Genomic DNA, 110,898 nt, shown 5'->3' with positions numbered 1-110,898 from the left:
CATACTGGTGGATACCCTCGGGTGTCAGCTCCAGCACCCGGTTCGACAGCGTCGCCAAAAAATGCCGGTCATGCGAGACGAACAGCATGGTGCCCTCGAAATCCGACAGCGCATTGATCAGCATCTCCTTGGTGGCGAGGTCGAGATGGTTGGTCGGCTCGTCCAGCACCAGGAAGTTCGGCGGATCGAACAGCATCTTGGCCATCACGAGGCGCGCCTTCTCGCCGCCGGACAGCACGCGGCAGCGCTTCTCGACGTCGTCGCCGGAGAAGCCGAAGCAGCCGGCGAGCGCGCGCAAGGAGCCCTGCCCGGCGGTCGGAAATGCATATTCGAGTGACTCAAACACCGTCTGCTCGCCGTCGAGCAGGTCCATCGCGTGCTGGGCGAAATAGCCCATCTTGACTCTGCCCCCGAGCGCCACCGTGCCCTGGTCCGGCTCGCTCGCGCCCGCGACCAGCTTGAGCAGCGTCGACTTGCCGGCGCCGTTGACACCCATGACGCACCAGCGCTCCCTGCGGCGGATCATGAAATCGAGGCCGTCATAGATGCGCTTGCTGCCATAGCCCTTGTGCACGTTCTTGAGCGCGACGACGTCCTCGCCCGAGCGCGGCGCCGGCAGAAAGTCGAACGCCACGCTCTGGCGGCGGCGCGGCGGCTCGACCCGTTCGATCTTGTCGAGCTTCTTCACCCGGCTCTGCACCTGGGCGGCATGCGAGGCGCGCGCCTTGAAGCGCTCGATGAACTTGATCTCCTTGGCCAGCATGGCCTGCTGGCGCTCGAACTGGGCCTGCTGCTGCTTCTCGTTCTGCGCCCGCTGCTGCTCGTAGAATTCGTAATCGCCGGTATAGGTTGTGAGCGAGCCGGAATCGATCTCGATCACCTTGGAGATGACGCGATTGATGAACTCGCGGTCGTGCGAGGTCATCAGCAGCGTACCTTCGTAGTCGTGCAGGAATTTTTCCAGCCAGATCAGGCTTTCGAGATCGAGATGGTTGCTCGGCTCGTCGAGCAGCATCACGTCGGGACGCATCAGGAGAATACGGGCCAGCGCCACGCGCATCTTCCAGCCGCCGGAGAGTTTTCCGACGTCGCCGTCCATCATCTCCTGGCTGAAGCCGAGGCCGGACAGCGCTTCGCGCGCACGGCCATCGAGCGCATAGCCGTCCAACTCCTCGAAACGATGCTGCACCTCGCCGTAGCGCGCGATGATCTCGTCCATCTGGTCGGCCTTGTCGGGATCGGCCATCGCGGCCTCGAGCTCGCGCAGCTCGGCCGCAACCTCGCTGACGGGGCCCGCGCCATCCATCACCTCGGCCACCGCGCTGCGGCCGCTCATCTCGCCGACGTCCTGGTTGAAATAGCCGATGGTGATGCCGCGATCGGTCGAGACCTGCCCCTCGTCGGGCAGCTCCTCGCCGGCGATCATCCGGAACAATGTGGTCTTGCCGGCGCCGTTCGGCCCGACGAGGCCGATCTTCTCGCCCTTGTTCAGGGCGGCGGAAGCTTCGATGAACAGGATCTGGTGGCCGGCTTGCTTGCTGACGTTGTCGAGGCGGATCATGAGGTCTTTTGGGGGGATTTTTGCGTTGCAGCGTCATAGGCCATACGGGCTTCCAGGGGAAGCCCGGGACCAGCGCACCACCCGGCCGCAATACAGTCGTTCAAACCGCAGCTTTGGGGATTATAGACCCCGATGACCTACCTCTAGGTGGTCGAACCGCCGCCCGGTATTGATGATCGTCACTTCTTGAGGATGCCCGTATTGGTATTTCCGAGCTGCTGGATGGCAGCGTTGGCGGCCGGCGTGTTGTAAGTCGGTCGAGATCCACCACCGTCCTGATCAGAAGGGGTTGCACCGAGTTTCGCGCCCGTCACTCCCCGATTTTTTGCATTGAGCGTGTTGGGGCCTGGCGAACCGCCAGTTCCGCTGAGCGTCGTCCCATTCGAGAGCGTCGAGCCACCCGCGCCGCTCGAACCAGCTGCGCCCGCGCCGCCGCTGGATGAAGAACCGCCTGAAGAACCTCCCGAGCTTTGCGCCATGGAGAACGAAACGGTGCCCAGAAGAATGGTCACGGCCGCCGCCAGAAGCCTCATTTGTCCTCCTCCATCTGCCAGCCAGCTCCGAAAATCGCTGGGTTCCTCGTGATGAAACGCGCAAGGCGCGCGCTCCTATCGGCGGCGAGCGATCCATGCTCCGGCCAGGAAAGCAACAAGCAAGGACCTTAAAGGCGCCTTCACTGTCACCTCGCGCAACTGGTCGGCCCATCGCTTTGCGGAGTCCGACGCGGGCGCGCGGAGCTGCGGGCTGGCAGCCCCTCTTTGCTCTCCGGAACCCGGCCGCGGGCTCGAAGCCTGCTCTATGCCGCCCTGATCGTCCGTCAGCCCGGAGGCTTCTGTCATTGCCGCGGCTTCCTTCATGTCCATGGGCGCGCTCCAATCCTGGTGCGGTTGCGGAACAACGACTTGATCTCAGGTCCCGTCCGGCTCTGGCGACAAGCGCGTTGGGAACCAATGGGAGCAGCTATGGCGGCGGTATTCATGCGAACTATATGGTTGGTCGAAGCCCCTGCCGTACTGCTCCCTTGAAGAAGCCCTTGCTCATCTTTCTGTTCCTCGTCGTCGCACCGCTTACCGCATCAGCGGCGAGATATTTCTGGCTGGGCGATGGCCGCCAGAATTGGCAAACGGCCGATCGGTCGAGCGCGGGGCTTCTGACCGCCCCGGCCGATCATCGCGAAGCCGTAGTACGGGTATTCGGGGCGAGAACAGTGAGATGGCGCAGCATCTTCGCAATTCACACCTGGATCGTCGTAAAAGAGAAGGATGCGGCGACCTACACCCGGTATGACTACACGGCGTGGGGCGAGCCGATCCGCACCAACGGCTTCGCACCGGACGGGCGGTGGTTCGGCGCCGCGCCGGAAACCATTGTAGCCGTAGATGGAAAGCGCGCCGAGGCGCTGATCCCGAAAATCAGAGATGTGATCGAAAACTACAAGTTTCGATCCTATGGAGATTACAGCGTCTGGCCTGGTCCCAATTCGAACACCTTCGTGCAGGCCGCACTCGACTCCGTCCCTGAGCTCCGAGCCGTCCTGCCGCCGACCGCGATCGGCAAGGACTTCCCGTATACCGGCAGATGGTTCGGCGTAACGGCGTCCGGCACAGGCATGTATGCTTCGCTTGCCGGATACGTTGGCTTCTCGATCGGCTGGGTCGAAGGCTTGGAGATCAATTTCTTCGGTGCCGTGCTCGGCCTCGACATCCGGCGCCCGGCGCTCAAACTCCCTGGCCTCGGCCGCTTCGGGATACGACCCGGCGTGTAAAAGTGGATTCCGAATTGCCGGAGCCACTGGCCCATTCACGCAGGCCACGCGTGAGGGATGCTTGATTCCGGCAAACAGTCCTAAGCTCTTCGCATCAGCTTGAGCGAGGCTGCGAGGCGCAGGCTGCGCTTGCCGGCGAGCGCGATGCCTTCGAACTCGCCGCTGTCTTCCGTGCAGGTCCCGGAGAAGCCGATACCGACCTCGTAGCCGCCGAACACGGGGTTCTCCCCTTTCGCCGGCGTGTGCTCCTGGTTCAGCATCTCGCCCTTCCAGCGGCCGTCCGCCGAGGAATAAGAGCCGAGATAGTAGAAGAACGCATCGCCGCCAAGGATGCGGCCATCGATCAGGAGCATCACGCCGGACAGTCCGGCGTCGATCCCATCGAGCGCGCGCAGGCTCATCCCATAGAGCCCGTTGGCGATGCCGCCCTGCCCCATCGTGCCGCGCGACGGCAGCGCCCCATCGTCGAGCCGCGTGAGATTGGCCCAGAATCTGGCGCCCGGCATGGTATTCGCGCCGCCCTCGAGACGGATCTGGTTGCCGTAGAGCCGGCCGCGCGCCCCGATCGAGGCGACATCGGCTCCGAGCAGCGGCTTGTAGTTTGGATCGTGGTTATGCCGCTCGGTGATGACCTCGGCGATGATCTCGCCATCGCGCTCGTCGTAGGTGCCAAGATGCGCAAAGCCCGAATTGCCGCCCAGCATCTTGCCGTCATGCAGGCACATGATGCTGCAGCCGAACGCATCGTTCACGCCGTATTCAACCTTGTAGAGCCCGTCCAGCAACGCCTGAACCCACAATATCGGAAAGGAATTGCGGGCTACCTAGCATCGTCGCCGCACTGAAGCCACCGGCTTTTCCGCGCAGGACCGGTCACCGGACGCCCGCCCGCCACCATACCACTATGCCCCTGTTTTGCCTGACGGGTCAAATCGATTTCGAAAAATCAGCAGCCGTGTGATTTCAATGACTTGGCTACTGTGCATGGGGTTGTTTTGGGACTTTTTGCGTCCGGCGCGCGGAAAAGGCCCTCCACACGTCAATGGCGCTTGAAGTACTGCACCTCGCGCTCGTGCTTCTCGGCGGCTGCACGGCTCTTGAACGTACCGAGGTTGCGACGCTTGCCGGTCTTCGGATTCACCTTGCGGGAATAGAGGCGGTATTCGCCCGATGCCAGTTTGCGGATCATGATCGCGCTCCGTTTTGTCCGGACGTCAACGACGTACGCGCGAGCCAGGTTCCGTCAGGTCCTGGCTCTGCTCAGAAGCACAACGTGGTGACGAGCTTGCCCTGCTTGTCCTTGATCGCATAGGGACAGCGAATGCGCTCCAGCGCCTTCTTGGCGTCCTCGTCGCCGAGCGCAGCGGCGCGCTCGTAATAGGCCTTCGCGGCGTCCTTGTCCTTGGGCCCGCCGCGGCCTTCCTGCGCGAAGGCGCCCATCCGCTCCAATGCGCCGGGATGGTTTTGTGCCGCCGCCTTCTCGAACAGCGCACGCGCCGCGACGTCGTCCTTCGCACCACCCGTGCCTTCGGAGAGCATCAGGCCGAGCTGGTACTGCGCTTCCGCGTTGGTCTCGGCAGCCTTGCCGAGCAGCGCGCGCGCCTGCGCGGGATCGGCCGGCGCGGCGCCACCTGCGCCGCCGAGCGCGGCGAGATTGCTGACGCCACGGGGGTTGCCCGCCTGCGACGCCTTCTCCAACAGCTTTCGCGCTTGCGCCTCGTCCTTGGCGACGCCCGAGCCGGTGGCGTAGGCAATACCGAGCTCGACCATGGCCGCGCTCGATCCCTTGTCGGCGGCCTTGCGCCAGGCCGCGATCGCCTCCGCGGTCTGCCTGTTGGCCGCATAGGCGCGGCCGAGCGCGAACATCGCGCGCCGCGAGGATGGCGCGGCCTGCTTGCAGAACCTGACCGCGGTTGCAATGTCGGAGACCGCAATCTCCGCCACGCCCTTCACGTCGGCCGGCTTGTCGGGATCGCTGGGATCGGCGGCGACCCGGTCGCACAGAACGAGATCGGCCGATTGCGCCTGCGCCGTCAGAGGCACGGCGAGCGCGAACAGCATGGCAAGGAGGTAAGTCCGCATGGTCATCACGTTGCGTCCCCGTCCCGGCAAATTCAAGGCTCGAGTCCTGATTGGCGCAGCACGGGCACGACATCAGGCGATGCCAGATAGCGCAGCAGCCGGTCGGCGGCGTCGTCATGTTTCGCGTTCGTCATGCGGCCGGCGGAGAACACGGCCGGCGTCTGCAAATCGTGCGGGATCGGGCCGACGACCTCGATGCCGCCAACCTGCTTCAGCTCGCTGATCTGCTGCACGGCGAGGTCGGCCTCGCCGGTCACGAGCCGCTCCGCCGTAAATCCCTGCTCGACGATGGTGGCCCTGGCGTTGATCTCGGCCGCGATCCCCATCCGCACGATCAGCTCGGCGAAGTACACGCCGCTCGCACCCAGCCGCGAATAGGCGACGGACCGCGCTGCGAGCAGGGTTGTGCGCAGCGCCGCTTCGCTGCCGATATCGGGGTGCGCCTGCCCGGCCCGCACGGCGATGCCGACGAAGGACCGCGCCAGATCGGCCGCACTGCCGGCAATCACGCGCCCCTCGCCGATCATCTCGTCGAGCCCCTCGCGGGTGAGGATGACGAGGTCTGCGGCCGCGCCCTCGCGCAACCGCTTGAGCAGCGCCAGGGTCGGCGCGAAATCGGCATCGACATGGATGCCGGTTGCAGTCTCGAAGGCCGAGGACAGGCTGCGCATTGCACCCATGAGGCCGAGCGTCGAGAGCAGACGAACGTTTTCCATGAGCGGTTCCTGGCGCGATCAGGCGCGATGCATCAGCTTGAGCGCGGCGGTCAGGCGCAGGCTGCGCTTGCCGGCAAGCGCTGTCGCCTCGAGCACCGCCTGCTCCGCATCGTAGATGCCGGAGAAGCCGATGCCGACCTCATGGCCGCCGAAGATCGGATCGTCCTTGGCCGGCGTGTGCTCCTGGTTGAGAATCTGGCCCTTCCAGCGGCCCTTCGCGGCGGTGTAGCTGCCGAGATAGTGGAACGATGCGTCGCCGCCGAGGATGCGGCCCTGGTTGAGCAGCATCACGCCGGTGAGGCCTCCGTCGAGACCGTCAAGCATCCGCAGATGGATCGAGTAGAGACCGTTGGCGATGCCGGCCTCGCCGACGCCGCCGGCGATCGGCACTTCGTCCTCCGTGATTGGCGTCATCAGCGACTGAAAGGGCACGCCGGGCAGCTCCTTCAGCTCGCCCTTGAAGCGATAGAGATCGCCGTCCGCCCAGCCCTTCGCGATCAAGGTCGCATCGTCCGTGCCCGCCATGGCGCGGTAGCTCGGATCCGGGTTATGGCGGACGGTGCTGATCACGACGTTCACACCCTCGCTGGTCTTCACGTAGGTGCCGATATGCGCGAAGGCCGAATTGCCGCCGAGCATCTTGCCGTTGCCGGCATGCATCACGCTCCGGCCGACGGCATCGCCGAGCTGAAATCTCACCTTGTAGAAGCCTTCAAACACCAGCCGTGTCCCCGGCCCTGCGCGCATCCTGGAGCACTCTATCCCGCTTTCGGCGGCAATGGACAAGTTTCGCGGAGCCGCAGTCGGCAGACAGGGAAACGGCCGTCATTCAAATGCAAAAATCCGCCGGAGCCTTGCAGCTCCGGCGGATTGAGACCAACCCGGGCCAGCCCCCCAGCCCGGGCCGGGAGGATCTTAGGCCGCGGCCTTCTTGTCGGTCGGCACGGACGCGATCGTCTTCAGGATCTGCGAAGCGATCTGGTAGGGGTCGCCTTGCGAGTTCGGACGGCGGTCTTCCAGATAGCCCTTGTAGCCGTTGTTGACGAAGGAGTGCGGAACGCGGATCGACGCGCCGCGGTCGGCAACGCCGTAGCTGAACTTGTTCCACGGCGCAGTCTCGTGCTTGCCGGTCAGACGCTTGTCGTTGTCCGGGCCGTAGACGGCGATGTGGTCCATCAGGTTCTTGTCGAAGGCGGCCATCAGCGCCTCGAAATACTCCTTGCCTCCGACCGTCCGCATGTACTCGGTCGAGAAGTTCGCATGCATGCCCGAGCCGTTCCAGTCGGTATCGCCGAGCGGCTTGCAGTGGAATTCGATGTCGATGCCGTACTTCTCGGTCAGGCGCAGCATCAGGTAACGGGCCATCCACATTTCGTCAGCGGCCTTCTTGGAGCCCTTGCCGAAGATCTGGAATTCCCACTGGCCCTTTGCGACTTCCGCGTTGATGCCTTCATGGTTGATGCCGGCAGCGAGGCAGAGGTCGAGATGCTCTTCGACGATCTTGCGGGCGACGTCGCCGACGAACTTGTAACCGACACCGGTGTAGTACGGGCCCTGCGGCGCCGGATAGCCGTATTCCGGGAAGCCGAGCGGACGGCCGTCCTTGTAGAAGAAGTATTCCTGCTCGAAGCCGAACCAGGCGCCGGCGTCGTCCAGGATGGTGGCGCGCTTGTTGGACGGATGCGGGGTCTTGCCGTCGGGCATCATGACTTCGCACATCACCAGCACGCCGTTGGTGCGCGCGCCGTCCGGGAACACCGCGACCGGCTTCAGCACGCAATCGGAGCTGTGGCCTTCGGCCTGCATGGTGGAGGAGCCATCGAAGCCCCAGAGCGGAAGCTGCTCGAGCGTCGGGAACGACGCGAATTCCTTGATCTGAGTTTTGCCGCGCAAATTCGGAGTCGGCGTATATCCGTCGAGCCAGATGTACTCGAGCTTGTACTTGGTCATTGAGCCTCTCTGTAGATGATGCGAAAGGTTGGGGGCCTGGAGGCCCCCGCACGTTTTGTACCCGGCCATCATCGGCCGGCCCTTCCCAAGCATTTTACGTGCCAAAAAGCCGCAGTTCGGGCGGTTTTCCACGGTGACCGGCCGCTCCTGCCTGCCGGCGCATCCCCGGCAGCCGCGTGCGTCATAGCCGCGCACCTTTGCGTGTAGCTGCACCGCAAAAATCCCGCGAAAAACGCCTGATTCTGGAGCAGCCGGGTCGCTGCCGGAGGGTGCCGATGAAACGCGCATCAACGTCCGGCAACTTTCGCAAAGCTGCACACCCCTGCCTAGCAACCTTTGGAATGGCCTAGGCGTTAGTCACCGACACAGTGCCTTAGGGGATGCAGAACGCTGCCTGCCCACAAAATGGGCGGAAACTGATTTCCTTTTCAGCACTTTCCAATCCGGGAAGGGCGGCCGATATGGGGATTCCGGTAACCACAATCGAACGAGTCGGGCGCACCATGGAGGCCAAAGGCGCTTCGACCAAGGAGAAATCGTAATGATGAACAATGGTCTGAGTCACGGATCTGCGCAGATCTACCAATTCCCCGTCGGCGGCCGTGCGGCCCTCGGGGGACGCCGCCATGGCGAGACCCGCTTTCCCGCCGATCACGCCTCGCTGCCCTCGAACGTCTCGATCTGCAGCGACAGCTGGTATCACCAGGATGCGGTCGACGAAGCCAAGCCGAAATGGGATCGCTGATGCCTGTGGTTGGTTTGAAACCGCCTGCTCTCTCAGGCGCCTGGCGGCAGTTCGAAAGGGTCGAAACAACGGTGTTTCGGCCCTTTTTGATTCCTGCCTGAACCACGCCGTTCAGATCACCGCGCAGGCCGTGACCGGCCGCTTCAGATGCTTGACCGTGGTGGTCCCTGCCTTCGCGATGGCCAGCGTGATACCGGCCCCCGAATAGCGCGCGCCAGAGACCGCCAGCCGCTTGGCGAGCGTGACGGGCTCGCCGTCGATCTGCAAAAAGGCGCGCTTGTCGCCATCATAAAAGCCAACGATGAACTGTGTACCATCGGCACAGCGATAGGTCCGGAACGTCTGCGCATCAGCCTGCCGCGCGTGGCAAATTCCGCCCGCCAGCATGGTGACCGCCAAAAGAATGGCCTTGTGGCAGCCCATGATCGCCCCCTCTAGTAGCCCTCGAGAACGCCCGCCGTGCGTCCAATGGAACATAACCCAAGCTGATCTCATGTCAGACTCCCCTGCCCGCCATCTCGCCCTGCAAGGCGCCAGCAATTTTCGCGATCTCGGCGGCTATCCGACCACCGATGGCCGCATCACGCGCTGGCGGCACATCTTCCGCTCCAATCATCTCGGCCAGCTCACCGCAGCCGACGTCGAGATCGTACGCGCGCTCGGCGTCAGAAGCGCATTCGATTTCCGCGGCCTGGAGGAGCGCGCAGCCGGCATCTGCGTCGTGAACGAGATCACGGTGCATTCGCTGCCGATCGAGCCGACCGTCGTCGCCGCGCTGCGCGGCGAACTCGCCCGGGGCATGCTCACCGCGCCGGTGGCGCTCGAGCTCATGCGCGAGTCCTACCGGAACTATGTTCGCCACAACACGCACTGCTTTCGTGCGCTGTTCGGCCATTTGCTGGAAGACCGCGCGCCGCTCATGATCCACTGCACCGCCGGCAAGGACCGCACCGGCTTTGCCAGCGCGCTGATCCTGCATGCGCTGGGCGTGCCCGACGACGTCATTGCCGAGGACTACCTCTTGACCAACCGGCACTACAGGCGCGACGCCTCAAACGCCTCCGACCTTCCGGCCGATGTTCTCGACGCGATCGGCAGCGTCGAAACCTCGTACCTGGCAGCAGCCTTCGAAGCGGTCGGCAGCGAATATGGCGATCTCGAAACCTATTTGCGCGACGGGCTCAAGCTCGGCACAGCAGAGCGGACCGCGCTGAAGGAGCGCTATCTACAATCTTAGGCCCCCGTGCCGGGAGAACGATGATGCAAGACAAGGTCCTGATCGTGACGGGCGCGCTCGGTGCGCTCGGCAAGGTGGTCGCCGAGACGGCGCAGGCACGCGGCGCGCGCGTGGCCGGCATCGATCACGCGCCATCGCAAACCCCCGCAAGCGCCGACCGCATCGAGATCGGCGGCGTCGACCTGTCCGACCCGGCGCAGGCGACGACGGCCGTTGAGACGGCGGCAAAGCATTTCGGCCGCCTCGATGCGCTGATCAACATTGCCGGCGGCTTCGCCTTCGAGACCGTCGGCGACGGCGACATCAAGACGTGGCAGCGCATGCATGCGCTCAACGTGCTCACCGCGCTCAACGCCTCGCGCGCGGCGCTGCCGCACCTCGCCGCGTCCAAGTCCGGCCGCATCGTCAATATCGGCGCGATGGGCGCGCTCCAGGCGGGCAACGGCATGGGGCCCTATGCGGCCTCGAAAGCCGGCGTGCATCGCCTCACCGAGGCGCTCGCCAACGAATGGAAAGGCAAGGTCACCGTGAATGCCGTACTGCCCTCGATCATCGACACCGCGGCCAATCGCGCCGACATGCCCAAGGCCGATTTCTCGAGATGGGTGACGCCGCAGGAGCTCGCCGAGGTCATCCTGTTCCTCGCCAGCGACGCCGCGAGCGGCGTCACCGGTGCGCTGATTCCGGTAGGTGGACGGGTGTGATCGCGTCTTGATCGGATCGTCCGAACACCGGCTCGATTCAATCGGAGACGAGAAGGCACTAGACTAGCCGCAACTGATTCTGCGATCGGAACTCCCTTGGAAACCGCGCTTTACCTGCCCGTCAAACGCTTCCTCGAAGAGCTCGGCTTCACGGTCAAGGGCGAGATCGGCGGTTGTGATCTCGTCGGTCTCAGCGCCAGCGATCCGCCGGTCGTGGTCATCGGCGAGCTCAAGCTTGTCTTCAATCTCGAGCTGATCCTGCAGGCGGTCGACCGTGCGCCGGCCGGCGACGAGGTCTGGATCGCGGCGAAGATGTCGACGCGCGGCAAGGGACGCGAGAGCGATGCGCGTTATCGCAATCTCTGCCGCCGTCTCGGCTTCGGCATGCTCGGGGTGACCGATCGCGGCCAGGTCGAAGTGCTGGTGAAGCCGCCGAGTGCGGCGCCACGCCGGGAGCCGAAGGTGCGCTCGCGCCTCGTCGCCGAGCATCAGCGGCGCCAGGGCGATCCCGTGCTCGGCGGCAGCACCCGTGCACCGATCATGACGGCCTATCGGCAGCAGGCACTGGCCTGCGCCTCGGCGCTTGCCGAGGGCCCGAAGCGCGTGCGCGAGCTGCGCGAACGCTGTCCCGATGCCGGCAAGATCTTGCTTAACAATGTGTATGGCTGGTTCGAACGCACTGAGCGGGGAATTTACCGGCTCACCGAAGCCGGAGACGCAGCTCTGAAACGCTGGCCTCAGCAACGGGTGGAGGTCGGCGCAGGTGCTGCGTCACCGCCATGACACCCGAACGGTGCATAGCTGAGCTGCCACAGCGATTTCATATTGCAATGCAACATTCAGGGCACTAGGTATCCCGGCATCAAACGAGGCCGTTATGAGCGCAGACTGGAACACCAAATATGGCACGCGGCGCGTGCGCCACGATCCGCCCACGCTGGACGAGGCGATCTTCGCCGCCGTCGGCATCACCGACGATCAGGCGCAGCAGGCCGAGATCGCCGCAGCCTTGATGGGAATGCCGCTCGACGTCGTTCAGGCCGAGGTAAAGAAGCAGGCCCGCACCAACAGCCGCATCACTGCCACGCGCGTCATCGCCGGCGAACAGGGCGCGCAGCGCTCCGTGGTGGTCGAGCGCCGCGTCGTCCGCCGTTTCGGCAACGACAAGCGCACCGGCACCTGAGCGTTCATTTCACCGCCCAGAATACGAAAGCGGACCGGCCGTGCCGGTCCGCTTTTTGATTCCTGTCCGTTACCTTCCAGGCTATGCGGCGCGATTGCCGTACATGCTCGAGATAAGCTTCCAGCAAGTGCTGTTGAAGCTGAGAAGAGCGCGCCCGGCCGTAAATGGCGAGGCCGCGAGATCGGCGAGCTCAGCCTCAGGCGTCTTGGCGAGGTCGATCGTACCGGTCGATTCGCCCTGGCGGAAAGCCAGATGCGCCCCGAACTTCCTGGCGAGCGCCCGCATCGCGTGATTCTCGGCACCCGTGGTGATGCGCAGCTGCTTGTAGCCTTTCCAGCGCGCCTCCGCGATCAGGCGGCGGAACAGCACTGTGCCGACACCCTGGCGGCTCGCAGACGCTTCCACGCTGAAGGCGACTTCGGGCAAGCAATCATCTTCCGGCGGATGCAGTTCGGCCGCGCCGCGGACCACGCCGTCGACGATATAGGCAACGATCACGGTGCCGTCCTCGGCGCAGCGGGCGGCGTAACGCTCGATGAAGCTGTCGTCGAGAAAGCCGTTGAAACGGTCGTGTCGGCTGCCGGCATCGAGCCTCAGCAGATGATCGCGCAGGAGCGGCAGTTCTTCCTGCTGGATCAAGGTCCGTACATAGCCGGGAGCGGTGCGGACAGTCTCTTCAAGTACCACGTCAGAACTCCTCTTGGTGTCCCTCGAGGAGGCGTTCGAATCCCTAGGCCCCCAATATTGTGCATCGCACCATAATTTTCAAGACGGGCACCTGCCCAAGTTAGAGGCAGCGGGAGCGACTAATTCGTTAATGAAATCAAACTCCCGTAGTCTTACAGGACCAGCTGCGTCTGGGTCACCACAGCGACCAGCTTGCCCTCCTCGGTTTCCAACCGGGTAGTCCAGATCTGGGTCCGCCGGCCACGATGAACTGGAGTGGCGGTGGCGATGACCATGGTTCCCTCCTTGGCCCCACCGATGAAATTGGTCTTGCTCTCCAGCGTGGTCGTGCCCTTGGCGTCTTCGGGCAGGTTGATGACGGTCGCCGCCGCGCCGACCGAATCGGCGAGCGCCATCACCGCCCCGCCATGGATGGTGTGGTGAAGCGTGCAGAGATCGGGCCGGACCGTCATCCGCGCCACCACGCGGTCCTTCTCGGCCTCGACAAACTCGACGCCCTTGAGCTCGGCGAACGGCATCTTCATCGCTTTAAGTTTCTCGAGCGGCGTCATCACATCTCCTCCCAATTCGTTGTGCTTTCAGGGTGAATTGCTTCGCGCGGCAAAGCAATGACGTCCGAGGTAATGGCCATGCTGACATCGACGCCCGCATTTGCGCATATGCTCCTCCCATGCGCCACTTCCCGCCCCGCCGCATCGTCTGCCTGACCGAAGAGACGGTCGAAACGCTCTATCTGCTCGGCGAGCAGAATCGCATCGTCGGCGTCTCCGGCTACGCCGTCCGCCCACCGCAGGTGCGGCGCGAGAAGCCTCGGGTGTCGGCCTTCGTGTCGGCGGACATCCCGAAGATTCTGGCATTGGAACCGGACCTCGTACTGGCCTTCTCCGATCTCCAGGCTGGGATCGTCGCCGACCTCGTCCGCGCCGGCATCGATGTGCACGTCTTCAACCAGCGCGACGTCGCCGGAATCTTGGCGATGATCCGCACGCTGGGTGCACTGGTTGGCGCCGCCGGGCACGCGGAAGACCTCGCGCAAGGCTTGGGGCGGCGCGCCGCGGCGATCGCAGCTACGCCCCGCCCCTCGCCTCGACCAAGGGTCTATTTCGAGGAATGGGACGATCCGTTGATCTCTGGCATCGGCTGGGTGTCCGAGTTGATCGAGATCGCTGGGGGCGCGGATGTCTTCCCGGAACTGCGGCATCGGCAGGCGGCAAAGGATCGCATCGTTTCGACGGAGGCGGTGCGCGAGGCCGCACCTGACGTCATCCTCGCCTCTTGGTGCGGCAAGAAGGTCGCCCCTGCCCGTATCCGTGCGCGCGATGGCTGGAGCGACATCCCCGCCGTGCGCAACGGCCGCATCGTCGAGATCAAGTCGCCGATCATATTGCAGCCGGGACCAGCGGCACTGACGGACGGCCTCGAGGCAATCGTGACGGCGTTGTGGGGGACGCACTCGAGCCTGTCTACCCCGTCATCCTGAGGTGTGAGCTGCGCGGTGCGAAGCACCGTGCTGGGAGCCTCGAAGGATGCGGCCCCGATGCAGCCGCGCCGTCGCCTTCGAGGCTCGCTCGCGCTTCAGGATGACGGTCAGAGGTTTAAAGCGTTCTGCTGCTTCAAGCTCGACATCGCGAGCACATAGAATTCTTCTCGAACGCCTCATGCTCGGCTGCCCCGCTATTCCTTCCCGGCACAAACGCCAGGCGCACATAAGCAAGACGCTCCGTCGGCCCTCCGCTAGCGTCTGATCCGACGAACCCTTCGCACCCCAGAGGCTTTCCATGCGCAATCGTCTGATCCTCAACTGCTTCTCAATGAACGTCGTCTCCCACATCTATCACGGACTCTGGCGCCACCCCGACAGCACACAGATGCATTTCGACAAGCTCGGCACCTGGATCGAGCTGACCAAGCTCCTGGAGCAAGGCTGCTTCGATGCGCTGTTCCTCGCTGACGTCGTCGGCATCGATCCGGCCTACAAGGGATCGTGGGACACCTACATCAGGGAAGGCTTGCAGATCCCCTGCAACGATTCCGCTGCGCTCTCCGCGGTACTGATCGGCGTCACCGAAAATCTCGGTCTTACCTTCACCAGCTCCATCATGTCGGAGCACCCGTTCAGCTTTGCGCGCCGACTGTCGACGCTGGATCATCTCAGCAACGGGCGCATCGGCTGGAACATCGTCACCAGCGTCAGCCACAACGCCGCACAGAACTTCGGCTTCGACGAGATCATCCCGCATGACGAGCGCTACCGCCGCGCCGACGAGTACATGGAAGTCGTCTACAAGCTCTGGGAAGGCTCGTGGGACGAAGGCGCGGTGCTCGGCGACAGGGAGAACGGCGTCTATGCCGATGCCAGCAAGATCCATCGCATCTATCATTCTGGCGAGCGCTACAGGGTGCTGGGGCCGCATCTCTGCTCCCCCTCACCGCAGCGAACGCCGGTGCTGTACCAGGCCGGCGCCTCGCCGGTGGGCCAGTCCTTCGCTGCCCGCAATGCGGAAGGCACCTTCGTGCTCTATCCAACCATCGAAGGCGCGCGCAAGGGCATCGCGGCGACCCGCGCCGTCGCGGAAGCGAACGGGCGGCGCCCGGAGGACCTGAAATTCATCCAGGGCTTCTCCTTCGTCGTGGGTAGCACCGAGGAAGAGGCCTGGCGCAAGTCCGATGAGATCGACAAGGGCGTGAGCTATGACGGGCTCGCCGCACATATCAGCCGGGACATGGGCATCGACCTCGGCATGCTCGACCGCGACATGCCGATCGATCAGGCCAACATCGAGGGCCTGCGCGGATTCATCAGCATGTTCGAGGCCAGCAACCCCGGCAAGAAGGCGCGCGTCCAGGACCTCGCCTACGCGCTGTCCTACAACAGCCGCATCGTCGGCACGCCCGAGAGCATCGCCGACCAGCTCGAAGCCTGGCAGGATGCGGGCGTCGACGGCATCAACATGATCTGCCAGTATTTTCCGGGCTCCTATCGCGACTTCATCGAACACGTCATCCCGGTGCTTCAGAAGCGCGGCCTTGCCCAGCGCGAATACGCACCGGGCACATTGCGCGAGAAGATGTTCCCCGGCAGCGGCGGCCGGCTGAACGACCGCCACCCCGCCGCGCGCTATCGCGGGGCGTTCAAGGGCGGCGGCGAGAAGAGTGCAGGCAGCACCGGCGTCAAGTGGCAGACGGAACGCGCATGATGAACGAAACTGTCATGGACCGTTCCGAGCCTGCCTTCGACGCGATGTCGAGGGCCGACGCCTTCAAGTCGGGTATGCGAAGATTCGCCTCCGGCGTCGCACTCATCACGAGCGCCGCCGCCGGACACCGGGCCGGGCTGGTTGCAACCGCGATCAGCTCGGTCAGCACGGCGCCACCGACCCTGCTGGTCTGCATCAACAGGAACGCCTCGGCGCATGAGGTCATCGATCGGTCCGAGGTCTATGCCGTCAACTTGCTGGCCGCCGCCGACCTCGACCTTGTCGACGTCTTTTCAAAATCAGCGCGCCGCGCAGAGCGGTTCACGTCCGGCGATTGGCAGACGCAGATCACGGGCGCGCCCGTGCTGGCTTCGGCGCTCGCCGCGTTCGATTGCAAGGTGGTGCAGCGGCTGGCCTACGAGACCCACACCATCTTCCTGGGCGAGGTCTTGCAGGTCGGAATCGCCGAGCAGGACGTCGATCCCCTGCTCTACATGGACAGCGCATTCAGGCGGCTGGAGCGGGCTGCCTGACAGGACGCCGGGGCGGTTCACGCTCGCTCACTGCGATATTCCCGCGGCGTCTTTCCGAACCGCTGGCGAAATGTCCTGCTGAAATGCGAGAGGTCGTTGAAGCCCCAGCGCAAGGCGATCTCGGTCACCGTCTCGCTATCCGCCTTCTGCTTCGCGAAATCCCTGGCGCAACGCTCGAGGCGCTGCTCCAGGACGAGGCGGCCGAACGAGCGACCGCCCTCCTCCAGGACCTTGTGCAGATAGCGCACGGAGATGCCGAAATGGTCGGCGACCTTGGCCGGCGCCAGCTCGGGATCGGCGACGTTCGTCTCGATGTGAGTGACCAGGGAGGCACATAGCGCCCGCCGCGCGGAGCCCCGCGCCATCTCCTGGGTCGCCTGCGTTGCACCGAGCGATATGGCCACGAGCTCGACCATGCTGCTGCTCAGTGTTGCGCCGGTCGGCGACAGCCCCTCCACATTGCGCACGATCGACTTGAGCAGATCGATGGCGACAGTACCAATCCCGCCATTGTCGGCGACGATCGTGGCCGTCGCCCTGTCGGGATTGCGCAGCAGCGGACGCAGCAGATGCCGCGGAATCCGGAACGAGTACTGCTCCCAATCGTCACTGCAGTAGTCGTTTAGATAAGGCTCTGTCGAGTCCACGATCGAGAACTCGCCGGGATTGAGCAGCGCGGCACGGCCGCCCTGCTGCATGCAGCATTGCCCTCGGAGCTGGAGATTGAGGAAATAGACTTCCGTCGGCATGCGGCTGATCTCGGAGCGCCCGCGATAGATCTTCTGACGGCCGGAGGAGATGGTGGTGACGTTGATCGTCGAAAGCGGATGGGCCGTGACATGCCCGGCAAAGCCGCCCACCGCGGGCTCGCGCACCGGATTGAGCGCGATATAGGCCTCGCAGAGGACCTCTCTCCAATAGCTGAACTGATCGCGCTCGGGCAGATCGTTCGTGGTCCAGGTCTCCATGGCAAATCCTCGACACAGTGACACTGTATCTGAAAAAGCACTTTCCATGCCAGAACAGCACCAGCACGCAGCACAAACATTCGGCAACGGATAAGACAGAACGACTGCCCAATACAGTTCGTTCACTGTCAGCACAAAGCCCGGGCGCTGTCGGGCAAGACCGTTACTGCGCACGCACATAGGCTTCTTCCCGTCAATCAGGGCGCGCCACGGGACGGCGCGTCGATATGTCTCGAGGTCTTGAGGAGGAAGCCATGCCTATTGATTTCACGCTCAGCCCGGAGCAAGCCGCGCTTCGCGAAGGCGCGCGCAGCTTCGCCAACACGGTGCTGAAGGACGTCCGCGCGACGATCCGCCAGTATAGCAAGCCGGACGAGCGCTTCTATGCAACGCGGCCGTTTCACAAGAAGGCGGTCGAAGCCGGCTTCGTCAAGGGACTGTTTCCCAAGGAGGTTGGCGGCACCGACGTTCCCGCACTCGACTTCGCCATCGCCGCCGAAGAGCTGGCCGCGGTCGATGTCAACGTGCCCAGCACGCTGCTCGGGACCGGTCTCTGCGTCAAACCCATCGTGTTCTTCGGGACGGAGGCGCAGAAGAAGCGCTTCCTGCCTGACTTCATCGAGGATGGAACCCGGCTCGGCGCGCTCGCCTTCACCGAGGTGACGGGCGGCGCGAACTTCGATGCCGTCGATCCGCGCTACGGCGTGAAAACTTTCGCCAGGCGCGAGGGCGACGAATGGGTGATCAACGGCGAGAAGCACTACACGACGAATGGGACCGGCTGGGACGGCAAGAACTGCCATCTGTATGCAGTAGTGTGCCGAACCGATCCCACCAAGGGCGCGCAGGAGTCGCTAGCCGTCATCATGGTGCCAGGCAACCTGCCCGGCGTGCAGGTGACGGGAATTCTGGATACGGCGGGACACCGGGCGACGATCTCGCCGCGAATGAAGTTCGAGAACGTCCGCGTTCCCGCCGAGAACATCATCGGCAAGCCCGGCGACGGGATCAAGATCGTCTCCACCAACTTCGCCTGGACCGCTGCGCTGATCGGCGCCGCCTGCGTCGGCGTCATGCGAGCTGCCTTCGATCATGCCCTCGACTTCGCCAGGAATGATGCCCGCTCCGGGCCGCACCCCATCATCGACTATCCGACCGTTGGCTACATGCTGGCCGACATCAAAATGAAGATCGAGGCCTGCCGCTACCTGACCTGGAAGTCTTGCCATCAATACGATCTGTCGGGCGGAGAGGAGCACGAGCTCGCCGTGATGACGAAAGTGTTCTGCTCGGAGACCTGCGTGGACGTCGTCTACGACTGCATGCGCGTGATCGGGGTCGACAGCTACACCGACATGCACCCGCTGGCAGAACTCATGAACGATGCGATGTGCTTCCCGCTCTATGACGGCGGCAACATGGGGGCTCGCCGTCGGCAGCTCCACAGCATCATCAAGGGCCCGTCCTACGACGCGCATTTCGCGCCTTACGGCACGTTCGGCGCATGAATGCGGGGAGGATCCGCTCGCGGCGCCGGTGCTCCCTGCTCACGTCACGGCGTTCACGACCTGGTACTCCGGCCGGCGCCACACCTCGCCTGCGATCACATCCTCGATGATCTCGGCCGCCCTCACTATCTCGCTCTCGCCGATATACAGCGGCGTGAGGCCGAACCGCATGATGTCGGGCGCGCGGAAATCGCCGATGACGCCGCGCGCGATCAGGGCCTGCATGGCGGCGTAGCCGCCCTCGAATGCGAAGGAGACCTGCGAGCCGCGGCGCTCATGCGCGCGCGGCGTCACTAGATTCAAGGACGGGCAGCGCCGCTCGACCTCGGCAATCAGGAGATCACCGAGCGCCAGCGAGCGCTCGCGGACTTCAGCGATGTCGACGCGGTCCCAGATGTCCAGCGAGGCCTCCAGCGCCGCCATGGCCAGCACCGGCGGCGTGCCTACGCGCATGCGTTCGACGCCGCCGGCGGCGGCATAGGCGAGCTCGAACGCAAACGGCTTCGCATGGCCCATCCACCCCGACAGCGCGGCCCGAGCGCTGTCGGCATGGCGCGGCGCGACGTAGAGGAAAGCCGGCGAGCCGGGACCGGCATTGAGATATTTGTAGGTGCACCCCGCGGCGAAATCGGCGCCGCTCCCGGCGAGATCGACCGGCAGCGCACCGGCGGAATGCGCGAGATCCCAGACCGTGACGATGCCGAGAGCGTGCGCTTTCGCGGTCAGCTTCGCCATGTCGTGGCGGCGGCCTGTGCGGTAGTCGACCTCGGTGACGTAGAGTACCGCGACCTCCTCCGACAACGTGGTCTCAATCTCCTCCGGCGCCACCAGGCGCAGTTGATGGCCGCGCCCGAGCGTTTCGATCAGGCCCTCGGCCATGTAGAGGTCTGTCGGGAAATTGCCGGTATCCGACAGGGTCACCTTGCGCGAGGCGTTCATGTCGAGCGCGGCGGCGAGTGCCTGGTAGACCTTGAGCGACAGCGTGTCGCCGACCATCACGGAGCCCGCTTCCGCGCCGATCAGCCGCGCGATGCGATCGCCGACATGACGCGGTTGGGCGTACCAGCCGGCGGTGTTCCAGGCGCGGATCAGCTCGTTGCCCCATTCGGTCGTGATGACGCGATTGACGCGCTCGGCAACGCCCAGCGGCAGCGCACCCAGCGAGTTGCCGTCGAGATAGATCACGCCGTCGGGCAAATGGAACAACGCCCTGGTGTCGTCATAGACGCGAAGCCGAGTCATGGACATCCCTACAGAATCGTGCGCACGCGCCAGAGCTCGGGAAACAGCTCGACCTCCAGCATGCGCTTGAGATAGCTGACGCCGCCAGTGCCCCCGGTGCCGCGCTTGAATCCGATGACGCGCTCGACCGTCGTCACGTGGTTGAAGCGCCAGCGGCGGAAATAGTCCTCGAAATCGACCAGCTTCTCGGCCAGTTCGTAGAGCATCCAGTGCGTCTCCGGCGCCTCGTAGACGATACGCCAGGCCTGCAGCACGCCTTCGTTGAGGCTGTGGGTCTCGCGGACATCGCGCGCCAGCACCGCCGCAGGCATCGTGAGCCCGTTGCGGTCGGCGAGGCGCAACACCTCGTCATAGAGGCTTGGCGTCGCAAGTTCGGCTTCGAGCAGCTTCGTCGTCTCCGCATCGTGCGCGTGCGGCTTCAGCATGGCGTGGTTGCGGTTGCCGAGCAGAAATTCGATCAGCCGGTATTGCCGCGACTGGAAGCCCGAGGATTGCCCGAGTTGCGAGCGGAAGCGGGTATATTCGCTGGGCGTCATCGTACGCAGCACGTCCCAGGCGCCGTTGAGCTGCTCGAAGATGCGCGACATCCGCGCCAGCATCTTCATGGCGGGCTGCACCTCGTCCTTCGCGATCGCCCGACGTGCGGCGCTGAGCTCGTGGATGGCCAGCCGCATCCATAGCTCCGTGGTCTGATGCTGGATGATGAACAGCATCTCGTCATGCGCTTCCGACAGCGGGTGCTGCGCGCCGAGGATTGCATCCAGTGCAAGGTAGTCGCCGTAGGACATCCGCCGGGCGAAATCGGTCTCGGCGCCTTCGCTCGTGGGATCGTAGTCGCTGGACGTCATGGCAGGCCCTTTCGATCGATCTTCCATGCTTCGTCAGTCGAGGCCGACCAGGCGGGCGGTGATCGGCGAGGACGGATCCTTCAGCCCGTCGATCACGGTAAAATGGTTGAGGCCGGGCTCGACGACGAGGCGGGTCGGCACGTCGAAGCCGGTCCAGACATTGGCCATCAGATCGGACTGGCGGATGAATTCGGGCCGCTCGCTGCCGCCGACCCAGGCGGTCACAGGCGAATGCCCGCGCGGCAGATGCAGCGCCGCGCTTTCCAGCGTCGCCTCCTCCATCGTCATGCGCAGCGTCTCGTTCATCTTGGTCTTCAGCAACGGACGCAGATCGTGCAGGCCACTGATCGTGAGCGTGCCGGCGATGCGGTTGTAGACGGCGGACTCGAGGCGGCTGTCGTCGCACAGCATGCGGGTAACGAGATGGCCGCCGGCGGAATGGCCGGCGAGCCGGATCGGACCTGCGACGAGCGAGGCCGCCTTGGCGATCGCGGCGGCGATCTCGGCTGTGATGTCGGAGATGCGCGCGACCGGCGCCAGCGTGTAGCTCGGCAGCGCCACCGTCCAGCCATGATGGCGCGCGCCTTCGGCGAGATCGGTCCAGGTCGATTTGTCGAAGCGCATCCAGTAGCCGCCATGGACGAACACGACGAGGCCCTTGCTGTCGCCGTCGGGCAGGACCAGGTCGAGCTTCTGGCGCTCGCCGGCGCCATAGGCGATGTCCGGGCGAAATTCCTTCAGCCCGGCGCGGTAGGTCGCCGCCCGCTCCGCCCACAGCGCCGGCATCTTGTCCGAGCCCGGGATATGGGCCGAATTGGCATAAGCGTCATCCCAATCGCGCATCGTGCTTTCCTCGGCGGACTTAAGGCCAGCGAGCCGAACGTCAGTCTGCCACCGGCAAGGTCGCCCTCCTAGTCTTTATTTTAAGCTTAAAGGATTCGGGCACGCCCGAGTTTCGGGCAGCGGACAAGATATTCCGCCTGAATGGGGATCTGATGGGCCGCTTCCCTCATTTGCGAGCGCAGCAAGACAATCCAGGATCCTGCCGCCGTGGCAGCCTGGATTGCTTGGTCGCTTTGCGCCTCGCAGCGACGGTTGAGAGAGCGACGCTCGACCGCGCTCGACCGCGCTAGGCCTTCTCCACTCCGCACCATTCGGCGATAAACAGCGCCATCGCCTTGGTCGTCTTCTTCAGCGACTCCAGGTCGACGAACTCGTTGAAGCCATGCATCTCGCCTCCGCTGGCCCCGAAACACAGGCTCGGAATGCCGTGATTGAGACCGTAGAAGCGCGTGTCGGTGAGCGCGGTGAAGACGAGGTCCTCGACCGCGCCGCCATAGACGGCGTTGAAGGCCTTGCCGAACGCAGCTTCCGGCGCGGCGGCGTCGGTCAGTTCATAGCCTTCCGACAGGAAGCCCGACCATTCGATCTCCGGCGGATTGTTGGCCAGGAAGCGGTGGTTTCGCGCTGCAGCAGCAACGCAAGCCATGATCTCCTTCTGGTGATCGGCGATCGACCAGCCCGGCAACACCGCAATCCGGCAGTCGACGTCGCACCAGGCCGGCACGCTCGAGGCCCAGTCGCCGCCCTTGATGATGCCCGGGTTGAAGTTGATGGGATGGTTGAGCGTCTTGAAGTGACGATCGGCCTTGGCGCGCTCGTTCCATTCGATCTCGAGTTTTTGCAGTGCCTGGATCAGGTGATACGCCGCCATGATCGCGTTCGCGCCCGAACCTGCGAAGGCAACGTGGGTCGGATGCCCCTTCACGCGCAGGCGAAACCAGATCACGCCGACCTGCGAGCGCACCATCTTGCCGCCGGTCGGCTCCGGAATGAAGCAAGCGTCGGCGCGATAGCCGCGCTGCAGCGTGGAAAGTGCGCCGACGCCGGTGCTCTCCTCCTCGATCACGGACTGGAAGTGGATCCGCGCCGTCGGCCTGAAGCCGGCGGCCTTGATCGCGTCCAGCGCATAGAGCGCACCGATCGTGCCCGACTTCATGTCGCAGGCGCCACGACCGAACATCTTGCCGTCCTTGATGACCGGCGAGAATGGCGGCGTATCCCACAATTCCAGCGGGCCGGCCGGCACAACGTCGCAGTGCCCCTGCAGGATCAGCGACTTACCGCCATTGGTCTCCGGACGGTAAGTGCCCACCACGGAACGTGCCTTCGAAAAATCGTGCTCGATCGGACCGAAGCCGCGCAGATCCTTCAAATCGTCGACATTGATGTGCCAATCGTCGACCTCGTAGCCGCGTTGCCGCAGGAGATCGCCGATCATGTCCTGGCACGGCCCCTCCGCCCCGCGGGTCGAAGGGATCGCAACGAAATCGCGGGTGGTAGCAAGCTGAGCTTCGAAGCCGCTGTCGACGGCGTCAAGAATCCTCTGCTGCGTTTCGGCATTCATCACGGCAACTCCAGGCATCTCAATGGTTCTCAAGGAGTGCGCAAACTAGCCGATTTCAGCCGTTGGGGTACTCCACAAAATAAGCATCCCGCAATGCATCTTCGAGCAGCCGGCCTTCGGAATAGCCATTCAGCGTCGCGGGCCGGCTCACACCGTCGAGCAGGCGCGGGCACGGCTCCGGAGCGCCGAGCACGGTGCGGACCGGAATGCGCTCCGCGTAGATCGGCAACGCATAGTCCTCGTCGTCGTCAGCGACACCCTTGGCCCGGATCTTGGCCGAGGCTTCCTCGATCTCCATCGCGATGAAGGAGGTTGCCTTGATCTCCTGCGCGGTGCTCTGCCGCAGGCCGGCGGTGCGATCCGGGAAGAAGCGGTCGACCATGGCGATCACGGCCCGCTCCTTCTCCTCGGGGTCGGTGACGAGATAGGCCGTGCCGAAGGCCATGACCGCGCGGTAGTCGGCGGAATGGTTGAAGCCGCAGCGCGCCAGCACGAGGCTGTCGAGATGGGCGACCGTCAGGCAGACGCGCTCGCCCCTGCTCTGGTTGCGCAGCATGCGGCTGGCGCTCGAGCCGTGCCAGTAGAGCCTGGTGCCCTCGCGCCAGAAGAAAGTCGGCGTGCAATAGGGCTGGCCGTCGACCACATAGGAGACGTGGCACAGCATCGAGGCATCCAGGATGCGGTGGACCGTGGCGTAATCGTAGAAGCCTCGGTCGTGCCGGCGCTTCACCTGGTTGCGCGCCGACGTCGGATAGGAATTTGAGGTCTCAATCTGGCTCACGGCCGCTCCCGCCCGGATTGGAAGAATTCCAGCGCAGTTGTAGCGGGGCTTTTGGTCTGCGATAGTTCCAATTCCATGCGAAAAATTCCGACCAATTCGTCCGCGCCCGGCAAGACCGAGCTGCCCCTCGACCTCACGGGGCCGCACATCACGGCCGGCGCCTCCGCCGCGCACCGGCTCTATCAGGCGCTCTGCGAGACGATCGTCTCCGGCCTCGTCAAGCCCGGCGAGCTGCTGCCGCCATCGCGGACGCTGGCCAGGCAGACCGGCTTCCGGCGCAACGCCGTCGTCACCGCGTATGAGCGTCTGATCGCCGACGGCTTTGCCGACGCAACCGTTGGCTCCGGAACGTTCGTCGCCGCACGAATCCCTGCGCGGGTCGCCGAGCGGAACAAGCCGAAGGTGGTTGTCGAAACGCCCGGGCAAGGCGCGTTCGCGCTCGGCTGCACCCATATCGACGAGCGCGCGGTGCAGCGTTTTCGCGCCTTCGTCGGCCGCCGCATGCGTGCGTTCGGGGCCGAGCACCTGCATTATGGCGATCCCCGCGGCAGCCGCGAGCTCCGCGCGGCGATTGCGGATCATCTACTGTCGGCGCGCGGCCTGCGCTGCGATCCCGATCAGATCATGCTGACCTCGGGCACGCTGCACGCGCTGCGCATCGTGCTGAGCGCGATCCTGAGGTCCAACGACCAGGTGTGGTGCGAGGACCCCGGCTATCCCGCCGCGCGAAAAACCATAGCGCATTGCGGCTATCGCGCGGTGCCAGTCCCCGTCGACGAGCACGGGATGCGTGTTGCCAACGGCCGCATCGCGGCACCGTCCGCGCGCGCAGCCTACGTCACACCGTCGCATCAATTTCCGCTTGGCGTGCAGATGTCGATGCCGCGGCGGCTCGAACTTCTGGATTGGGCAAGGCACGCCGGCGCATTCGTGCTCGAGGACGACTACGACAGCGAGTTCCGCTATGATGGCGCACCGCTGATGTCGCTCGCCGGCATCGATCGCCTCCAGCGCGTGATCTACCTGGGCACGTTTGCCAAGACGCTGTTTCCGGGCCTGCGCATCGGCTATTGCGCCCTGCCCGAACGCCTGATCGCGGACGTGGCGGCAGCACGCGCGGCGCTCGATCGCTTTCCCGGCACGCTGATGGAAGGCGCGGTGGCCGACATGCTCAATTCCGGCGCCTTCGCCGCGAACCTGAAGCGCGTGCGAAAACTCTATCGGGAGGCGCGTGATGCGCTGGCCGAGACGCTGGAGGCGAGATCCGACGGCGCTCTATCCGTGCCGGTGCCATCCCACGGACTGCATCTTGTCGCCCGGTTCGATCCTTCGGTCGACCTGTCGGTGGCAGCGCTGGCCAAACGAGCGGCCGGCGCCGAGGGCTGGCTATTGGCCGACACTTATTCGCGCGCGCGTCCACTGCCCGGCTTCGTGCTGGGATTTTCGGGGCATGCAATTCCGCAACTCGTAGCGTCCGCCGATCGGCTCGCGCGGGAATCGCGCTCAGCCTTGCACGCCAAGAGCAGATCGGGCCGGCGGGCGTAACCAAGCTTCACTATCAGAATCGCTGACCGGCCCCTACATTGCAGCTTCAATTCCGGGAGCTTCCGTCATGTCACTTCTTCGCACCGCCTGCTGTTCGCTCCTGATCGCCACCGCGCTTGCCTCGACGGCGCGTGCTGGCAGCGTCGGACGCGAGCAGGACATTGTCGATCTGAAGCTCGGGCAGCGTGTGCTCGTGGATGACGGAACCTGCCCCGCCGGTCAGGTCAAGGAGGTGCGCGGCGCCAAGATGACGGACAAGGGTGTCTCGCGCACGAGTTCCTGCGTGCCGCGACACGGGCCGAAATCGAAATGATCAGCTGAGAAGCTACTTCGCCGGATCGAACATGCACTGCAAGGTCGGCTTGGCGATCTTGGTGAAGGTCGGGCCGATCTCACCCTGCTTGGATACCGGCACCCAATCGGTCTCGATCGTCGGCACGCCGGTCTCGGTGATGCCGCGCAGCAGCGCCTCGCGCAGATCGCGGTCCTCAACGGCAGCGGCGGCATGGTCGTGGAGGCAGCCGCAAACCGCTTCCGGATGCTCCCAGCGCCCAAGCATGCGCGGCGCGCACTGGCGCACGAATTCGCTGCGTGGATCGGGCAGCCGGGAGGGTGTGCGAACCTGCGCCTGAACAGAACCGATCGTCAGAAGGGACACGAACGCCGCGGCGCAGAGACGAAGCAACATGATGGCCTTGCCGGCTGTTGTCTTGTGTGCGGTCAGAGGCGCGCGGCGATCACGATCGGCTGCGCTGGCGTGATGGTGACGGGCGAGCCGCTGTACTGGAAGGTGCCGACACCGGGGAGATTACCGTCAGGCGCCCCCGCGAACGAGGAGCCGGCGAGCACGAAACCGAAAGCAAGGATGAAGCTGAGCACGCGCATGATCTTTTATCCCAATTCGGTGGCCGGCGGTGCGCCGTCGTCGTTGTGACGCTGATAACCATGGGCGGTTTCGCGCGTGATGCGCGAAAAGCTGAAAATGGTTTCGTCTTCGTGAGAATTGTTTCGTCCCGCCCGTGACGACGAAACAATTTTCGGAAAATGCCAGTCATTTCAGAGAGGTCTCGCTGCAGCTCAAAGTGGTCCGGTAAGTTCCGGCTCCAGCGCGGAAACGCACCTTGCACCGGCGCCGTCATGCTCCCGCCTCAAGCGCTTCATACGCATTTTACGTTTTTCTGCTGAACAGGGCGGCAAACGAGGGCCGGGTCCTATTGAACCGGGGGCGGTTCGGCCGCGACCCAAGCCATCGAAACCGAGACGCCCGATTCATCGGGCGCATTCACGTGAGGGATGGCCACCATGATGGCGGGAAATCGCGCAACGCCGCGCGATGCGGATCCACCGAGGGATCGCGGAGATGAACCACCCGTTCGCGGCAACGCTGGCGAAATGGCGCTGCAATCGAGCCGCGGCTTCGAGGCTGTACCTCAGATGTTCGTGCGGCTGACCGGTTCGCATCTCGCGAAACCGGGCAATCGTCTTTGAGCCAACGCAAGCGCGTCACTGAGTGAACGCAAGGGCGTCACTGGGTGAAGAACTCGCCGCACTTCTGGACGTTTGTGTCCGCCGGTCCCCACGGCATGATCGGCACGGTCGAGGTCGAGTTCTTCGGCGACCCCTCGATCAGCCTGTCCGAATAGACCATGTAGACCAGCACGTTGCGTTTGGCGTCGCAGCCGCGCACGATCTGCATCTTCTTGAAGAACAGCGAGCGCCGCTGCCGGAACATGTCGTCGCCCTGCTCCATCTTGTGCTTGAACCTGATCGGGGCGACCTGGCGGCAGGCGAGCGAGATGTCCGAGACCTCCTCGGCAAGGCCCAGCCACCCCTTGAAGCCCCCCTTCTCCGGCACCGTGAAATGACAGGCGACGCCCTCGACTTCCGGATCGTCGAGACCATAGGTCGCGAGCTTGTCGTTCGGGCTCATCCATTTGAACACGGTCGAGCGGCGGAAGATCAGATCGGGTTCGTCGGCGGCAGATGCGGACGCCATCGGCGCAGTCAGAGCCAGGAGGAATAAAGCGAGGCCTTTCAAGCGGATGCCCGAAAGACCGGGGAAACGAGATGACATGAAGCTCTCCGGTAACAAGTCTCCGCAATGTAGGAACGCGACAGCCCGACAGGAAGGTGACAGGCAACCGGTCGCGGCCGCCGTTTACCGCTCCGTGAGGCTTTTTTGCTACGGCTTGGACAAAAGTAACTGATCGCAGAACCACCTTGCTGGTGAACGCGTATCCCCTTTGTGAGACTAACGTCTGATTTTGGATTATGGATTCGAGGATGAACAGCGTGAACGGGTCGGGTTCTTCCGCCAAGTCGGCGCAGCTTTGGCAGGTCGCCATTTTGACGGCGGCGGGCGCGATCGGCATCGGCACGACCAGCCAGGCAAACGCAGCGTTCTACTATTGGACGGATTATTCCGACGGCTCCTATTACGCCCGGCAGCGTCCCGAGCCGCTGCGCCAGAAGCCGCAGAAGAGCCGCACAGTCGGCAAGAAAGAAGTTACAGCCGAGAAGGAAGCCGGCACCAAGCCGCAAGGACCGCTCGTCATCGTTGTCTCGATCGACCGGCAGAAGGTGACGGTCTACGACAGCAAAGGCGCGTTCGCGGAATCCCCGGTCTCGACCGGCATGAAGGGCCATTCGACGCCGATGGGTGTGTTCAGCGTCATCCAGAAGCACAAATTCCACCGCTCCAACATCTATAGCGGTGCACCGATGCCGTACATGCAGCGGATCACCTGGTCCGGCGTCGCCATGCACGCCGGCGTGTTGCCGGGTTATCCGGCCTCGCACGGCTGCATCCGCATGCCGATGTCGTTCGCGGTGAAGATGTGGAACTGGACCAGGATGGGCGCGCGCGTCATCGTCGCGCCCGGCGAGATGACGCCGCACAGCTTCTCCCATCCCCTGCTCGCCTCCGTGCGTGTGCCGCCGCAGCCCACGGCGAGCCTCGAGCGGCAGACTACTGTCGGCGAGAAGGGCGACAAGGGCGCCGCCGAAACCAAGCCCCTGGAGGCGAAGACTGCAAGTGCCGACAGCGTGCTCGACCTGCGCGCGTCGGTCGGCCATGCCGTGATGTCGGATGTGACCACGGGCAGCGCGCTCGCGCGCGAGGAAGCCGTCGCACCGGCCGACAAGGCCAAGACGGCCGAGGCATCCGGTACAGTCAAGCCAGGTCACGACGACAAGCCCGAGGCGGTCAAAGCCGAGCCTGTCAAGACGGAGGCGGTGGACTCTGCGAAGACGCCCAACGCACCGGCCACGGCGCCGACAATGGGTGCTTCACCCGACGCAAAGAAGGACGAGACCCGCGTTGCCGACCCGGCGCCAGCCGCAAAACCGGAAACACCCAGGCGGGCCGGCCAGATTGCCGTCTTCATCAGTCGCAAGGATTCGAAGCTCTATGTGCGGCAGAATTTTGCGCCGCTGTTCGAGGTGCCCGTCACGATCGCCGCGAGCGACCGGCCGCTCGGCACGCATGTCTTCACCGCCGAAGTCGACAAGGCCGATGCCAATTCGCTGCGTTGGTCGGTGGTGTCGCTGCCCGTCTCCGTCCGTTCCGCGGCGCGCGCGGACGACAGCCGCCTCGTGCGCCGTCAGCGCGGCGCCGCCGTGATTCCCGTCGCCGCCAGGCCCGTGGTCACGCCGGACAGTCCGGCCGACGCCCTCGACCGCATCGCGATCCCCGCCGAGACCATGACGAAGATCAACGAGATGCTGACGTCCGGCGGCTCGATCATCGTCTCCGACCAGGGCATCAACCAGGGCGAGACCGGCGAAGGCACCGATTTCATCGTCCGCCTGTACTAGGGTTCGTCGCTCCCGATAACGCGGTGTTGAGCAGTCCGGTCGTGCCGGCGGGGTAACATGCGGTCCGGATCATTTCGGGGGACGCCGTCATGATGAATCGCAGGACCATGCTCGTCGCAACGGTTGCAGGTGCGGTCGCGCCGGCAGCACGCGCTTTCGCCGATGGCGGCGTGAGCCGGATCTCGGCCTACGCCTTCTCCTTCCCCGCATTGTCTGGCGACGACATCCGCCTCGCCGCGTTCACCGGCAAACCGCTGCTGGTGGTGAACACTGCCTCGCTCTGTGGCTACACGCCGCAATATGCCGGCCTGCAAGAGCTCTGGAACGAATTCCGCCCCCGCGGGCTCACCGTGGTCGGCGTGCCCTCCAACGACTTCGGGGGCCAGGAGCCCGGCGGCGCAACCGAGATCACAGAGACCGCGCACCACCAATATGGTGTTACCTTCCCGGTTACGGCCAAGGCCGTAGTGATTGGAGCGAAAGCGCATCCATTCTACAAATGGGCCGCCGAGGCGCGACCGAAGGAAGTTCCGAAGTGGAACTTCCACAAATACCTGATCGGCCGCGACGGCTATATCGCCGACGTCTTTGCGTCCGCGGTCGAACCGGCCGACACGCGGATCAAAACGGCCATTGCCAGGGCGCTGGCCGACAGCTGACGCAGGTGCGCGCCATCCGACTGGGCACAAGTGTCGGGGCGCGTCAAACAGCCGTTGCAATGGCGATGCCGCACCATCTAGGCTAGGATCGTTTGGGGCAGGACGGTTTTTGCCACAGGCGAAGAGCCGCGGCGGGACAACGGGGCCAATCTCGAGGACAACACCATGCGTGTGGCGGCAGGACTGATTTTGGCAGGCGCGATGTCGGTTGCGATGACCGGCGCAGCATGGTCGCAGACACCGGCCGCGAAGCCGGCAGCCGCGACGCAAGCCGCACCGGCGGCGACGCCGGTCGCGTCGGCGCCCGCGACGACTCCGGCCGCCGCTCCCGCGACAGGCGCCGCGCCAGCTGGGTTCGTCAATCCGCCTCCGCCCAAGCAGCCGCCGCAACCGGCGCGCGCGGCCTGCAACACGCCGGGGGCGCTCGGCGTCGCCCGCACCGTCGAGATCGACACCACGGGCGGTCCCGGCTTCGGTTTCGAGCATTTCAAGGAGCTCGACTTCCTGCGCGACAAGGAGGTGGTGCTGACCTTCGACGACGGCCCCTGGCCGCGCAACACGCCCGCGGTGCTGAAGGCGCTCGCCGACGAATGCACCACCGGCATCTTCTTCTCCATCGGCAAGCACGCGACCTATGAGCCGGAGATCCTGAAGCAGGTCTACGCGGCCGGCCATACGGTCGGTGCCCACACCTGGTCGCACGCCAATCTCAACAACAAGAAGCTCACAGAAGCGCAGCGCAAGGACGAGATCGAGAAGGGCTTCAGCGCCGTGAGATGGGCGCTCGGCGGCATCTCGCCCTCACCGTTCTTCCGCTTCCCGGCGCTCCAGCATCCGCCGGAGATGGTCACCTATCTCGGCAACCGCAATGTCGGGATCTTCTCCTGCGACATCGACTCGTTCGACTTCAAGGCCTCCAAGCCCGAGAAGGTCGTCGAGACCGTGATGAAGAAGCTCGAGACCAAGGGCAAGGGCATCATCCTGATGCACGACTTCCAGAAGCACACCGCGGAAGCCCTGCCCGAGCTGCTCAAGCGGCTGAAGGCCGGCGGCTACAAGGTGGTGGCGATGCGCGCCAAGTTCCCGGCATCGACACTGCCGGAATACGACCAGGAGCTGCTCAAGGACGCCAAGCTGCCGACGGTGAGCCAGCGCCCGGTCAATTCCGTGGTGACGACCGTTTCCGAATAGAAGGCCGTTGTCTTTCCGTATCGAGGGCTACGTCATCGTCTCGGCGGACGGCATGCTTGCCGACGCCGATCGCGTGATGCCCGACAGCCTGAAGTTCGAAGGCGACAAGCTCTTCTTCGAGCAGGCGCTCGATCGCGCCGCGCTGATCGTGCATGGCCGGCACTCGCACGAGCAGCAGCCGAATTCGCCGAAGCGCAAGCGGCTGATCCTGACCCGCAAGATCAGGGACCTCACCGTCGACCCGGAGATGCCGAACGCGACGCTGTGGAATCCGCAGCACGCAAGCTTCGATGAGGCCTGCGCCTTCGCGGACGTCGCCTCCGGCATGATCGCCATCATCGGCGGTCCGGGCGTATTCGACATGTTCATGGACCGCTACGACGCGTTCTGGCTATCGGAAGCCCCGCATGTGCGGCTGCCTGGCGGCGAAGGCTGTTTTGGCGGCGTGCCGGCGCGGACGCCTCACGAGGTGCTGGCTTCGCACGGATTGAAGCCGGGCGCCCCGTACGTGCTCGACGCGGCACATGAGGTGACCGTGACGCCGTGGCGGCCGGAGTAGCCTCCCGGCATGGCCGGCTGGCTTTCGCTCGCACCGGTGGGATGAGGCTCCGGCAAGAATCGGAGGAACAACCCCATGCACAGTACCGGCATCAGGACACCTTTGTGTATCCCGCGGGTTCATCAAGCAAAAATTGGCGCCGCCGCCGGCCAGCGCAAAGCCAGCTAGCATATTGGCCGAGACCCGATAATCGGCCCCGACGGCGGTGATGGCGCTATAGCCGACGTCCGTGGTGCTGCGTCAATACGAGCTGACGACTGAGAAACACCGGATCAATAGACTGAGACAAAAGCGCAAGACTGGACGGCCTGGATCGTGGCGGAAGACGCCAATTGGGTGCTGCCTGCCCCGAGACGGCATCATTGGTATACAAACGAGCCGCTTTCCCTCTGCGGAATGATCACCATATACGCCGGGGCTCGGGTCTCCCGCCGACGCCCTCCGCGGCCTCCGGATATCCTTGCGATGACTGGCCCGGCTGGCCGGCTCCGGCCTCAACGATGATCGAGACGCGACCACGGACACCATGAACGACGACTGCACGACGACAGGTCCGACAGACGCCTCCGGACTGACTGATGATGCAGCCGCGATTTCGTCCCTGCTACCGGCATTCGGCTTCACTGCCGATCGGATGGAGGCAGATGCGAACGTCGCCGCCTGGCGAGAATCTGTCGCCACGCTGTTCGACGTCGACGAGCTCGCCGCCGACGAACCGGGCCCGTTTCGCGCCGACATCAGCTCCTACGCCATGGGGCCGGTGCTGATCGGGCTGAGCCGTGCCAGCGGCCAGCGTTTCCGCCGCACCCCCGAAACGATTGCGCGCAGCGGCGTCGACCACATCATTCTCCAGCTCTATCTGAAGGGTGGCTATGACGGCGTCGCGGGCACCCGGCCGATCCGTGTGCGTGCCGGCGACATCTGCCTGTTCGACCTCGCCCAGACCCTGGAGACCAAGGCGACGGCTTTCGAGAATATCACGCTGGTCGTGCCGCGCCCGATGTTCGGCACCCATCTCTTGCGAGTCGACGACCTGCACGGCCTGGTCCTGCCGGGCAGCAGCGTGATCGCAAGACTGCTGGCGGGACATCTCACCGCTCTGGTCGAATTTGCTCCCCGCATGACGCTCGACGAATGCCAATCGGTGGTCGAGGGCACGGTCTCGCTGCTGGCCGCGTGCCTGCGCAACGAGCTCGAACGTGGCGACGCTGACGCCGACCATACCGTCGCTGCGAGCCCGTCCTTGATGCGGATTCGGCAATATATCGAGGCTGGCCTTGCCAGCGAGGATCTGTCGGCCAATTCGATCGCGGCCCATTTCGGCCTGTCCCGGGCCTCACTGTACCGGTTGTTCGCGCCCGTCGGCGGCATCGCGGACTACATTCGCAGCCGTCGGCTGCACCGCGCGTTCTTCGATCTCGCCAATTCGGGCTCGCGTGGTCCGCGCATCAGCGAGGTCGCGCGGCGCTGGCAGCTCGGCACCGACGCGCATTTCACGCGCTCGTTCAAGGCAGCCTACGGCATTACGCCCCGCGCAGCGCGCGAGGCCGCATTGCTCGGCCTGCAGCACGGCACCGATGCAACGGGCAGCGCAACGATTTCCCGCTGGATGCGCGAGATCGCGCCCCCAAGGACGCATTGATCGCTACACGTCGCCGTAGGCCGCCTCGGCCGGACGCGTGGTGCGGCCGTAGCCGATGATCATGCAGAGCGCGCCGATGATCGACAGGTTCTTGAGCGCGTCGACCAGCATCTTGGCGTTGTCCGGCGGGGTCTGGTTCCAGAAATCGTAGAACAGGACGGTCGCGACGGCGACGTAGATGATCAGCAGCAGCGCGAAGAAGCGCGCGCCAAGATTCAGCGCGATCATCAGCCCTGCGATGACCTCGAGTCCGCCGACCGCGATCGCCAGCAGCTGCGGCGTGGTCATGGCCGTCGCCGTCTCGACCTGCGTGGCGTAAGGCGCGATGATATCAGGCACTACGAGCTTGGTGGCGATGAAGTCCGCGGTCGCCTGGATGGCAAAGAGCTTGGTCGCGCCCGTGTAGATGAACAGAACGGCGAACAGGATTCGCCCGAAAGTCACGAACGCTGGCATGATCGGCCTCTTGGCAAAGCGCTACAGCACGGAACGCTTGAGGGGATTATGAAGAGTCCGTTTGCGGTTTTCAAACGCGGAAATGGAGAGCTGCGAGGAATTCAAAAGGGAGCGGCGCTCCGTTCGGTTGGCGCTCCCTAGAGCGCGATGCGATTAGGATGACTCGTCATCGCGCTTTAGGTTGTTGTTTAAGCATGATCTTTTCGGAAAACTGCTACGCACTTTTCCGGATCATGCTTTAGCGGAATCGAACCGAGAGCAGTGTGATCGGCCAAAACGCTCTCGGCGTCATGGCCGGGCTTGACCCGGCCATCCACGGCTTGCCTCGCGGGACGAAGAACGTGGATGCCCGGGACAAGCCCGGGCATGACGAGTTTGCCGAGCGAGCGCTCCCTAAATATCTTGAGGGGGTACGAAGCAACTACGTGAACAACGTCGGCTGCTGCCGGGCGGCGCGCTCCTGCGCTTCGACGACTGCAACAGCCGTCATGTTGAGGATGCCGCGCGCGGTCACCGACGGCGTCAGGATATGTGCGGGGTGCGCCGGGCCGACCAGGATCGGGCCGACGGGCAGCGCGTCCGCCAGCGACTTGATCATCTGATAGGCGACGTTGGCGGTGTCGAGGGTCGGCATGATCAGGATGTTGGCCTCGCCCTCCAGCTTGGAGTGCGGCAGCACCATCTTTCGCGCAGCGGCGGAGAGTGCGGTATCGCCCTGCATCTCGCCGTCGGCCTCGATCTCCGGATGCTTCTCCTTCAACAGCTGGGTCGCCCGCCGCATCTTGCGCGAGGACTCGGTGTCGTAGCTGCCGAAATCCGAGTGCGAGACGAAGGCGATCTTCGGCTTGATGTTGAAGCGCTGCACGTGGACCGCGGCGAGCGATGCGATCTCTGCGAGCTCTTCCGCGCTCGGGTTGGGCCGAACCTGCGTGTCGGCGATGAAGAAGGCGCCCTTGCTGGTGATCAGCAGCGCAAGCGCCGCATAGTCGCTGATCCCCGGCGAGAAGCCGATGATCTCGCGGACGTGGCGCAGATGGCTCATGTAGCGGCCCTCGACGCCGCAAAGCATGGCATCCGCCTCGCCACGCGTCACCGCGAGCGCGGCGATCACGGTGTTGTTGGTGCGCACCACCGTGCGGGCTGCATCCGGCGTGACGCCGCGGCGGCCGGCAACCTCGACATAGGACTGCACATAGGAGCGGTAGCGCGGATCGTCCTCGGGATTGACCAGATCGAAGTCCTTGCCGGCGCGGATCGAGAGCCCGAAGCGCTTGATGCGCGCCTCCACGACCGAAGGACGGCCGACCAGGATCGGCCGGGCCAGGTTCTCCTCCAGCACGACTTGCGTCGCGCGCAGCACGCGCTCGTCCTCGCCCTCGGCATAGATCACCCGCACCGGCTGGGTCTTGGCCTTGGCGAACATCGGCTTCATGACGAGGCCGGAGCGGAAGGCGAAGCGCTCCAGCAGCGCAGTGTACTCGTCGAAATTGGTGATAGGCCGCGTCGCGACACCCGACTCCATCGCCGCCTTGGCGACAGCCGGCGCGATGCGCAGAATCAGGCGCGGGTCGAACGGACTTGGGATCAGCGAGCCCGGGCCGAAGCCTTGGGTCTCGCCCGTGTCAAAACCCTGCGCGACCGCATCCGACGGCGCCTCGCGCGCGAGCTGCGCGATGGCCTCGACGGCGGCGTGCTTCATCTCCTCGTTGATCGCGGTGGCACCGACGTCGAGCGCGCCGCGGAAGATGAAGGGAAAGCAGAGGACGTTGTTGACCTGGTTCGGATAGTCCGAGCGGCCGGTGCAGATCATGGCGTCGGGGCGCGCCTTTCGCGCCTCTTCCGGCATGATCTCCGGCACGGGATTGGCGAGGGCCATGATCAAGGGCTTGTCGCCCATCGCCTTGGCCATCTCGGGCTTGAGCACGCCGGGTGCCGAGAGCCCGATGAAGATGTCGGCGCCGCCGATGACGTCGGCGAGCGTGCGCTTGTCGGTCTTCTGCGCATAGACCGCCTTCCAGCGGTCCATCGAGGTGTTGCGCCCCTCATGCACGAGACCGTCGATGTCGCAGACCCAGATGTTCTTGCGCTGCGCGCCCATCGAGACGAGCAGGTTCAGCGTTGCGAGCGCGGCGGCCCCCGCCCCCGAGGCCACGATCTTGACGTCGGACAGCTTCTTGCCGTTCAGCCTGAGTCCGTTGGTGATCGCCGCGGCGACGATGATGGCGGTGCCGTGCTGGTCGTCATGGAAGACCGGGATCTTCATGCGCTCCTTCAAGCGCGTCTCGATCTCGAAGCATTCCGGTCCGCGGATGTCTTCCAGATTTATGCCGCCGAAGGTCGGCTCGAGCGCCGCCACCGTCTCGACCACACGGTCGATGGTGTCGGCGGCGATCTCGATGTCGAACACGTCGATGCCGGCGAATTTCTTGAACAGGACCGCCTTGCCTTCCATCACCGGCTTGGAGGCCAGCGGGCCGATATTGCCGAGGCCGAGCACCGCGGTGCCGTTGGAGACCACCGCGACCAGGTTGGCGCGGGTGGTGAGCGTGGCCGCCTCGGCCGGGTTCTTGGCGATCTCGGTGCAGGCCGCGGCAACGCCCGGAGAATAGGCAAGCGCGAGGTCGCGCTGATTGGCAAGCGGCTTGCTTGCCTGGATCTCGAGCTTTCCGGGGCGCGGCAGACGATGATAGGCGAGCGCCGCCTGGTGGAGATCATCAGAATAGGACGACATGCGGAGTCTCGCCTCACGTTACCGGCATCAAAATGCATGATCCGGAGCTGCCGCCCAAGCGAAACGGTATTTCCGGGTCATGGAAACGGGATGAAGCACGCCGGGTGCCCCGGTGGCAACATCCGATTGCGCCCCCATCAACAGGGCGTGCAGTCAACTGTCTGAAAACCATAGCTTTCCCTGGACCGCGTGGCGTTTGCCGAATATGGCAGGTTGCGCGATGTAGAACGAGCAACTGGAGCTGGGAATGAAGCGAATCCTGATCGGCCTGATCGTGGCAGCCGTGCTCGGCGCCGGCGGATGGCTCGGCTTCAATCTCTACGTCCAGCACCGGGCCACCAGCGAGGTCGAGGCAGCCTTCGAGCAGATGCGCTCGGGCGGCGGCAAGGCCAGCCACGGCAAGATCACGTTCGAGCTCGCGACCCGGACGCTGACGATCGAGGACATCGCAGTCGATCCCGGCAACCCGTCGCAAGGGCACGTCAAGATCGGCGCCTTCAGGAGCACCGGCGTCCGCCAGACCGGCGAGACGCGCTTCGCTGCTGACGGCATCGACATCTCGGGCGTCGAGATTGGGTTGGACGAAGTCGGACCCGGCAAGCTGAAAGTGGCCTACAAGATCCCGCAGGTGACGCTGCGCGACTATGCGGGTCCCCTCCGCGTTCAAAGCGTGCCGGCATCGAGCTCGTTGAGCGACATGTACCGGTTCGTGCTCGACCAGTTCGCGAGCGTGACGGCCACGTCCGTGACGATGCCGTCCATCAACATCAGCTTCGACGCCGGCAGCAGCGTCGGCAGCGGTGAAGTCGTCTATTCCGGCCTCGCGCTGCAAAACCTCGGCCGCGGCAAGGTCGATGCAATGAAGACGGACCGCGCCACCTTCACGATCAACGTGACGCAGCCGGGCAAGGCGGACAAGCTGACTGGCGAGATTTCCGGCATCATCGTCAATGATTTCGACTCGACCCCGATCCTCGCCGCACTCGATCCGCAGACGAGCGGTGACGACAGCTACCGCCGAGTCTACCGGCAAATCTCGAGCGGCCCTTATGTGCTCAAGTCCGCGCGGGGCCTGCGTATGGATGTCGACGGCTTCGCCATGGAAGACATCGACGTGCAGCCGTCGAAGCTCCATTTGTTCGAGATGTTTGCCATGCTGCCGCAGGACAAGTCGGCCCCGCCTACGCAGGCGCAGACGCGCGAGCTGATGGAGAAGGTCGCCGGATTCTACGAGGGTATTCGCATCGGCAAGGCCGAGATCGGCAAGACTTCGATTGGCACACCGCAGGGAACAGGGAAGATCAACGCGATCCGCTACCGGCAGGACGAATTCGCGATCGAGGGCGTCGATGCACCCTCGCCGCAGGGGCAGTTCAAGATGGAGCGCTTCGCGCTCAAATCCTTCAGCATGCCGAACTTCATGCGCTGGGCCTCCGGTCTCAACAATCCCGGGCAGCCGCCCTCGCCCGACCAGATGCTGGGCCTGTTCCGGGTGTTCGAAGGCGCCGAGGTCAAGGGCGTGGTTGCGCCCCACAACACCGCGCGGCAGCCCATCACCGTCGACACGATCAGCCTGAACTGGGGCCAGCTGGTGGGATCGATCCCGAGCAAGGCCAATCTGGTCGTGAAGATGGTCACACCGACCGATCCCGCCAATCCGGCGCTGCAGCCGCTGATCGTGGCAGGCGTGGACAAGCTCGCGATCGACCTCGATCTCGGCGCGGCCTGGACGGAATCCTCTAGCGCCTTCGCGCTGGCGCCCGCCACGCTCGATCTCGGCAACCTCGCCAAAGCGCAGGTCAGTTTTGCGCTTGCCAACGTGCCGCGCGACCTCTTCACCACGACGGACCGGTCGGAGGCCATGGATCAGTTGACGCAGGTCGAGACCGGCGCGATCGAGCTGTCCTTGCGCGACCGCGGCGTGGTCGATCTGGTCGTGGCTCAGTTCGCGCGCATGCAGAATGTCAGCCGTGACACCGCGCGTAGCGCCATCGTCGCGACGATCCGGGCGCAGGGCGAGAAGATCGCCGCCTCCAATCTCGATGCCAAGGTCGCGGTCGATGCGCTCGCCGGCTTCGTCGCGACCTCAGGGCAAACGCTCACCATCAAGCTGACCCCGTTCGGCAAGCTGCCGCTGCTTCAGCTGATCGATGTCCTCGACAACGAACCGATCATCGCGCTGGCGCAGTTCAAGATCGAGGCGTCGACGGGGCTGTAGGAAGAGACAGGCGGCTCTCTGCTCCGCGTCATTGCGAGGAGCTCTTACGACGAAGCAATCCAGACTCGTTCCGCGGAAAGATTCTGGATTGCTTCGCTGCGCTCGCAATGACGCGGAGGAGAGAGCGCGCCTCTTCGTGCATGAGGAGAGGCGTTGCCTCACTCACTTCTGCGGCAGGTTCACGCGGATGTGCAGCTCGCGGAGCTGCTTGGTGGTGGCTTCCGAGGGCGCGCCCATCAGGAGGTCCATGGCCTGCTGGTTCATCGGGAACAGCGAGATCTCGCGCAGATTCGTGGTGCCGCACAGCAGCATCACGATGCGGTCGACACCCGCGGCCATGCCGCCATGCGGCGGCGCGCCGTACTGGAAGGCACGGTACATGCCGCCGAAGCGGTCGACCACTTCCTGCTCGCCGTAACCTGCGATCTCGAACGCCTTCACCATCGCTTCCGGCACGTGGTTGCGGATGCCGCCGGAGGCGATCTCGTAGCCGTTGCAGGTGATGTCGTACTGGAACGCCTTGATGGTCAGCGGATCCTGCGACTTCAGCGCGTCGAGACCGCCCTGCGGCATCGAGAACGGGTTGTGCGAGAAGTCGACCTTCTTGTCGTCCTCGTTGTACTCGTACATCGGGAAGTCCACGATCCAGGCGAGCTCGAACCGCTCCTTGTCGGTGAGGTTCAACTCCTCGCCGACCTTGTTGCGGGCAAGGCCCGAAAATTTCCAGAACTTGTCGGGGTCGCCGGCGACGAAGAAGGCGGCGTCGCCTTCCTTGAGGCCGAGCTGTGCGCGGATCGCGGCGGTGCGCTCGGGCCCGATGTTGTTCGCGAGCGGGCCTGCGCCCTCGCCGCCCTCGCGCCACATGATGTAGCCGAGGCCGGGCTGGCCTTCGCCCTGCGCCCACGAGTTCATGCGGTCGCAGAACGCGCGGCTGCCGCCGCCCGGTGCCGGGATCGCCCAGACCTGGTTCTTGGGATCCTCGAGCATGCGCGCGAACACCTTGAAGCCGGAGCCGCGGAAGTGCTCGGAGACGTCCTGCATCTCGATGGGGTTGCGCAGGTCCGGCTTGTCGCTGCCGTATTTGCGCAGCGCCTCGGCGAACGGAATCCGGCGCCAGCCCTTGGTGACCGGCTTGCCCTTCGCAAATTCCTCGAACACGCCGGTGATGACGGGCTCCATCGCGGCGAAGACGTCCTCCTGCGTCACGAAGCTCATCTCGACGTCGAGCTGGTAGAACTCGCCCGGCAGGCGGTCGGCGCGCGGGTCCTCGTCGCGGAAGCAGGGCGCGATCTGGAAATAGCGGTCGAAGCCCGACATCATCAGCAGTTGCTTGTACTGCTGCGGCGCCTGCGGCAGCGCGTAGAACTTGCCGGGATGGATGCGCGACGGCACCAGGAAGTCGCGCGCGCCTTCCGGCGAGGACGCGGTCAGGATCGGGGTGTTGAACTCGAAGAAGCCCTGCCCCTCCATGCGCCTGCGCATCGACTTGATGATCTCGACGCGCGTCATGATGTTCTGGTGCAGTTTTTCGCGGCGCAGGTCCAGGAAGCGATATTTGAGCCTGATGTCTTCCGGATATTCCTGGTCGCCGAACACCGGCAGGGGCAGATCGCCGGCCGGGCCCAGCACCTCGATCTCGCTGACATAGACCTCGACCTTGCCGGTCGGCAGATCGTCATTGTCGGTGCCCTCAGGTCGACGGCGGACCTTGCCGTCCATCTTGACCACGAATTCCGAGCGCAGCTTTTCGGCCAGCGAGAACGCCGGCGAGTCCGGGTCGACCACGCACTGGGTCAGGCCGTAATGGTCGCGCAGGTCGATGAACAGCACGCCGCCATGGTCGCGAACGCGATGGACCCAGCCTGACAGGCGGACCGTCTCGCCGATGTTGCTGTCGCGGAGCGCGCCGCATGTATGTGACCGGTAGCGATGCATGGTCGTCCCAAAATCAATGTCGGAGGATGCGAATCGAACGGCCTGTCACGGCCGGTCCGAATTTGCGGCAGGGTTTACCTCGCTAGGATCAAGGCGGCAACCAAGGGAACGCCCTGTTTTGGGCTAGAAGTGCCCATTTTCACGGGCCGAGCCTTTGCCATCAGGCGTTCCAGCCCTATCTTGAGCCCATGACGGTGCATTTCCCCTTCCAGAACTCCTATTCGGCGCTGCCGGACAGCTTCTTCGCCCGCGTCGCGCCGACCCCGGTCGCCGCCCCCCGGCTGATCAAGCTGAACCGGCCGCTGGCAATCCAGCTCGGGCTCGATCCGGACCTGCTGGAGACCCCTGAGGGTGCCGAGATCCTGGCCGGCAAGACGGTTCCCGCCGGCGCCGATCCCATTGCCATGGCCTATGCCGGCCACCAGTTCGGGCAGTTCGTCCCCCAACTCGGCGACGGCCGCGCCATCCTGCTCGGCGAGGTCATCGACAAGGACGGCGTCCGCCGCGACATCCAGCTCAAGGGCTCGGGCCCCACCCCGTTCTCCCGCCGCGGCGACGGCCGCGCCGCGCTGGGTCCGGTCTTGCGCGAGTACATCGTCAGCGAAGCGATGCACGCGCTGGGCATCCCGACCACGCGCTCGCTCGCCGCGGTCGTCACGGGCGAGCACGTCATCCGCGAGACCGCGCTGCCCGGCGCGGTGCTGACCCGCGTCGCCTCCAGCCATATCCGCGTCGGCACCTTCCAGTTCTTCGCCGTCCGCCGCGACACCGAGGCGATCCGCCGGCTCGCCGACCATGTGATCGCGCGCCACTATCCGGACCTGCTGCAAGCCGAGCGCCCTTACCACGCCCTGCTCGCGGCCGTCGTTGAACGTCAGGCCAATCTCATCGCGCGCTGGCTCCTCGTCGGCTTCATCCACGGCGTGATGAACACCGACAACACGTCCATCTCCGGCGAGACCATCGATTACGGCCCCTGCGCTTTCATGGACGCCTACAATCCCGCGCAGGTCTTCTCCTCGATCGACGAGATGGGCCGCTACGCCTATGCCAACCAGCCGCGCATCGCGCTGTGGAATTTGACGCGCCTCGCCGAATGCCTGCTGCCGCTGTTCTCCGACGAGCAGGAGAAGGCGGTCGCCGAAGCCCAGGACATTCTCGGCGCCTTCTCCGACACGTTCAGCGCGGCCTATCAGGCCGGCCTGCGCAGGAAGGTCGGCCTCTTCACCGAGCGCGACGGCGACGAGGCGCTGATCCAGGACCTGCTGGATGCGATGGCGAAGAACCAGGCCGACTTCACGCTCACCTTCCGCAAGCTCTGTGACGCCGCGGCTGGCGACGCAGCCGACGCGCGCGCGCAGTTCATGGAGCCCGGCGCGTTCGACGAGTGGGCCGGACGCTGGCGCGCGCGTCTCGTGCTCGAACCGCAGACAGCGGCGGAGCGGCAGGCGGCCATGAACGCCGTCAATCCGATGTTCATCCCGCGCAACCACCGCGTCGAGGCGGTGATCCAGGCCGCGGTGAACGATGACGACTATGCGCCGTTCGAGCAATTGGTGAAGGTGCTGGCGAGGCCGTTCGAGGACCAGCCGGACTACGCCGCCTACGCCGATCCGCCGCTGCCGGATCAGCGGGTGCTGCAGACGTTCTGCGGGACGTGAGGCAAGTTTCAACCGCGCACCACCATCTTGAATTGATCCACGGCAGGGATTGCGCCTTGCGCTGGTCCATTTCTGTCCGCGGGCGTTGTGGACACGTCGCGTCCCGCGGAACCGCTGTCATCAAACTGAAACACACGCGCTCTAACCGCCTGTCAGGGTCGTCTTGCCGGAGACGTCCATCCTCCAACCGTCCCGACAGCGCGCCATGCCCTTCAAATTCATCCACATCACCGACACGCATCTCGCGAATCCCGGGCTGAAGCTCTACGGCCTCGACCCGCGCGCCCGGCTGGACGCCGCCATCGCCGACATCAACCAGCATCAGTCCGATGCCGCCTTTGCAGTGGTCACCGGCGACCTCACCCATTGGGGCGAGCCGGAATCCTACGCCAATTTCGCCGAGGCGATGGCTGCGCTGAAGATTCCCTACATCGCCATGGTCGGCAATCACGACCGCCGTGTCACCTGCCTCGATGCGCTGAAGGCCGCGCCGCGCGATGCCAACGGCTTCGTGCAGGGCACGCGCACCACCGAGCACGGCCTGTTCGTCTTCCTCGACACCCTGGACGAGACCAGCCATGCCGGCGAGATGTGCGCCAAGCGCCTCGGCTGGCTGGCGAGCACGCTCGCCGCCGCGCCCGCGGACATGCCGCTCGTCGTGTTCATGCACCATCCGCCCTTCCCGGTCGGCGTGCACGCGATGGACGAGATCGGGCTGAAGCAGAGCACGGAATTCGCCGAGGTGATCGCGCCTTATCGCGCGCGCATCCGCCATCTCTTCTTCGGCCATGTGCACCGGCCGATCTTCGGCAGCTGGGGCAAGATCCCGTTCTCGACCCTGCGCGGCACCAACCATCAGGTCTGGTTCGAGCTCGACCAGAGCGCGCCGCACCTCGCCAGCCACGAGCCGCCGGCCTACGGCGTCGTGCTGATCGACGACGAGAGCCTCGTCGTGCACAGCCATGACTTCCTCGACGAGAATCTGCGCTTCCCGTTCGCCCCGCCCGCGGGAATGGACGGCCGCGACTATGCGCTCAATTTCCCGGCGCGGTGAGATGAGCCTCGCCGAACCCGCGGCTCTCCCGGTCGCGACCTCGGCGGCGCCGCGCCTCGACGTGCTGAAGCGCCTCACCGCCCGCGTCAAAGCCTCACTGCCGGCCTATCTGCTGCTGCTGCCCTCGCTGGTCTTCCTCGCGCTGTTCACCTATGGCGCGATGGGCCGCGTGCTCATCGATGCGCTCTATCAGCGCGCCACACCGAAGGCGCCGCTGCGCTTCGTCGGTCTCGACAATATCGCGGCGGTGCTGGCCGATCCTGCCTTTACCGGCGCCGTCGTCAACAACCTGATCTACGCCGTGGGCACGGCTGTGCCGAGCATCGCCCTTGCGCTGTTGTTCGCGCTGGCGCTTGCGCGCACCCATGCCGTGAACAGCGCGCTGCGCGCCGCGCTATTCCTACCGGTGCTGATCCCGATGGTCGCGGCGTCCGCGCTGTTCCTGTTCATCTTCCTGCCCAATGTCGGCCTGCTCGACTACTACATCGGCCGGCTGCTTCCGGTGCTGCCGAACTGGCTCGGCGACCCCGACATCGCGCTCTATGCGATCATGGTCATCACGATCTGGAAGAACGCCGGCTACTACATGCTGTTCTTCCTCGCCGGCCTCCAGGCCGTGCCCGAGGACGTGATGGAAGCCGCGCATCTCGACGGCGCGGGCCCATATCAGCGCCTGCGCCACATCATCCTGCCGGAGCTCAAGCCCACCTTCCTGTTCGTCACCGTCATCGCGATCCTCAACGCGGTGACGCAGGTCGACCACGTCTTCGTCATGACGCAGGGCGGGCCGTCCAATTCGACCAGTCTGGTGCTGTTCTACATCTACCAGCAGGCGGTGGAGCATTACGACATCGGCAAGGCCTCGGCTGCGACGCTGCTGACGCTGGCCGCGCTGATGAGCCTCACCGCGCTCTCCTTCCGGACCATGGCGAACCGCGAGGGCAGGTCATGAAGCTGGTCGACCGCCTGTTCAGGGACGCTCCCCTCGCCACCCGGGGCGAGATCACGCCGAAGCTCGGCTTCGCGCTGACGGTGCTGCTTGCGATCGTCTGGCTGATCCCGTTCCTGTGGATGGTCGTGGCGACGCTGCGCCCGGCCTCGGACGGCATCAACGCCATGGCCGAGCTGATGCCGAGCCTGAAGCCGACGCTCGACAATGTCAGGGATGCCTGGGAGATCGGCGATTTCCCGCGCTACACCCTCAACACCACGATCATCTGCGCCGGCATCCTGCTGGTCCAGTTCGTCACGATCACGCTGGCAGGCTTTGCCTTCGCCCGCCTCGACTTCGCCGGCAGGACGCTGATCTTCTACCTGTTCCTGATGCAGCTGATGCTGGTGCCCGTGCTGCTGATCGTGCCGAACCTGAAGCTCGTGGCGCAGCTCGGCCTCTACGACACGCTCGCCGGCGTGATGATGCCGTTCTTCGCCTCGGCTTTCGGCACGTTCCTGATGCGCCAGGCGTTCGAGGCGATCCCGACCGAGCTGGAAGACGCAGCCCTGATCGACGGTGCCAGCCTGTTCCAGCGCATCCGCCACATCTACGTGCCGCTGTCGATGCCGAGCTTCTCGGCCTTCGCCATCATCTCCGTGACCAGCCACTGGAACGACTTCCTGTGGCCGCTGATGGTGATCAATTCGCCCGACAAGCGGCCGCTCACGGTCGGCCTCTCGGTGTTCACCAAGACCGCCGAAGGCACGCAGGCCTGGGGCACCATCGCCGCGGGCACGCTGATGGTGATCGCGCCGCTGCTCGTCACCTTCCTGATCTTCCAGAAACGCTTCATCAGCTCTTTCGTCACCTCAGGCATCAAATAGGAGATTTTCCGATGCTGTTCTCCCGCAGGCTCATGCTCGGCCTCGCCATGGCCGGCACCTTGGCTGGCGCCCTCGCCTTCCCGGCGATGGCCGAAGGCCCGACCGAGATCGATCTGTTCTTCCCCGTTCCGGTCGACGGCAAGCTCGCCCGCGACATGGGCACCTTGATCAAGGAGTTCAACGAGACCCATCCCGGCGTCAAGGCGACCGCCGTCTACACCGGATCCTATGACGATACGCTGATCAAGACGCGCGCCGCGATCAAGGCCGGCAAGCCGCCGGCTGCCGTGATCATGTCGGCGAACTTCCTGCTCGACATGCAGATCGAGAACGAGCTCACCAATCTCGACAGCCTGATCGCTGCGGACGGCACCACCAAGGAGAAGTTCCTGGGCCAGTTCTTCCCGGCGCTGCAGGGCAACGCCGTGATCAACCGCTCGGTCTACGGCGTGCCGTTCCACAATTCGACGCCGCTGCTCTACATCAACGCCGACAAGGCCAAGGAAGCCGGCCTCGATCCGAACAAGCCGCCGCAGACCTGGGCCGAGCTCACCGACTGGGCCAAGAAGCTGACCAAGCGCGAGGGCGACAAGGTGACCCAATGGGGCATCGCGATCCCCTGCGCCTACGACTATTGCGGCTGGATGATGGAAACACTCACCATGAGCAATGGCGGGCGCTACTACAACGAGGAGTTCGGCGGCGAGGTCTATTACGACACGCCCTCGATGCTCGGTGCGCTCACCTGGTGGAACGACCTCATCTACAAGCACAAGGTCCATGCGCCCGGCGCGACGCCTGGCCCTGCCGTCAGCACCTCCTTCATCTCCGGCAATGCCGCGATGATGATGCTCTCGACGGGCTCGCTCACCTACGTGCGCGACAACGCCAAGTTCGCCTACAAGGTCGCCTTCATCCCCCGCAATGTCCGCAACGCCGTGCCGATCGGCGGCGCCTCGCTGATCATGCCGGCAGGGCTCGAGGCCGACAGGCAGAAGGCCGCCTGGACGCTGATCAAGTGGATGACCTCGCCCGAGAAGAGCGCCTGGTGGAGCCGCGCCACCGGCTATTTCGCGCCCAACATGGCCGCCTACAAGACGCCCGACATGGTCGACTTCCTCAACAAGAACCCCGACGCCAAGACCGCCGTCGAGCAGCTCGACGTCGCAAAACCCTGGTTTGCGACCTACAAGACCGTTCCTGTCCGCAAGAACCTCGAGGACGAGGTGATGCTGGTCCTGAACGGCAAGAAGCAGCCGAAGGAAGCCCTCGCCGCCGCCCAGAAGGCCGCCGACGAGACGCTCAAGCCATACAATGCGGAGACCTCGCTGAAGCTGCCGTAAAGCCGTCGACGGCACGCGCATACGACCTCGGCGCTCCACAGTGTGGAGCGCCGAATCCGTCGCTGGGTGACGCGATCTCAGATCGTCACCACGATCTTGCCGAACTGCGCGTTGGACTCCAGAAAGCGGTGCGCCTCGACGATCTCCTCGAACCGGAACGTCCTGGCAACCACCGGCACTAACGTTCGGTCCGACAGCCCGTCGAGAATGAACGCCTTTGCCTTCGCAAGGCGCACGGGATCGCGGATGATCTCGTGCACGAGGTAGCCGCGCAGTGTCAGGCTCTTGCCGAGCACGTTGAAGAGCGGGAACGGCGTCGGTTCGGGGCTCAAGCCGCCATACTCGATCAGGATCCCGCCCGGCGACATCGCCGCGGTCAGTGGCTCGAATGCGGGACCACCGACCGCGTCGAATATCACGCGGACGCCCTTTGAACCGGCAATCTCCAGCAGTCGCGCTCCGATAGGCTCCTCCTCCGAGGCAACAACGTGAGCGGCGCCGGCATCGAGCAAGGGCCGCCGCTTGATCGAGCTCCGCGTCAGGGCGACTGGGACAGCGCCGATCCGGTTCGCAATCTGGATCGCCGCGAGCCCGACGCTGCTCGATGCCGCCGTGATGACAACGACGTCCCCTGGCCCAAGTCCGGCGATGTCGACCAGCGCGCCATAGGCCGTCAGATACTGCATCCAGACCGCAGCAGCTGCCTCGAAGCCAAGCTCCGGCGGATGCTTCACGACGAGTTCGGCCGGAAACGTCGCAAGCTCGGCATAGGCCGGCCATCGCACCATCGACAGCGGCGGGACGATGCTCACGGCATCGCCTGGCACGAAGCTGGTCACATCATCCCCGACCGCTTCGACGACGCCTGCCGCCTCCAGACCCAGCCTCGACGGAAATGTCGCGGTCTCGATATAGGTCCCCTTCCGCAACAGGGCTTCGGCACGGTTGAGACCGAGTGCCCTGACCCGGATCTGCACCTCGCCGGTTGCCGGTGGCGGAACATCGACGGTCTCGATGCGCAGCACTTCGGGACCACCATGTTGATGAAAGCGAACGGCGCGGACCATGGATACACTCCTAAACAGTTGAATTGAATGGAGCTATGCCGATCCGGCGGAAGCCGATAAATCGCGTAACCAAGCGAACAGTCGAAACCAGGAGTTTTCAATCATGGACCGCCTCACCAGCATGGCCGCCTTCGTCAGGGCTGTCGATCTCGGCTCGTTCGCGGCCGCGGCGGACGCGCTGGAGATGTCGGGGCCGATGGTCGGCAAGCATGTGCACTTCCTCGAAGAGCGCCTCGGTGTCCGCCTCCTCAACCGCACCACGCGGCGCCAGAGCCTGACCGAGGCCGGCCAGGCCTATTACGAGCGCTGCCGCGCGGTACTCGCCGAGGCGGAAGCCGCCGACGCCGTCGTCACCGACGAGTTATCCGAGCCGCGCGGCAGGCTGCGCGTGACCATGCCGGCCCTGCTGGGACGGCACTGCATCGCCCCCTTGCTGATGAAGCTGGCGCGGAAATATCCGCATCTCGAGCTCGACCTCTCCTTCGGCGATCCGATCGCTCACATCATCGAGGCCGGCTACGATCTTGCGATCCGGACCGGCGATCTCGACGACCAGTCCGGTCTGATCGCGCGGCGCATCGCAAGCCAGCGCATGGTGGTGTGCAGCGCGCGCTCGTACTTGCGGACGCACGGCAAGCCAAAATCGCTCGACGATCTCGCAGCACATCAGGCGATCATCTATCGCCGCTCCGGGCGCGTCAGGCCGTGGCTGTTTCCGCAGCTGGGCGAGTCTCCGCGCGAGATCATGCCCGCAGGCAGGCTGAGGCTCGACGATCTGGAGGCGATCGCCGATGCCGCCGCGCAAGGCATGGGGCTCGCCTGGCTGCCCTACTGGCTGGTTCGCGAACGCCTCGACACCGGTGCGCTGGTCCGCCTCTTCGGCGGCCAGCCTGAATTCCTCTACGACTGCCACGCGCTGTGGCCCCGTTCGCCCCGGCTGCCGCCAAAGGTCCGCAGCGCCGTGGACACCCTGGCCGCCGTCCTGCCGAAGCTGATGACGTGACAGTGGTCTTGCCGCCAATTAACTCCCCGTCCACCATCCGGCTGCCCACGCCGCCGGTAACCACGAGAATTAACAGACCCTCAACGTACCCCCGACAAATCTATCAATGTTTCTGGAGATTTCGCCGTGGATCTGTTGGTTATCGAATTCCTGGGGCTGGCGCTGGTCGCCATGTGCGTGCTCGTGGTGGCGCTGCCCTGCGCGCGAAAATCCTCGCAGCGGGTCCGCTACGAATAGGATTATCGTCGGAAAAAGGTGCCTCCGGCCCAAAAGCAAGGCTCGAATTCGCTCAGAGCCCCTTGACATCACAGCACTTTCGGCAGAACGGCTGGTGTCAAGTGTCATGGGCCGTTCATGGATTTGATTACCACCACCGCTGACCTCGCGGCTGCCTGCAGCCGGCTGGCCAAGCACCCCGTCATCACCGTCGATACCGAGTTCCTCCGCGAGACCACCTATTACCCGCTGCTGTGCGTGGTGCAGATGGCCAGCGCGGAGGAGGCCGTTGTCATCGACACCTTGGCCGGAGGCATCGACCTCAAGCCGTTCTTCGAGCTCATGGCCAACGAGGGCGTGCTGAAGGTGTTTCACGCCGCTCGCCAGGACATCGAGATCATCTGGCACCAGGCCAATATCATCCCGCATCCGGTGTTCGACACCCAGGTTGCCGCGATGGTGCTCGGCTACGGCGACAGCATCGCCTACGACGCGCTGGTCGAGAAGGTGACCGGCCACCGTCCGGACAAGACCCACCGCTTCACCGACTGGTCGCGGCGGCCGCTGACCAAGGAGCAGATGCATTACGCGGTGTCCGACGTCACCCATCTGCGCGACGTGTTCGCCGCGCTCGACGCCGACCTGAAGAAGCGCCGCCGCAGCGAGTGGGTCTCCATCGAGATGGAAGTCCTGACCTCGCCCAGAACCTACGACTTCCATCCCGAGCGCGCCTGGGAGCGGCTGAAGACGCGGGTGCGCAAGCCCAAGGACCTCGCGGTGCTGATGGAGGTCGCGGCCTGGCGCGAGCAGGAGGCGCAGAGCCGCGACGTGCCGCGCGGCCGCGTACTGCGCGACGAGGCGATCACCGACATCGCGACCCACGCGCCGACCACGCTGGAGAAGCTCGCGCATCTGCGCTCGGTGCCGAAGGGATTCGAGAAATCGAAATGGGGCGCGGACATCATCGCCGCTGTCGAGCGCGGGCTGGCGCGGGATTTCTCGAAGCTGCCCAAGCTGGAGAAACCGCGCAACAACTCCAACGGCGCGGCCATCGTCGAGCTGCTGAAGGTGCTGCTGCGGATGACCGCCGAGCGCCACGCGGTCGCAAGCAAGGTCATCGCGACCGTCGACGATCTCGAGGAGATCGCGGCGGACGACGAGGCGGATGTACCGGCCTTGCGCGGCTGGCGCCGCGAGCTGTTCGGCGACGCCGCCCTGAAACTGAAGCGCGGCGAGCTTGCACTGGCGATCGAGAAAGGCCGCGTGATCGGGGTGCAGCGGGCTTAAAGCGGAATGGCTTTAGTTTGAATCGATTGCCGCGGCTCGTACACCTCTCCCGCTTGCGAGAGCTTTGCATAAAGCACGAATCTGCAATTCTCTCGGCTTGATTGGTAGGGGGCTGGGGATGGCATATCGGCAGGTTGGACAACCGAGCTTCGCGGACGCGCTGGTGTCGCGGCGAGGGAAAGGCAATCGGGTGCTGAGGCGGGTTGGCGAACTGGTCGATTGGGCGGCAGTGGCGCGCGTGCTGGGCGGTCTGCCGGAACCGGAGCGGGGCGCGCCGGCCTATCCGCGGCTGGTGATGTTCAAGGCGCTGCTGCTGCAGCAATGGTACGGGCTGTCCGATCCTGAGCTTGAAGAGGCGCTGGATGATCGCGCCTCGTTCCGCGATTTCTGCGGCTTTGTGCTGGGCGACGAGACCCCCGACCACGCAACGATCTGGCGCTTCCGCGACGCTTTGCAGCGGGCCGGCCTGGACGAGACGCTGTTCGGTGAGATCCTGCGCCAGATCGAGGCGCATGGGCTGGTGCTGCGGCGGGGCACACTGATCGATGCGAGCCTGATCCCGGCGGCGGTGAAGCCGCCAAAGCCGCCAGAGGACCCGCAGCCGCCCGGCCCGGACGGCCGGGCGCCGAGCAAACTGGTCAACAGCAAGCGCGATCCGGATGCGCGCTGGACCAAGAAGGGCGGCAAACGATACTTCGGCTACAAGGCGCATGTCGGCATCGACAAGGGCTCGGCCATCATCCGCCGCAACAAGCTGACCGATGCTGCGGTCAACGACACGGTGCCCGCCGACGAGTTGATCTGTGGTGATGAGAAGGCGGTCTACGCCGACCAGGCCTATGACAAGCACGAGCGCCGCAGCGGCCTCCGTGCGCGAGGCATCAAGCCGCGGCTGATGTTTCGGCCCAACAAGCATCATCCGCTGACCGAGCGGCAGAAGCGCTTCAACGACGCTGTGGGAAAGCGCCGCGCACCGGTCGAGCAGGTCTTCGCGCGCCTCAAGGGCAGCTACCGCTGGGCGCGCGCCCGCTATCTCGGCTTGGCGCGCAACCAGACGCGTCTGCGCCTGATCTGCCTCGCCATGAATCTCAAACGATGGGCAGTGCTGTCTCCTGCGGGAGCTGCGGCATGACCGCCGCCGCCCAACGCCATCGGTTGGCCGCGAAAACCCAACCATTCAACGCCCGCGCGCCGTCCGACCCCGCGCAAAAAAAGCCCGACATCGGGAACCAGTCCCTTACATCCAATTATGCAAAGCTCTCGCTTGCGGGAGAGGTCGGCGCGAAGCGCCGGGTGAGGGCTTTCTCCTCTTGGGGATTGTCCCATTGCGGAAATACCCTCTCCCCGACCCTCTCCCGCGAGCGGGAGAGGGAGTGCACCTCCGTCGTTGCAGCGATCAAGCCTCATCTCATCACGCTCCATCTAGCGATCAGCCTCGCTGCTTCCACATCTTCATTGCGAGCGGAGCGAAGCAATCCGGTCTGCCTTCGCGGAGACTGTCTGGATTGCTTGGTGGCTTCGCTCCCCGCAATGACGCGGAGAGAGCGAGCCCCTACGCCGGCGTCAGCTTCGCCACTTCCCCCTTCATGTCGTTCAACACGCCCGAGATCGCGGCGACCAGATCGTCGATCTGCGCCTTGTTGACGATCATCGGCGGGCAGATGGCGATGGCATCCAGCATGTTGCGCGAGATCACGCCGCGCTCCTGGAGCATGCGGCTGGCGATGCCGCCGACTGCGCCCGGCGTCGCCGCTGCGGTCTTGCGCCCCTTGTCGAGCACGAGCTCGAGGGCTGCGATCATGCCGACGCCGCGGACCTCGCCGACCAGCGGGTGGCTGGTAAGCTCACGCAGCCTGCCCTGCATGTAGGCGCCGAGCTCGGCGGCATGCGCGACCAGGCCGCGCTCCTCGATGATCTTGAGGTTCTCCAGCGCGATCGCCGAGCCGACCGGATGGCCGCCCGCGGTGAAACCGTGGCCGAGCACGCCGATCTTGTTGCTCTCGTCCGCGATCGGCTCGAACATGCGATCGTTCAGGATGATCGCCGACAGCGGGAAATAGCTCGAGGTGATCTGCTTGGAGACCACGATCGCGTCGGGCTTGATGCCATAGGTCTCGCAGCCGAACATCTTGCCGGTGCGGCCGAAGCCGCAGATCACCTCGTCGGCGACCAGCAGGATGTCGTACTTCTTCAGGACCTTCTGGATTTTGTCCCAATAGGTCGCCGGCGGCACGATGACACCGCCCGCCCCCATCACCGGCTCACCGAAGAAGGCGGCGATCGTGTCAGGCCCCTCCTTCTGGATCAGCGCATCAAGCTCCTCGGCGCGGCGCGTCGCGAAATCTTCCTCGCTCTCGCCGGGGGCGCCGTCCTTGTAGAAATGCGGCGAGCCCGTGTGCAGGATGTTCGGCAGCGGCAGATCGAACGAGCGGTGGTTGTTGGGAAGGCCGGTGAGGCTCGCGGAGGCGATGGTGACGCCGTGATAGGCGCGCAGGCGGCTGATCACCTTCTTGCGCTGGGGCTGGCCGAGCGCGTTGGAGCGGTAGGCGATCAGCTTCAAGACCGTGTCGTTCGCCTCCGAGCCGGAATTGGTGAAGAACACCTTGCTCATCGGCACCGGCGCGAGCGCGACCAGCTTCTCGGCGAGGTCGATCGAGGGCCCGTGCGACTTCGCGGAGAAGGTGTGGTAGAACGGCAGCGCCTGCATCTGCTTGTGCGCCGCCTCGACCAGCCGCTTCTCGTTGAAGCCGAGCCCGACGCTCCACAGGCCGGCCATCGCTTCGAAATAGCGCTTGCCCGTCGCGTCGAAGACATAAGGCCCCTCGCCGCGCTCGATCACGAGGGGACCGGCCTGCTGATGCGTGCGCGCGTTGGTGTAGGGATGGAGCTGATAGGCCACATCCCGGGCCTCTTGCGAATTGGGCAGCATGGACATTTGCGGAGATCCTTGAAAGCGTCACGTCGCAGGCAGAGCCGGCGTCATCACTTGATGGCAAGTACCTTGGCTATTGCGACAGCGCAAAACATGCAACGCCAATTCGTCGGCAGCAAACGCTCAGCAGCGATGCACAAAGCCGCATGTCACAAAGCCGCACATGACAGAGCCGCACATCACAGAGCCGCACGGTGGCAGCTCTCACGCCGCGCCGTCGTCGCCACCATCGTCGGCGGCGGCACCGGCTTCCCTCACCTCCACCAGCGCCATCGAGAGCAAGTAGAGTGTCGTGGGCAGACCAAGCCTGCGCGCCTTCTCGGCGGCACGCGACAGATCGCTCGCCAGCTCCTTGAGCTCCTCTCCCCGTGACAATCTCTCACCCCATCCGCCGGTTGCGGACGCCTACACCGCAACGGCGCCGCTGGTTCTGATCAGTTCGGCGCTGGACTGCATTGTAGCAAAATTTCCGATGACATTCACTACCGCGTGCCTGTAGGCGGCGGCATCGTCCGTGCCCGGCTGCCGGCAAGCCGCGGCGTCAGTGACCACCTGGTAGCGATGGCTGCGATGAAACCCGTCGACGGCGGTGGCCAGGATGGTCTCGTCCAGGGAAAAGCCGATCAGAATGCAGCGCGTGGTGCGGATACTGGACATGTAGTCTACAAACCGCGACGAACTGTAGGCGGACGGCAGCGGGTGCTCGAACGTCATCTCTCCCGGCCGCGGCCTGGTTTCCGCGATCCAATTGGTCAGCCCGGATGCCGGATTGAACCAGGCCGCCTGCGCGATGCGCTTCAGGTGCATGACCGGCCACAAATTGCTGCGCCACAGCGTGAGGAGTTCCAGGCAACGCGCCGTCACCGCATCGCCGTCGAGGACGACATGGCGACGGCCGGGGGTCAGATATTCGACCTGAAGATCCGCACAGACCAGTATCGGCGGATCATCCTGCATGGAAGCCAGCATTTCGTTGCGCGCAGCTGCACCAGTTTCAACGGTCGGCAAATGCGAGGTCTCGCAGCGGTGAGGTCACCGCCCGCCCCGCCGAGGCATCAAGCACGCCCGGCCGGTCCCAATCGCCCTCGGGACGGATGATCACATAGGGATCGCTGTCCAGCGTGATGGCGTCCGGGCCCGGCTCGATCTCCAGCAGCATTTCTGTGTAGGAGAAATCCGAGAACGTGATCTTGCGATTGTGACCGAGCGGCTTGGCGCCGAAATGGGCCCAGAAATCGACCAGCCGGTCCTGCGCCTGGCCGTAGATCTTGCGAAAGCCCTTGCGCTTCACATAATCGACGCTGGCCTGCACCAGCTTGAACGAGACGCGCGAGCGGCGATATTGGTGACGCACCGCGAGCCGCTCCACCTTGGCGAAATCGCCGAAGAACCGCACCCGCAGGCAGCCCGCAGGCTCGTTGCCGACGAAGCCGATGAAATGCGCGGCGACCATGTCGTTGCCGTCGAACTCCTCCTCGAACGGACAATCCTGCTCGGCGAGATAGACCGCCGAGCGGATGGCGGTCACCAGCATGAGATCGTTCGGATCGCGCGCGAGACGGATGGTGATGGCGCGGGAACAGGGCTTGGCGAGAGGAATCCTAGTACCGTGCATCTGCAAAGCTCCTTGATTGGATGATCGCGCCTGGCATGCACACCGGCTGCCGATGCCAGGGACGCTCGTAGCACCAAAGGTCGGGTTGAAAGCTCGGGACAGGCGCAAAGCCTGTCGCCTTCATGATGTCGCGTCCGGCCACCGTTGACGGCTGCGCATAGCAATCCGCGCCGCGAAACCTTATCTGCCGCAGATGAGCCGCGGCCTTGCCGAGACCGGCGATTCCGCGGCCCGTCGCCGCGATCGCCCAGATGTAGATGGCTGCGACGTCTTCGTCCGCCGACGCGAGATGGCGCGTCTCGGGCGCGGTGAGGCAGATCTCGTCGAGCAGCAGTGCATCGTGTCCGCGATCATTGAGAAACAGGAAGGCCATGCCGCCGACGAGGTTGCCCTTCCGGCTGAACGCGAGGATACTCTGAGGGTCGAACGTGAAGTACCTCGCAAGCTCCGCTGCGCCGATCTGCACGCCCGGCACGAGCCGGTGCGCCATATCCGAAAGCGCCGCGATTTCGGAGAATTGCGCACAGCGCACGTCGACATCCGGGCTCAGCGGCAAGGCATCGAAATCATGCCTTGCGGCAAACGGGCCCCTTTCCATACTCATATCACGCCTCTATCGTTCGAGGCTTTCGTGCCCCGCTACGACGATGAGCTTAGCGGTTGGGGATCAGGAGTATGCAGCAGTTATTGCACCGGGGTGCTGCGATGATGCAGCACCGTGAAGAAGCCCTGGATGCGTCCTGGGACGATTTAAAGCTGTTTTTAGCGTGCGCAAAATATAAAAGTTTCCGCAATGCGGCCGAAGAGCTCGGGCTCACCTCCACGACCTTGATGCGCCGCGTCGATCGGCTCGAAGAGAGGATCGGGTGCAAGCTGTTCCTGCGCGACCAGAGCGGACTCACGCTCAGCGATGAAGGCACAGCAATGATCGCCGACGTTGCGCATATGGAGCGTCATGCCTTCAACGTCTTCCGCCGCGCCTCGCGATCGTCGAACGACACCTCGGGCACCGTGCGCGTCGCAGTGACGGAAGGCCCCGGGAATTTCTGGATCCTGCCGCGACTGATCGACTTCCAGAAGACCTACCGCAAGATCACGGTCGACCTGCGCTGCGCGATGGAGCAGGCCGACGTCGCACGGCTCGAATCCGATATCGCGATCCAGCTCGAGCCGCCGACCAATCCCGATCTGATCGTCGCCAAGCTCGGCCGTCTCCACATCTATCCCTTCGTCTCCAAGGAGTACGAGACTCTCTACGGCGTGCCGGCAACGCTCGCCGAATTGAAGAACCACCGCATCATCAAGCAGAGCGCGCCGCAGGTCGACGACGGCGCCTATGCCCGTGTGCTCGGGTTGAACTCGCTCGAGGGCATCGTCGGGATCAAGACCAATTCGTCGGTCGGCGTGCTCTATGCCGTCGAACGCGGCGCCGGCATCGGCTTCCTGCCGACGGTGTCGATCGCACTCGGTGCGTCGCTCGTTGCCGTCGATCTCGGCGTCAGCCACCACGCCGATCTCTGGCTCACCTATCACAGGGAGTTCCGCACCTCCGAGCGTCACAAGGTTGTGGTCGACTGGCTGAAGAAGATCTTCGACGCCAGGACCTATCCCTGCTTCCGCGACGAGTTCATCCATCCGAATGCGCTGGTGCCGATGATGACGGCCGCGCGCGAGGGGTTTGGATTGGAGGGCTATGTCGCGGCAACGCCGACCTGAGCGCGGACGAGCTTCAACTCACCATTTGTATTCGAAGCCGACGGTACCCTGGTGCAAGGTGAGCTCGTTGCGGAACTTGCCGTCGTAATTGACGTAAAGCCGTGCCACGTTGGTCAGGCTGAGCGAAGCCGAGGCTCCGGCATCCGCGCCGTAGCGGCTCTCGCCGATGCCGGGGACCACGATGCTCTGGGCCCCCAGGCTGACCTGGATAGATCCCAGATCCTGGTGGAAATTGTCGACGAGCTTGCCGTAGGCCGAGAGGTCCAGAATCTTCTGGTCGAAGATGAAGTAGCGGCCGATCTCGGCGCCGATCATCGCGCGTGCGCGGGAGAGCGCCGTCGAGCCGACGCTGAGCGGATCGAGACCGCCGGATTCCTCGAACGCGGCACTGGTGGCGCGCACATATTCCAGCGCGCCCTTGGGCACGATGCGCATCTGGTCCTTGGTCCAGTAATAGCTGATCTCGGTCAGCGCACCGTCGACCGCGGCGCTATAGCCGGCGGTCGCAAGGCCAAGACCGGTGTCGCGGCTGGACCGGACCTTGCCGAAACCGTGCACCACGGCAAAGGCCCAGGTCCATGGGCCCTTGTCGACCGAACCATTGAAGCCAAGCTGGGTCAGGTCGAGCGTGGCCGACTGGAGCGCGAGCGGCACGTCGATGTCGGTGTGGCTCTGGTCGATGGAGAAGCCGATGTTGACACCGGGCGCGAGCCGCGCGCCGAGGCCGGCGACGCCGCCAAACGTCCTGCGCTTGTCGCCGACGAAATCGCCCTGCGCGTCGGTGCGGACCGAAATGCCGTAGCCTTCGAACCAGGTACGGTAGCGCGGATCCTCCGTGCTCGCGGAGGCACCGCCGCCGCCGGGATTGGTCCGGAACGATCGGTTGAAGCCATTGGCGGCCTGGTTGCCCAGCCGCTCCAGAAATCCCGAGCCGAAATTGAGCATGCTGTTGCCGGCCGACTGATCGTAATCGGTCGCGGTCGGGATCGGGGTCGGCGACGGCGTGGGTGTCGGGGTCGGCGTGGGTGTCGGACTTTGCGCGAGGACGGGTGTCGCGGCCGACATCGTCACGACCAGCGCAAGCGCGATGGCTGCAAAGGTCCTGGCTGCAAAGGTCCTGGCGACCGCTGCCGCGATCCGGCGGACGCGGTCCAGCCCGATCGCCTGCCGTGTCCCGGACGGCTGCGAGGTGCAGCGCATGACGACAAAATCCCGAAGCAAAGGGCGGCCCGCAAAAATGCAACACGAGCGGCTCGTGCCGTGTGGCGATTTGTGCCGAACTGCCACGGAGGGTCAACCGGTTGGCCCGCGGTCGCCGAGGCTATTGCCCTCGATTGTGGTTCCGCGGCCACAGGTCGCAAATAGCAGACGATGGTACCCACCCCGATCTTGAAATTCGCGCTCTGCTTGCTAACGCGCGATTTTCATGTTGCAATATCGGACACAATCGGAATTGGCCGCTCTGCTGTGCGTTTCGCGACATTGAGACTCAAGACTCGAACAGACTTCCGCAAGCCCGTTTGTGGCGTGGCACGCGAAAAAGCGGCCGCGTCTTTTTTTATCTAGTGGAGGAGACTAGCGATGCCGCAAAAGGGCACCGTCAAATGGTTCAACCCGACCAAGGGTTATGGGTTCATCAAGCCGAACGGCAGCGACAAGGACGTGTTCGTCCATATCTCCGCCGTCGAGCGTGCCGGACTCTCCACCCTCAACGAGAATCAGGCGGTTGAATTCGACCTCGTGGAGAACCGCGGCAAGACATCCGCGGAGAACCTCAAGGTCTCCTGATGTCTCTCGAGGCTACACACGAGAGATCATGACGTTGCCCCCGGCTCTTTGCCGGGGGATTTTGTTTGGGAATCTCAATTTCTTGCGGATGGACTTTACCGGTTATATTTCCGGAAATATCCTCACAAGGCGAGCCGTGGCAACGAAATCCCAGCGAAAGGCCACCCGCACCCATCGACGCCGCGCCGCGGCGCGCGGTCTGGTACGAGTTGAAGTCCAAGCCGCCAAGAAGGACGCGAGCCTCATCCGCGCCCTGGCGGAAACTCTGCGCGACAAACCGGACAGAGCCGCTGCACTTCGATCGACGCTCGCCAGCGCCCTCCTCGATCCCGACGTCAAGACAGCCTTTGACGTCTTTGGCTCCGAGCTTCCGGATGAAGCCTTCGACGGTGTGTTCGATCAGCCGCGGCGTGACGGCTGGCGAGAGGTCGACTTGTGAAATTTCTGGTCGATACCAACGTCATTTTCGAAATACGAAAACGCGAGCGTGCCGACCCGAACGTCATTCGTTGGGTCAATCAGACTCCGGCCGCGGATATCGGAACCAGCGTTCTGGTCCTGGCCGAAATTCGCCGAGGCATTGAACTGAAAAGGCGAAGCGATCCGCTCCAGGCGAAATCTCTCGACCGATGGTTTTCACAGATGAGGACGCGACTCGCCGAACGGGTTCTTCCCATCGATGAGACCGTTGCCGAGACTTGGGCCCTTCTTGGAATTCCTAATCCGCTGCCGCTCGTTGACAGCCTGCTCGCCGCCACAGCGAAGGTCCACGGCCTGACACTGGTGACGCGCAACATCGCCGATATTGAATCGACCGGAGTAGCTCTGCTCGATCCGTTTGCCACGCCGTGAGCGATAGACGGATGATTGAACGGTCGGAATATTCCCCTGTCGCAAATGACACCAAATGGCGCGAGCTCCGGGGCTGAACTGAGATGCCCGGCTCAGCGCACCACCGGCGACACCAGAAAATTCTCCGACGCCGCGCTTCCGTCCGTCCTGCAGACATCACCTTCGATCCGGACCTTGCCGGTCGCGAGCAGCCGCAGCGCTTCGGGATAGATGCGGTGCTCGACTTCGAGGATGCGCTCCGACAGCGTATCCCCCGTGTCGTGGTCGCTGACAGGCACCGCGCCCTGCATCACGATCGGGCCGGCATCGGTCTCGGGGATCACGAAGTGCACCGTCGCGCCCGACAGCTTGACGCCGGCGCGCAGAGCCTGGCCGTGCGGATCGAGGCCGGGGAAGGACGGCAGCAGCGAGGGATGGATGTTGAGCATCCGCCCGTACCAGGCCCTGGTGAATTCCGCCGTGAACAGGCGCATGAAGCCGCCGAGACAGATCAGCTCGATGCCGTGCCGGTCGAGCGCTGCCTGCAACACCTTCTCGAAGCCGGCGCGATCCTTGCCGAACGGCTTGCTCTCGATCACCTCGGTCTTCACCCCGCTCGCCCTCGCCTTTTCCAGTCCGAGCGCATCGGCCTTGTTCGAAATGACGAGCGAGATCTCCGCCGGGAAATCCGGGGCGGCGGCGGCCCTGATCAGCGCGGCCATGTTGGAGCCGCGTCCGGAGATCAGGATGGCAACGCGGCGCTTCATCACAGCGCCAGATCGAGGTGGCCGTTATAGACGACGCGGTGCTCGCCTTCGGCGGGGATCACGGTGCCGAGCTGCGCCACGGTCTCGCCGGCGTCGGTGAAGACCTCGACGACCTCATCGACCTTGTCGGGCTCGACGATCGCGATCATTCCGATGCCGCAGTTGAAGGTGCGCAGCATTTCCAGCTCGGCGATGCCGGCCTGCGCGGCCAGCCATTTGAACACCGGCAGGACCGGCAGACGTGCGAGGTCAATGCCGACGCCGAGATGCTTGGGGAGCACGCGCGGGATGTTGTCGGTGAAGCCGCCGCCGGTGATGTGGGCGAGCCCCTTCACCGCGCCGGTCTCACGGATCGCGCGCAGGCAGGATTTGACGTAGAGCCGCGTCGGCGTCAGCAGTGCGCCGCCGAGCGTCATCACGGGCGCGAATGGCGCCTGTGCCGCAAAGCCGACACCGGATTGTTCCACGATCTTGCGCACCAGCGAGAAGCCGTTGGAATGCACGCCCGATGAGGCAAGACCGATCACGGCGTCGCCAGCGGCGATGTCCTTGCGCGGCAGCAGCGTACCGCGCTCCGCAGCGCCGACGGCAAAGCCGCCGAGGTCATAATCGCCGTCCTTGTAGAGGCCGGGCATCTCGGCGGTCTCGCCACCGATCAGGGCGCAGCCGGATTCGCGGCACCCCTCCGCGACGCCCGCGACGATCGCGGCGGTGGCCTCGGGATCGAGCTTGCCACAGGCGAAATAGTCCAGGAAAAACAGCGGCTCGGCGCCCTGCACCACGAGGTCGTTGACGCTCATGGCAACGAGGTCGATGCCGATGCCGCCATGCAGCCCGGTCTCGATCGCGATCTTGACCTTGGTGCCGACACCGTCGGTCGCGGCCACGAGGACCGGGTCCTTGAAGCCGGCCGCCTTGAGGTCGAACAGGCCGCCGAAGCCGCCGATCTCGGCGTCGGCGCCCGGCCGTGCGGTGGCGCGCACCATCGGCTTGATCAGGTCGACCAGGCGGTTGCCCGCGTCGATATCGACGCCTGAATCGGCGTAAGTGAGGCCGTTTTTGCGGTCGGTCATGCCCGATTTCCAGTGGGTTTGCGGCTGGTTACGTCGAATTCCGGGGACACGCAATGGCTCGCATGGCGCTCCTCCCTATACTATGTAGATATCAACCGGTTCAGCCTCCCGCGGGGGCCGGATTTGAGGTCAGACCGGGTGCCGGGAAGCGCTTTCGTGAGTATTCCGAACATCATTACCCTGGGCCGCATCATGCTGGTCCCGATCATCGTCTGGGCCATCGTGTCGAGCCAAATGGAAGTGGCGTTCGCCGTCTTCCTGATCGCCGGCATCAGCGATGCCGTGGACGGCTTTTTGGCCAAGCGCTTCAACATGACGAGCGAGCTCGGCGCCCTGCTCGATCCGCTCGCGGACAAGGCACTGCTGGTCTCGATCTACATGGCGCTCGGCATCTGGGGCGCGATCCCGCGCTGGATCGTGATCCTGGTGGTCTCGCGCGACATCATGATCGTCGCCGCCGTGATCGTATCCTGGCTGTTCGACCGGCCGGTCGAGATGAAGCCGTCGAAGGTGTCCAAGCTCAACACGGTGGCACAGGTGGCGTTCGCGGCGCTGGTGCTGGCGGCGCTTGCCTTCGGCTTCAAGCCGGCACCTTATGATATCATCCTGATGGGCCTCGTCACGATCTTCACGCTCTCCTCCGTGTCGCTCTATCTCGTCGAATGGCTGCGGCACATGAGCACGATCGAGGCCAAATGAGCCGGGATGCGGCCCCGCAAAAGGCCAAGTCTCGCAAGATCAAGTCCCGCACGATCAAGTCGAACCTCTTCAAACGGGCCGGCGCGCCGGCATGGAGCAAAGCAAGCGTGGCAGGCCGCGTCCATCCCCGACAATTGGCGTTCGCACTTCCGCATGCGGAGAGCCTAAGCCGGGACAACTTCCTCGAAGGCCCCGCCAATGCGGCTGGTCTCGGCCTGATCGACAGCTGGCCGGAATGGCCGAACCGGATCATGTGGCTGGCCGGCCCGGAAGGAAGCGGCAAGAGCCATCTCGCCGCGATCTGGGCCGAGGAAGCCGGCGCCCGCTCGACCACGGCCAATGCGCTGACCGCGGCAGGCGTCCCGGGCGCGCTCGCCACCGGCGCGCTGGTGGTCGAGGATCTCAAGGCCAAGGATTTTGACGAGCGAGCCCTCTTTCACCTGATGAACCTCGCCCGCGAGGACGGCGCCTACGTCCTCCTCACCGGACGCGAGGTGCCGGCCTCGCTGGAGATCGAGCTTCGCGACCTGCGCTCGCGTCTGCGGGCCGTTCCGGTGGTCGCGCTGCTGCCCCCCGACGACCAGCTCTTTCGCGGCCTCATCGTCAAGTTCTGCGCCGACCGCCAGCTCACCGTGGACGAGAGCGTAGTCGGCTACCTCGCCACCCGCCTGGAGCGGTCCTCGGCCGCGGCCCGGCAGGCCGTGGAGCTGCTCGACAGCGAAGCCCTGCGGCTCGGCCGCCCCGTGACCCGGGCGCTGGCCGCCGAGTTGCTCCGGGACCCCTGATCGGCCCCTTGTACCCCGACGCCTTCTGCAACGGCTTGACGCGGCGGAACGGCGGAACATCAATGTCATCGAAACGTCATCGCTGTAACACATGCTCCCCGGGGTTTTGCGCATAAGTCGCAAAGTGAGGCGAGACAGGATGGACCGACTTCTGATGGACTCTGCGCAAGCTATTGAAATTAAAGAGAAAGCATCGGAGGCCGAGGGCCTGCCGGCGATCGCGTCGAGCCCCGAACGGTTCATCAACCGCGAGCTGTCCTGGCTGCATTTCAACCGCCGAGTCCTGGAGGAATCGGTCAATCCCAGCCACCCCGTGCTGGAGCGGGTTCGGTTCCTGTCGATTTCGGCGAATAACCTCGACGAGTTCTTCATGGTCCGCGTTGCCGGCATCAAGGCCCAGGTGCGCGAGGGCATTGCCGAACGCAGCCCCGACGGCCTGACGCCGTCGGAGCAGCTCGCCCTGATCAACCGTACCGTCTCCCAGCTCGCCTCGGACCAGCAGGCGATCTGGCGCGACCTGCGCAGCGCGCTGGCCGAGGTCGGCATCGTGCTGGTGGACGGCAAGGACGTCTCCAAGTCGGAACGGACCTGGATCGAGGACTATTTCCTCAACAACGTCTTCCCGCTGCTGACGCCGCTCGCGATCGATCCGGCCCACCCCTTCCCGTTCATTCCGAGCCTCGGCTTCACCATCGCGCTCCAGCTCACGCGCGCCGCCGACGGCAGGCAGATGAACGCGCTGATCCGCATGCCCGGCAAGATCGACCGCTTCATCCGCCTGCCCGCCGAAGGCACGGTGCGCCTGATCTCGCTGGAGCAGGCGACCGCCCTGTTCATCAACCGCCTTTTCCCCGGCTACAATCTGCACGGCCAGGGCTCCTTCCGGATCATCCGCGACTCCGAGCTTGAAATCGAGGAAGAGGCGGAGGACCTCGTCCGCCTGTTCGAGACCGCGCTGAAGCGCCGCCGGCGCGGATCCGTGATCCGGCTCGAGATCGACGCCAAGATGCCGGAGCAGTTGCGCAGCTTCGTGCAGCATGCGCTGTCGGCGGCCGATGACGAGGTGTTCCTGGTCGACGGCGTGCTCGCCATGAACGAGCTCTCGCAACTCACGCGGCTCGACCGGCCTGACCTCGAATTCACCCCCTACGTGCCGCGCCACCCCGAGCGCGTGCGCGAGCATGGCGGCGACATCTTCGCCGCGATCCGGCAGAAGGACCTCGTCGTCCATCACCCCTACGAATCCTTCGACGTGGTGGTGCAGTTCCTCCAGCAGGCCGCGCGCGACCCTGACGTCGTCGCGATCAAGCAGACGCTCTACCGCACTTCCAACAACTCGCCGATCGTGCGCGCCCTCGCGGAAGCGGCCGAAGCCGGCAAATCCGTCACGGCGTTGATCGAGTTGAAGGCGCGGTTCGACGAAGAAGCCAACATCCGCTGGGCGCGCGATCTCGAACGCGCCGGCGTGCAGGTCGTCTACGGCTTCCTCGAATTGAAGACGCACGCAAAACTATCGATGGTGGTGCGCCGCGAGGGCGGCAGCCTCACGACCTACGTCCATACCGGCACCGGCAACTATCATCCGGTCACCGCACGCATCTACACGGACCTCTCCTACTTCACCTCCGATCCGACCATCGGCCGCGATGCCGCGCGCGTGTTCAATTTCATCACCGGCTATGCCGCGCCCAGCGACCTCGAGAAGATGGCAGTGTCACCGCTGACGCTGCGCAAGCGCATCATCGAGCACATTCAAGGCGAGACCGCGCATGCGCGGCACGGCCGGACCGGCGCGGTCTGGATGAAGATGAACGCGCTGGTCGACCCCGACATCATCGACGCGCTCTACGAGGCCTCCCAGGCCGGCGTCCAGGTCGAGCTCGTGGTGCGCGGCATCTGTTGCCTCAGGCCCGGCATCCCCGGCCTGTCGGAGAACATCCGCGTCAAGTCGATCATCGGGCGCTTTCTGGAACACGGCCGAATCTACTGCTTCGGCATGGGCCAGGGCCTGCCGAGCGCGAAAGCGGCTGTGTATATCTCGTCCGCCGACATGATGCCGCGCAACCTCGACCGCCGCGTCGAGGTGCTATGCCCGCTGCAAAATCCAACGGTGCATCAGCAGGTTCTCGAACAGATCATGGTCGCCAATCTGAAGGACAATGAGCAGAGCTGGCAGTTGTTGCCGGACGGGTCGTCAACGCGTATGAAGACCGCGAAGGGCGAGGAGCCTTTCAACGTCCACAACTACTTCATGACAAATCCGAGTCTGTCTGGCCGTGGAAAGTCGCTCAAGGAATCCTCGCCGCGTCGTCTCACGCGCCGGAACGAACGTCATCAATCCTGATCGGGGATCTGCGACGTGAAGCGGCCGCGAAAGCGCGGCTCGAGCGTCGCGGTTATCGACATCGGCTCCAACTCGGTCCGTCTCGTCGTCTACGAGGGACTGACGCGGAGCCTCATCCCGATCTTCAACGAGAAGACCCTGTGCGGCCTCGGGCGCGAGGTGCAGAGCACGGGTCTGCTCGCGCCCGACGCCGTCGACAAGGCGCTGACCTCGCTCAAGCGCTTCCGCGCATTGTGCCGCGTGATGCAGGTCGGACGCGTGTTCGCGATTGCGACCGCGGCCTGCCGCGACGCCTCCAACGGCCCCGACTTCATCGCCAAGGCCGAGCGCATCTGCGCGGTGAAGATCGAGATCCTGTCGGGTCCGCGCGAGGCTCGGCTGTCGGCGCTCGGCGTGATCTCCGGCATCCACCTTCCCGACGGCATCGTCGGCGACCTCGGCGGCGGCTCGCTCGAGCTGATCGACGTGCGCAGGAACAGCGTGCGCAGCGGCGTGACGCTGCCGCTCGGCGGTCTCGCGCTCCAGGACCTCGCGCACAAATCGCTCAAGCGGGCCGATCGCATCGTGCGCGAGGAGCTCGACGAGTTGCCGCAGCTAACCGCGGGCCGCGGTCGCACTTTCTACGCCGTCGGCGGCACCTGGCGCGCGCTCGCGCGCATCCACATCATCCAGAGCGGCTATCCGCTCCAGGTGATGCACGGCTATTCGATTTCGGCCGCCGAGGCGCTCGACTTCTCCCGCCGTCTCCGGCGCCTCGCTGCCGCCGACATGCTCGCCGACATCGAGATCGTCGCCGATGCGCGGCGCCCGCTCCTCACCTATGCGGCGCTGGTGCTCGAGCACGTCATCCGCGTTGCAAAGCCGAAGAACATCGTGTTCTCGACCTTCGGTGTGCGTGAGGGCCTCCTGCACGAGAAGCTGCCGGAGGCCGAACGCAACAAGGACGGGCTGATCTGCGCGGCCGAGGAGCTGAACCAGTTACTGTCACGCTCGGCGAAACACGCCCGCGAGCTGATCGCCTGGACCGACCGCCTCGTGCGCGTCGTGAAGCTGCGCGAGACCGAAGAGGACCGCCGCCTGCGCCGCACCGCGTGCCTGCTGTCCGACATCGGCTGGCGCGTGCATCCCGACCATCGCGGCGAGCAGACGCTCAGCCTCGTCGTCAACGGCAATTTCGGCGCGATCACCCACACCGAGCGCGCCTTCGTCGGCCTGTCCGTGTTCTATCGCTATGCCGGCCTGAGCGAGGAAAACCAGCCGCCGACCACCATGCAGGGGCTGCTGACGCCGGCCCAGCTCGAACGCGCGCGCCTGCTGGGCGCCGCATTCCGCGTCGCGCACCTGATCTCGGCGGCGCGTCCGGGCGTCCTGCCCGCCACGCATTTCCGCAGCGAGGGCCGCAAATTGATGCTGGTGTTCGAGCACCGGCTCGGCGACATCGTCGCCGACCGAGTCGGCAGCCGCTTCCGCCAGCTCGCCCGCCTGATCGGCCGTGCCGGCTCGATCGTGAGGCGCTGACGAACAGAAACAGCGCAACGCTGCCCGGGGTCGTCGGGTCGCGCAACGAGCAGGCTGGTCACGCAACGAGGCGGCAGCTGTCCTGCGGCGCGACGATGGCTTTCAGTCCGCCGAGTTCGGAATCGGTGAGAACAAGCTGCCATCCATAGGCGCTGAGCACGTCCTGAACGATCGCGAGGCCGAGGCCGGCACCTTCGCCGCGCTCATCCAGCCTTACACCGCGTTCGAGCACGCGGGCGCGTTCAGCGGACGCGATTCCCGGACCGTCGTCCTCGACCGAGATCGCCGGATTCGCGCAGGCATCGGCACCAATACGCACCCTGCTCGTGGCGTGACGGGCGGCATTTTCCAGGAGATTGCCGAGCACCTCGGCCAGATCAGTGCGATCGAGCGGCACGCTCGGCTCGCCGGTTATGAAGGTCTCGAATTCGAGCCGCTGGGCAGGCGGCGTACGCGCCAGCGTGAGCACCAGGGATTCGACAAGCGGTCTGAGGGGCGTGGAAATACCGCCGCGTTGTCGTGCCGTCCCCCGTGCCCGGGCGCGTGCCAGCTCGCGGTCGACGTGACGGCTCATCGTGTCGCCGACGGCTTCGATTGCCTGGGCGACATCCCGCTCACCTCGCTGACGCAAACGCGCGACATCGGCCGCGAGTGCGGCGAGCGGCGTCTTCAGCCCATGCGCCAGGTCAGCGGCACGGCTGCGCGAACGCTCGATCTCGCGTTCCTGGGCGTCGATCAGGCTGTTCACCTCTTCCACCAGAGGCTTCACCTCCGCAGGGACGTCGACGGGGAGATGCTTCCGTTGCCCGGAGCGGACGTCCGCGACGCCGCGGCGAAGTGCGTCGAGCGGACGTAAGCCCAGTCCGACCTGGATCGAGGTGGCCGCCGCCAGCACCAGCCCGAGCAGGCCGAGTGCCAGCGCCAGCTCCCTGGCGAATTGCGAGCCGGCGGCCGACACGCGGGCGAGATCTGCCGCCACAACGACGCGCACCGGCGCACGACGGTCGCCGACGGTGAGCAGCACTCGGCGTTCACTGACCAGGAGCCGTGCGTTCGCAGGCCCGGGGATGACGTGACGGTGCAATTCGCTCGGCGACGGCTCATCCTGCGGCAGATCCAACGCCGTGTCCCACAGCGAACGCGAACGCAGCACCTGACCGGCGTCGTCCGATACCTGCCAGTACAAGCCCGAAAGTGGATCGGCAAAACGCGGATCGGCCGGCGGCCGGCCCACCACCAGCTTGCCCTGCACATCCGCGTCGATACCCGCGACGAGTTGCTTCAGATAGATGTCGAGGTCGTCGCCGATGGTGCGCGTGACGTGGCGTTCGAACAGCAGCGTCAGCCCGGCGCCGGCAATCGTCAGCGCGATCAGGATAGCTACAAGTCCGCCAGCGACCAGTCGCAGCCGTAGCGAGCCCCAGCTCATGGCGGCGTCTCCGATACCAGATAACCGAAGCCGCGCCTGGTCTCGATCAGATCGGCACCGAGCTTCTTGCGCACTCGGCCGACCAGCACCTCGAGCGCGTTCGACTCGTGGTCCTCGCCGTGGCCATAGACGTTCTCGTCGAGCTCTTGCTGCGACACCACGCGGCCGCGGTGGTGCAGGAGAAAGGCGATCAGGCGGTATTCCAACGGCGACAACGCGACGGGTGCGCCGCGCAGCGTCACCTTCATCTGACGCTCGTCGAGCTCGACGTCGCCCGCGACAATCCGTGGCGAGGCATGCCCCGCCGAGCGGCGCACAATCGAGCGCAGCCGCGCCAGCAATTCCTCCATGCGAAACGGCTTGGGAAGATAGTCGTCGGCGCCCGCGTCGATCCCATCGACGCGCTCGGCCCAGCTGCCACGCGCCGTCAGGACCAGCACCGGCATCGACCTTCCGTTGGCGCGCCAGCGCTTGAGTACCGCCAGACCGTCCATGCCGGGCAGACCGAGATCCAGGACAACGGCGCCGTAATCCTCGGTGTCACCGCGGAACCAGGCTTCCTCGCCGTTGCGGACGGTCTCGACCACATAGCCGGCCGCGCGCAGCGCCTTCTCCACATCGGCCGCGATCCGTCGGTCATCCTCCACAAGCAGCAGCCGCATCACTTCTCCTTGATGCGTTCAATCTCGCCGCTGCGCGCGTCCACGTACGCTTCGTAGAGCCGGCCCTTGTCGTCGACGAGGCGAAACTCATAGATCCAGCGGCCGTGCTCGCGCTCTATTTCGACGCCGGCAACTTCGCCCGGCAACTTGCCACGGACGGATACGAGGATGTCGGCGAGTGACTTAATCTCGCCCGCCTCGACCGCGCGGCGCACCGCGTCGGGCGCGCCTCTATCGTGGTCGCTTGCTGCCGCAGGCACCGACGCGAGCAGAACTCCCGCCAGCAATGGCACCGCGAGGAATTCCAAAAAGCGAGATGGTTGCATCTAGAAAGTATGCCGCAATCGACCTGACAGATCGCTGACGTGGATCAACAGGCGGCGGTCAGGGCGCTTCTGCCAATGTCCGCGCATTGCCTCGCCGCATGATGTGGCCGGGCCACACACACCGGAGAGAACCGTGCGCAAGATCACTGTCTTCACTGCTGCTGCCTGCGCCCTGCTCGCGGCCGCCGCGACCGCTCATGCCGGCAGCCTCGGGCGTCCCTGCACGGCAGCCCCCGCGACCCGTTGGCTGCCGCTCGAACAACTGCAGGCCAAGATCGAAGCCCAAGGCTACAAGGTTCAGAAGGCCAAGCTCAAGAATGCCTGTGGCGAACTCTATACGATCGACAAGTCTGGCAGCCGGGTCGAACTGTTCGTCGATCCGACCAGTGGCCAGATCGTCGGCCAGCTGTAAAGGGCGCCACCATGAGCGCCATCAACGACAGGATCGAGGCCGGCGGCGAGACGCCGCCGGCCTCGGTCAGGGTCTGGGACCCCTTCGTGCGCGTGTTCCATTGGTCGCTGGCCGGGCTGTTTCTGCTCGCTTATGCGACGGGTGACGAGATCGAGAACGTCCATATCGCCGCCGGATACACGATTGCCGGACTGCTTGCGCTACGGATCGCGTGGGGCTTCGTGGGACCGCGCAACGCGCGCTTCAGCGACTTCGTGCGCTCGCCGCGCGCGGTGCTCGCCTACATGCGCGACGTGGCGTTGCTCAGGGCGCCACGCTATCTCGGCCACAATCCAGCCGGCGGCACGATGGTCGTGGCGCTGATCGTCACGCTGATCGTCACCTGCACCACCGGTTACATGATGACGACCGGTACCTTCTGGGGAGCAAAATGGGTCGAGGAGGTGCATGAGGCGTTCGCCAACCTCACGATCGGCCTCGTCGTCGTCCATGTGCTTGGCGTCCTGGTGGCGAGCTTCGAGCACAGCGAGAACCTGATGAAGGCGATGATCACGGGAAGGAAGCGTCCATCGTAACCGAGGCCGGGGAGCCGATACGAAAGGTTCTCGCTATCTCTCGACGAATCGGCTCCCGTTCCACCGCAGCGTTCGGCCCTTGCCGCTCCCGTCCAAAACTTCAAGGAAGGCCTGATCGCGGGAAGAAGACAGCCGAACGTCGTGAGCGTGGACGGCCAGCACACGCCCATAACGTCCGCTTTTCAAGACATGCACCTGGTGCAGGCAACCTGCGGAGCTGCAATGAACCGCCCTGTTACGACAATGGAAATCGTCGAAATGAAGAGCCAGGAATTGAGCTCCCGGCACGGTCAGATAGAGAGCAAAGCGTCGGGCGGCAGCAATCGGGCCACCGCACGCAATTGGGTATCTCGCTTGAGCCGCTTGAGGCAGATCAACTCACCAACGCGGTGGTGGAGTAAGCCAAACCTGCAATCGAACAGCACTTCGCTCGCCGGTGAGCGTGGGACATTCCTCATGCGAGTCCGTCACGAAATTCTCCTTCTCGCCTCTTCCCGCGGCGCGCTCGCTCGTACGCTCGCTGCGGTTGCATTGAGCTTGCTACCTTCCGTGGCGATGGCGCAGGACGAGCTGAAGCTGAGCGATGCCCAGGCGCGCAATCTCGGAGTTCGCGTGACCCACCCGGTCGCGATCCGGACCGATCTGACGCTGCCCTATCCCGTCAAGATCGTGATCCCCACACAGCAAATGTGGGTCGTCAGCGCGCCCGTGGCCGGCATGGTCGCCACTCTCCTCGTCGGGCGCGGTGACCGCGCCTCGGCCGGCCAGCCGCTTGTCACGCTGGAGAGTCCAAGTTTCGTCTCTCAACAGCGCGACTACCTGCACGCGATCGCACAGGAGCATCTCGCCAGCCAGCAGCTCAAGCGAAACATGGATCTGTTCGAGGGCAAGGCGGTGCCCCAGCGCGTACTTGAGGCCAGCCAGGCCGAAGCGCGCCAGGCCGCTCTCGTGGTCGCCGAGCGGCGCCAGATGCTGCATCTGAGCGGGATGTCCGACGAGGCAATTCTTCGGCTCGGCCAGGAAGCGGCGATCAGCGGCACGCTCACGGTCAATGCGCCGCAAACCGCATCCGTGGTCGAGGTCACGGTGTCGCCGGGGCAGCGACTCGAACAATCCGCTCCGCTCGTCAAGCTGGCGCGGCTCTCACCGCTATGGGCGGAGATCGCGATCCCTGCAGCCAATATTCGAGCAATCCGTACCGGCGCGAAAGTCGAGATCGAGGGCTATTCCATCCCCGGCAAGGTCGTGCTGGTCTCCGAGACCATCGACCCTGCCACCCAGACCATTTTGGTTCGCGCGGAAATCCCCAACGATGGAGAGCTGCATCCCGGTCAGACCTCCGCCGCCCGCATCGGCTTTCTCTCCGCCGGCGAAAGCGCGTGGGAAATTCCCTACAGTGGGCTGGTGCGGCGGGGCGAACGGACCGCGGTGTTCGTTGCCACAGCCGGTGGCTTCCGGCTGGTCCCGGTCAAGCTTGTTGCGGACGACCAGGACCATGTCGTGGTGTCCGGTCCCATCACGGAGCAGGACGAGATCGCGATCGGCGGCATCTCGGCGCTTCGCGGCATTCTCTCCGGCCTGGGGCAATAGATGCTCCGGCGCCTGGTTGCGTTCGCGCTTTCGCAGCGATTGTTCGTTCTGCTGAGTGTGCTGCTGCTGATGGGCGCTGGTGCCGTTCTCCTGCCCGGCCTGCCGATCGACGCGTTTCCCGATGTCTCTCCGGTTCAGGTGAAGATCATCATGAAAGCGCCGGGCCTGACGCCCGAAGAGGTCGAGCAGCGCATCACGGTCCCCGTCGAGCTTGAACTGCTTGGATTGCCGCACAAGAAGGTCCTTCGTTCGACCACGAAATATGCACTGGCCGACATCACGGTCGACTTCGAGGATGGCACCGACATCTACTGGGCGCGCAACCAGGTATCGGAGCGGCTATCGAACATCGCGCGTGATTTCCCCGACGGAGTGAGCGGAGGTCTTGCGCCAATCACGAGCCCACTGGGCGAGATGTTCATGTTCACGATCGACAGCCCTGAGCTCTCGCTCGCCGAGCGCCGAACTTTGCTGGATTGGGTGATCCGTCCCGCGCTGCGGACGGTCCCCGGCGTTGCGGACGTCAATGCGCTTGGCGGCTATGTCCGGGCCTTCGAAATCGTGCCGCGCAACGATGCACTTGCCGCGCGCGGCATTTCGTACGACGTGTTTCGCCGCGCCATCGAAGCCAACAGTCGCAACGACGGCGCCGGACGGGTGAACCAGGGCGAGGACAGCGCCCTCGTCCGAATTGAAGGCAGCATCCGATCAATCGAAGACATCAAGGCCATCGTCGTCGACACCCGCGAAGGCGTGCCGATCGTGGTCAACGACGTCGCGAGCGTCAAGATCGGGACGCTGACGCGCTATGGGGCAGTCACGTCGGACGGCAACGGCGAGACGGTCGAGGGGCTCGTCCTTGGCTTGCGCGGCGCCAACGCGGGTCAGCTCGTCCGCGACGTGCGTGCCCGGCTCGCCGAGTTGCAACCCTCGCTGCCGAAAAGCGTCTCCATCAACGTGTTCTATGACCGCAGCCACCTCGTCAACCGCGCGGTCGGCACCGTGGTGCGAGCGCTCGGCGAGGCCACCGCCATCGTCATCGTTCTCCTGCTGCTCTTCCTCGGCAACTGGCGGGCCTCGCTGGTGATCGCTCTCAGCCTGCCGCTGGCCATCGTCATCGCATTGATCGCCATGCGCGTGGTCGGGATGTCGGCCAACCTGATGAGCCTCGGCGGACTTGCAATCGCGATCGGCATGTTGATCGACGCGCTGGTTGTCGTGGTCGAGAACATCGTCGGCAATCTCGGCAAGCACGAACCGGGCAAAGCCGCCTCGGTGATTCACCTGGTGTACCGCTCGGTTTGCGAAGTCCTGGAACCGGTGGCCTCGGGCGTCCTCATCATCATCATCGTGTTCATACCCCTGCTGACGCTGCAGGGGTTGGAGGGGAAGCTGTTCATCCCAGTCGCCCTGGCCATCATCTTCGCGCTCACCGGCTCGCTGCTGCTGGCGCTCACCGTGGTCCCGGTCATGACCTCCTATGTGCTCAAGTCTGGGTCGCATCGCGATCCCATGCTGGTCCGTGCGGCGCAACGGGTCTACGCGCCTGCATTGGACTGGGCCCTGAACAACGAGCGCAAGGTGATGGCTGCGGCGCTGATCAGCCTGATCGCTGCGGGATTCGCCTATACGAAACTCGGCAAGTCCTTCATGCCGACGATGGACGAAGGCGACGTCATCGTCAGCGTGGAGACGTTGCCCTCGGTCAACCTCGACGAGTCGCTCGCCATGAATGCGAGGCTCCAGAAGGCACTTCTGGCCGTGCCGGACATTGCCGGCATCGTTGCGCGAACCGGGTCGGACGAGCTCGGCCTCGATCCCATGGGCCCCAACCAGACGGACACGTTCCTCGTGCTCAAGCCCGCTGCCGAGAGGCAGACCGACAATCGCGAGGCCCTGCTGCAGAAACTCCGCGAGGTTCTGGCCGGCTTTCCCGGCATCTCGCTCGGCTTCACCCAACCCATCGACATGCGGGTGCAGGAGATGATCAGCGGCGTGCGCGGCGACGTCGCAGTCAAGATCTTCGGTCCCGATATCGCCAAGCTGAACGAAACTGCGGCCAAGCTGTCGGCCATCCTGTCCAGCATCGACGGTGCCGAGGACGTCTACACGACTCTGAACGAAGGCGCTCAATACTACACGGTTGCGGTCAATCGCATGGAAGCCGGCCGCCTCGGCCTGACGGTGGATTCCATCGTCAACTCGCTCCGTACCCAGATCGAGGGCCGAACGATCGGGACTGCGCTCGAGGAGGGCCGTCGCACGCCCATTCTCGTCCGCGGCAGCGAGACGACCAGGGAGGCGCCGACGCTGCTGGCGAGCCTGCCGCTGATGCTCGCTTCCGGACAGCATGTCGCGCTGTCGCAGGTCGCGCGAATCCAGCGCGTGGACGGGCCGGTGAAGATCGACCGCGAAGATGGCGCGCGCATGAGCGTGGTTCGCGCCAACGTCCGCGGCCGCGACATGGTCGGATTCGTCGAAGCGGCCCGCCAGAAGGTTGCGACCGAACTTCCGCTCCCGAACGGCTACCGGCTGACGTGGGGCGGGCAGTTCGAGAACCAGCAACGCGCCGCCGCACGCCTGTCCATCGTGGTCCCCGTCGCGATCGGTCTCATCTTCCTGCTGCTCTTCACCACGTTCGGGGCCATCCGGCAGGCCTTGCTGGTGCTGGTCAACATTCCTTTTGCCCTGATCGGGGGCGTCTTCGCACTGGTCCTGACCGGTGAGTATCTGTCGGTGCCGGCCTCGGTCGGATTCATCGCGCTGCTCGGCATCGCCGTCCTCAACGGAGTCGTTCTGGTGTCCTACTTCAACCAACTCCGGGCCCATGGCCTGAGCGAGGATCGCATCGTCGTCGAAGGTGCCATGCGCAGGCTTCGGCCGGTGCTGATGACCGCGAGCATCACGGCGCTGGGCTTGATCCCGCTGCTGTTCGCGTCCGGGCCAGGGTCCGAAGTGCAGCGACCGCTCGCCATCGTCGTGATCGGAGGGCTGATGTCCTCCACCCTGCTCACCCTGATTCTCCTGCCGATTCTGTATCGCCGCTACGGCGGAACATCGAAGGTGGCGAAATGACCGACCAGCCGGTCTGTCTCACGCTGATCGTGCCGCGTCAGCTCCGTGACGAGGTGTTCGACTATCTCGCCGAACAGACCGACCTCGTTTCGGGATTCACGGCATCGCACGGAGCCGGTCACGGTGCCGAAGTCCGATTGCAGACGGCCGCCGAACGCGTGAAGGGCCACGCCGATCAGACCGCCGTGCAGATGATCCTGGCGGAGAGAGATGCCAGCAGCCTGCTCGACCGGCTGCGGGTCTCGTTTGCCGGAACCAAGCTCGCCTATTGGACGATGCCCGTGACGGAATTCGGCACGATCGAGTGAAACCAGCTCAGAAATCCGTCGACATCGACAAGAGCAGGGTTCGCGGCGCGCCTTGCGCGAGTGCCGAGTAGCTTGCGACGCCGGCCCAGTAATTGGTGTCGAACACGTTCTGGACCAGGGCCCGCAGCGTGACGGGCCGATTGTTGATGCGCGTGCTGTAGCGCGCGCCGAGATCGAGCCTGGTCCAGGCCGGAACGACCTGCGTGTTTGCTCCATCCAGATATTGATGCCCGGTATAGATAGCGTTTGCGACCAGCGTCAGTCCTGGTGCGAACGGTGTGTCCCATTCTGTGGACAGATTGGCCTGCACCTGGGGCACGCCGATCGGCGTCTTGCCCAGATTGGCTGCCGTGCTCGTCTTTGTCAGCTCCGCGTCGATCAACGTCACGCCGCCGAGCACGCGAATTCCCGGCTGCAATTCTCCGAACACGGTCAATTCCACGCCGCGATTGCGCTGTTCGGCGTCCGCCCGGTAAACCTTGTCGAGGCCCAGCTGTCCCGAGGGTTTGGTGATCTCGAACAGGCTGATCGTGGTGGCGAGCATGCCGAGATCGACCTTGACGCCTGCTTCCTTCTGCTTGCTGAAATAGGGCGCCAGGACCTCTCCTTGATTGCTCGCCGTCGTCGGAGCGACGTCGCCCTTGCTGAGCCCTTCGATGTAGTTGGCGTACAGCGAAACGTGGCTCCAGGGCTTGACGACGACGCCGACCATGGGCGTGTACGCCGTCTGGTCGTAGGCGGAGGTCACGGCTCCCGTGGTGGTGTTGTAGTTGTTCGACTTGACGCCCTGTTGCCTGACGCCGAGGGTCAGCTGAAGGCGCTCCTGGAAAACCGACATGGTGTCGGCCAGCGCAAGACCGGTCAGCTCGGTGTCTGACAGCTTCGGCACAGTCGCGGGAGCCGGAACGAGCTGCTGGGGACGAGCGATCGGCGCATAGATGTTGGATAGCACCGGCGTGCCGTTCACCGAGCCGCGCGAAACCTCGTCAATGTAATAGCTGCCCTGGAAGGTCACGGCGTGACTGATCGCTGCGGTGTCGAACCGGGCGCGAAGGCCGGCGTCGGCCACGTTCCTGTCGATGTCGAACTTGAAGCGCCCTGGTGTCGACGTGGTGTCACCGGCCGCGTTCAGGATTGTCGGTGTGCCGAACAGACGATCGACCTGGGTCCTGCCCCCACCGGCATCAGCGAACACGGTCACGGTTTCAGTCACGTCGTATTCGGCGCGCGCCAGCAGCGAGTTGTCGTGAACCTTGGCCCATTCCCAGGACTGCGTGACATTGCGCCGCCCGACCGGCGCCGTCGGGACGGCGACGCCCGTTGCGACCAGAAACGGCCTCGTGGGCGCGTCGAATTTTTCTTCTTGATCGATGAAGTCGAGCGAGGCTCTGAATTTCTCACCGCGATAATCGAACGCCGCGGAGCCGACATGCGCCTCCCGGGTCTGGTTGTCCAGCGGCGTATCGCCATTGTGATAGCTGCCGTTGACGCGAATGCCGAATTCGCGGTTCTCGCCGAACCGTCGGCTCACGTCGAGATGGGTGCCGAGCTGGGTGCTCGTCGCGTAGTCGGTCGTGACCCGCGTCAGGTCGACGTCCCCTGCACGCTTCGGGACGATGTTGATGGTGCCGCCGACGCTGCTGTTTGGCGCCATGCCGTAAAGCAGCGCAGTCGGACCCTTGATGATTTCGATTCGCTCGACGTAATCGGTGAACACACGGTAGTTCGGCGCAACGCCATAGACACCGTTGAAGGCAATTTCTCCGACATTTCCCTCGCCGATCGGAAAGCCGCGGATGAAGAATGAGTCGAGGATGCCGCCGGTCTGGCCGGTGAAACGGACCGACGGATCGTTGCTGACGACGTCGGCGACCGTGACGGCCTGTTGATCTTCGATCTTCTTCGCCGTGTAGCTCGTGATGTTGAACGGCGTATCCATGAAATCCTTGTTTCCCAGCAAGCCGATCTGTCCGCCGCGGGCCACCTGCCCGCCCGCGTAGGACGGCGGGAGCGTTCCGGGCTTCGCAGTATTGGGGGTCGCTTCCGCCTGCATCCTGGACCGCTCGTTCGCGGGCGCAGTCTGACGCCCCGCCCTTCGGCTGGGATTGGATCGCGCACGTGCGCGCGGCTTTGGCGCATCTGCGGTGACGGTCACCGGCGGCAACGTAGCTGCCTGCTCCGTCCCCGTCGCAGCGCTTTGCGCATTGGCGACGTGCACGAGGCCGTCGCTGAACAGGGCGATGGAGACCATGGAGGCCGCGAATGCCGTCGGGCTGGAGAACCTCGGAAGCGCTTTGACGGTGGACGCCAGAATAGCAATGGGACGGCAAATGACTCTCGACGGCATCTCGCAGCAGCTTCCGGTTCGATAAGATGACAACCGGAGCGACGTGATGCGGGAACCGTCACCAAGTCAACGAAAGTGCATTTGTTTTCAGTAGTTTAGAATAAGATAAGATCTAAACATGGGGAAAAGCGCTACACCGCGCCGCTGACCACTGCCGCGCTGCATCCGTCAATCGCAGCAGGTTCGGCGCAGGCACCGGCGGCCGTCGAAGTCACTCCGCCGAGGCCTTGGCGTGGCGCTCGGAGGATTCGAGCGCTGCCTGGGTCAGGCTGCGTCGGCGCCAGATGTAGCCGACCACCAGCACGACCACGACGCCGAGCACGGCACAGAGATATTCGCCGCCTGCCCCGCCATGGCCGAACTGCGGCGGGATGCGGAGCGCGCCGAGCATGCTGTCCAGCGAGGTGCCCAGCGGGCCGTCGAGCAGCATGTGCAGCTTCGGCGCGACGCCCGGGTCGGTCGCGATCACCTCGCCCGCCACCCAGCCGAGCAGCGCAGCGCCAGCCCAGACCAGGACCGGCAGCTTTGCGAGCAGCGCCATGATCAGCGCGGCGCCGGCGACGATCAGCGGCACGCTGATGGCGAGGCCAAGGATCAAGAGCGGCACGCTGCCATTGGCCGCGGCAGCGACCGCAATGACGTTGTCCAGACTCATGACGATGTCGGCGACCACGACGATCTGGATGGCGTGCCATAGATGCGAGGCGGACTCGACGTCGTCCTCGTCCTCGTTTTCCGGCACCAGCAGCTTGGCCGCGATCACGATCAGCGCGAGACCGCCGATGAGCTTGAGGTACGGCAGCCCCATCAGTGTGGCGACGATGCCGGTGAAGATGATCCGCAGCATCACCGCTGCGCCGGCGCCGAAGATCATGCCCCAGAGCCTGTGGCGCGGCGAGAGACCGCGGCAGGCGAGCGCAATCACCAGCGCGTTGTCGCCGGAGAGCAGAATGTTGATCCAGATGATCTTGCCGACCGCAAGCCAGAACGTCGGTTCGGCCATCTCATTGCGGAACTGGGTGAAGAATGCCCCGATCGTAGCGGGATCGAAGATCTGCCAGAGCCAGTCCACAATCAGTCCTTTCGCCCGTCGTCCCTAACCTGTCCGCCGATGGATCAGCCGACGATCTCGTTGCCCGAGAAGAACTGCGCGATCTCGACCGCAGCCGTCTCCGGCGCATCCGAACCGTGCACCGAGTTCTCGCCGATCGACTTTGCGTAGAGCTTGCGGACGGTGCCCTCGGCGGCCTTGGCCGGATCGGTCGCGCCCATCACCTCGCGGTACTTGGCGATCGCGCCCTCGCCTTCCAGAACCTGAACCACGACCGGGCCGGAGGTCATGAACGCGACGAGCTCGCCGAAGAACGGGCGCGCCTTGTGGACGGCGTAGAAGGTCTCGGCCTGCTCCTTGGTCATGCGGATGCGCTTCTGCGCGACGATGCGCAGGCCCGCCTTCTCGATCACGGCGTTGACCGCGCCGGTCAGGTTACGCTCGGTCGCGTCGGGCTTGATGATCGAGAAAGTGCGTTCGATGGCCATAATGTTGTCCTTGGGAAGAAAGCGGTGGTTCGGAGTTGCGGGGCTTATATCGGCGCCTTTGCCGGACGGCAAGCGACCCGCCGAAATGGCCCGCACAGGCGCTTCGCCGCGGGGACGGGTTGCCAATTCCAGCATGGATGACAACGATTTCACCCAGATGAACCCAATCTGAAACCGCCGTCAGGGATCGGTTCAGCTTCACCGGCGTAAGGTCGGGGCCATCGAAACCGAAGCCTGATCATCAGGCGGACCGTTTCGGCGGCCTTTCCATCGACGCGATAGCCCCGCGCCGGCAGTCTTTAGGAGATCACCATGTGGAGGAAACTTTCGCTTGCCGCCGTCGCCGCGGTCGCACTGGGTGCCGCGCTGGCACCGACCTCGGCCTCCGCGCACTGGCACGGCGGCCGAGGCTGGCACGGCGGCGGCTGGCACCACGGCCACGGCTGGGGCGGACCGCGCTTCTACGCCGGGGGCCCCGTCTCCTACGGTTATGGCGGCTGCTATGTGCGCCGGCTGGTCCCGACCCCCTGGGGACCCCGCTGGCGGCTGATCAACCGCTGCTACTGAGCCCGTCAGCACCTTCCCGAGGGTACCCAAGCCCCCCAGGTACCTTCCAGGAGAAGCCCCGGCGCCCCCTCGCCGGGGCTTTGCCTTGAGCGGAAAAGGCGCAGTTCATACAATTTTTACGAGAATGCCCGGCATGGCCCGCCGCCGGCGAAACTATTTGGCCGGCAATGACTTGGTACCATGTCCTTACTTTGAGAGCACGGAACTTCGCGATGGCTGGCCTCCTTGCCAATGACAGCGAACAGATCGACCGCCGCACCAGCCGCTCGATTTGCGATGCCGTGGGCGAGCGGCTGCAGCAGAGCCTTCGCCCCGAGCCTCGCCTCCCGACACATCTCGAGCAGCTCCTCAACGCCTTGAGGCAGCGCGAGCGGGAGCTCTGACGGAAAAACGAGTTGCGTTCGACGCGCCTTGCGGTGACAAGGCCGCATGCTGTCCATCACCGATCTCTCCATCCGTCTCGCCGGACGCCTTTTGATCGACCAGAGTTCCGTGCAGATCACGCCCGGATCACGCGTCGGCCTTGTCGGGCGCAACGGCACCGGCAAGTCGACGCTGTTCAAGGTGATCCGCGGCGAGCTCGCGGCCGAGCACGGCTCGGTGACCCTTCCGCCCCGCTGGCGCATCGGCAGCCTCGCGCAGGAAGCGCCGAACGGCCCAGAAAGCCTGATCACGGTCGTGCTCAAGGCCGATCTCGAACGCGATGCGCTGCTCGCCGAAGCCGAGAGCGCGACCGATCCGCACCGGATCGCCGAGATCCAGACCCGGCTCGTGGATATCGACGCGCATTCGGCGCCGAGCCGTGCCGCCGCCATCCTCTCCGGCCTCGGCTTCTCGGCTGCCGATCAGCTCCGCCCCTGCGCCGAATTCTCCGGCGGCTGGCGCATGCGTGTCGCGCTCGCCGCCACGCTGTTCGCGGCCCCCGACCTTCTGCTGCTCGACGAGCCCACCAACTATCTCGACCTCGAAGGCACGCTGTGGCTGGAGGACCACCTCGCGCATTATCCGCGCACGGTGATCGTGATCAGCCATGACCGCGACCTCCTGGAAAGCTCGGTCGACCAGATCCTGCATCTGGAGCGCGGCAAGCTGACGCTCTACAAGGGCACCTATTCCTCCTTCGAGGAGCAGCGCGCCGCGCGCGAGCTGCTCGACGCGAAGGCGGTCAAGCGCCAGGAGGCCGAGCGTGCGCGCCTGCAGGCCTTCGTCGATCGCTTCAAGGCGAAGGCCTCCAAGGCGCGCCAGGCGCAATCGCGCGTCAAGATGCTGGAGCGGCTGAAGCCGATCACGGCGCTGGTCACCGAGGACGTGCGCGAGATCAGCTTTCCGGCGCCGGAGAAGATCCTGTCGCCGCCGATCATCGCGGTCGACAACGCCTCGGTCGGTTACGATCCGGCGAGCCCGGTGCTGAACCGCGTCACCCTGCGCATCGACAATGACGACCGCATCGCGCTTCTCGGTGCCAACGGCAACGGCAAGTCGACGCTCGTGAAGCTGCTCGCCGGACGGCTCGCGCCGTTCTCCGGCAGAGTAACTCGCGCCGACAAGCTGTCGATCGCCTATTTCGCGCAGCACCAGCTCGACGAGCTCAACGAGGACGCCTCCGCCTACGATCACGTCCGCAAGCTGATGGGCGATGCGCCGGAGGCGAAAGTGCGCGCCCGCGCCGGCGCGATGGGCTTCTCCGGCAAGGCCGCCGACACCAAGGCCGGCAAATTGTCGGGCGGCGAGAAGGCGCGACTGCTGCTCGGCCTTGCCACCTTCTTCGGCCCCAACATGATCATCCTGGACGAGCCGACCAACCATCTCGACATCGACAGCCGCGCCGCGCTTGCGGAAGCGATCAACGAATTCCCCGGCGCCGTCATCATGGTCTCGCACGACCGCTACCTGATCGAGGCCTGCGCCGACCGGCTCTGGATCGTCGCCGACCGCACCGTCACCAATTACGACGGCGACCTCGACGAATACCGCCGCCTGGTGCTGTCGGCGCGCAACGCGGAAGCGCCGCGCGAGCGCAACGGCGCAAGCGAGAAGCCGCAGCGCGTGAGGTCGGACAATCGCGGCTCGCTGAAGAAGCGCATCGCGGAAGCAGAGGCCGAGATCGCCCGCGTCAGCGAGATCATCGCCAAGATCGACACGGCGCTCGCACTGCCCGACATTTTTGCGCGCGACCCCAAGCAGGCTGCGCAATTGTCGAAGGCCCGCGCCAATGCCGCCGACGCGCTGGCGCGCGCCGAGGAACAGTGGCTGGAGGCGAGCACGCAGTTTGATGAGGCGGCGGGGTAACGCCTTGACCCACGAGGCCGCGCGCCATCAAAAACGTGCAAAACAACCCCATGCACAGTACCGGCATTATAACACCGGCAAGCTAACCCTTGATCTGGTTGATCTTTATACGCTCAGAATGCATTCCCGGCGCACTATAATAGCTCAGTCCGCGTATTGCCCGGCTGCCTTGATGATCGGCGCCCAGCGGTCGATCTCACTCGTCAGCATCGCGCCCAGCGCCTCGGGCGTCGCCTTGTCCTGCGGGACCGGCTCGGTGTTGATGTCGTTGAACCGGGCGATCAACGCCGGATCCTTGAGTGCGGTCTGGAGCGCCGCCGTCAGCTTCTGAACGACCACCGGCGACGTGCCCTTTGGCGCATAGATGCCGTGCCAGACGCCGAGCTCGAAGCCTTTGAGGCCGGCCTCGTCGGCCGTCGGCAGATCTGGCAGGCTCTTCAGCCGCTCCTTGGTGGTGATCGCATAGGCCTTGACCTGCTTGGCCGTGATCGGACCGGTGGTGTTCGTCGCCTGGTCGCAGGTGAGATCGATCTGCTTGCCGAGCAGATCGTTCATGATCGGGCCGTTGCCCTTGTAGGGCACCGTGGTGAGCTGCTTCTGGATCGCCGTCATGAACAGCATGCCGCAGAGATGCGATGCCGCTCCAAGGCCGGCATTGGCGTAGGTCAGCTTGTCGCCCTGCTGCTGGGCGTAGGCGACCAGTTCCTTGAGCGTGTTGGCCGGGAAATCCGGACGCGCGATGATGGTCATCGGCGCGTTGGTCACGAGCCCGATCGGCGCAAAGGCCGTCTTCGTGTCATAGCTCAAATTGCGGTACAGCGTAGCGGCAGTCGAGATGCCGACATGATGGATCAGCAGCGTGTAACCGTCCGGCTGAGCGCGCGCCGCGCGGGTCGTGCCGATGGTGCCGCCGGCGCCGGTCGCGTTCTCGACGATGACCTGCTGTCCCAGGGACTTCGCCATCCCCGCCGCGGTCAGGCGTGCGATGGTGTCGGTCGGCCCACCGGCGGCGAACGGCACCAGTATGGTGATGGGCCTCGTCGGATAGTCCTGGGCGACGGCCGCGCCGAGCGGCAGAAGCAGAGCCGCCACGAAGGCAGTGAACCGCATGGTTTCCTCCGGATTGTTGTTGGCCCCATCAAAGCGCATTCCGGGGCGCGTGGCCATTACGAAAGCAGGCTCTGTCAGTGCCGCCGGGACGCACGGCCGTGGCGCCAGAGCGGAACCATCGGCGTTGCAAGCAGGATGACAATTAATGCTTCCGCACCGCTGGCTTTGATGATGCATGTTCGGGTGGCGCCGCCGAAACCGCGAACGTCACCCAGGTGCTCCACGTGCTCGCGCGGTTTTCGACCTCCAGATCCTTGTAGCCCCTCAGATTGAGATAGCCCTGGTACCCGTCGGACATGGGAATGATGAACCCGATCTGAGGTCCGATGCCGATCGCGCGTCCCCTGAAACCTCCGAGCTTCGCGCCCGGACCGGAATCGTCGGTGATCTGCTGGTAGAAGTAGCCGGCCACGCCGATCTGGAAATTCTTGCTCAGGAATTGTGACGCCGCCCAGTCCACATGGAAGTCGATGCCGTTCTGGTATTGCAGATACGGATTGGGCAGGCTGTAGGTCAGCCCGCCGACGATCGAGAATTCATGACCGGTCTTCGGGTCGAAGTAGGTGTAGCCGGCACCTGCATCCCAAGCGACAAAGCCAAGGTTCAGGTTGGCGAGACGATTCGGATCATAGGTCCCGCTGGGGATATTGCCGGTGATGTAGACCATCTCATTGTGGACACCCTGATTCCACTTGAGCGTGCCTTGATAGAATACATCGGAAACCGTAGTCCGATTGTCGGTTCTGACCCCTGAAATGGCATTTCCGGCAGGGCCAGTCAGCGTGGCGTCGATGCCGAGACCGACATTGCCCGGCGCCGTGAGGATTGAAACCGCAGCCTGGCCCCCCAACACAGGGAGAGGCGACGTGTAAGTGATGCCCAGTGCGAGAGCATCGCCATGCGCGTTCAGGCCTGTGACAACCGAGCCGCTGGCTGCGCCGCTGGTGACGAAATTCTTGGTGGCTCCCGCATCAGCCTGCAGGTGCAGATAGATCGAAGCATAGGCCCAGCCGGGCACAGTCGGCGCGGCGGCAAGACTGCCGAAAATGCCGGGCAGCCAGAACCCGACACCGCCGGCGTCGGCCCAGGCTTGGGAAGGAAGCGAAGTCATCACGCATCCAAGTGTCGCAACAGCCGCGAGTGATGCCTTGGTTCTCATGGCGCCCTCCCCTTCAGAACGGAACGACGTAGTTGAGGATCGCGATCTGCCGCAGCAGCACTTTGCGGATGACATGACTGACGACGACGCGATCCGTGAAGATGGCAGCCGTTCCAGTCGCGCCGGCCGGCAAAGTTTTCGCGGCCTCGCCGTCATCGAGCGTCACTCGCACGACGAACGGCATGGTCTCGATCGCTTTGGGCATGACGGCCTGCCCCGAGACCTGGGTCTGCCCGGTCGCGACCGCCTGCAGGATGCTCTCGACCTTGCCGGTGAGAATCCTTCCGGGAGCAAACTTGAAGGCGATTTCGACCTTCTGACCGGGGGCGACATATCGGGCATCGATTTGATCGATCTCGATTGCGACGTCGGTCTCCGAGGTGTCGATGAACGCCATCGCCGGCGAAGCCGACAGGTTTCCGACGCGCGCGCCCTTCCGAAGTGCAACGTTGGTCGCGTAGCCGGCAGCGGGTGCCCGCACGACGGTCTTATCCAGATTCCATCGCGCGTTCTGCAGTTGGGCCTTCAACTGGTCGACCTCCGACTGCCGCTGCTCGACATCGAAGCCGCGGCCTGCGTCGCGTTCGTACAGCGAAGTCATTTGGCTCAGGCGCGTGCTCGACAGCTTGAGTTGGGCCTCGATCGCCTTCACCTGGGCGTCGTAGGGGGTAGGATCGATCCGGAAGAGGACGTCGCCCTGCTTCAAAGGCGCGTTCGGCCGGGCAGGCACGTCGACGACCTCGCCGGCGACGTCCGGAACGATCGAGACGGCGTTCCGATAGACCAAAGCCTTACCCTGAGGCGCGCCCCATCCCATCGGGATGAACAGTCCGATGTTCAGAAGAAGCAGCACGATCAGAGGCGAGGCCTTCCAGAACGCGTTGAAGCGGATCGCGCCGACCCAGACCAGCGTGAACAGGAGCGCCAGATAGAGCGCCATGAGGGCTATCATCATGGCCGGGGCTCCATTGTCCGCTTCGCCGGGACGTCTACGTATGCCCAGATCATCGCAACCGGCCACAGCACAAAGCCGAAGATCAGCGTGATCCAGCCGGCGATACCCACCGCCTCGGCCCAGGGGTGTCCTCGTCGCCTCGCCACGTGCCCCGGCAGCGATCCCATCAGCCAGACCACCAGCACGATCACCGCGAGCACGATGATCAAGACGACCCAGGCGAAGAGATCGAGACCGCTCATTGCGCCGCGATCCTTTCGATATCCGGTAAGCGCCAGGTCTTGTCGAAGAGAGCTTTTTTCGGGCCGTAGAAGCGGAAGATGATTTCCCATCCTCCACCGGCCCTGGTCGGAATCCAATTCGACTCCTTCCCGGCGGGAGCGTTCGGGCCGAAGAAGATCTCGGCCGAGCCGTCGGGGTTGGTCTGCAGCCCTGGCGTGTTCGAGCCCCGGCTCGACCACTTCGTATCCCTGATGAGGCCATGCGTCTCGCGATCGTAGACCGTGCCGGACCAGTAGAGCGAAACCGGCGCGTTTGCCGGCACCGTCAGGCGGTAGGTGCTTCCCCCGTCGAGCGCCTTGCCGTCCTTGTCTCGGATCGTGACAAGATAGAATTGGCCGGTCCCCAGGTGCTTCACGCTCGAGAATGCGAACGAGTAGAACGCGCCGCGGTCGTCGACCGGGTAGACGTTTGGCTTGGCGAAGAGATTGGCCAGCCCTTCGGTGACGTCGTGCGCAACCGGCAGCGCCCATTGGCCACCTTCATAAAAGGACGGCTTGAAGAGACTTTCATACCGGAGATCAAGCCACTCGCGAGCGTCTCGGGCCGCCTCCTCAAGCATCTTCTGCGCTTGAGGACCGGGATCGAACGGTTTGCCCTTCTCGATGCCGATCGCCTTGATCTGATCGATCATGGCCTTGTCGCGTTCGAGCCACGTCTCCCGCTGGATGAAGCGGTCGAGCGCCTGGAAAAAGCGGATGTCGTAAGGGATCGTGCTGTCGTAGGTGACGTCGACTACGTCTATGAAGGCCGTCGAGGGCGGAGCGGCCGCCTGGGACAGCGGGTAGAGCTTGATCTGCTTCGCGTAGGCGACCGCCTTCGCGACGTCCGCCTCGCTGCCGTTGCCGACGTTGGAGCGCAGCAGCGCGTAGCCCAAGTTGGTGTCGGACGCGAGGGGGATGTAGCCGTCAGGGGTCTTCTCGGCGTAGCCTGGCGGAAGGATCAGGTACTTTCCGCCCTTGCCCTTGTCCGCTCCCGCCGGTCCCACGTCATCGAGCGCGGCTTGCCAGGCATCCATGATCGTGCCGGTGATCTCGCCTCCGCTTGCCGGCGGGATCTCGAGCACCATCGGACCTGTACTCTTCGTGTTGAAGAACGGCATCAGGTAGATCGTGCTCGGATTGGGCGTGAGCGTCTGATTCTTCCAATCCGGAATTCGCGACCAGAATACGATCTGGTTTTCCTTGGCTCCGACCTTCAACGCCGCTTGCAACATCAGGTCGAAGTTGACGGCGGGCATGCCCCAGATCACGGCCTCGATCGCGCGCGCTCGCATGCTTCGGGCCAGCAGATCGTCCCGACTTACAGCCTGCGCCTGCGCCCAGCCTGTCCAAAACGCGATCACCAGCGCAATGAACAGTCGTCTCCTCATCGGGAGATCCTCCTCTCCGGTCAAGGCGTCACGATGTTGAACCAGAAGGACGGCTTCTGGAACAGGCCGACGAACTCCGTAACCGCCTCCTTGCGCCCCTCGACCTTCACGTCTCCGGAGGCGATGGCTTGTTCTGCCTTCAACTCACCGGACTGCATGCGGTCGAAGGTCGCCCTGGAGAGCGTGATCTTGGCATCGGTGGTCGCGGGCTTATTCGAATAGTTCAGGACGCTGTTTTCCACGAACAGCGCGTAGGCCTGGTCGAGATCGTCGAAGGCCACGGTGAGGGAAAGCTTCTTGCCGGCAGCCTTCTCCGCATCGAGCTGCACTGCGAGGTAATCGAATGTCATCTCGGGCGGCATGGCCCTGACCGTGTCTGGCCCGGCCGTCTCGATGCTGCCGGCATCGGGCACGCCGTGCCGAAGCTCGGATGCGCCCTGGAGGTAGACCGAGCGCCATGTGCCGCTTTCAGCCTGATAGCCCATCTGTTCATAGGCGTCGGCGAGCAATTCCTTGGCTTCCTTGTTGTTGGGATCAGCAAAGACGACATGCTTGAGCGCTTCGGCGACCCAGCGATATTCCCCCTTGTCGAAGTCCGCCTTCGATTTCTGCAGGACCGCCGCCGCGCCGCCCATGTAGTCGACGTACTTCCTGGCCGCCTGTTCCGGAGGCAACTGGTCGAGGGTCGTCGGATTTGCGTCGTAGAAGCCCATGTAGAATTGGTAGACGGCGCGCGAATTGTGCTTCAGCGAGCCGTAGTAGCCGCGATTGTACCAGGCCTTGTCGAGCTCCGGCGGCAGCTTGATCATCTCGGCGATCTCGACGCCCGTGTAGCCCCTGTTCATCAGGTGCACCGAGCGATCGTGGATAAACTTGTAGAGATCTCGCTGCTTCTTCCAGTAGTCGACGATCTTTGCGTTCCCCCACATCGGCCAATGGTGGGCCTGAAACTTGACGTCGGCGCCTTCGCCGTAGAGGTCGATCGTCTCGTTGATGTACTTCGCCCAGTTCAAGGCGTTGCGCACCTGGGCGCCGCGCAGGGTGAGGATGTTGTGCATGGTGTTGGTCGTGTTCTCGGCCATCCACATCGCGCGAAATTGGGGAAGGTAGGTGTTCATCTCGGCGGGCGCCTCGGTGCCGGGAGTCATCTGGAAGATCATGCGCACGCCATCGATGACGACCTCCTCCCCGGTCTGCTTGATTTCGCGCGTGGGGAGGATCAGCCCGGTCGTGCCGTGGCTGACCGTCTGACCAAGTCCGGCATTCACGCCGCCCTGGGGGTTACGTGGCAGCAGCGGTCCGTACATGTAGATGCCGCGGCGTCCCATCGCGTTACCGGCAATCACGAATTCGCTGATCGCATGTTCGGTGAAATTGAGCGGCGCCAGGATCTGGACCTTTCCGGCCCGCACGTCCGCCTCGTCGACAAGACCGCGCACGCCGCCGTAATGATCGCCGTGTGAGTGGCTGTAGACCACCGCGACGACAGGCCGGCGGCCAAGATGCTGACTGACGAGTTCATAGGCTTCTTTCGTGCTCTCGGTGTCGCTGCCGGCATCCAGCACGATCCAGCCCGTATCGCCCTGCACGAAGGTGACGTTGGCCAGGTTGTATGCCCGCACCTGCGCGATGCGGTCGTGCACGCGGAAGAGACCGTACTGCATGTTGAGCTGGGCGTTGCGCCAGAGGCTCGGATTGACCGTTTCGGGCGCCGGCTTGTTCAGGTCGATGAATTTCTTGTAGCTCTCCAGATCCCAGACGATGCCGCCCTTCTCGTCGCGGATCGTCAGCGTTTCGGGCCTGGCAATGAGGCCGCGCGTCGCGTTGTCGAAGTCTTCCTTGTCATCGAAATTGAGGTACTGCCGCAGCGCATCGTTCGCAGCTTTCGTTAAAGCTGTCGCAGGCTTGGGTTGCGTCCCGCTTGAAGATTGCGCTGCAGCGGCGGGAATGACTCCAGGCGACAACCCTAGCAATGCCAGGGCAGAGCCGGCCAACACGAGTTGGCGCCTGTCAGGACCACTAGAGACGGTATCCTGGGTAGCGGGAGATTGTCGCGCTTCGCGAGAGATCATTGCTTCGCTCCGAATAGATCGTGCTGGGATTTGGCGTGAGCGTCTGATCCTTCCAGTCCGGATTTCGCGACCAGAATACGACCTGGTTTTCCTTGGCTCCGACCTTCAACGCCACTTGCAGCGTCAGGTCGAAGTTGACGGCGGGCATGCCGGAGATCAGGGCCTCGATCGCCCGGCTTCACCTGCTCTGCCTTATCTGCTCGAGGAATTCCGGCACCATTGTTGACAGGTCCGGCGAGAACCCGCCCTGCACCAACGTTGCCGATCATATCGTGGACGCCGGCAATCCAGACCATGTCGTCGATCGACGCGCGACCTTGACGACCATGACCGACCCCTGCCTGCAACATGATGGCGGCCCATCCGCTTCGCGGTTACTGGCAATAGTCCCAGAAGCCCTGGGTGCGTGAGGGATCGGTATAGTACCAGCACATTCCGGGCGCGGGTGCGGCACCCGCCCACGCCGCTGCAGTCCCTGCTGTCACGAAACCGATCGCTGCGCCGGCGGCGATCGCGCCGCCGGCCGGCCAGCGATACCAGCCGGGCCGTGCCCAGCGCACGCCGCCGCCGTGATAGCCGGGCCGGACCACCGTCGTTCGACGCACCGCGACATTGCCGCGAGGCCCGACGACGGCGCTGCCGCGCCGGACAACGGCGCCGCCTCGCGGTCCGACCACAGCGCGTCCGCGGTGCACGGTTGCACGCACCTGCGTGAGATCGTCTTGGAATCGGAAGGCTGACGGGTGAGACGCCAAGGGCGCTGCGTGAAGTATTCCGGGGGCGGCGCAGCACATAGCTGCGGTGAATAAAATCGTCGGCCAGATCCGGGAATTCACGGCAGGTGGTACGTAAACGAAATTCAATCGACATGACTGCATTGTCAGGCCCTCCAATTTCTCATCGGCCCGCGAACCGCGCGAGCGCCCATGTCGGCCTCTCGTGTCCCCGTTCGTCCTCCCATTGAATGCGACACTCTTTGAGAGCCGTCCCGCAGTGGTTGCAAAGCTATGGTATCTCCCCTGACTGCTCCTGTGATGCGCAGTTTGTGCCGATGCGACGCCTTGTCGCTTTCGGCCGAGAAATGGACGGTCTTTCAATCGGATGATATGCGCGAGATTTGATTTAAATGGCCCACGCCGCTTTTCCGTCGCAATGGAGGCGAAGCATATGACGCGGAGCCGGAGAACGGGACATGCCGGGCGTCGTCGGGATCATCGGCCGGAACGGCGATCGCAGCACCATCAACTGCACTGAGATCGCGATCAACGGATTCGAGCAACTTCAGGCCGCCACGCCGACGAGCAGTTCCGAGATCATCCAGATCCAGCCCGGTCGCATGCAAGGTCGTCTGAAGCATGCGAGCGTCGCGGGACTTTCGCTTGGTTTCGGCACGTTCTCGCACGGGGTTATTTCGCGCGGCGTCTACAGCGATGACCGCGTGACGATAGGTTTCCTCACGGAGATCGGCAGGCAAAGAGCTCGCCAGCGTGGCACTGGCAGCATTAGGATCTGGTCTCCCGGCGTGGAGCACCAAAGCCGGTACTTCGCGGGCGTATCCTTTGGTGCCATCTCGGCCTCGACCGGGGATATGGCGCGTTTCTTCGGGCCCGACAGCCGGTTCAGCGAGCCGACGGCATGGCTGAGAAAGAGCGCGTTCCACACCAACCCTGAAACGGGCGACGCTTCGGCCCGGGTCCTCAGACGCATCATGGCCGGCTTCGATCGACACGCGCGCAGGTTGGGGCCGTCCGAGGCGGAGTACTGGAAGCGGGCCATCATCGAAAGCGCGTGCTACGCGATTGCGAACTCAGAACAATCGGACGTCTTCGTTTCTTCACCGCAACGGCTGGTGAGGAGAACTCAGGAGTACCTCGACGGTGCGGGCAATGCTCCCGTGCACATCTCGGAGCTTCTCTCCCATTTGCGGGTGTCCCGGCGGGCGCTACATAGAGCCTTCGACGAGATCCTTGGCATCCCACCGATGAGGTACCTTCGGCAAAAGCGGTTGTGCGAGGCGCGGCTGCTTCTGCAACACGGAGTTGCAACCGATGTCACCGTGGCGGAGGTTGCCTTCAGGCAGGGCTTTGCCGATTTCAGCCGATTCTCGGCCTACTACCGCGCCCTCTTCGGTGAAAATCCATCCGAGACGTTGAACAGACATTCAATCCGGAGCTGACAGCACGCCGTCGAAATCAGCAACCCGCATACCACTTACGCGTGCTTCTTCTTCGGCTTCACCGCCCTCGGCGCCGGCTGCGGCTCGGGATTGCCCTCGATCGAGGACAGACGTCCGGCGGTGAAGGTGTAGATGCCGGCGCGCGGGCCGGTGGTCCAGGTGACGACGGCGACGCGTCGGCCGATGGCGTCGGCGGACAGGTTGACGTTCGAAGGCGCGCCGATGCCGCGCACCACATCGCATTCGGTATGCCCGAGCGCGACCGTGCCGCCCATCGGAGCTGGCGCCGTCGTCGACGCATTGGCGTCGGCCGGCCCGGGAGGCGGCGCCATGCCCGGACAGGCGCCATCGGCGCTGACGAGGTCCTCGGCTCCCACCGGCTTGTCAGGCGTGAGCGGCGGCGATTCGATCGAGATGTTCTTGATGAAGATACGGCCCGGTTTCTGGAACCATTCTGCGTCCTTCGACAGCAGATCAGTGCCTGAGCAGCCCGCGACCAGCGGTGCTACGGCGGCCAACGCAATCATGAGCGAGCCGGGAAGCTTTTGATGTCGCACGATAAACTAATTCCCCGCCTGAAGGACCAGCCCTAAACGATTGTCCCAACATCCCTTTGCGGCACGAAGGTGGCCGAAGCCAGGATCGTTCGAAAAGTGCAAATTATCATTAATTGCTGACGGCCGCTAATTCCGCCTCTGCCACCGGCCCCGCTCGTCGGCCTGCCAATAGGTGACATCAAATCCCCGTGCCTTGCAATCGGTCCAGGCCGCGCGGGCGAGCGCAAGCGCATCCGGATCGTCGCCGTCGAACAGCAGCACCATGCGCTCGTAGCCCTGTGAGTCCTCCGGCAGCACGGCATTGTCGATCAGGAAGCGGACATTGGCCCCGTTGGGATTGGCCCCCTCGATCGCCAGCACGATCGGCTGATCGGCAACGTCGTTCACCCGCCATGTCGCGTGCGGCAGGAAGGAATCGTCGCGATAGGTCCACAAATGCGAATCGAGCGCATCGGCGCGTTCCTCCGAGCTCGACTGCACCACGACGCGCCAGCCGCGCTCGAGCGATTTCTCGAGAAGCGGCGGCAACACATTCTCCACCGTCATGTTTTGGAGATGGTAGAACAATACTTCAGTCATCTCGGGTCATTTGCGCTCGTAATGGTCGGAGACCAGGCGATCGAGCAGGCGGACGCCGTAGCCGCTTCCCCAGCTCTGGTTGATGTCGGTCTTCGGCGCGCCCATGGCGGTGCCTGCGATGTCGAGATGCGCCCAGGGCGTGCCGTCGACGAAGCGCTGGAGGAACTGCGCCGCAGTGATCGAGCCGCCATGGCGGCCGCCGGTGTTCTTCATGTCGGCAAACTGGGAATCGATCAGCTTGTCGTATTCGGGGCCAAGCGGCATCCGCCAGACCTTCTCCCCACTCTCGACGCCGGCCACGAGCAGCCGGTCGGCGAGCTCGTCATTGTTGGAGAACATGCCGGCGTGCTCGGTGCCGAGCGCCACCATGATCGCGCCGGTCAGCGTCGCCAGATCCACCATGAATTTCGGCTTCACCTTCTTGGCGACGTACCAGAGCACGTCGGCCAGCACGAGGCGTCCCTCCGCGTCGGTATTGATGATCTCGATCGTCTGACCGGACATCGAGGTGACGATGTCGCCCGGCCGCTGGGCGTTGCCGTCAGGCATATTCTCGACGAGGCCGATCGCGCCGACCACGTTGACCTTGGCTTTGCGCGCAGCGAGCGCATGCATCAGGCCGACGACGCAGGCCGCGCCTCCCATGTCGCCCTTCATGTCCTCCATGCTGCCGGCCGGTTTGATCGAGATGCCGCCGGTGTCGAAACAGACGCCCTTGCCGACGAAAGCGACCGGTGCCTCGCCCTTCCTGGCCCCGTCCCAGCGCATGATCACGGTGCGGCTCGGCCGCGCCGAGCCCTGACCGACACCGAGCAGCGCACCCATGCCGAGCTTCTGCATCGCCTTGACGTCGAGCACCTCGACCTTGACGCCAAGCTTGCGGAGCTGACCGGCGCGGCGCGCGAATTCCTCGGGGAAGAGCACGTTCGGCGGCTCGTTGACGAGGTCACGCGCGATGATCACGCCGTCGATGACGTGGCCGGCCGAGGCGAACGCCTTCTTCGCAGCACCGGCATCGCCAACTGCAAGCGAGACGTCGGCGCGCGAGCCGCCCTCCTCGCCCTCCTTCTTCTTCGTCTTGTAGCGGTCGAACTTGTAGGTGCGCAGCCGCAGGCCCGAGGCGATCCCCACCGCCTGCTCGCTCGTCATGGCGCCGCCGGGCAGCTCCGCCATGATGGTCATGGCGCTGGTGCCAGAGGGCAGCTTGCTCGCTGCCACCCCGCCGAACTTGAGGAGATCGTTCGCCTTCAGGCCGGTCGCCTTGCCGGCGCCGATCACGATCAGCCGGGTCGCCTTCACGCCCTCCGGCGCCAGAATGTCGAGCGCGGCCGCGCTCTTACCTTTGAAGGCGGCGGCGGCGGCCGCGCGCTTCACAAGATCGACAGCGCCACCCAGTGCCTTGGCCGTCGCCGGACCGAGCTTCAGGCCGTCATCGCAGAACACCACCAGGATGCCACGGGGGGCGGCAGACAAGGGGACAAAGCCGACCTTGATGGCATCGGACATGGATAACTCCTTTAATACATGTAACTTTTCGCCGTTCGGCGGTGCCGGTCCCAGCCGAAGCTGAACGGCGATTCACTGAGGCTTGCCCTACTATGGGCCAGCGGCCCGCCCGATGCCAAGCGCCGCCGTGGCCGCCCGGCCACAACCAGCGAAATATTAACCATATATTGAAGGTGCCACGGGGCAGCCATTTTGTTGACGGATCAAAGGGATGGTAGTGAGAAAGTGAACCGCCGGAAGAGCTGATGGCCAACCTTGGGGATCCCCTGATCGGGGATTGGTTGGACACCCGGAATTCTGGTCGACATCGGGGCTGATGGGGATTCGTGCGGTAGCGCATGGGGTCGATCGATAGGTATATTTTCCGCACGACGCTGGCGTCGTTTGCGCTGGTCCTGGTCAGCCTCACCGGCGTGATCTGGATTACGCAGGCGTTGCGCGGCATCGACCTGATGACGAGCCAGGGTCAGACCATCCTCACCTTCCTCGGCATCACCAGCCTGGTCATCCCGGCCCTGGTCCTGATCATCTCGCCGATCGCGCTGATGATCGCGATCTCGCACACGCTGAACAAGCTCGCGACCGATTCCGAGATCATCGTGATGAATGCCGCCGGCTTCTCGCCGTTCCGGCTGTTCTATCCGTTCTTCTATGCCACCTGCGTGGTGGCGCTGCTGGTTGCCTTCATCGCGGCCTATCTCGCACCCGACGGGATGCGGCGGATCAAGCAGTGGGACGCCGAGATCACCGCGGACGTGCTCACCAACATCCTCCAGCCCGGCCGCTTCGCCCAGCTCGACAAGAACCTGACGATCCGGATCCGCGAGCGCCTGCCCGGCGGCATCCTCGCCGGCATCTTCATCGACGACCGCCGCGATCCCAACGAGCGCGTCTCGATCGTGGCCGAGCATGGCGAGGTCGTGAGGAACGACACCGGCTCGTTCCTGGTGCTGGAGACCGGCAATCTCCAGCGCTTCGAGGCGGGCAAGCGCGATCCCGCGCTGGTGGCGTTCGGCCGCTACGGCTTCGACATGTCGAAGTTCTCGGGCCAGGGCCGCGACGTCACCCTCGGCATCCGCGAACGGTATCTCTGGGAGCTGTTCTCGCCGTCCGAGGACGATCCCGTCTACAAGCAGATTCCCGGCCAGTTCCGCTCGGCCCTGCACGACAGCATCTTGGCGCCGGTCTATCCCTTCGCCTTTGCGGTACTGACCTTCGCCTTCCTGGGCGCGCCTCGCACCACCCGCCAGAGCCGCAATTTCTCGATCGGCTCCTCGATCCTCGCCGTGTTCGGCCTGCGCATGGCCGGCTTCGCCTGCTCGGTGATGGCGGTGAAATCTCCGGGCGCGGTGCTGGTCCAATACGCGATGGTCATGGGCGCCATCGGCGTCGGGCTGTGGATGATTGTCGGCGGCCTCGTGGTCGAGCCGCCTCCCGGCCTGATGGAGGCCATCAACAGGTCGAACGCACGGATCGCGCGGCTGTTCGGACGCCCGGCCGCCGCATGAGCATGCTCACCAACACACTCGGGCGCTATTTCGCCGGCCGCTTCGTGGTGGCGGCGCTCGGCGTGTTCGCCAGCATCTTCCTGCTGCTGGTGCTGGTCGACTACATCGAGATGGTGCGCAAGACCTCGGGCCTCGCCTCCGCCTCCGCGATCATGGTGGCCGAGACCTCGCTGTTCCGGGTGCCGCAGCTGCTGGAGAAGCTGACGCCGTTCTGCATGCTGATCGGCGCCATGACCTGCTATCTCGCCCTCTCCCGCCGGCTCGAGCTCGTGGTGGCGCGCGCCGCCGGCATCTCCGCATGGCAGTTCATCTCGCCGGCGCTCGGCAGCGCACTCTTGATCGGGGTGATCGCCACCGTCGCCTACAATCCGATGTCGGCCAACTTACGCGAGGCCTCCAAGCGCATGGAAGCCGAGCTGTTCGGCTCGGCGCCCGGCGGCGGTATCCAGGACGCCTCCGGCTTCTGGCTCAATCAGGTGACCAGCGACGGCCAGACGATCATCAATGCGGCGCGGAGCGAGCAGCAGGGCATCCGGCTCACGGGGCTCACGCTGTTCCGGTTTGACCCGGACCAGCACTTCAAGGAACGGGTCGAGGCGCGCGAGGCGACGCTCGAGGCCGGCCGTTGGCTGTTCAGGGGCGTCCGCCGCTTCTCGCTGGACGCGCCACCGATCGAGCAGGCCAGCCTGGAGATTCCGACCACGCTGACCGAGGCGCAGGTCCGCAACAGCTTTTCCACACCCGAGACTGTGTCTTTTTGGCAACTACCGAGCTACATCCGCTCCTCCGAAAGCTCGGGCTTCGCGACAGCCGGTTACCGACTCCAGTATCAGAAGCTTCTGGCACAGCCGTTTTTGCTTGCGGCCATGGTGATGCTCGCGGCCTCCGTGTCGTTGCGCTTCTTCCGGATGGGCGGCGTGCAGAAGATGGTTTTGAGTGGCGTGGGCGCAGGCTTTCTGCTCTACGTTCTGTCGAAAGTAACTGAGGATTTGAGCAAGGCTGAGTTGATGCATCCGATCGCTGCGGCGTGGTTGCCCGTTGTGGTGGGCGGCCTCACCGGCTTTTTGGCCTTGCTCTATCAGGAGGACGGATAGTGACTGCCGTCCGCCGAGGGCTCGTGTCTCGTTTGACGCGGCGTACCGTGGTGCGCGCGAACGGGGGGGGCTTGTCCATCCTCAGGCTGCTGCTTGCCGTCGTTACCGCTGCCTCGCTCGGCGGGCTGATCGACATTGCCGCCGTGGCACCGGCCTCCGCCCAATACACCTACAATCCGCTGCCGCCGCGCCCCAAGCCGCCAAGGGCCGCCAACGACAACCAGATGCTGGTTCAGGCGACCGAGGTCGACTACGACTACAACAATTCGCGCGTCTCCGCGGTCGGTAACGTCCAGCTGTTCTACAACGGCACCAGCGTCGAGGCCGACAGGGTCATCTACGACCAGAAGACCAAGCGGCTGCATGCCGAAGGCAACATCCGCATGACGGATGCCGACGGCAAGATCACCTATGCCGAGATCATGGATCTCTCCGACGATTACCGCGACGGTTTCGTCGATTCGCTGCGCGTGGACACGGCCGACCAGACCCGCATGGCCGCGAGCCGCGCCGACCGCTCCAGCGGCAACTACACGGTGTTCGAGAACGGCGTCTACACGGCCTGCGCGCCGTGCAAGGACGATCCGAAGAAGCCGCCATTGTGGCAGGTCAAGGGTGCGCGCATCATCCACGACCAGCAGGAGAAGATGCTGTATTTCGAGACCGCACAGCTCGAATTCTTCGGCGTGCCGCTCGCCTACATGCCCTATTTCTCGACGCCCGACCCGACCGTGAAGCGGAAGAGCGGCTTCCTGATGCCGGGTTATATTTCCGGCACGGACAACACGGGCTATGGGGTCGAGGTTCCCTATTATTGGGCGATCGCGCCCGACATGGACGCAACCTTCACCCCGCGCTTCCTGTCGCGGCAAGGCGTGCTGCTGCAGGGCGAATTCCGACAGCGCCTGCTCGACGGCGCCTACCAGATCCGCGCGTACGGCATCAACCAGCTCGATCCCGGAGCGTTTGCCGGGCAGCCCGGCGACCGCGACTTCCGCGGCGCCATCGACACCAAGGGTCAGTTCGCATTGAACGACAAATGGGTCTGGGGCTGGGACGGCGTCCTGATGTCCGACTATTATTTCTTCTCGGACTACCGGCTCTATCAGTACCGCGACCCGCTCGGCTCGTTCCTGCTTCTGCCGACGGAAGCGCTGTCGCAGCTCTATTTGACCGGCGTCGGCAACCGCAGCTTCTTCGATGCGCGCACGATGTACTGGCTGAGCTATTCGGGCAACCAGAGCCAGGTGCCGATCGTCTATCCGGTGATCGACTACTCCAACGTGCTCAACTATCCCGTGTTCGGCGGCGAGTTCAGCTACAAGACCAATTTCGTGAACCTGTCGCGTGACCAGGCGGTGTTCGATCCGATCACGACGGTCGCCAACACCAGCAGCCTGTGCACCACGGCGTCGGCCGATCCGCTGGCCCGTACGCCCTCGCAGTGCCTGCTGCGCGGCTTCCCCGGCACCTACACCCGCCTCACGGCGGAGGCGCAGTGGCGCAAATCCTTCACCGATCCGCTCGGCCAGATCTGGACGCCGTTCGCCAGCCTGCGCGCCGACGCGATCAACTCCTCGGTCTCCAACCAGCCCGGCGTGTCGAATTACCTGCCCGTCGGCGACACCCAGGCGCTCCGCCTGATGCCGACCGTAGGCCTGGAGTACCGCTATCCCTTCATCAACATCCAGCCCTGGGGCTCGACCACCATCGAGCCGATCGCGCAGATCATCATCCGCCCGAACGAGACCTATGCCGGCAAGCTGCCGAACGAGGACGCCCAGAGCATGGTGTTCGACACCTCGAACCTGTTCAGCGTGGACAAGTTCTCCGGCTACGACCGCGTCGAGGGCGGCGGCCGCGCCAATGTCGGCGTGCAGTCCACCACGCAGTTCGACCAGGGCGGCGCCGTCAAGGTGCTGTTCGGCCAGTCCTATCAGCTGTTCGGCCTGAACTCCTACGCGGTCCGGGACAGCATCAATACCGGCCTGGATTCCGGCCTCGACAAGCCGCGGTCCGATTACGTCGCGAGCGCCAGCTATTCGCCCAACAGCACCTACACGTTCAGCGTCCGCTCCCGCATGGACGAGCAGACCTGGAACGTGCAGCGCTTCGAGGCTGAGGGCCGCGCCAACTTCAATCGCTGGTCGGTCAGCATGATGTACGGCAATTACGCGGCGCAGCCGGAGCTCGGCTATCTGACCCGCCGCGAGGGCATCCTGACCACAGGCTCGCTGAAGATCGCGACCAACTGGGTGGTGTCGGGCTCGGCGCGCTGGGACCTCGAGGCCAACAAGATCAACCAGTATGTGGTCGGGGCCGGCTATGTCGACGATTGCTTCGTGCTGGCGGCGAACTATGTAACTTCGTATAGCTATTCCGCGGGCACCGCACCGCCCGTGCTGAGTCACGCGTTCATGCTCCAAATCGGCCTGCGCACGCTGGCGAACTCGTCGACGACCAGCAGTTCCTCCGGCCTCCAGTGAACGGTTTGAAGTGCCGGCCGCGTTTGCCCCATCACGACGCGGTTGACATGCGAGCGACATCATGACGACCCCATTCCCTGTCTTCCGCCTCCTTCTCGCCATCGGTGCCGGCCTGATGCTGACCGCTCTGCCCTCGCCGTCGCGCGCGCAGAACATCGTCGTCATGGTCAATGGCGAGCCGATCACCGATTTCGACATCGAGCAGCGCTCGAAGCTCGACCAGCTGACGACGCAGAAGACCCCGAGCCGCCAGGAGGTCATCAACGAGCTGATCGACGACAGGGTGAAGCTCAAGGAAGGCAAGAAGTACGGTGTCGATCCCGGCGTCTCCGACATCAACCAGTCGTATGAAGGCATGGCGCAGCGCATGCGCATCACGCCGGATCAGCTCACCAAGTCCCTCGAATCCAAGGGCGTCCGACCCGAGACGCTGAAGGGCCGCATGAAGGCCGAGATGGTCTGGACCAGCCTCGTGCGCGGCCGCTACAAGGAGCGCCTCCAGGTCGGCGAGCGCGACGTCGCGCAGGCCGTGCAGGCCCAGACCGGCGAGAAGCTTCAGGTCGAGGGCACCGAATACAAGATGCAGCCGATCGTGCTGATCGTGCCCCGCGGCTCGGCCCCCGCGTTCCTGGAAACACGGAAGAAGGAAGCCGAGACCTATCGCGCGCGCGTCGGGAGCTGCGAAGAGGCCAATTCGCTGTTCCGCTCGACGCCGAACGCCACCATCCGCGACACCGTCACCAAGACCACCGCGGAGCTGCCCGAGCCGCTGCGCAAGGTGCTCGACGACACCCCGATCGGCCACCTGACCGCGCCCGAGGTGACCAAGGCGGGCATCGAGATGGTCGTCCTGTGCTCGCGCAAGCCGACCATGATCGACACGCCCAAGAAGCGCGAGGTCCGCGAGAAGATGTACCAGGAGAAGTACGAGAAGACCCAGAAGGCCTATCTCGATGAGCTCCGCAAGGCCGCGATGATCGAATATCGCAACCGCTGATGGCCAAGTCCCTTCTAGAGCCTTCCGCCAAGTCCGCAGCCAAGTCCGCAGCCAAGCCCCTTGCCCTGACCCTGGGAGAGCCCGCCGGCATCGGCCCCGACATCACGATCGCGGCCTGGCTCAGGCGCCGTGAGCTGAACCTGCCCGCTTTCTACCTGCTCGGCGACGAGGCGCTGATCGCGCAGCGCGCCAAAGCGCTCGGCGCCGACATCAGGATCGCTGCGGTGAGCCCCAGTGAGGCCGCTTCCGCCTTTACTGATGCCCTGCCCGTGGTCGCGACCGGCGAGCGCGCGACCGCCGAGCCCGGCAAGCCCGACGCATCCAGCGCGCCGGCCGCGCTCGCCTCGATCCGTCAGGCGGTCATGGACGTGCGCGCGGGTCGTGCCGGCGCCGTCGTCACCAACCCGATCGCCAAGAGCGTGCTCTACCGCGCCGGCTTCCGCCATCCCGGCCACACCGAGTTCCTCGCCGAGCTTGCCGCAGAGGACGGCCACGTGCCGCAGCCGGTGATGATGCTGTGGTCGCCACAGCTCGCCGTGGTGCCCGTGACCATCCACGTCTCGATGCGCGATGCGCTGGCCCAGCTCACCAGCGCCCTGATCGTCTCGACCGTACGCATCGTCGCCACCGAACTGAAGTCCCGCTTCGGCATCGCAAAGCCGCGCATCGCGGTCTCCGGCCTCAATCCGCATGCCGGCGAAGACGGATCGCTTGGCCACGAGGAGCAGACCGTCATCGCCCCGGCGCTGAAAGTGCTGCGCAACGAGGGCATCGAAGCCAGGGGCCCGCTGCCCGCCGACACCATGTTCCACGAGGCTGCGCGACAGACCTATGACTGCGCGGTCTGCATGTATCACGACCAGGCGCTGATCCCGATCAAGACGGTCGCCTTCGACGACGCCGTCAACGTCACGCTCGGCCTGCCCTTCATCCGCACCTCGCCCGATCACGGCACCGCCTTCGACATCGCCGGGACGGCCAAGGCCAATCCGGCGAGCCTGATCGCGGCGCTCAAGCTTGCGCGCCGCATGGCCGCTTCCCAAAGCTGATGGGCGCGATCGACGACCTCCCGCCGCTGCGCGAGGTCATTCGCCAGCACGCGCTGTCGGCAAGGAAATCGCTCGGCCAGAACTTCCTGCTCGACCTCAATCTGACCGCGCGCATCGCGCGCGCGGCCGCGCCGCTGGACGAGACGACCATCGTCGAGATCGGCCCCGGCCCGGGCGGGCTGACGCGGGCGCTCCTCGCGCTCGGCGCCCGGCGCGTCATCGCCATCGAGCATGATGAGCGCGCGATCCCCGCCTTGCAGGATATTTCGGCGCGCTATCCCGGCCGGCTCGAGATCGTGCATGGCGACGCCATGACGTTCGATCCGCGCCCGCTGCTCTCGGGCGAACGCGCAAAAATCGTCGCCAACCTGCCCTACAACATCGCGACCCAGCTTCTCATAAATTGGCTCACCATCGAGCCCTGGCCGCCCTGGTACGAGATGATGGTCTTGATGTTCCAGCGCGAGGTCGGCGAGCGCATCGTGGCGCGCGAGGACGAGGAGGCCTATGGCCGGCTCGGCGTGCTCGCCAACTGGCGCTGCGAGACCAAGATCCTGTTCGACATTGCGCCGTCCGCCTTCGTGCCGCCGCCGAAGGTCACCTCCTCCGTCGTGCGCCTGGTGCCGCGCCCGGAGCCTTTGCCCTGCGATCGCAGGCTCCTGGAGCAGGTCGCCGCCGCAGCGTTCGGCCAGCGCCGCAAGATGCTGCGGCAAAGCCTGAAGTCGCTCGGCGTCGATCCCGCGCGGCTCGCGAGCGCAGCCGGCGTCGATGCGACGCGGCGCGCCGAGACCATTCCGATTCCAGGCTTTGTTGCCATGGCGCGCGAATTGGCCGATATACGCAGCGAAGCAGCATGATCCGGACCCGAAGGGCCGCGTTAGCGCAACGTGCGAAGCGGTCTTCCGAAACAGGTCATGCTCAAACAATGAACTAATTTCGGAGGAAGGAATATGGCGTTGATGCGTCGGCAATCCCTGGTCAAGTTCGATGCGCCGCTGTGCGAGACCATCGTGGACACGCCCAAGCCGAAAGGCGCTGAGGTGCTGGTGCGTATCGAGCGCTGCGGCCTCTGCCATTCCGACCTGCACATCCAGGACGGCTATGCCGATCTCGGCGGCGGCAAGAAGCTCGACACCACGCGCGGCATGACGCTGCCCTTCACGCTCGGCCACGAGATCGCCGGCGTCGTCGACGAAGTCGGCCCGGATGTCGCCGCCAGCCTCGTCGGCGCCAAGAAAGCCGTCTTCCCGTGGATCGGCTGCGGCCAGTGCCGCGATTGCCAGAACGGCGACGAGAACCTCTGCGTCAAGCAGCGCTTCCTCGGCGTCTCCATCGACGGCGGCTTCGCCACCCACGTGCTGGTGCCCGACGCGAAATATTTGCTCGATTACGATCCCCTTCCCGTCAACCAGGCTGCGACCTTGATGTGCTCCGGCGTCACCGCCTACGGCGCGCTCAAGCGCCTGGTCGATCGTCCGCGCCAGCGCAACCTCTTGCTGATCGGCCTCGGCGGCGTCGGCATGATGGGCCTGTCGTTCGCGCAGGCGATGTTCAAGCAGCCGATCACGGTCGCCGACCTCTCGCCGGCCGCGCGCGAGACCGCGCTCAAGAACGGCGCGGCCGTCGCCTATGACCCGGCCGAGCCTGACGTCATCAAGCGCATCCTCAAGGAGACCGAGGGCGGCTTCGACGAGATCGTGGATTTCGCCGGCAACGAGAAGTCGATGGCGTTCGCGGTTGCGGTCGCCGCACGCGGCGGCAAGATCGTGGTCTCCGGCCTGATGGGCGGCCAGTTCACGCTGCCCATGGTGCAATGGGTCTACAAGCGCATGACCATCGAAGGTTTCATGGTCGGCACGCTCGCCGAAGCCCACGAGCTGATGGCGCTGGCGCGCGCTGGCAAGATCAAGCCGACGCCGATGCGCGAGGAGCCGATGGGCGACGTCCAGAAATGGATCGACGAACTGCGTGCCGGCAAGGTCGTCGGCCGCATCGTGCTGAAGAACTGACTCGCTCAGCGGCGGGCCTGACCGAAGTCTCGCCCGCCGCACGGAACGCCTTCAGCCCGGCCGCGTTGGCTGCGCATGTCCATCCGCTGCACCGTCGAAAGCGCGTTCTTCATCGCCTGGAGCTGCCTGGAGACGAGCGGCGAGCTCGGTCCACCGGACGAGAGCGCGAACTTCCTGCTCGACTCCATCGAAGCGCAGCTCAGGACCGGTGAGCGCCGGCAGTTGATGCTGGCGAACAAGGCGATCGATGCCTACCGCGCGCACGCCGCGCTAAGCCGATCTTCGCGGGACTGCGAAGCGCACTTCAAATGAAGGATCCATAGCCTCCCGCGCCGGCCCGGCGGGGTTAAAGCGGAATGGCTTTAGGTTGAATCGATTGCCGCGGCTCGTTCACCTCTCGCGCAAGCTTGCGGGAGAGCTCGGCGCGAAGCGCCGGGTGAGGGCTTTCTCCTCTTGGGGATTGTCCCATCGCGGAACTACCCTCTCCCCGACCCTCTCCCGCGAGCGGGAGAGGGAGTGCACCTCCGTCGTTGCAGCGATCAAGCCTCGTCTCATCACGCTCTAGGACCGGATCGAGGACGGGTGGCCGTCGGGCAAGGCCGGAAATCCCGGAAGCTGAAGGCGTAGTTTTCAACGTCCGAACATCCGTTGTGTGCACTTTGGAACCGTCGGTTCCGCCGCGGAAAAGTAGGTTTCCGCTGGCGCCGATTCACGGCCCGCCAAGAGAACACATTGTGACCGGTCGGCCCCAGAACGATCTGCTCCGGCAGCTCAATCACCAAGACTTCGAACTGCTCGCGCCTCACCTCCAGTCGGTCGAACTCGAGGCGAGCCACATCCTGCATCACGCCGGCGACGACGTCGCAGCGGTTCATTTCCCCTGCGGTCCCGCCCTGGTGTCCTTCGCGGTGCCGGTCGAGGATGATCGCGAGGTCGAAAGCCTGCTGGTGGGACGCGAGGGTGCGGTGGGCATTGCCGCCGGCCGCACGCCTTCGCTCGCCTATTCGCGCATCGTGGTGAAGCTCGGCGGCACCCTGGTCCGGCTGCCGCTGCGCGCGCTCGAGCAGGCGCAGCAGAGGTCGGCCACGCTCCAGGAGGTCTTCTTGCGCTATGCCGACTGCCAGTTCGCGCAGCTGCTGCAGACCGCGGCCTGCAACGCCGCCCATTCCATCGAGCAGCGCGCCGCCAAATGGATCATCTCCGCCCAGGAGCATATCGGCGGAGCCGAGATCCCTCTCACCCACGAGCAGCTCGCCGGCATGCTGGGCGTCTCCCGCAGCTATGCCAGCCGTGTCATCCAGATGTTCAAGGCGAGGCGCATCCTCGCGACCCGCCGCGGCGCCATCCTGATCCTCGACGCATCGGCACTCGAAGCAAGAGCCTGCTGTTGCAACAACTGGGTGAACAAGTATTTCGATGAGGTGCGAGGCGCAGCGGCAACCGCCGAGGGCTAATGTCCTCGCCTCACGCAACCGGCGGCGACTGCCGCCTCAGGTGCAGATAGACCGGACTGAAATCTCCGAGCCGCTGCAGCTCGCGCCATTTCAGCACGATCAGCTCTCCCTCGCGCAGATCCATGATGCCGCTTCGCCTGAGGTCGGCGAGCGTCCGGTTCACCGTCGCGATCGCCATGCCCAGCGTCTCGCCGAGCTGGGCCAGGCTGATCGGCACGCGGCAGCGATTGCCGCGGACCAGCTGCGCCGAGCGGGCGCGGTAGAACAGCTCGCAAAACAGGTGTGCCATGCGCGCCTGCATCGACCGGGCGCTGTTGTTGGTGATGGCCTCGCGAAAGATCGCGGCATCGAGCAGCGTCTCGCGCCACACGGCCAGCGCAAAGGTTGGCCGCCGCCGGAAGGCGATGAACAATTCGCGATGCGGGATGAAGGCGACTGAGGCCGGCCCCAGCGCGCTCAATCCGTGGTCCATCTGGTCGATGAACAGCCCCTGCGCATCCGGAAGGTCGCCGGTGAGATGGAACGCCAGGTACTGCCGCCGCCCGCTCCCGAGCAGGTGGTAGCGCGCGACCATGCCGGAGACGACCAGCACCGAATGTTCGGGTTCGTCGCCCTGACGGATGAAATCCTCGTTGGGCTCCAAATCGCGCAGCGTGAAGGTGAGCGTCCGGATTTCCGCGATGTCCTCGTCTGCCAGAGCGGTATGCTCGGAGAGGTTCCGGATCAGTACGTCGTGGGCTTTTTCCATGGAGCGCCAAAAATCGCGCCGGTTCTATCAAATGATACGTCCGGCTTGGGTTCAGCGGACTAGAACGCTGGTCGGAAGCACAGGTTGCTAACCGGCTTGCGACGTACCGGATCGCAGCCGCATCCCTAATCTCGCACCGAGCCGGCCATCTCATGAGCCCTACCACGATCCTGGAACGCATCTGCGGCCTGTTTGCATCTGACACGCACGAGCACCTGGACAGCATCGGCGACGCCCTGCTCAAGGGAACGCTGCAGGAGCCGGCCCACCCGATGTCGGATCAGGAGCTGGCCCGTGCCATCCGCGAGTTCCGCTCCGTGCCGGTCTCGGACCGGACCATCGCAAGACTCTCGCAGCGCCCGCTCGACGCGACCCGGCGGGACGACTGAGCGCGCCACTGGTCCCATGCCGCATCCGAAGTTCATCGCACGTCTCCAGGCGGTCGAAGGCCTGTCCGAGGACGAACGCCGCCAGATCGCGGGCTTGCCGTCCACGCTGCGCCAGGTTGCGGATGGCGAGATCGTGCTGCGCCAGGGTGAGGCCGCTTCACGCTGTGTCTTCGTCGTCAGCGGCTTCCTCTACCAGGCCCGCATCGTCGCCGATCGCAGCCAGATCGTCGCCTTCCACGTGCCCGGCGACATGCCGTGCCTGCACACCCTGCTGGTCTCGCGGATGGATGCGGACCTCGTCGGGCTCGGTCCGACCATCGTCGGCACCGTCGCGCACAGCCAGCTGCGCCAGCTTCTCGACGGCTCGATCCACCTGACCCGCGCCTTCTGGCGCGAGACGCTGATCGACGCGGCGATCTCGCGGCAATGGATCGCGCGCCTCGGCGCGCAGGCAGCGCTGCCCAAGGTCGCGCATCTCATCTGCGAACTTGCCGCAAGGCTGGAGATCGTCGGCCTTGTCAGGGACTGCAGTTTCCAGATTCCGATGACGCAGCGGCATGTTGCGGACGCCTGCGGGCTCTCGATCGTCCACGTCAATCGTACCATCCAGGAACTGAGGCATCGCGGGCTGATTGCATGGGAGGGCAGCGAGATCGAGCTGCTCCAGCCCGACGAGCTGCGCAAGCTTGCGGACTTCAGGCCCGACTATCTGAGCTGAGCGAGCCGGCATAGGAGGCGCTAGCTCGTGCGTCGAATCTCCTCCCCGCCGGGTCTCGACCTCCTCGGCGTCCTCGTCGTCGACCTTCATGACGTGGTCACGGCCGGCCACCTTGAGCAGTTCGTCGAGCTTAGCATGGATCGCCTGGGTGTCGCGGTGCTCGGCGCGCTGGATCACCAGCGTCATGCCCCATGTCGCCAGGGTCGCGAACGAGTGCCATTCGAGTCCGTTGCCCAGCGTGATCCAGGCGATGCCGTAGACCAGGAAGACGGCAAACGCGGCCGGGCGCGAGGTGGCGACGCCGATCTCGGTAAGCCAGCCTTTTGACTTCGGAAGAGACATGTGCGGCAACTCGCGTAGGCCGCCAGCGTTCCCAGAGAGACCGGGCATGCGTCGATCACGCGCGCATCCAATCCTTTACGATCGCGACGGCTGCGCCCGCCAGTGTTGGACCAGCGCGCCGCGGGGCCCGAGAACAGGATCTGTCTTCGGCTTCCGGACCTTGGCGATGCGCCTGACGGCATCAGCACGCTCCCGCGTGTCGGTGCACTCGTCGTACGTGCCGTCCTGCGGGTATGCTCCGACGACAAGAAAGTCCCGGCTGGACTCGATCAGCCGGTGTCCCGTGCCCGCGGGCAGGACCAGAACGTCACCGGCCTTCATATTCAGGATGCGACCCTTGATGCCGCCGCACTCGATCCTCGCCGTGCCGCGCGCCACGCCCATCACTTCATGGATCTGCGAATGGTAGTGGACGAAGTCGTACACGGTGTCGCGCCACGACCGGCGCCAACCGTTCGTGTCGAACAGCGTGTCGATGATGACCTCCGGCGGAAAACGCCGGCCCTTCAGCTTCACTACCCCGCGATAAAGCAGCGCCGGAAGTTTCGGATTGTTCGGCACGATGCCATCGTCGCGAAGATGGATGGCAGTCGGTTTCCGCGGCCGCACCAGCGCCCGCAGCATCGCCGCATCGGGATGCTCCTCCACGAGCTTCCTGGCAAAGTTCCTGATCTGATCCTTGACCGGCATGCTTGCTCCTCAGCCGCGATTCAACGACGGCGGAGGCGAGAAGTTTCGAGGTGGAACGGGCTTGATCGGGCGCAAGGACTCAATCCGTCGTACGACCGATCGCCTGAGGGATGCGGCAAGTGGCTTGAAGCATGAAGGTCGGAAAAGGCGCCAAACCCATTTGGCGCAGCCAGCAAGGGCGTAGGCAAATGCGAGAGAAGTCTGCTCCGGATCACAGCTGACCTCAACCTCAGCCTCAGCCGCAGCGGCATCAGCTAAGTGGCAACAGCAGACCTGCTTGCCTAGTTGCAGAAATCGGCGATTAGGGGAATGTAGGTCTGCCCCCTTTGCTACCCTAAGGACGTAGTAACGAGAATGGGCCTCTCCTCCTTGTTCCCAATTGATGTGGGGAGGAAGCCTATGCTTTCGTAAAGACTTGAGCGCATGACAAAGCTAGTCATTGCGGCGGGTCTACTAACGCGAGAGTAATCCAGTGCGCTTCTAGCGCGGGCTTAGCTGCGCCTTCCGCTTCAACCACGGTTTCCCACGCGGATTGCAAGGATACCGCGCGTTCCGTCAGACCGATTAAACGAAATCTCCCGCGCACGCGTGTTCCGGATTTGACGGGGCTCAGGAAACGCACGCGCTCGAAACCGTAATTGACGCCCATGCGGGTCCCCTTCGACGCCCGGCATGACGTCGAAAGCGAGGGTAGATAGCAATGATAGTGTCAGGAAGCCGTGCGCAATCGTTCCTTCGAACGGAGCTTCAGCCTTGGCGCGCATCGGATCGACATGGATAAATTGATGATCTCTAGTGGCATCAGCAAATGTGTCGATCATGGATTGATTGACGAGCAGCCAATTCGACGTCAGTTCACTGCCATTGAGAAGCTTTCGGTATTCTTCCAGCGCTATCAATTTGCTGCGGATCGCTTCGGCCTCTGCAGCCCGTTCCGTGTCCGACACTCTTGCTTTCCTCGGATACCCAAGTCTCGCTTTGCCCGTTATTCGGCTTCTTACCATGACCCGGCCAAGCATGGTCCCAGAGATAACTTATGGGCAGTATGTCAATCATGCTAGGTCGGCAACTACGCGGCAATGCCGATCCGTTGATGCGAGCCTATTCAAGTGGCCCGATTGCTGCGACCAATGTCGGCTAATGGGATGGACCGGCTGCTTCCTCCGCGGGGATAGTCTGCAAAGACTACCCTGCAGCATCCGGAAAAACAGCCCATGGACACCACCACACAGCCTTTGGCCTCGATCGGCATCGACATCGGGAAGGAAGTCTTTGGCACGGACGGCAAGATCGCTTTCCGTCGCCGGCGCCCGGCCTTCCCTGCACCCTTTGGCCTCCATCGGGCGGGAACGACAGCAAGCCTCGGGCGACACACGCCGCGAGATGGCGAAGGCATGTGCGCTCGTCGGTTCGAATGGACAGGCGGCATCGCACGGCATGTCACGCCGCTCTTCGTCCGCGCGCCGGGCTGGTAGGATAGCGCCGTTATTTTGAGGCATTTTGATGCGCGCGAGGATTTTCAATCGCGTCCTGGGGTTGGTCGCGCTGGTCGCCGTCGTGCTCGCTGCCACGACGCTTCGAGCCTCGGCCGAGAAGCGCATCGCGCTCGTGGTCGGCAACTCCGCCTACAAGAACATCACGCCGCTGGACAACCCGGCCAGGGACGCGAGCCTGATGGCGGAGACGCTCGGCGCGCTCGGCTTCACGCTGGTCGGCGGACGCGCGCAGCTCGATCTCGACAAGGGCACGATGGACATCGCGGTGCAGAGCTTTGGCCGGCAGGTCCAGGGCGCCGACGTCGCGCTATTCTATTATGCCGGCCACGGCGTGCAGGTGGCGGGCTCCAACTACCTCGTGCCCGTCGGCGCCAACCCGACCCGCGAAGCCGACGTCGATTTCCAGATGACCGACGTCAACCTCGTGCTGCGCCAGATGCAGGGCTCCGGCACGCGGCTCAACCTCGTGATCCTCGATGCGTGTCGCAACAACCCCTTTGGCTCACGCGGCCTGCGCGCCTCGGACGGCGGCCTGGCACAGATGCGCGCGCCCGAAGGCACGCTGATCTCCTACGCGACCCAGCCCGGCAACGTTGCCCAGGACGGCAGCGACGGCCACAGTCCCTATACCAAGGCGCTGGCGACCACGATCCGGGTCGCTGGCCTCGACGTGTTTCAGACCTTCAACCAGGTCGGTCTTGCCGTGAAACGCGCCACCGCGGGCGCGCAGCAGCCCTGGGTGTCGTCCTCGCCGATCGACGGCACGTTCTATTTCGTGCCGCCGACGCAAACCGCACCGCCGCAGGTCGCGGCGATGCAGCCCGATCCCCTGCCTGCGGAGCGCCTGCGCGCCGACCCCGACCGCGTGCCCTTGCGCGATGCCGCGCTGCTCAGTGAATTGAGCGAGCGGCTTTACGAGCTCAATTTCGATCCTGACACGCCCGACGGCCTGACGCGCGCCATCACGAAACTCCAGCAGCGGATTTCGATGGCCGCGACAGGTGAAGCAACCGAAGGCCTGCTGCTGCGAATGCGCAAGATGGAAGACCTGAAGCCCTGGGGCTCGATCGTCTACGGGCCCGACAGCAGCAAATGGGGCATGTCGTGGAACCACGCCTCGCGGCGTGCCTCGGTCGCGGATGCGCGTGGCAATTGCGCCGGCGCCAAATGTCCGATCGAGCTCTCGTTCTACGGCCGAAGCTGCGGTGCCTTCGCCATTTCCGACAAGTCGTGGTCGCTGGTCCAGCGCGACAGCGTGCAGCGCGCGAAAGACGCTGCGCTTGACGAATGCGGCAAGGCTGGCAAAGCTTGCCGCATTATCGGATCCGTCTGTGCGGACGGCTCCGGCCGCTGATACCTTTTTTCATTCGGATTTTTTGCTCATGTCCAACGCCGTAACCCGTACGACTGCCCTCGCCTTTCTCCTCAACCTCGTCATCGTCTCGTCGTCCGCCTTCGCGCAGTCCGGCAGCGCCGGCGGCTCGATCGGCAATGACGAGAAGTCGCTGTCGGGCTCGCGTTCGGACCGCTCGGCCGAACCGGCCCCGTCCGCACGCCGGAGCAAGCCGGCCGAAGAGCCGCGCTCGTCGTCCCGGCGAAGCGGTGGCGGAGGCGGCGGTGGCGGCTTTGACGGCGCCTGGGTGGTGACCAGCGTCGGCTGCGGTGGCACCACGTCCGGTGCGGTCGTCGTCTCCTCGGGCAAGGTCATCGGCCAGGGGGTCAGCGGTACCGTCAGCCCGAGCGGCTCCGTTCGGACAGTCGGTCAAGGCGATGGCGTGACCTTCACGGGCTCCGGCCGTCTCGGCGGCCGCAGCGGGTCCGGGACGTGGCGTCGCTCCGACGGCTGCGGCGGAACCTGGAGTTCAGCCAAGCAGTAAGGCGGAAAAGCCCGACATCGCGGCGGAACGCACGCGCCACAGGCCCGATTCAAGCCACATCCTCTCCGGATTTGCGGCTCATTGCCACCCAACTCTTTGACGAGAAAGGGCTGGTTGAGAGTTGCGTCATGCGTAACCGGGAGACCAGGATGGGCAACCGAACCGCAAAATTCGTATCTGCGCTTATTGGCGGCATCATTGCCGGCGCACCGCTGGCTGCCGTGTCGCAGAACGCGCCGGCCCCATCGAGCGCTGCCAGCACGGCTTCCGACTGCCTCGCAGCGCCAAAGGGCGCCGCGCCGCAGGGACAGCACTGGTACTACCGCCTCGAACGCACCACCAAGCGGCAATGCTGGTACCTGCGTGCCGCCGGCGACAAGGACAGCGCGAAAGCCGCACAGACTGCGCAGGCTCCGAGCGATACTCCGACGGCAGATGCGCCGGCGCCGCAGCAGCACGCGGTGCAGGACGCGCGCGCCGAATATCTGACGCCGCGGAGCAGCGCCGCCGCGAAGACGCCGAACGCCCCCGCGCAAGCCGCCGCGACACCGGTCCAACAAGTCGCGGAGCAGACCGCAGACGGCAACGCGCAGCAACCCGCCGGCGCTGCGCCATGGCCCGATGTCTCTACAGCGTCCGCTCCGCCTGCGCCGCCGGCACCAACCGTCGTCGCGGCACCCGCACAACCGGGCGCAAAGCCGTCAAAATCCCCGTCCCCGGTGACGCTCGCCGCGGCAGACAGCACGACCGACAAGCCGACCGGCTCGCTCCAGA

110 protein-coding genes and 2 pseudogenes (2 of these 112 cut by a window edge) are annotated in these 110,898 nt (G+C 64.6%); 59 read left to right on the top strand and 53 right to left on the bottom strand.

Annotation, left to right across the window (positions count from 1 at the left end; all coding sequences use genetic code 11):
- Positions 1-1,561: the 5' portion of an ABC-F family ATP-binding cassette domain-containing protein gene (locus ABIA42_RS11925; RefSeq protein WP_370113485.1), read on the bottom strand. 62 nt of this gene lie to the left of the window's left edge; 1,561 of the gene's 1,623 nt are visible here — the first part of the coding sequence; its start codon is at positions 1,559-1,561; its stop codon lies beyond the left edge, outside the window.
- Between the two features lie 179 nt (positions 1,562-1,740).
- Complete coding sequence (locus ABIA42_RS11920; RefSeq protein ID WP_271530471.1) at positions 1,741-2,094, bottom strand: hypothetical protein; 354 nt, start codon at positions 2,092-2,094, stop codon at positions 1,741-1,743.
- Between the two features lie 500 nt (positions 2,095-2,594).
- On the opposite strand from ABIA42_RS11920, the gene ABIA42_RS11915 reads away from it, so the two are divergent.
- On the top strand, positions 2,595-3,326 hold the full coding sequence (locus tag ABIA42_RS11915) for a DUF3750 domain-containing protein (protein WP_370113487.1): 732 nt from the start codon (positions 2,595-2,597) through the stop codon (positions 3,324-3,326).
- An 80-nt stretch (positions 3,327-3,406) separates the two neighbouring features.
- Here ABIA42_RS11915 and ABIA42_RS11910 read toward each other — a convergent pair whose 3' ends face one another.
- The 6 genes from ABIA42_RS11910 to ABIA42_RS11885 form a co-directional block, all read right to left on the bottom strand.
- Positions 3,407-4,111: a GrlR family regulatory protein gene (locus ABIA42_RS11910; protein WP_370113489.1), complete on the bottom strand. Its 705-nt coding sequence runs from the start codon at positions 4,109-4,111 to the stop codon at positions 3,407-3,409.
- Positions 4,112-4,365: 254 nt separating this feature from the next.
- Positions 4,366-4,515 carry a hypothetical protein gene (locus ABIA42_RS11905; RefSeq protein WP_007609497.1) on the bottom strand — a complete coding sequence of 50 codons (150 nt, stop codon included), beginning with the start codon at positions 4,513-4,515 and terminating at the stop codon, positions 4,366-4,368.
- Positions 4,516-4,586: 71 nt separating this feature from the next.
- Positions 4,587-5,408: a tetratricopeptide repeat protein gene (locus tag ABIA42_RS11900; protein ID WP_370123510.1), complete on the bottom strand. Its 822-nt coding sequence runs from the start codon at positions 5,406-5,408 to the stop codon at positions 4,587-4,589.
- A 32-nt stretch (positions 5,409-5,440) separates the two neighbouring features.
- Positions 5,441-6,124 carry a substrate-binding domain-containing protein gene (locus ABIA42_RS11895; protein WP_271530468.1) on the bottom strand — a complete coding sequence of 228 codons (684 nt, stop codon included), beginning with the start codon at positions 6,122-6,124 and terminating at the stop codon, positions 5,441-5,443.
- Between the two features lie 18 nt (positions 6,125-6,142).
- A complete protein-coding gene (locus ABIA42_RS11890) occupies positions 6,143-6,844 on the bottom strand; it encodes a GrlR family regulatory protein (protein ID WP_370123513.1) in 702 nt (233 codons plus the stop codon).
- 195 nt (positions 6,845-7,039) lie between these two features.
- Positions 7,040-8,074: a glutamine synthetase beta-grasp domain-containing protein gene (locus ABIA42_RS11885; RefSeq protein ID WP_271530466.1), complete on the bottom strand. Its 1,035-nt coding sequence runs from the start codon at positions 8,072-8,074 to the stop codon at positions 7,040-7,042.
- A gap of 541 nt (positions 8,075-8,615) precedes the next feature.
- Here ABIA42_RS11885 and ABIA42_RS11880 point away from each other — a divergent pair.
- Complete coding sequence (locus ABIA42_RS11880) at positions 8,616-8,819, top strand: DUF2735 domain-containing protein (RefSeq protein ID WP_370113492.1); 204 nt, start codon at positions 8,616-8,618, stop codon at positions 8,817-8,819.
- A gap of 111 nt (positions 8,820-8,930) precedes the next feature.
- On the opposite strand, the gene ABIA42_RS11875 is transcribed toward ABIA42_RS11880, so the two are convergent.
- Positions 8,931-9,242: an MliC family protein gene (locus ABIA42_RS11875; RefSeq protein ID WP_370113494.1), complete on the bottom strand. Its 312-nt coding sequence runs from the start codon at positions 9,240-9,242 to the stop codon at positions 8,931-8,933.
- A gap of 70 nt (positions 9,243-9,312) precedes the next feature.
- Between ABIA42_RS11875 and ABIA42_RS11870 the strand changes: the two genes are divergently transcribed.
- The 4 genes from ABIA42_RS11870 to ABIA42_RS11855 all read left to right on the top strand — a co-directional run bounded on the left by ABIA42_RS11870 (position 9,313) and on the right by ABIA42_RS11855 (position 11,943).
- The gene (locus ABIA42_RS11870) at positions 9,313-10,056 is read left to right on the top strand and encodes a tyrosine-protein phosphatase (RefSeq protein WP_370113496.1); all 744 of its coding nucleotides are present in this window, start codon (positions 9,313-9,315) and stop codon (positions 10,054-10,056) included.
- A 23-nt stretch (positions 10,057-10,079) separates the two neighbouring features.
- Positions 10,080-10,760, top strand: a complete 681-nt coding sequence (locus ABIA42_RS11865; protein WP_370143774.1) for an SDR family oxidoreductase — start codon at positions 10,080-10,082, stop codon at positions 10,758-10,760.
- 96 nt (positions 10,761-10,856) lie between these two features.
- A complete protein-coding gene (locus tag ABIA42_RS11860) occupies positions 10,857-11,543 on the top strand; it encodes a DUF2161 domain-containing phosphodiesterase (RefSeq protein ID WP_370113498.1) in 687 nt (228 codons plus the stop codon).
- Positions 11,544-11,637: 94 nt separating this feature from the next.
- A complete protein-coding gene (locus tag ABIA42_RS11855; protein ID WP_028182079.1) occupies positions 11,638-11,943 on the top strand; it encodes a hypothetical protein in 306 nt (101 codons plus the stop codon).
- An 81-nt stretch (positions 11,944-12,024) separates the two neighbouring features.
- On the opposite strand, the gene ABIA42_RS11850 is transcribed toward ABIA42_RS11855, so the two are convergent.
- Together ABIA42_RS11850 and ABIA42_RS11845 are read right to left on the bottom strand one after the other, a co-directional pair.
- Positions 12,025-12,630 carry an N-acetyltransferase family protein gene (locus ABIA42_RS11850; protein WP_370113500.1) on the bottom strand — a complete coding sequence of 202 codons (606 nt, stop codon included), beginning with the start codon at positions 12,628-12,630 and terminating at the stop codon, positions 12,025-12,027.
- Positions 12,631-12,782: 152 nt separating this feature from the next.
- Positions 12,783-13,181, bottom strand: a complete 399-nt coding sequence (locus ABIA42_RS11845) for a PaaI family thioesterase (protein ID WP_271530459.1) — start codon at positions 13,179-13,181, stop codon at positions 12,783-12,785.
- Between the two features lie 119 nt (positions 13,182-13,300).
- Between ABIA42_RS11845 and ABIA42_RS11840 the strand changes: the two genes are divergently transcribed.
- From ABIA42_RS11840 to ABIA42_RS11830, 3 genes are all read left to right on the top strand, one after another.
- On the top strand, positions 13,301-14,110 hold the full coding sequence (locus ABIA42_RS11840) for a cobalamin-binding protein (protein WP_370113502.1): 810 nt from the start codon (positions 13,301-13,303) through the stop codon (positions 14,108-14,110).
- A gap of 298 nt (positions 14,111-14,408) precedes the next feature.
- Positions 14,409-15,827, top strand: coding sequence for an LLM class flavin-dependent oxidoreductase (locus ABIA42_RS11835; RefSeq protein ID WP_271530457.1), 1,419 nt, complete (start codon positions 14,409-14,411; stop codon positions 15,825-15,827).
- Positions 15,824-16,360 carry a flavin reductase family protein gene (locus ABIA42_RS11830; protein ID WP_271530456.1) on the top strand — a complete coding sequence of 179 codons (537 nt, stop codon included), beginning with the start codon at positions 15,824-15,826 and terminating at the stop codon, positions 16,358-16,360. Before ABIA42_RS11835 ends, ABIA42_RS11830 begins: the two co-directional genes overlap by 4 nt.
- A gap of 17 nt (positions 16,361-16,377) precedes the next feature.
- Here ABIA42_RS11830 and ABIA42_RS11825 read toward each other — a convergent pair whose 3' ends face one another.
- Complete coding sequence (locus ABIA42_RS11825; RefSeq protein WP_271530455.1) at positions 16,378-17,328, bottom strand: helix-turn-helix domain-containing protein; 951 nt, start codon at positions 17,326-17,328, stop codon at positions 16,378-16,380.
- A gap of 254 nt (positions 17,329-17,582) precedes the next feature.
- On the opposite strand from ABIA42_RS11825, the gene ABIA42_RS11820 reads away from it, so the two are divergent.
- A complete protein-coding gene (locus tag ABIA42_RS11820) occupies positions 17,583-18,836 on the top strand; it encodes an acyl-CoA dehydrogenase family protein (protein WP_370113505.1) in 1,254 nt (417 codons plus the stop codon).
- A gap of 39 nt (positions 18,837-18,875) precedes the next feature.
- On the opposite strand, the gene kynU is transcribed toward ABIA42_RS11820, so the two are convergent.
- The 5 genes from kynU to ABIA42_RS11795 form a co-directional block, all read right to left on the bottom strand.
- Positions 18,876-20,078 (bottom strand): kynureninase, encoded by a 1,203-nt coding sequence (kynU, locus tag ABIA42_RS11815; protein WP_370113507.1) that lies wholly within the window; start codon positions 20,076-20,078, stop codon positions 18,876-18,878.
- A gap of 8 nt (positions 20,079-20,086) precedes the next feature.
- The gene (kynA, locus tag ABIA42_RS11810) at positions 20,087-20,926 is read right to left on the bottom strand and encodes a tryptophan 2,3-dioxygenase (RefSeq protein ID WP_370113509.1); all 840 of its coding nucleotides are present in this window, start codon (positions 20,924-20,926) and stop codon (positions 20,087-20,089) included.
- A 33-nt stretch (positions 20,927-20,959) separates the two neighbouring features.
- A complete protein-coding gene (locus ABIA42_RS11805) occupies positions 20,960-21,769 on the bottom strand; it encodes an alpha/beta hydrolase (protein ID WP_370113511.1) in 810 nt (269 codons plus the stop codon).
- 286 nt (positions 21,770-22,055) lie between these two features.
- On the bottom strand, positions 22,056-23,333 hold the full coding sequence (locus ABIA42_RS11800; RefSeq protein WP_370113513.1) for an ArgE/DapE family deacylase: 1,278 nt from the start codon (positions 23,331-23,333) through the stop codon (positions 22,056-22,058).
- Between the two features lie 55 nt (positions 23,334-23,388).
- The gene (locus ABIA42_RS11795) at positions 23,389-24,114 is read right to left on the bottom strand and encodes a pyridoxamine 5'-phosphate oxidase family protein (RefSeq protein ID WP_370113515.1); all 726 of its coding nucleotides are present in this window, start codon (positions 24,112-24,114) and stop codon (positions 23,389-23,391) included.
- A 75-nt stretch (positions 24,115-24,189) separates the two neighbouring features.
- On the opposite strand from ABIA42_RS11795, the gene ABIA42_RS11790 reads away from it, so the two are divergent.
- Together ABIA42_RS11790 and ABIA42_RS11785 are read left to right on the top strand one after the other, a co-directional pair.
- On the top strand, positions 24,190-25,659 hold the full coding sequence (locus ABIA42_RS11790) for a PLP-dependent aminotransferase family protein (RefSeq protein WP_370113517.1): 1,470 nt from the start codon (positions 24,190-24,192) through the stop codon (positions 25,657-25,659).
- Between the two features lie 67 nt (positions 25,660-25,726).
- Positions 25,727-25,972, top strand: coding sequence for a DUF6719 family protein (locus ABIA42_RS11785; RefSeq protein WP_194387655.1), 246 nt, complete (start codon positions 25,727-25,729; stop codon positions 25,970-25,972).
- A 12-nt stretch (positions 25,973-25,984) separates the two neighbouring features.
- On the opposite strand, the gene ABIA42_RS11780 is transcribed toward ABIA42_RS11785, so the two are convergent.
- Together ABIA42_RS11780 and ABIA42_RS11775 are read right to left on the bottom strand one after the other, a co-directional pair.
- Positions 25,985-26,347 (bottom strand): hypothetical protein, encoded by a 363-nt coding sequence (locus ABIA42_RS11780; RefSeq protein WP_239623295.1) that lies wholly within the window; start codon positions 26,345-26,347, stop codon positions 25,985-25,987.
- A gap of 32 nt (positions 26,348-26,379) precedes the next feature.
- A complete protein-coding gene (locus ABIA42_RS11775) occupies positions 26,380-26,544 on the bottom strand; it encodes a hypothetical protein (RefSeq protein WP_370113519.1) in 165 nt (54 codons plus the stop codon).
- A 408-nt stretch (positions 26,545-26,952) separates the two neighbouring features.
- On the opposite strand from ABIA42_RS11775, the gene ABIA42_RS11770 reads away from it, so the two are divergent.
- Complete coding sequence (locus ABIA42_RS11770) at positions 26,953-27,147, top strand: hypothetical protein (RefSeq protein ID WP_333921892.1); 195 nt, start codon at positions 26,953-26,955, stop codon at positions 27,145-27,147.
- 37 nt (positions 27,148-27,184) lie between these two features.
- On the opposite strand, the gene ABIA42_RS11765 is transcribed toward ABIA42_RS11770, so the two are convergent.
- On the bottom strand, positions 27,185-27,733 hold the full coding sequence (locus ABIA42_RS11765; protein ID WP_028180735.1) for a CreA family protein: 549 nt from the start codon (positions 27,731-27,733) through the stop codon (positions 27,185-27,187).
- A gap of 209 nt (positions 27,734-27,942) precedes the next feature.
- Between ABIA42_RS11765 and ABIA42_RS11760 the strand changes: the two genes are divergently transcribed.
- The 5 genes from ABIA42_RS11760 to ABIA42_RS11740 all read left to right on the top strand — a co-directional run bounded on the left by ABIA42_RS11760 (position 27,943) and on the right by ABIA42_RS11740 (position 33,526).
- Positions 27,943-29,475, top strand: a complete 1,533-nt coding sequence (locus ABIA42_RS11760) for a L,D-transpeptidase family protein (RefSeq protein WP_370113522.1) — start codon at positions 27,943-27,945, stop codon at positions 29,473-29,475.
- Positions 29,476-29,564: 89 nt separating this feature from the next.
- Positions 29,565-30,134 carry a glutathione peroxidase gene (locus tag ABIA42_RS11755; RefSeq protein ID WP_370113524.1) on the top strand — a complete coding sequence of 190 codons (570 nt, stop codon included), beginning with the start codon at positions 29,565-29,567 and terminating at the stop codon, positions 30,132-30,134.
- A 165-nt stretch (positions 30,135-30,299) separates the two neighbouring features.
- Positions 30,300-31,325, top strand: coding sequence for a polysaccharide deacetylase family protein (locus ABIA42_RS11750; RefSeq protein WP_271530445.1), 1,026 nt, complete (start codon positions 30,300-30,302; stop codon positions 31,323-31,325).
- Between the two features lie 7 nt (positions 31,326-31,332).
- Positions 31,333-31,884, top strand: coding sequence for a dihydrofolate reductase (locus tag ABIA42_RS11745; RefSeq protein ID WP_271530444.1), 552 nt, complete (start codon positions 31,333-31,335; stop codon positions 31,882-31,884).
- 526 nt (positions 31,885-32,410) lie between these two features.
- On the top strand, positions 32,411-33,526 hold the full coding sequence (locus tag ABIA42_RS11740) for a helix-turn-helix domain-containing protein (RefSeq protein WP_271530443.1): 1,116 nt from the start codon (positions 32,411-32,413) through the stop codon (positions 33,524-33,526).
- A gap of 3 nt (positions 33,527-33,529) precedes the next feature.
- Here ABIA42_RS11740 and ABIA42_RS11735 read toward each other — a convergent pair whose 3' ends face one another.
- Entirely contained in the window at positions 33,530-33,982 is a 453-nt protein-coding gene (locus ABIA42_RS11735) for a DoxX family protein (protein ID WP_271530442.1), read from the bottom strand.
- Between the two features lie 421 nt (positions 33,983-34,403).
- Entirely contained in the window at positions 34,404-36,713 is a 2,310-nt protein-coding gene (locus ABIA42_RS11730) for an NADP-dependent malic enzyme (RefSeq protein ID WP_370113527.1), read from the bottom strand.
- Positions 36,714-36,960: 247 nt separating this feature from the next.
- On the opposite strand from ABIA42_RS11730, the gene ABIA42_RS11725 reads away from it, so the two are divergent.
- On the top strand, positions 36,961-38,931 hold the full coding sequence (locus ABIA42_RS11725) for a hypothetical protein (RefSeq protein ID WP_370113529.1): 1,971 nt from the start codon (positions 36,961-36,963) through the stop codon (positions 38,929-38,931).
- Positions 38,932-39,093: 162 nt separating this feature from the next.
- Here the strand turns inward: ABIA42_RS11725 and aspS are convergent, their stop codons facing one another.
- A complete protein-coding gene (aspS, locus tag ABIA42_RS11720) occupies positions 39,094-40,866 on the bottom strand; it encodes an aspartate--tRNA ligase (RefSeq protein WP_370113531.1) in 1,773 nt (590 codons plus the stop codon).
- Between the two features lie 188 nt (positions 40,867-41,054).
- Here aspS and ABIA42_RS11715 point away from each other — a divergent pair, with 188 nt between their 5' ends.
- The 5 genes from ABIA42_RS11715 to ABIA42_RS11695 all read left to right on the top strand — a co-directional run bounded on the left by ABIA42_RS11715 (position 41,055) and on the right by ABIA42_RS11695 (position 46,742).
- A complete protein-coding gene (locus ABIA42_RS11715) occupies positions 41,055-42,527 on the top strand; it encodes a YdiU family protein (RefSeq protein ID WP_370113533.1) in 1,473 nt (490 codons plus the stop codon).
- A 205-nt stretch (positions 42,528-42,732) separates the two neighbouring features.
- Entirely contained in the window at positions 42,733-43,581 is an 849-nt protein-coding gene (locus ABIA42_RS11710) for a phosphodiesterase (RefSeq protein WP_370113535.1), read from the top strand.
- Between the two features lies 1 nt (position 43,582).
- Positions 43,583-44,533 carry a carbohydrate ABC transporter permease gene (locus ABIA42_RS11705; RefSeq protein WP_370113536.1) on the top strand — a complete coding sequence of 317 codons (951 nt, stop codon included), beginning with the start codon at positions 43,583-43,585 and terminating at the stop codon, positions 44,531-44,533.
- A complete protein-coding gene (locus ABIA42_RS11700) occupies positions 44,530-45,399 on the top strand; it encodes a carbohydrate ABC transporter permease (RefSeq protein ID WP_370113538.1) in 870 nt (289 codons plus the stop codon). The genes ABIA42_RS11705 and ABIA42_RS11700 overlap by 4 nt, the downstream gene beginning before the upstream one ends.
- A gap of 11 nt (positions 45,400-45,410) precedes the next feature.
- Positions 45,411-46,742: an ABC transporter substrate-binding protein gene (locus ABIA42_RS11695; RefSeq protein ID WP_271530434.1), complete on the top strand. Its 1,332-nt coding sequence runs from the start codon at positions 45,411-45,413 to the stop codon at positions 46,740-46,742.
- A gap of 77 nt (positions 46,743-46,819) precedes the next feature.
- On the opposite strand, the gene ABIA42_RS11690 is transcribed toward ABIA42_RS11695, so the two are convergent.
- Positions 46,820-47,809, bottom strand: a complete 990-nt coding sequence (locus ABIA42_RS11690; RefSeq protein ID WP_370113541.1) for a zinc-dependent alcohol dehydrogenase family protein — start codon at positions 47,807-47,809, stop codon at positions 46,820-46,822.
- A gap of 103 nt (positions 47,810-47,912) precedes the next feature.
- Between ABIA42_RS11690 and ABIA42_RS11685 the strand changes: the two genes are divergently transcribed.
- From ABIA42_RS11685 to ABIA42_RS11675, 3 genes are all read left to right on the top strand, one after another.
- Positions 47,913-48,812, top strand: coding sequence for a LysR family transcriptional regulator (locus tag ABIA42_RS11685; RefSeq protein WP_370113543.1), 900 nt, complete (start codon positions 47,913-47,915; stop codon positions 48,810-48,812).
- Between the two features lie 354 nt (positions 48,813-49,166).
- A complete protein-coding gene (gene rnd, locus ABIA42_RS11680; protein ID WP_271530431.1) occupies positions 49,167-50,315 on the top strand; it encodes a ribonuclease D in 1,149 nt (382 codons plus the stop codon).
- A 118-nt stretch (positions 50,316-50,433) separates the two neighbouring features.
- Positions 50,434-51,447: an IS5 family transposase gene (locus tag ABIA42_RS11675; protein ID WP_370113545.1), complete on the top strand. Its 1,014-nt coding sequence runs from the start codon at positions 50,434-50,436 to the stop codon at positions 51,445-51,447.
- Between the two features lie 420 nt (positions 51,448-51,867).
- Here the strand turns inward: ABIA42_RS11675 and ABIA42_RS11670 are convergent, their stop codons facing one another.
- The 5 genes from ABIA42_RS11670 to ABIA42_RS11650 all read right to left on the bottom strand — a co-directional run bounded on the left by ABIA42_RS11670 (position 51,868) and on the right by ABIA42_RS11650 (position 55,466).
- The gene (locus ABIA42_RS11670; RefSeq protein ID WP_271530430.1) at positions 51,868-53,250 is read right to left on the bottom strand and encodes an aspartate aminotransferase family protein; all 1,383 of its coding nucleotides are present in this window, start codon (positions 53,248-53,250) and stop codon (positions 51,868-51,870) included.
- A gap of 201 nt (positions 53,251-53,451) precedes the next feature.
- Positions 53,452-53,622, bottom strand: coding sequence for a hypothetical protein (locus ABIA42_RS11665; RefSeq protein WP_271530429.1), 171 nt, complete (start codon positions 53,620-53,622; stop codon positions 53,452-53,454).
- 30 nt (positions 53,623-53,652) lie between these two features.
- Positions 53,653-54,216 carry an isochorismatase family protein gene (locus tag ABIA42_RS11660; protein ID WP_370123516.1) on the bottom strand — a complete coding sequence of 188 codons (564 nt, stop codon included), beginning with the start codon at positions 54,214-54,216 and terminating at the stop codon, positions 53,653-53,655.
- Between the two features lie 25 nt (positions 54,217-54,241).
- On the bottom strand, positions 54,242-54,862 hold the full coding sequence (locus ABIA42_RS11655) for a GNAT family N-acetyltransferase (RefSeq protein WP_124158925.1): 621 nt from the start codon (positions 54,860-54,862) through the stop codon (positions 54,242-54,244).
- A complete protein-coding gene (locus tag ABIA42_RS11650; RefSeq protein WP_370113548.1) occupies positions 54,849-55,466 on the bottom strand; it encodes a hypothetical protein in 618 nt (205 codons plus the stop codon). The genes ABIA42_RS11655 and ABIA42_RS11650 overlap by 14 nt, the downstream gene beginning before the upstream one ends.
- Positions 55,467-55,537: 71 nt before the next feature.
- Between ABIA42_RS11650 and ABIA42_RS11645 the strand changes: the two genes are divergently transcribed.
- On the top strand, positions 55,538-56,578 hold the full coding sequence (locus ABIA42_RS11645; protein ID WP_370113549.1) for a LysR family transcriptional regulator: 1,041 nt from the start codon (positions 55,538-55,540) through the stop codon (positions 56,576-56,578).
- Positions 56,579-56,596: 18 nt separating this feature from the next.
- On the opposite strand, the gene ABIA42_RS11640 is transcribed toward ABIA42_RS11645, so the two are convergent.
- Positions 56,597-57,778 (bottom strand): autotransporter outer membrane beta-barrel domain-containing protein, encoded by a 1,182-nt coding sequence (locus ABIA42_RS11640; protein ID WP_370113550.1) that lies wholly within the window; start codon positions 57,776-57,778, stop codon positions 56,597-56,599.
- A gap of 381 nt (positions 57,779-58,159) precedes the next feature.
- Here ABIA42_RS11640 and ABIA42_RS11635 point away from each other — a divergent pair, with 381 nt between their 5' ends.
- The 3 genes from ABIA42_RS11635 to ABIA42_RS11625 are packed head-to-tail and all read left to right on the top strand — an operon-like array spanning position 58,160 to position 59,218.
- Positions 58,160-58,366 carry a cold-shock protein gene (locus ABIA42_RS11635; RefSeq protein ID WP_028180514.1) on the top strand — a complete coding sequence of 69 codons (207 nt, stop codon included), beginning with the start codon at positions 58,160-58,162 and terminating at the stop codon, positions 58,364-58,366.
- 28 nt (positions 58,367-58,394) lie between these two features.
- Entirely contained in the window at positions 58,395-58,805 is a 411-nt protein-coding gene (locus ABIA42_RS11630) for a hypothetical protein (protein WP_370113552.1), read from the top strand.
- The gene (locus ABIA42_RS11625) at positions 58,802-59,218 is read left to right on the top strand and encodes a type II toxin-antitoxin system VapC family toxin (RefSeq protein ID WP_370113554.1); all 417 of its coding nucleotides are present in this window, start codon (positions 58,802-58,804) and stop codon (positions 59,216-59,218) included. The genes ABIA42_RS11630 and ABIA42_RS11625 overlap by 4 nt, the downstream gene beginning before the upstream one ends.
- 92 nt (positions 59,219-59,310) lie before the next feature.
- On the opposite strand, the gene purN is transcribed toward ABIA42_RS11625, so the two are convergent.
- The gene (purN, locus tag ABIA42_RS11620; RefSeq protein WP_271530424.1) at positions 59,311-59,964 is read right to left on the bottom strand and encodes a phosphoribosylglycinamide formyltransferase; all 654 of its coding nucleotides are present in this window, start codon (positions 59,962-59,964) and stop codon (positions 59,311-59,313) included.
- Positions 59,964-61,037: a phosphoribosylformylglycinamidine cyclo-ligase gene (purM, locus tag ABIA42_RS11615; protein ID WP_370113556.1), complete on the bottom strand. Its 1,074-nt coding sequence runs from the start codon at positions 61,035-61,037 to the stop codon at positions 59,964-59,966. Before purM ends, purN begins: the two co-directional genes overlap by 1 nt.
- 156 nt (positions 61,038-61,193) lie before the next feature.
- Here purM and ABIA42_RS11610 point away from each other — a divergent pair, with 156 nt between their 5' ends.
- The 4 genes from ABIA42_RS11610 to ppx all read left to right on the top strand — a co-directional run bounded on the left by ABIA42_RS11610 (position 61,194) and on the right by ppx (position 66,383).
- Positions 61,194-61,736 carry a CDP-alcohol phosphatidyltransferase family protein gene (locus tag ABIA42_RS11610; protein ID WP_028180509.1) on the top strand — a complete coding sequence of 181 codons (543 nt, stop codon included), beginning with the start codon at positions 61,194-61,196 and terminating at the stop codon, positions 61,734-61,736.
- Between the two features lie 107 nt (positions 61,737-61,843).
- Positions 61,844-62,521 (top strand): DnaA ATPase domain-containing protein, encoded by a 678-nt coding sequence (locus tag ABIA42_RS11605; protein ID WP_271530728.1) that lies wholly within the window; start codon positions 61,844-61,846, stop codon positions 62,519-62,521.
- A gap of 154 nt (positions 62,522-62,675) precedes the next feature.
- Positions 62,676-64,865, top strand: a complete 2,190-nt coding sequence (locus ABIA42_RS11600; protein WP_271530727.1) for an RNA degradosome polyphosphate kinase — start codon at positions 62,676-62,678, stop codon at positions 64,863-64,865.
- 15 nt (positions 64,866-64,880) lie between these two features.
- Positions 64,881-66,383 (top strand): exopolyphosphatase, encoded by a 1,503-nt coding sequence (gene ppx / locus ABIA42_RS11595; protein WP_271530423.1) that lies wholly within the window; start codon positions 64,881-64,883, stop codon positions 66,381-66,383.
- Between the two features lie 58 nt (positions 66,384-66,441).
- On the opposite strand, the gene ABIA42_RS11590 is transcribed toward ppx, so the two are convergent.
- The 3 genes from ABIA42_RS11590 to ABIA42_RS11580 are packed head-to-tail and all read right to left on the bottom strand — an operon-like array spanning position 66,442 to position 68,800.
- Positions 66,442-67,812, bottom strand: a complete 1,371-nt coding sequence (locus ABIA42_RS11590) for a sensor histidine kinase (protein WP_370113558.1) — start codon at positions 67,810-67,812, stop codon at positions 66,442-66,444.
- Positions 67,809-68,474, bottom strand: coding sequence for a response regulator transcription factor (locus ABIA42_RS11585; RefSeq protein ID WP_370113560.1), 666 nt, complete (start codon positions 68,472-68,474; stop codon positions 67,809-67,811). Before ABIA42_RS11585 ends, ABIA42_RS11590 begins: the two co-directional genes overlap by 4 nt.
- Positions 68,474-68,800, bottom strand: coding sequence for a PepSY domain-containing protein (locus ABIA42_RS11580; protein WP_370113562.1), 327 nt, complete (start codon positions 68,798-68,800; stop codon positions 68,474-68,476). Before ABIA42_RS11580 ends, ABIA42_RS11585 begins: the two co-directional genes overlap by 1 nt.
- 133 nt (positions 68,801-68,933) lie before the next feature.
- Here ABIA42_RS11580 and ABIA42_RS11575 point away from each other — a divergent pair, with 133 nt between their 5' ends.
- The 5 genes from ABIA42_RS11575 to ABIA42_RS11555 all read left to right on the top strand — a co-directional run bounded on the left by ABIA42_RS11575 (position 68,934) and on the right by ABIA42_RS11555 (position 74,760).
- Positions 68,934-69,212, top strand: coding sequence for a PepSY domain-containing protein (locus ABIA42_RS11575; protein ID WP_271530419.1), 279 nt, complete (start codon positions 68,934-68,936; stop codon positions 69,210-69,212).
- 11 nt (positions 69,213-69,223) lie between these two features.
- Positions 69,224-69,787, top strand: a complete 564-nt coding sequence (locus ABIA42_RS11570; protein ID WP_370113564.1) for a cytochrome b/b6 domain-containing protein — start codon at positions 69,224-69,226, stop codon at positions 69,785-69,787.
- A 555-nt stretch (positions 69,788-70,342) separates the two neighbouring features.
- Positions 70,343-71,377, top strand: coding sequence for an efflux RND transporter periplasmic adaptor subunit (locus ABIA42_RS11565; protein ID WP_271530726.1), 1,035 nt, complete (start codon positions 70,343-70,345; stop codon positions 71,375-71,377).
- Entirely contained in the window at positions 71,378-74,452 is a 3,075-nt protein-coding gene (locus tag ABIA42_RS11560; RefSeq protein WP_370113566.1) for an efflux RND transporter permease subunit, read from the top strand.
- Positions 74,449-74,760 carry a DUF3240 family protein gene (locus ABIA42_RS11555; RefSeq protein WP_271530416.1) on the top strand — a complete coding sequence of 104 codons (312 nt, stop codon included), beginning with the start codon at positions 74,449-74,451 and terminating at the stop codon, positions 74,758-74,760. The genes ABIA42_RS11560 and ABIA42_RS11555 overlap by 4 nt, the downstream gene beginning before the upstream one ends.
- A gap of 7 nt (positions 74,761-74,767) precedes the next feature.
- Here the strand turns inward: ABIA42_RS11555 and ABIA42_RS11550 are convergent, their stop codons facing one another.
- From ABIA42_RS11550 to ndk, 3 genes are all read right to left on the bottom strand, one after another.
- Positions 74,768-76,813, bottom strand: a complete 2,046-nt coding sequence (locus ABIA42_RS11550; protein ID WP_370123521.1) for a TonB-dependent receptor — start codon at positions 76,811-76,813, stop codon at positions 74,768-74,770.
- Between the two features lie 505 nt (positions 76,814-77,318).
- Entirely contained in the window at positions 77,319-78,179 is an 861-nt protein-coding gene (locus ABIA42_RS11545; protein ID WP_271530415.1) for a TerC family protein, read from the bottom strand.
- Between the two features lie 44 nt (positions 78,180-78,223).
- Positions 78,224-78,646, bottom strand: coding sequence for a nucleoside-diphosphate kinase (gene ndk, locus ABIA42_RS11540; RefSeq protein WP_271530414.1), 423 nt, complete (start codon positions 78,644-78,646; stop codon positions 78,224-78,226).
- A 312-nt stretch (positions 78,647-78,958) separates the two neighbouring features.
- Here ndk and ABIA42_RS11535 point away from each other — a divergent pair, with 312 nt between their 5' ends.
- From ABIA42_RS11535 to ABIA42_RS11525, 3 genes are all read left to right on the top strand, one after another.
- Positions 78,959-79,213 carry a hypothetical protein gene (locus tag ABIA42_RS11535; protein ID WP_028178706.1) on the top strand — a complete coding sequence of 85 codons (255 nt, stop codon included), beginning with the start codon at positions 78,959-78,961 and terminating at the stop codon, positions 79,211-79,213.
- A gap of 212 nt (positions 79,214-79,425) precedes the next feature.
- Positions 79,426-79,596, top strand: a complete 171-nt coding sequence (locus tag ABIA42_RS11530; RefSeq protein WP_370113569.1) for a hypothetical protein — start codon at positions 79,426-79,428, stop codon at positions 79,594-79,596.
- Positions 79,597-79,642: 46 nt separating this feature from the next.
- Positions 79,643-81,502 carry an ABC-F family ATP-binding cassette domain-containing protein gene (locus ABIA42_RS11525; RefSeq protein ID WP_370113571.1) on the top strand — a complete coding sequence of 620 codons (1,860 nt, stop codon included), beginning with the start codon at positions 79,643-79,645 and terminating at the stop codon, positions 81,500-81,502.
- 144 nt (positions 81,503-81,646) lie between these two features.
- Here the strand turns inward: ABIA42_RS11525 and ABIA42_RS11520 are convergent, their stop codons facing one another.
- From ABIA42_RS11520 to ABIA42_RS11485, 8 genes are all read right to left on the bottom strand, one after another.
- The gene (locus ABIA42_RS11520) at positions 81,647-82,612 is read right to left on the bottom strand and encodes a tripartite tricarboxylate transporter substrate-binding protein (protein ID WP_370113573.1); all 966 of its coding nucleotides are present in this window, start codon (positions 82,610-82,612) and stop codon (positions 81,647-81,649) included.
- A gap of 142 nt (positions 82,613-82,754) precedes the next feature.
- Complete coding sequence (locus ABIA42_RS11515; RefSeq protein WP_370113575.1) at positions 82,755-83,771, bottom strand: transporter; 1,017 nt, start codon at positions 83,769-83,771, stop codon at positions 82,755-82,757.
- 13 nt (positions 83,772-83,784) lie between these two features.
- On the bottom strand, positions 83,785-84,726 hold the full coding sequence (locus tag ABIA42_RS11510) for an HlyD family secretion protein (RefSeq protein WP_370113577.1): 942 nt from the start codon (positions 84,724-84,726) through the stop codon (positions 83,785-83,787).
- Positions 84,723-84,968: a DUF3302 domain-containing protein gene (locus ABIA42_RS11505; protein WP_370113579.1), complete on the bottom strand. Its 246-nt coding sequence runs from the start codon at positions 84,966-84,968 to the stop codon at positions 84,723-84,725. Before ABIA42_RS11505 ends, ABIA42_RS11510 begins: the two co-directional genes overlap by 4 nt.
- On the bottom strand, positions 84,965-86,377 hold the full coding sequence (locus ABIA42_RS11500; RefSeq protein WP_370113581.1) for a DUF1254 domain-containing protein: 1,413 nt from the start codon (positions 86,375-86,377) through the stop codon (positions 84,965-84,967). Before ABIA42_RS11500 ends, ABIA42_RS11505 begins: the two co-directional genes overlap by 4 nt.
- A 20-nt stretch (positions 86,378-86,397) precedes the next feature.
- A complete protein-coding gene (locus ABIA42_RS11495) occupies positions 86,398-88,341 on the bottom strand; it encodes an alkyl/aryl-sulfatase (protein WP_271530406.1) in 1,944 nt (647 codons plus the stop codon).
- A 55-nt stretch (positions 88,342-88,396) separates the two neighbouring features.
- Positions 88,397-88,597: a hypothetical protein gene (locus ABIA42_RS11490; RefSeq protein WP_271530405.1), complete on the bottom strand. Its 201-nt coding sequence runs from the start codon at positions 88,595-88,597 to the stop codon at positions 88,397-88,399.
- A gap of 226 nt (positions 88,598-88,823) precedes the next feature.
- The gene (locus ABIA42_RS11485; protein WP_271530404.1) at positions 88,824-89,126 is read right to left on the bottom strand and encodes a hypothetical protein; all 303 of its coding nucleotides are present in this window, start codon (positions 89,124-89,126) and stop codon (positions 88,824-88,826) included.
- A gap of 515 nt (positions 89,127-89,641) precedes the next feature.
- Between ABIA42_RS11485 and ABIA42_RS11480 the strand changes: the two genes are divergently transcribed.
- Positions 89,642-90,625, top strand: a complete 984-nt coding sequence (locus tag ABIA42_RS11480) for a helix-turn-helix transcriptional regulator (protein ID WP_271530403.1) — start codon at positions 89,642-89,644, stop codon at positions 90,623-90,625.
- A gap of 35 nt (positions 90,626-90,660) precedes the next feature.
- Here the strand turns inward: ABIA42_RS11480 and ABIA42_RS11475 are convergent, their stop codons facing one another.
- From ABIA42_RS11475 to ABIA42_RS11465, 3 genes are all read right to left on the bottom strand, one after another.
- Positions 90,661-91,143: a hypothetical protein gene (locus ABIA42_RS11475; RefSeq protein WP_271530724.1), complete on the bottom strand. Its 483-nt coding sequence runs from the start codon at positions 91,141-91,143 to the stop codon at positions 90,661-90,663.
- A gap of 165 nt (positions 91,144-91,308) precedes the next feature.
- Entirely contained in the window at positions 91,309-91,761 is a 453-nt protein-coding gene (locus ABIA42_RS11470; RefSeq protein WP_271530402.1) for a DNA polymerase III subunit chi, read from the bottom strand.
- Between the two features lie 6 nt (positions 91,762-91,767).
- On the bottom strand, positions 91,768-93,267 hold the full coding sequence (locus ABIA42_RS11465) for a leucyl aminopeptidase (RefSeq protein ID WP_370113584.1): 1,500 nt from the start codon (positions 93,265-93,267) through the stop codon (positions 91,768-91,770).
- Positions 93,268-93,605: 338 nt separating this feature from the next.
- Here ABIA42_RS11465 and lptF point away from each other — a divergent pair, with 338 nt between their 5' ends.
- The 9 genes from lptF to ABIA42_RS11420 all read left to right on the top strand — a co-directional run bounded on the left by lptF (position 93,606) and on the right by ABIA42_RS11420 (position 103,864).
- Positions 93,606-94,775 carry an LPS export ABC transporter permease LptF gene (lptF, locus tag ABIA42_RS11460; protein WP_370113586.1) on the top strand — a complete coding sequence of 390 codons (1,170 nt, stop codon included), beginning with the start codon at positions 93,606-93,608 and terminating at the stop codon, positions 94,773-94,775.
- Positions 94,772-95,869, top strand: a complete 1,098-nt coding sequence (gene lptG, locus ABIA42_RS11455; protein WP_370113588.1) for an LPS export ABC transporter permease LptG — start codon at positions 94,772-94,774, stop codon at positions 95,867-95,869. Before lptF ends, lptG begins: the two co-directional genes overlap by 4 nt.
- Positions 95,869-98,355, top strand: a complete 2,487-nt coding sequence (locus ABIA42_RS11450; protein WP_370113590.1) for an LPS-assembly protein LptD — start codon at positions 95,869-95,871, stop codon at positions 98,353-98,355. Before lptG ends, ABIA42_RS11450 begins: the two co-directional genes overlap by 1 nt.
- 61 nt (positions 98,356-98,416) lie before the next feature.
- On the top strand, positions 98,417-99,352 hold the full coding sequence (locus ABIA42_RS11445; RefSeq protein WP_271530397.1) for a SurA N-terminal domain-containing protein: 936 nt from the start codon (positions 98,417-98,419) through the stop codon (positions 99,350-99,352).
- The gene (gene pdxA, locus ABIA42_RS11440; RefSeq protein WP_271530396.1) at positions 99,352-100,401 is read left to right on the top strand and encodes a 4-hydroxythreonine-4-phosphate dehydrogenase PdxA; all 1,050 of its coding nucleotides are present in this window, start codon (positions 99,352-99,354) and stop codon (positions 100,399-100,401) included. The genes ABIA42_RS11445 and pdxA overlap by 1 nt, the downstream gene beginning before the upstream one ends.
- The gene (gene rsmA / locus ABIA42_RS11435) at positions 100,401-101,258 is read left to right on the top strand and encodes a 16S rRNA (adenine(1518)-N(6)/adenine(1519)-N(6))-dimethyltransferase RsmA (protein WP_370113592.1); all 858 of its coding nucleotides are present in this window, start codon (positions 100,401-100,403) and stop codon (positions 101,256-101,258) included. The genes pdxA and rsmA overlap by 1 nt, the downstream gene beginning before the upstream one ends.
- Before the next feature lie 93 nt (positions 101,259-101,351).
- The gene (locus tag ABIA42_RS11430) at positions 101,352-102,410 is read left to right on the top strand and encodes an alcohol dehydrogenase (protein WP_271530395.1); all 1,059 of its coding nucleotides are present in this window, start codon (positions 101,352-101,354) and stop codon (positions 102,408-102,410) included.
- 75 nt (positions 102,411-102,485) lie between these two features.
- Entirely contained in the window at positions 102,486-102,722 is a 237-nt protein-coding gene (locus tag ABIA42_RS11425; protein WP_370113594.1) for a hypothetical protein, read from the top strand.
- Positions 102,723-103,144: 422 nt separating this feature from the next.
- Positions 103,145-103,864 (top strand): Crp/Fnr family transcriptional regulator, encoded by a 720-nt coding sequence (locus ABIA42_RS11420; RefSeq protein WP_370113596.1) that lies wholly within the window; start codon positions 103,145-103,147, stop codon positions 103,862-103,864.
- A 10-nt stretch (positions 103,865-103,874) separates the two neighbouring features.
- On the opposite strand, the gene ABIA42_RS11415 is transcribed toward ABIA42_RS11420, so the two are convergent.
- Positions 103,875-104,612, bottom strand: a complete 738-nt coding sequence (locus tag ABIA42_RS11415) for a Crp/Fnr family transcriptional regulator (RefSeq protein WP_370113598.1) — start codon at positions 104,610-104,612, stop codon at positions 103,875-103,877.
- A gap of 152 nt (positions 104,613-104,764) precedes the next feature.
- On the opposite strand from ABIA42_RS11415, the gene ABIA42_RS11410 reads away from it, so the two are divergent.
- Together ABIA42_RS11410 and ABIA42_RS11405 are read left to right on the top strand one after the other, a co-directional pair.
- Positions 104,765-105,001: a hypothetical protein gene (locus tag ABIA42_RS11410; protein WP_271530391.1), complete on the top strand. Its 237-nt coding sequence runs from the start codon at positions 104,765-104,767 to the stop codon at positions 104,999-105,001.
- 16 nt (positions 105,002-105,017) lie between these two features.
- Complete coding sequence (locus ABIA42_RS11405; protein ID WP_370113600.1) at positions 105,018-105,719, top strand: Crp/Fnr family transcriptional regulator; 702 nt, start codon at positions 105,018-105,020, stop codon at positions 105,717-105,719.
- 114 nt (positions 105,720-105,833) lie between these two features.
- On the opposite strand, the pseudogene ABIA42_RS11400 reads toward ABIA42_RS11405, so the two are convergent.
- The 3 genes and pseudogenes from ABIA42_RS11400 to ABIA42_RS11390 all read right to left on the bottom strand — a co-directional run.
- Positions 105,834-106,061, bottom strand: a pseudogene (locus ABIA42_RS11400) (hypothetical protein); the annotation flags it as partial.
- 75 nt (positions 106,062-106,136) lie between these two features.
- Complete coding sequence (locus tag ABIA42_RS11395) at positions 106,137-106,751, bottom strand: cupin (protein WP_370113604.1); 615 nt, start codon at positions 106,749-106,751, stop codon at positions 106,137-106,139.
- Between the two features lie 436 nt (positions 106,752-107,187).
- A pseudogene (locus ABIA42_RS11390) lies at positions 107,188-107,755 on the bottom strand (MaoC family dehydratase).
- A gap of 210 nt (positions 107,756-107,965) precedes the next feature.
- Between ABIA42_RS11390 and ABIA42_RS11385 the strand changes: the two are divergent.
- From ABIA42_RS11385 to ABIA42_RS11370, 4 genes are all read left to right on the top strand, one after another.
- Positions 107,966-108,226: a hypothetical protein gene (locus ABIA42_RS11385; protein WP_370113606.1), complete on the top strand. Its 261-nt coding sequence runs from the start codon at positions 107,966-107,968 to the stop codon at positions 108,224-108,226.
- Between the two features lie 28 nt (positions 108,227-108,254).
- On the top strand, positions 108,255-109,601 hold the full coding sequence (locus ABIA42_RS11380) for a caspase family protein (protein WP_370113608.1): 1,347 nt from the start codon (positions 108,255-108,257) through the stop codon (positions 109,599-109,601).
- 28 nt (positions 109,602-109,629) lie between these two features.
- On the top strand, positions 109,630-110,124 hold the full coding sequence (locus ABIA42_RS11375) for a hypothetical protein (RefSeq protein WP_370113610.1): 495 nt from the start codon (positions 109,630-109,632) through the stop codon (positions 110,122-110,124).
- 149 nt (positions 110,125-110,273) lie between these two features.
- Positions 110,274-110,898, top strand: the 5' portion of a protein-coding gene (locus ABIA42_RS11370; protein WP_370113612.1) for a hypothetical protein. Its footprint extends 596 nt past the window's final position; the window shows 625 of its 1,221 coding nt (coding positions 1-625); the start codon lies at positions 110,274-110,276; the stop codon falls past the right edge of the window.

The organism is Bradyrhizobium sp. USDA 327, from assembly GCF_041262065.1.
GTDB lineage: Bacteria > Pseudomonadota > Alphaproteobacteria > Rhizobiales > Xanthobacteraceae > Bradyrhizobium > Bradyrhizobium liaoningense.
The sequence above is the reverse complement of the archived record's forward strand: the minus strand, read 5'-3'. Positions and strand labels throughout refer to the sequence as shown.

What these genes read in the sequence shown, in the direction of transcription:
- ABIA42_RS11730 (WP_370113527.1), bottom strand. Translation starts at nt 36,713, where the DNA reads ATGTCGTCCTATTCTGATGATCTCCACCAGGCGGCGCTCGCCTATCAT.
- ABIA42_RS11430 (WP_271530395.1), top strand. Translation starts at nt 101,352, where the DNA reads ATGGCGTTGATGCGTCGGCAATCCCTGGTCAAGTTCGATGCGCCGCTG.
- ABIA42_RS11630 (WP_370113552.1), top strand. Translation starts at nt 58,395, where the DNA reads ATGACGTTGCCCCCGGCTCTTTGCCGGGGGATTTTGTTTGGGAATCTC.
- ABIA42_RS11800 (WP_370113513.1), bottom strand. Translation starts at nt 23,333, where the DNA reads ATGAATGCCGAAACGCAGCAGAGGATTCTTGACGCCGTCGACAGCGGC.
- lptG (WP_370113588.1), top strand. Translation starts at nt 94,772, where the DNA reads ATGAGCATGCTCACCAACACACTCGGGCGCTATTTCGCCGGCCGCTTC.
- ABIA42_RS11700 (WP_370113538.1), top strand. Translation starts at nt 44,530, where the DNA reads ATGAAGCTGGTCGACCGCCTGTTCAGGGACGCTCCCCTCGCCACCCGG.
- purN (WP_271530424.1), bottom strand. Translation starts at nt 59,964, where the DNA reads ATGAAGCGCCGCGTTGCCATCCTGATCTCCGGACGCGGCTCCAACATG.
- ABIA42_RS11555 (WP_271530416.1), top strand. Translation starts at nt 74,449, where the DNA reads ATGACCGACCAGCCGGTCTGTCTCACGCTGATCGTGCCGCGTCAGCTC.
- ABIA42_RS11845 (WP_271530459.1), bottom strand. Translation starts at nt 13,181, where the DNA reads ATGACGCCGCTCGAGAAACTTAAAGCGATGAAGATGCCGTTCGCCGAG.
- rsmA (WP_370113592.1), top strand. Translation starts at nt 100,401, where the DNA reads ATGGGCGCGATCGACGACCTCCCGCCGCTGCGCGAGGTCATTCGCCAG.
- ABIA42_RS11645 (WP_370113549.1), top strand. Translation starts at nt 55,538, where the DNA reads ATGCAGCAGTTATTGCACCGGGGTGCTGCGATGATGCAGCACCGTGAA.
- ABIA42_RS11395 (WP_370113604.1), bottom strand. Translation starts at nt 106,751, where the DNA reads ATGCCGGTCAAGGATCAGATCAGGAACTTTGCCAGGAAGCTCGTGGAG.
- ABIA42_RS11725 (WP_370113529.1), top strand. Translation starts at nt 36,961, where the DNA reads ATGAAGCGAATCCTGATCGGCCTGATCGTGGCAGCCGTGCTCGGCGCC.
- ABIA42_RS11640 (WP_370113550.1), bottom strand. Translation starts at nt 57,778, where the DNA reads ATGCGCTGCACCTCGCAGCCGTCCGGGACACGGCAGGCGATCGGGCTG.
- ABIA42_RS11770 (WP_333921892.1), top strand. Translation starts at nt 26,953, where the DNA reads ATGGCCACCATGATGGCGGGAAATCGCGCAACGCCGCGCGATGCGGAT.
- ABIA42_RS11790 (WP_370113517.1), top strand. Translation starts at nt 24,190, where the DNA reads ATGCGAAAAATTCCGACCAATTCGTCCGCGCCCGGCAAGACCGAGCTG.
- ABIA42_RS11590 (WP_370113558.1), bottom strand. Translation starts at nt 67,812, where the DNA reads ATGAGCTGGGGCTCGCTACGGCTGCGACTGGTCGCTGGCGGACTTGTA.
- ABIA42_RS11500 (WP_370113581.1), bottom strand. Translation starts at nt 86,377, where the DNA reads ATGAGGAGACGACTGTTCATTGCGCTGGTGATCGCGTTTTGGACAGGC.
- ABIA42_RS11785 (WP_194387655.1), top strand. Translation starts at nt 25,727, where the DNA reads ATGTCACTTCTTCGCACCGCCTGCTGTTCGCTCCTGATCGCCACCGCG.
- ABIA42_RS11835 (WP_271530457.1), top strand. Translation starts at nt 14,409, where the DNA reads ATGCGCAATCGTCTGATCCTCAACTGCTTCTCAATGAACGTCGTCTCC.
- ABIA42_RS11375 (WP_370113610.1), top strand. Translation starts at nt 109,630, where the DNA reads ATGTCCAACGCCGTAACCCGTACGACTGCCCTCGCCTTTCTCCTCAAC.
- ABIA42_RS11740 (WP_271530443.1), top strand. Translation starts at nt 32,411, where the DNA reads ATGAACGACGACTGCACGACGACAGGTCCGACAGACGCCTCCGGACTG.
- ABIA42_RS11780 (WP_239623295.1), bottom strand. Translation starts at nt 26,347, where the DNA reads ATGTTGCTTCGTCTCTGCGCCGCGGCGTTCGTGTCCCTTCTGACGATC.
- ABIA42_RS11830 (WP_271530456.1), top strand. Translation starts at nt 15,824, where the DNA reads ATGATGAACGAAACTGTCATGGACCGTTCCGAGCCTGCCTTCGACGCG.
- kynU (WP_370113507.1), bottom strand. Translation starts at nt 20,078, where the DNA reads ATGACTCGGCTTCGCGTCTATGACGACACCAGGGCGTTGTTCCATTTG.
- ABIA42_RS11775 (WP_370113519.1), bottom strand. Translation starts at nt 26,544, where the DNA reads ATGCGCGTGCTCAGCTTCATCCTTGCTTTCGGTTTCGTGCTCGCCGGC.
- ABIA42_RS11505 (WP_370113579.1), bottom strand. Translation starts at nt 84,968, where the DNA reads ATGAGCGGTCTCGATCTCTTCGCCTGGGTCGTCTTGATCATCGTGCTC.
- ABIA42_RS11655 (WP_124158925.1), bottom strand. Translation starts at nt 54,862, where the DNA reads ATGCACGGTACTAGGATTCCTCTCGCCAAGCCCTGTTCCCGCGCCATC.
- ABIA42_RS11855 (WP_028182079.1), top strand. Translation starts at nt 11,638, where the DNA reads ATGAGCGCAGACTGGAACACCAAATATGGCACGCGGCGCGTGCGCCAC.
- ABIA42_RS11695 (WP_271530434.1), top strand. Translation starts at nt 45,411, where the DNA reads ATGCTGTTCTCCCGCAGGCTCATGCTCGGCCTCGCCATGGCCGGCACC.
- ABIA42_RS11635 (WP_028180514.1), top strand. Translation starts at nt 58,160, where the DNA reads ATGCCGCAAAAGGGCACCGTCAAATGGTTCAACCCGACCAAGGGTTAT.
- ABIA42_RS11865 (WP_370143774.1), top strand. Translation starts at nt 10,080, where the DNA reads ATGCAAGACAAGGTCCTGATCGTGACGGGCGCGCTCGGTGCGCTCGGC.
- ABIA42_RS11760 (WP_370113522.1), top strand. Translation starts at nt 27,943, where the DNA reads ATGAACAGCGTGAACGGGTCGGGTTCTTCCGCCAAGTCGGCGCAGCTT.
- ABIA42_RS11660 (WP_370123516.1), bottom strand. Translation starts at nt 54,216, where the DNA reads ATGCTGGCTTCCATGCAGGATGATCCGCCGATACTGGTCTGTGCGGAT.
- ndk (WP_271530414.1), bottom strand. Translation starts at nt 78,646, where the DNA reads ATGGCCATCGAACGCACTTTCTCGATCATCAAGCCCGACGCGACCGAG.
- rnd (WP_271530431.1), top strand. Translation starts at nt 49,167, where the DNA reads ATGGATTTGATTACCACCACCGCTGACCTCGCGGCTGCCTGCAGCCGG.
- ABIA42_RS11750 (WP_271530445.1), top strand. Translation starts at nt 30,300, where the DNA reads ATGCGTGTGGCGGCAGGACTGATTTTGGCAGGCGCGATGTCGGTTGCG.
- ABIA42_RS11885 (WP_271530466.1), bottom strand. Translation starts at nt 8,074, where the DNA reads ATGACCAAGTACAAGCTCGAGTACATCTGGCTCGACGGATATACGCCG.
- ABIA42_RS11825 (WP_271530455.1), bottom strand. Translation starts at nt 17,328, where the DNA reads ATGGAGACCTGGACCACGAACGATCTGCCCGAGCGCGATCAGTTCAGC.
- ABIA42_RS11905 (WP_007609497.1), bottom strand. Translation starts at nt 4,515, where the DNA reads ATGATCCGCAAACTGGCATCGGGCGAATACCGCCTCTATTCCCGCAAG.
- ABIA42_RS11755 (WP_370113524.1), top strand. Translation starts at nt 29,565, where the DNA reads ATGATGAATCGCAGGACCATGCTCGTCGCAACGGTTGCAGGTGCGGTC.
- ABIA42_RS11650 (WP_370113548.1), bottom strand. Translation starts at nt 55,466, where the DNA reads ATGAGTATGGAAAGGGGCCCGTTTGCCGCAAGGCATGATTTCGATGCC.
- aspS (WP_370113531.1), bottom strand. Translation starts at nt 40,866, where the DNA reads ATGCATCGCTACCGGTCACATACATGCGGCGCGCTCCGCGACAGCAAC.
- ABIA42_RS11535 (WP_028178706.1), top strand. Translation starts at nt 78,959, where the DNA reads ATGTGGAGGAAACTTTCGCTTGCCGCCGTCGCCGCGGTCGCACTGGGT.
- ABIA42_RS11525 (WP_370113571.1), top strand. Translation starts at nt 79,643, where the DNA reads ATGCTGTCCATCACCGATCTCTCCATCCGTCTCGCCGGACGCCTTTTG.
- purM (WP_370113556.1), bottom strand. Translation starts at nt 61,037, where the DNA reads ATGACCGACCGCAAAAACGGCCTCACTTACGCCGATTCAGGCGTCGAT.
- ABIA42_RS11705 (WP_370113536.1), top strand. Translation starts at nt 43,583, where the DNA reads ATGAGCCTCGCCGAACCCGCGGCTCTCCCGGTCGCGACCTCGGCGGCG.
- ABIA42_RS11415 (WP_370113598.1), bottom strand. Translation starts at nt 104,612, where the DNA reads ATGGAAAAAGCCCACGACGTACTGATCCGGAACCTCTCCGAGCATACC.
- ABIA42_RS11530 (WP_370113569.1), top strand. Translation starts at nt 79,426, where the DNA reads ATGGCTGGCCTCCTTGCCAATGACAGCGAACAGATCGACCGCCGCACC.
- ABIA42_RS11480 (WP_271530403.1), top strand. Translation starts at nt 89,642, where the DNA reads ATGCCGGGCGTCGTCGGGATCATCGGCCGGAACGGCGATCGCAGCACC.
- ABIA42_RS11685 (WP_370113543.1), top strand. Translation starts at nt 47,913, where the DNA reads ATGGACCGCCTCACCAGCATGGCCGCCTTCGTCAGGGCTGTCGATCTC.
- ABIA42_RS11600 (WP_271530727.1), top strand. Translation starts at nt 62,676, where the DNA reads ATGGACTCTGCGCAAGCTATTGAAATTAAAGAGAAAGCATCGGAGGCC.
- ABIA42_RS11510 (WP_370113577.1), bottom strand. Translation starts at nt 84,726, where the DNA reads ATGATGATAGCCCTCATGGCGCTCTATCTGGCGCTCCTGTTCACGCTG.
- ABIA42_RS11405 (WP_370113600.1), top strand. Translation starts at nt 105,018, where the DNA reads ATGCCGCATCCGAAGTTCATCGCACGTCTCCAGGCGGTCGAAGGCCTG.
- ABIA42_RS11765 (WP_028180735.1), bottom strand. Translation starts at nt 27,733, where the DNA reads ATGTCATCTCGTTTCCCCGGTCTTTCGGGCATCCGCTTGAAAGGCCTC.
- ABIA42_RS11580 (WP_370113562.1), bottom strand. Translation starts at nt 68,800, where the DNA reads ATGCAACCATCTCGCTTTTTGGAATTCCTCGCGGTGCCATTGCTGGCG.
- ABIA42_RS11425 (WP_370113594.1), top strand. Translation starts at nt 102,486, where the DNA reads ATGTCCATCCGCTGCACCGTCGAAAGCGCGTTCTTCATCGCCTGGAGC.
- ABIA42_RS11895 (WP_271530468.1), bottom strand. Translation starts at nt 6,124, where the DNA reads ATGGAAAACGTTCGTCTGCTCTCGACGCTCGGCCTCATGGGTGCAATG.
- ABIA42_RS11565 (WP_271530726.1), top strand. Translation starts at nt 70,343, where the DNA reads ATGGCGCAGGACGAGCTGAAGCTGAGCGATGCCCAGGCGCGCAATCTC.
- kynA (WP_370113509.1), bottom strand. Translation starts at nt 20,926, where the DNA reads ATGACGTCCAGCGACTACGATCCCACGAGCGAAGGCGCCGAGACCGAT.
- ABIA42_RS11570 (WP_370113564.1), top strand. Translation starts at nt 69,224, where the DNA reads ATGAGCGCCATCAACGACAGGATCGAGGCCGGCGGCGAGACGCCGCCG.
- ABIA42_RS11805 (WP_370113511.1), bottom strand. Translation starts at nt 21,769, where the DNA reads ATGCGCGATTGGGATGACGCTTATGCCAATTCGGCCCATATCCCGGGC.
- ABIA42_RS11690 (WP_370113541.1), bottom strand. Translation starts at nt 47,809, where the DNA reads ATGGTCCGCGCCGTTCGCTTTCATCAACATGGTGGTCCCGAAGTGCTG.
- ABIA42_RS11385 (WP_370113606.1), top strand. Translation starts at nt 107,966, where the DNA reads ATGGACACCACCACACAGCCTTTGGCCTCGATCGGCATCGACATCGGG.
- ABIA42_RS11470 (WP_271530402.1), bottom strand. Translation starts at nt 91,761, where the DNA reads ATGACTGAAGTATTGTTCTACCATCTCCAAAACATGACGGTGGAGAAT.
- ABIA42_RS11560 (WP_370113566.1), top strand. Translation starts at nt 71,378, where the DNA reads ATGCTCCGGCGCCTGGTTGCGTTCGCGCTTTCGCAGCGATTGTTCGTT.
- ABIA42_RS11515 (WP_370113575.1), bottom strand. Translation starts at nt 83,771, where the DNA reads ATGAGAACCAAGGCATCACTCGCGGCTGTTGCGACACTTGGATGCGTG.
- ABIA42_RS11900 (WP_370123510.1), bottom strand. Translation starts at nt 5,408, where the DNA reads ATGCGGACTTACCTCCTTGCCATGCTGTTCGCGCTCGCCGTGCCTCTG.
- ABIA42_RS11380 (WP_370113608.1), top strand. Translation starts at nt 108,255, where the DNA reads ATGCGCGCGAGGATTTTCAATCGCGTCCTGGGGTTGGTCGCGCTGGTC.
- ABIA42_RS11585 (WP_370113560.1), bottom strand. Translation starts at nt 68,474, where the DNA reads ATGCGGCTGCTGCTTGTGGAGGATGACCGACGGATCGCGGCCGATGTG.
- ABIA42_RS11820 (WP_370113505.1), top strand. Translation starts at nt 17,583, where the DNA reads ATGCCTATTGATTTCACGCTCAGCCCGGAGCAAGCCGCGCTTCGCGAA.
- ABIA42_RS11490 (WP_271530405.1), bottom strand. Translation starts at nt 88,597, where the DNA reads ATGCCCGCCGTCAACTTCGACCTGACGCTGCAAGTGGCGTTGAAGGTC.
- ABIA42_RS11410 (WP_271530391.1), top strand. Translation starts at nt 104,765, where the DNA reads ATGAGCCCTACCACGATCCTGGAACGCATCTGCGGCCTGTTTGCATCT.
- lptF (WP_370113586.1), top strand. Translation starts at nt 93,606, where the DNA reads ATGGGGTCGATCGATAGGTATATTTTCCGCACGACGCTGGCGTCGTTT.
- ABIA42_RS11840 (WP_370113502.1), top strand. Translation starts at nt 13,301, where the DNA reads ATGCGCCACTTCCCGCCCCGCCGCATCGTCTGCCTGACCGAAGAGACG.
- ABIA42_RS11735 (WP_271530442.1), bottom strand. Translation starts at nt 33,982, where the DNA reads ATGCCAGCGTTCGTGACTTTCGGGCGAATCCTGTTCGCCGTTCTGTTC.
- ABIA42_RS11870 (WP_370113496.1), top strand. Translation starts at nt 9,313, where the DNA reads ATGTCAGACTCCCCTGCCCGCCATCTCGCCCTGCAAGGCGCCAGCAAT.
- ABIA42_RS11675 (WP_370113545.1), top strand. Translation starts at nt 50,434, where the DNA reads ATGGCATATCGGCAGGTTGGACAACCGAGCTTCGCGGACGCGCTGGTG.
- ABIA42_RS11920 (WP_271530471.1), bottom strand. Translation starts at nt 2,094, where the DNA reads ATGAGGCTTCTGGCGGCGGCCGTGACCATTCTTCTGGGCACCGTTTCG.
- ABIA42_RS11880 (WP_370113492.1), top strand. Translation starts at nt 8,616, where the DNA reads ATGATGAACAATGGTCTGAGTCACGGATCTGCGCAGATCTACCAATTC.
- ABIA42_RS11465 (WP_370113584.1), bottom strand. Translation starts at nt 93,267, where the DNA reads ATGTCCGATGCCATCAAGGTCGGCTTTGTCCCCTTGTCTGCCGCCCCC.
- pdxA (WP_271530396.1), top strand. Translation starts at nt 99,352, where the DNA reads ATGGCCAAGTCCCTTCTAGAGCCTTCCGCCAAGTCCGCAGCCAAGTCC.
- ABIA42_RS11670 (WP_271530430.1), bottom strand. Translation starts at nt 53,250, where the DNA reads ATGTCCATGCTGCCCAATTCGCAAGAGGCCCGGGATGTGGCCTATCAG.
- ABIA42_RS11875 (WP_370113494.1), bottom strand. Translation starts at nt 9,242, where the DNA reads ATGGGCTGCCACAAGGCCATTCTTTTGGCGGTCACCATGCTGGCGGGC.
- ABIA42_RS11550 (WP_370123521.1), bottom strand. Translation starts at nt 76,813, where the DNA reads ATGCAGGCGGAAGCGACCCCCAATACTGCGAAGCCCGGAACGCTCCCG.
- ABIA42_RS11710 (WP_370113535.1), top strand. Translation starts at nt 42,733, where the DNA reads ATGCCCTTCAAATTCATCCACATCACCGACACGCATCTCGCGAATCCC.
- ABIA42_RS11445 (WP_271530397.1), top strand. Translation starts at nt 98,417, where the DNA reads ATGACGACCCCATTCCCTGTCTTCCGCCTCCTTCTCGCCATCGGTGCC.
- ABIA42_RS11520 (WP_370113573.1), bottom strand. Translation starts at nt 82,612, where the DNA reads ATGCGGTTCACTGCCTTCGTGGCGGCTCTGCTTCTGCCGCTCGGCGCG.
- ABIA42_RS11715 (WP_370113533.1), top strand. Translation starts at nt 41,055, where the DNA reads ATGACGGTGCATTTCCCCTTCCAGAACTCCTATTCGGCGCTGCCGGAC.